Here is a 115,343-nt window from a genome sequence, read left to right on the forward strand (position 1 = left end):
TTGACTTTGTCGATGACATGGAAGCAGGGCTTGTTCGTGTCAACGCTGAAAGTGCCGGCGTAGAACTGCAGGCTCCATTCGGCGGTATGAAGAAATCAAGCTCTCACTCCCGTGAACAAGGGGAAGCAGCTATCGAATTCTTCACTTCTATTAAAACAGTATTTGTAAAAGGCTAAATGATCACAACGAATATAACATTTACTGGGGCCAGCCACCGCACGAGGGTGGCTGGTCCTCAAATAATCGAATAGAGGAGAGGCGCATATGCGGATTGTTCAGTTTTATGAGAAGGATGGAGATCAACTTCACCTTGGCCTTCGTACCTCGCAAGGTCTTTTCGATATTACACAGGCACTGAAAAAATCAAAATATTCTGTTCCTAAAACGGCCGACGAACTTATTGTGGCAGGTGAAAACGGAGAAGCTGCGGTAAAACGAGTTTATGAAGAGAACGGAACCAATTCTTCTTTTTACAAACAAGAAACGGATGTCACCTATGCTCCTTGTGTACTGCAGCCGGAAAAAATCATATGTATTGGATTGAATTATGCTCGGCATGCAGAAGAAAGCGGGATGGATAAACCAAAAGAGCCAATCGTATTTAACAAATATGCCAATGCCCTTGCGGCCCACAAAGAAACAGTAACAATACCAAAAGAAGCAGAAAAAGTCGATTATGAAGCAGAACTGGCTATTGTTATAGGAGACACCGGCCGAAATATTGGAGAGGATGAAGCTTTTCAGTATATGTACGGTTTTGCTGTATCGAACGACGTATCTGCCCGCGATCTGCAATTTAAGTCGCCGCAATGGGTGCTCGGGAAAAGCTGTGATGGCTTTTGTCCATTAGGGCCAGAGCTTGTTACATATGATGAATTGGATAATCCCGCTTCCTTAGCAATTAAAAGCCATGTGAACGGCGAAATCCGCCAAGACTCCAATACTTCCGATATGATTTTTAACTGTGATGAAATTGTCAGCTATGTTTCTCGTTTCATGACGTTAAAACCGGGGGATGTCATTTTAACCGGCACACCAGAAGGCGTCATTATGGGATATCCGGAAAAAGATCAGGTCTGGCTCAAAGACGGTGATGTCGTAAAAGTAGAGATCGAGCAGCTCGGAACGCTCGAAAATACTTTCATAGCTGAATAGGGCAGGAAGATGAAGAGGGTATGAGAAGCTTTTTAACTGTCAGGTACGTAGCCGGTTGTTTATAAGCTCGAAGACAACCGACTACATGCTTGATTAGTTTAATTTACTCCAAACCTGTTGATAAACCGTTTTTAGCGGCACACCGTGAGCTCTTGCAAGCTTTGCACAATCTTCATATTCCGGCGACTGCTCCACCAGCTCCCCGTTGTGAAAAGCCTGTTTTACAGTGATTTCACCCCAGGGAGACGAGACGGTTCGGAAATGCCTTTCTAAGCGGTGCACACTAATCGGATAGCTGCGAATGCCAAACGTTGTTGTTTCGGTAAACAAATAGCTTTTAATAGAAGAAAGCTTTGCTTTTTCACATAACAGCGACAGCATGACCGCTGGACGGTTTTTTTTCATATAAATGGGGGTGTAATATACATCATTGGCTCCCTTTTCAAACAACTCATCCATAAGGTAGCCAAGCATTTCAGCTGTCATATCATCAAGATTCACTTCTACTTTTATCATACCATCATCAATATGTTCATCACGGTGGTTAAAGCTTGTCATGTTTCGTCACTCCTTGTTTGTATTTTAGCATATCTTCAGGCGCAGAAAGCTTTTGAGTGACACAGAATAATTTCAAGAATATTTTAAAAAAGTTATTGATTTCTACCATAAAATCCAATAGAATAGTAACAGTAGTTTAGTAATGAATAAACAAGTATTATAATATAAAACAAAATGAAAGCGTTTTATTTTTTTGTTTTATATTATAAACTAAGTTTTATATTGTAAAATCAATGAGAGGGAGGTGAGGTTTTTTTCAGCGCAGCATAGTGCAAGACCAACGAGAAATTAAGGGAGGTTTTTTACATGAAAAAAAATTGGCTATTACTTTTAACTGTTTTTGTACTTATGTTACTTATAGCTGCTTGCGGCGGTTCCGATGAAGAAGAAGGAAACGAAGAAGCTTCGGCAGACGAGGGCTCAGAAACAGAAGAAACAGAGGGCGATGGATCAGGTGATCTGGAGGATTTCGCCGAAGGATCGGATGAGGATAGTGCTCAAACGCTTCGTATCAGTATCGGGGTAAATGATAAGCATCCAGAATATGAAGGTGCAATGAAATTTAAAGAGCTTGTAGAAGAGCAAACAGATGACTTTAACGTTGAAGTGTATCACTCTGGACAAATTGCTGATGACCGTGCTGCAGTAGAAATGCTTCAGCTTGGATCTCTTGAAATTACAATTCCATCCACTTCTCCAATGGTAAACTTCGTACCGGAATACGGTGTGTTTGACTTGCCATTTACGATGCCAAGTGCTGAAGTAGCAGACCAGGTGCTTGACGGAGAATTTGGAGACAAAATGATGGGCTTGCTTGAAGATCAGGGACTGGTTGGACTTGCATGGTGGGAAAACGGCTTTCGTAATTTGACAAACGATGCGAAGTCAGTAGAATCTATTGATGATTTAGATGGGTTGAAAATTCGTACGATGGAAAATGATATCCATTTAGATGCGTGGGAAGAAATGGGAGCAAACCCGACTCCAATGGCATTTACGGAATTGTTTAGTGCCATGCAGCAAGGGACGGTAGATGGGCAGGAAAACCCATACCCAACGATTGAGCTTGAAAATTACTATGAAGTACAGGACTATCTTTCTGGAACAAACCACGTATACACGCCATTTATTTTCTTGATGGATAAAAACCTTTGGGACAGCTTTGATGAAGAGCAGCAGACTCTTTTGAAAGAAGCTGCAGTAGAAGCTGGAGAATTTAACCGTCAAAGAAGCCGTGAAGTGGCGGAAGAAAGCCTTGAAAACTTAAAAGAAGACATGGAATTCAGTGAAATCAGCGATGAAGAAATGGAACGTTTCCGCGAAGCAGTAGAGCCTGTTATCGAAAAACATAAAGATTCCATCGGCGCTGATATTGTTGATGAGTATCTTGCTGAAATTGAAAAATACGAATAATTTATGCAAAGAGAGAGCTGTTCCAAGCGGTCAGCTCTCTCTTTTGGGTTATAGCACCGATCTTTCGTTCACTTGCTGCCTGGGCGGCGCTATCTATGTCGTGTTCCTCTGAAGTTCGCGATGTTAGCAGAAAGGTTTGGAAAGGTTCTCATCCCTTTATTTCCCATAATAACGTGGCTTTGGCTGGGGGATTCATGAAAATAAGGAATCTCAATAGATCAGCCGCCGCTCCCTTACATTTATTCCTGCTCATCCCGGTATATAAAGTATTTGCTTCCGAAGGTTTTCGGCATATCTTCTTTAATAGCCCGGGTAAAAGAAATAATTAGCATCATCATTATAAAAATCAAAGGAAAACCGCCAACAATACTGGCTGTCTGCAGCGTTTCAAGCCCGCCTAAAAACATGAGCACAAGCGATGGTGTAGCAAGCACAAAAGCCCAGAATAAACGGTTCCACCTCAGCGGTTCATCGTCAATTTCTTTTTGAGTAACCGAAGCTAAAATATAAGAGCCTGAGTCAAAGGTCGTCGCCAAAAAGATGATCGCAAGGATCACGAAAATAGCTACAAATAAACTGCTTGCAGGAAGCTGCGCGATGGTGCCAATAATCGCAGCAGGTGCACCCTGATCATTTAAAACATCAACTACAGAATATTGACCGCTCAGCTGTAAATAAAGACCGAAATTTCCGAGAATCCCAAAGTACAGCGTACAGCCGATGGTTCCGTAAACGAGGGTGCCGACTATCATTTCCCGAATCGTACGCCCTTTGGAAATCCGGGCAACAAACAGTCCGACAAACGGAGCGTACACGAGCCACCAAGCCCAATAAAAGACAGTCCATGCTTCCGGGAATCCTGTTTCTTCAAATTCTCCAATACCAGCAAAAGGCTCTGTCCACATGCTCATTTGAAAAAAGTTATCAGCCAGTCTGCCGATACTGTTAAACATTGTACTTCCAAGAAAAACCGTCGGACCGACAATAAACACAAAGCCAAGCAGTACAAAGGACAGCCACAGGTTAATATTACTTAAAATACGAATCCCTTTACGGAGCCCGCTGTACGAGCTGACTGCAAAAATAATGGTACCTAGCACAAGCACCACTGTATTTAAAGCCATATTTGGCTCGATACCGGTGAAATAGTTTACACCTTCTGCGATCAGAGGCGTGGCAAGAGCCATCGTAGTACCGGCTCCGCCGAGAAGGCCAAACATAAATAACACGTCGACGATCGTCCCAACAGGACCATCCGCATATTTTTTCAATACAGGACGGCAGGCTTCGCTGATTTTTAATACCGGACGCTTTCGCACATAATAAAAATAAGCAATCGGCAGGGCAGGTAAACAGTAAATCGACCAGGCAATCGGTCCCCAGTGGAAAATGCCGTAGGTTGTCGCCCATTCTACAGCTTCCGCTGACTCTGGTTCCAGCCCGAACGGAGGTCCTGTATAATAGTAAGCCCACTCGATTGTCCCCCAATAAAGGACACTTGACCCGATTCCTGCTGCAAAAAGCATGGCAGCCCAAGTTAATGTATTAAATTCCGGCTGTACCCCCCGGCTTCCGAGAACAATCCTGCCATAGCGGCTGAAAGCTATATAAAGTAAAAAAATAAATAGTATCATCCCTATTAATAAGTAAAGAACACCAAAATTTTCTGTAATAAACGTGTTGGCTGAGGTAACTACTGCTTCTCCATAATCAGGAATGAGGACCAGCGGCGCCGCAATGACGATTAATAAAAACAAAGCTCCAAAAAACGTCGGCCAATCCATAATATTCTTATTCATACGAAATCTCCTCATTTTTTGTTAAAATATGTCGAAAAAAAGTTCTTCTTATTTACTTTATCATTAAAGTTTCCCCTGGCAACCGCTGTAATATGTGACGTTATGGCATAATAAAGGAAGAAAGAGGAGCAGCTGCTTTTAAAGAAAATAAGTGAAGAAATACTCCTTGTTTTAGGGCAAAACCTGTATTTTCAGCAGGAAATGAACGGAAAGATGTGGAATGAATGATATAGAAAAAGGAGAGGGCGGACATGCGATTAATCCATAAAGATTATGTTCGGAAAGAGTTTGTAGATTATAATAAACATATGAACGATGGAGCCTATTTTAATGTATTCAGCTCAGCAGGTGCGCAATTTACTAACTCATTAGGACTGGATGAGAAAGGCCGGGAGCGTTACGGAGTTACTATTTTTACATTAGAAACCCATGTCGTTTACGTGAAAGAAATTTTAGAAGGAAAGACATTTAATGTGTATGGAAGGCTCCTTGATTATGATGATAAACGCCTCCATGTTTTTCTTGAAATGAGAAATGAGGACGAAGAGAAACTGGCAACGTGTGAAATTATGCTGATGGCAATTAATCAAAAAGAACGAAGGGCTGGACGGTTTCCAGACGAAGTGCTTGCATCGGTTCGTGAAGCAGCAGCGGAAAGTGAGGGTGAAGATTGGCCGCAGGAAGCAGGCCGGCGTGTCGGTATCCGCAGTAAAAAAGAAAAACAGTAAAAGCAGGGCGGGCTTTGCTCGTCTTTTTCCTTGGCTTGTTGGTATAGACAACTATATGATTAATTTGTTATTATAAAGGTAAATAGGTATAGACCAATGGGGGGCACCAAGAGGAGTGGTAAAGTGACGAAGTCTTTTTTACTTCGAGATGTTAAAGTGATAAATCCAACGCAGACATTAGAGCACGCATATATTGTCGTAAAGGACGGAAAAATTGCGGCGATGGGCGAAAATGAAAACTTCGAACGGGATTTCAGCAAGAATGAATGGCACAGCTTAAAAGAGATAAAAATAGAGCCGGATACTGTGTTAGTACCGGGAATGATTGATGTGCATATACACGGAACGAACAATGCCGATACGATGGATGCGACGCCTGAAGCATTAACAGCAATTGCCAAATCACTTCCATCAGAAGGCACAACTTCTTTTCTTGCAACCACCTTAACGCAAAGTGAAGCTGCTATCACGAACGCGTTAAAAAACGCAGCTGCTTATGCAGAAGGAGAGCAGCCGTCTGACCGGGCAGAAATGATAGGTGTGCATTTGGAAGGGCCATTTTTTACCGCAGAAAAAGCAGGAGCTCAGCCAAAAGAGCATTTATGTGAAGCAGATATGGAGCAGTTTAAAAAGTGGCAGGAAGCGGCAAAAGGGTTAATAAAGTGGGTATCGCTGGCCCCTGAAAAAGACCCGTATTTTCAACTTATACGTTATTTGAAAGACACAGGAGTCATAGCATCAGCAGCTCATTCCAACGCTTCTAGTGAAGAGGTAGAAAAAGCTATTGACCATGGACTCACACATGTCACTCATTTATTTAATGGGATGAGCGGACTTCACCACCGGGAGCCGGGGCTTGCGGCCGCCGCTCTTACCCGGCATGAACTGACCAATGAAATCATAGCAGACGGCGTTCATGTGCACCCAGCTATGGTTAACTTGGCTTACCAGATGAAGGGTCCTTTTGGCCTTTTAATGATTACGGATTCCATCCGCGCAAAATGTTTGCAAAACGGAGAATACGATTTGGGCGGACAAACTGTCACGGTCGAAGGTAACCGTCCGTATTTACCGGATGGAACCATTGCTGGCAGCGTATTAAAAATGAACGAAGCGATGAAAAATATTTTAGCTTATACCGGATGCCGATTTGAAGAAGCAGTAGCGATGACATCCTGGAATGCTGCCTGCAAGTTAGGCACTAAAGACAGGAAAGGTAATATCGCGGTCGATAAAGACGCCGATTTTGTCCAGCTTGGCCATGACCAAGAGGTTATTCGAACATGGTGCCGCGGAACGCTGGCATACGAGAAGGAAGCTTAACCATCGAAGGAGGTGAAAGGAATGGAAATTATTCGCGTAAACAATTACGAAGAAATGAGTGAAAAAGGAGCAGAATTGCTGGTGAGAGAAGTAAGAAATCATCCCGAGATCGTACTGGGCCTTGCCACAGGTGGAACACCGGAAGGAACGTACAAAATATTTATCGAAAAAGCGAAAGCCGCAAGCCTTGATCTTTCCCATATAACGACATTTAATCTCGATGAATACGAAGGCCTCACTCCGGAGCATCCGAACAGCTATCATGCTTACATGAAAGAACATTTATTTTCACCGCTGCAGCTGAAAGAGGCACAAATTCACCTGCCTAAAGGCAATGCTGCGGATTTGGAGGCAGAGGCTGAACGATATGAACAGCTGATTCAAGAACACGGCAGCATTGATCTACAGCTGCTTGGCATTGGCGAGAACGGCCACATCGGTTTTAACGAACCTGGCACGCCTCTTGACTCCCGTACTCATATCGTAGAACTGAAGGAATCGACGAGAAAAGCGAATGCCCGCTATTTTGAAAGAAAAAGCCATGTCCCTAAACGTGGCGTTACGATGGGAATTGCTTCTATTATGGACAGCCTCCGTATTGTGCTGCTTGCTTCGGGTGAGCGTAAAAAACAAGCTATGAAAACACTGTTAGAAGGCAAAATCAGTGAAACATTTCCTGCATCCATTTTAAAACGGCATCCGTATGTTACAATCATAGCGGATGAAAAAGCGCTTTCTGATGTTTCGGAAAACGAATTGAAAAAATACGATGACCCTACACGATATGTCCCTTAACGGGTGGGAAAAAAGAGGTGGAAACCGGATGATTGACAAGAGTTCACCGCTGCCGATTTATTATCAAATCCAAGAAATGATTCGAAAAAAAATGGACGCTGGAGAATGGCAGCCAGGAGATATGCTTCCATCTGAACGCATATTTGCAGAAGAATTTGAAGTGAGCCGTATGACGGTGAGGCAAGCCATTACAGAACTTGTCAATGAGGGACTGTTACGGCGCGAAAAAGGAAAAGGAACGTTTGTAGCCGAAAAAAAACTAGAACAAACGCTGCAAGGTTTAACAAGTTTTACCGAAGATATGAAAGCACGCGGGTTCGAACCAGGTAATATCCTGAATTACTTTCGTGTTTCAGAAGCAAACAGTGATACAGCCAAAGCATTGAATATGAAAGCTGGAGAAAAAGTATACGAAATGCAGCGTATCCGTCTTGCTGATAAAGAACCGATGGCCCTGGAAACGACTTTTATTCATGCAGACTTGATTAAAGGCCTCTCCGAAAAGGTTGCTGGAAAATCGCTGTACAGCTATATCGAAAACGAACAGAATCTGAAAATAGGTTTTGCCAACCAAACCTTAGAATCTGCGATTGCAGCAGAAAAAGAAGCAGAGCTTCTTGGTATTCAAGCCGGCGACCCTATATTATGGATCTCGCGCATGACTCATCTGCAAGATGGAACACCGTTTGAGTACGTCAAATCTGCTTATCGAGGCGACCGCTATAAATTCAGCATCCACATGCCGCGAGACGGACGCTGATGTATTCTTGCAAACGAGTTAGGAGAGAGAAACGGTCCTATGTTTAATAATTATTTTCATGAAATCAAACGTTTGATCAATGAAGTGGAAAAACAAGAAGCAAGGACCATTCAAAAAGCAGCAGAAACAACAGCTGAAAAAGTGGCAGCAGGCGGATTGCTTTATGTGTTTGGCTGCGGCCATTCTCATATGATGGCAGAAGAGCTTTTTTACCGCGCTGGCGGTCTTGTCCCAGTCTACCCGATTCTTGAAGAGAATCTCATGCTTCATAAGGGGCCGGTTCACTCCTCTCAGCTTGAGCGGCAGTCCGGCTATGCGCATTCGTTTATAGAAGAACTCCCTGTAAACGAAAAAGATGTCCTGCTTGTTGTATCAACTTCCGGAAGAAACGGTGTACCGGTCGATGCGGCCCTCCTTGGAAAACAAAAAGGCTGTACCGTTATTGGATTAACCTCAAAAACCTATGCATCATCCCAGCCGTCAAGACATGAAACCGGCAAACATCTTCATGACACTGCAGACCTCATTCTCGATAACCATATCCCAAAAGGAGACGCCCTGCTCCAGGCAGAAACCGAGCCAGAACTCCGCTTCGCCCCAGGCTCCTCGCTGATAAACATCGCTATCCTGCAGGGAATGATGGCCGAAGTGGTCCATCTCCTTGAACAAAAACAAATCGAACTGCCAATCTTTAAAAGCGCGAACATCGAAGGCAGCGACGAACACAACCGAAAAATGGTCGATAAATATAAAAATCAGATACCGCTGTTAAAGAGCTGAACTCTCATCGAGCCAGCTCTTTTTTGTTGTTTAGGAAATTATGTTTTTACAAGTTGTGGATAACTATCTTCATATTGTTTGATCCGCGTCTAGCTTCAGCGCCCAGCCTCTCGGAGGCCCAAGACGGTTTAAGGAACTTTTGCTAGAATCGGGAACATCGTGTTCGCAACGCAAAAGTCAGCACATCCTGTGCAAGCCAGTTCGACGTTGTCACAGGACGTGACGTTCTTAGTCGAACATCCTTTAGGACCCTTCTGCTAAAGACGCACACGTCGACGCACAGGACGTGCTAATGTCGCCAATGCCACAGGACGTGGCGTTTTTGGCGACGAAAGTGCAACGCAGAAGTCACCACATCCTGTGGAAGTAAGAGCGCCTTTCATGACTGAAGAACATTTACCTGTCGAGGCTGATCAGGGCGCTTGCGCTTTTGTTCTGATGTGTAGTGCAGGCGGGGGGAGGTGAAGCAGGGCAAAAATGGCGATCAGTCATGAGAGATTAAGTGAATAAGACCATTGCAACGTTACTATAAATCGTGTACCTTAATGTTAACCTATTAAAATAACAAGTTTACATATGAGGTGCACAAAATGACGTATAATATGACTCCAAACCGTGGAGATTCAAAACCATTTTTTTCCCTAACCTCTTCTGCTTTTTTTGAAAACCCTTATCCTTTTTATGATAGACTACGCTCTATTAATCCTTTATACAAAGGAAATTTATTGAAGAATTCAGGATGGTATGTAACTGGCTATGAAGAAGCGGCAGCAATTCTTAAAGATACGAGGTTTCAAAATCGTATCCCACTTCCTGATACCTCAAAAAAGTATAAACTTCTTAAAAATATTCAAAAAGACATGATGGTATTTAAAAATCCACCGGATCATAAACGATTACGTTTTCTAGTTAGTAAAGCTTTTACGCCAAAGGTTATTGAAAGTTATCGTACTTACATAGAAGAAGCTGCTCTTGACTTACTATACGGCGTACAAAACAGAAAGAGGATAGACGTTGTTTCAGATTTTGCTTTTCCTTTAGCTAGTCTTGTTATAGCTAAAATATTAGGAGTACCAGCAAAGGATCGTTATTTATTTAGAGAATGGTCTATTATCTTACTGCAAACGATTGACTTTACTAGATCAGAAAGGTTATTACAAAAAGGCAATGACACAGTAACTATATTGATTGATTACTTCCAATCACTAATTAAAAAAAGAAAACTAAATCCTCAAAGTGATCTTATCAGTCTTTTAATAAAAGAAGAGGATAAATTAAGCGATGAAGAATTACTATCAACTTCCATTTTACTTCTTATTGCTGGTCATGAAACCACGGTAAATCTTATTAGCAACTCTATTTTTGCGTTATTAAATCATCCAAATCAGCTTAAGAAGTTAAAGGAATACCCATCATTAGCAGGAAGAGCAGTGGAGGAAGTCTTACGTTATGAAAGCCCAACACAAATGATAGCTCGATATGCCTCAGAAACCACCGAAATCAATGAAAAAACGATTGAAAAAGGGGACCAGGTATACATTCTTTTAGGTGCTGCTAATCGTGATTCGAAAAAGTTCCTTGCTCCGAATAAGCTTGATATAACAAGAAAACCTAATCCCCACCTTGCTTTTGGAAATGGGGTTCATTTTTGTTTAGGTGCTCCATTAGCACGTATGGAAACTCAAATTGCCATTCGAATTCTCGTGCAAAGATTACCTGGTCATCAAACGAATACTCCTACGTTGCAATGGAGAAAACTTATAGGTTTTAGGTCATTAGAAGAACTAACAATTACTGTTAACTAACGTCCTATACTTCTTCATTTCTGCACCTTAAACTTACCCAAAAATCAGTTGATAAATCACTACCTATAAGTGTGACAAAAATATGTGGGGTCTGGCCCCAAAATAGGAGGCCAGACCCCAAAAATTTATGATTTATCTTCTGGTTTCTTTCGCCGCATCGCATCAGCAACAAATTCCACATCGGTACCGACAATAATCTGCAAGTCAGTGCTGTTTAGTTTCATTACTCCGCGGGCGCCGTTTCGTTTCATTCGTTCTTCATCAATTTTTTCCATATCATTTACTTTCAAACGAAGACGGGTGACGCAGTTATCAATGCTGTAGATGTTTTCATATCCGCCTAGCGCTGCGACGTATTGATTCCCGATCGCTTCATACTTGTCACCGCCTGCATTCGTATTTGTCATATCTTCTTCGTCTTCGCGACCCGGTGTTTTCAAATCAAGCCCTTTGATCGCTGCATAGAAGACAATATAGTAAACGGCAGCAAACACGAGGCCGATTCCTGCTAATAAGAGCGGCTTTGTGGCTATATTGTAATTTAGGAAGAAGTCAATCGCTCCTGCTGAAAACCCAAAGCCGTGCAAGGTGCCGGCGAAATAGGTGACGACCATCGATGCAGCCGTTAAGGCAGCATGAATCACATAGAGCAGTGGAGATAAGAACATAAATGTAAACTCAATAGGTTCGGTAATCCCTGTAAGAAAAGAAGTAAACGCAAGACCGCCGAGCAGGCCGGCCACCTGAGCACGGCGTTCAGGTTTGGCAGCCATAATCATGGCAAGACAAGCAGCCGGAAGGCCAAACATCATTACCGGGAAGAAACCGGCCATGAAAATTCCAGCGGTTGGATCGCCTGCAAAGAAGCGATTAAGATCCCCTGTTGCTCCTTCAAATGAACCAAACTCAAACCAAACGAGACTATTTAAAACGTGGTGAAGACCGATTGGAATAAGCAGACGGTTTAAAAAGCCGTATGCACCGACTCCAACGGCTCCTGCATCAATAATCCACTGGCCGATTCCGTCAATACCCGCTTGAATAGGAGGCCAGATAAATCCGAAAATCCCGGCCAAAATGACCATAGAACCAGCTGTTACAATAGGGACAAACCGCCTTCCCCCAAAGAAGCCGAGCCAATTTGGAAGCTTAACCGCGTGGAAACGGTTATATAAAAGTCCTGCGATAATCCCGGATAGGATACCGCCAAGAAAAGCCATATCAATTTCTTCATTTACAGCAGTTGTACCTTCCTGCAGAACTAAAAAACCGATCGCCCCGGCAAGACCAGCTGCCCCGTTTCCATCTCGTGATAAACCGATTGCTACGCCAATAGCAAAAATAAGCGGTAAATGATCAAATAAGGCCGCCCCTGCTGCTGCCATAAAAGGAATATCTAAAAAGTCGTCTTGCCCCAAACGAAGCAATAATGCTGCAGCAGGGAGAGTGGCGATTGGAAGCATTAAAGCTTTACCAATCTTTTGTAAAAAACTTAGCATGTTGAGCCCCCCTTGAATAATAGAATGGAAGTGTTGACGTAAGCGATTTCAACTATAAAAATATGATATTAATACTAATAGCATTATAGCACTATTACATATAGTTGTCTATACCACTAGAACACTAAAATGAAAAATTTCATGTTTATAAAATAGTGAGATTCGGAAATACATAGATAGCCCCCCCTTTTTCTTATAGCAAGAAGTGTTATAATAAAATCTAGGATGGAAAAAAGAATGTTTCTGTCTTAAAATAAAGGAATGGCGATTTATGGAAAAAACGTCTGTACAAGCTGAAATAGCCAGCTATACCGGAAAACTCTTAAGGGATAATTTTGGAAAAGGTCCCTCATCGGTTTACGTTTCTATTAAAAAGCCTTTTGTGACCATTCATTTGAGAGATTTTTTGGCACCTATGGAACGAGTGCTTGTCTCACAAGGGAAAACCATGAAAGTGGAAGAAACGAGAGACATTCTCATGCATGAACTTCTTCCAGAAATCAAAGCAACCTTAAAGGTGAGTGCAGATTTATCTGTAAGGGAAATGTATTATGATTGGTCCCTTCAGAACCGTACAGGCATCTTAATCGGCCTAATAGGTGAAGAAGAGGACGAAGATATATTAGAAGATTATGCTGGAAAAGAAGCGATCCACAATGAAATTGCCCGCGTGAGCAAGCAGGCCGAGAAGTTACCTGAGTATGTCGATTCTTGTTTGCTTAATGATAGGACTCTTATTATTGCGCGAACCGGAATTTTAGTTCGAATTGAAAAAGAATTAATCCGTTCTGGGTATGAAGAAGAGCTTAAATTAACGAAAAGACATCTAGAAAAAAGGCTGCTGCATGCTAGTAATTTTGCGACAATTCTTCAAACAAATGTAGCTGACATATTTGTGGATTGGGACTTTAAACTAGATAAGAGCTATATCATTATTATATTACAACCGAATAATAACTAAGGTAGTAATGAGCCGGACAAAATAGAGCTGGACATAAGCCGAAAGGAATGAGAGAAAACATTCTTTTCGGCTTTTTTTGCTCTTGCAAAGGCTTTATTTTCCTAAATCGCTAAAAAATACATGTAGGGGGAACGAAACTGTGAAATTTCTTATTGATCATACGACACAAAAAATACACCGCACCCCCTTTGCAGGGGATGCCTGCGAGCTACGTACGACTCCTCTTGAACAAAGAGAAGGTTCTCACGATGAGAATTATGTGAATAAGTTAGTAGAGGAGAAGAAATATCAAAAGTGCGGCCATTGTTATGACTAAAAATCTGCGCCTCTTAAGAGAGGCAGATCTTTTGAATACGAAAAACACCCCTCACTGGAACTATAAAAAGGTCAACCAGAAATATCTGGCTGACCTTATAATACGAACGCATCCCTTGTCCGTTCACCTCATACAGCTGGTTAAAGCCTATTTTACCGGGTGGTTAATGGGATTTCTTCATAGCGTTCCGGATCCTCGTCGTAGACGCTTCCGTCCGTCATCCCGTCAAGGACGGCATAAAGGCCGGTTTCTACTGTTTTTACAAGCTGCCCGCGTTTTTTCTGTCCGAAGCTGTGCGTTTGTCCTCTGACTTCAAACAGAACCGTTCCGCTTCCGTTTAAAGCAAAGCTGCCAAGCGCTGTTCCGGGCAGATCAAGGCCTTGAGGGTAGAGAGTGATATTGTTAAAAGGCGAGTTTCCTTGCTGCAGCCGATCATAGATGGCGACGTTTAACTGACGGGAGAAGTCATAATTGTAATTATCGGCGTAGCTGCTGTATTTCGATCCTGCTTCACTGTTTGGGTCAGGAACGAATTGAGCGGATATCGACATCGTTACATCTCGGTCAGTATCACCGACTTTATAATGTGGTCCTTGGTGGTGAAGATCGATGAAGGTGTCTACGTTACCGAACTCTTCCTGCAAATCAATGTAAAGATCGCGTATGGTCTGGGATTCCGGATGGATGTACCAGCCAGGTTCACTAGAACTCCCAGGGAAATCCTCGGGCTTAGGTTCATATTGTAAATCTGGATTAAAATCACGGTTCACATCAAATCCCGGATTGTCGCTATAATCATCGCCCTGCAAGGTTCCTGTGTAGTAATTCCAGGAAGGAGAAGCACCTTCTAGCTGCGGAAAATCATCTACAACTTCCTCCCAGGAACGATCATTTCCGCGGCGGTCCAATTCGGAAGCATCCGGGTTCATTTTCGGCACAGCAACAAGGGTCAGCTCTTCACGAATCGCTTCCGCATGTTTGGAACCGCTTGATCCTAGATACTGAAGAATATTGAGCAGGGCATCCGTACCTGTTTTTTCGTTACCGTGAATCTCACTTTCTACCAGCACGACTTTGTCGCCATTTCCTACCCGGGCGCTGTAAATATCACGGCCTTGATTGGATTGGCCGATGACTTCAACTTCCACACGTCCCTGGCTTGTTTGTTCGATTTTTTCAAGGCGTTGTTCCATTTCTTCATAATCCACAAATCCATCAATTTTATATTCCTGCTGCGGCGGGGTGCCAGGGGAGTTTTCCGATTGATCAGCGCTTACGGCAAATGGCTGAAAAATAAGAGCGCCAGCTAACACACTCATTCCCGCTATGCTTTTCCACTTTTTCACTGCTTTTCACCCTTTCTTTATTCTGATTTATATCCTTGGGTTTGGAGCTCATCCCAGAAAGAGGTGTCCGCTTCTTCTATGTCTCCATCTGCAATTGCTGTAATCGCAGCTTCCATTGCTGTTTTAGCTTGTTGAATAAGATAGCCGTTACTTTTTTGGCCAAGCACGTAATCTTCATATTCATGGTCTGTCATCCCGCGCATTTCAAATAAAAGGGTGGCAATGTCATATTCATAAGCGAGGCCGTTCCGAGCGATTGTGTTGGCTGTGCCGCCATTGTATTTTCCTAACAAGCCGTATCCTTTCGACTCGACAGCATCATACACGACAGAACCAAGCTGTTTGGACATTTCCCGAACGTCTTCATCTGCGTTATCATTGGTAGGGTACAGAATCGAACCAGACACATATTCATCTTCAATCGCACTTTGAGTGCCCTGATGATGAAAATCAATCAGGTAATCAATGTCGTATTGCTGCAGCACCTCTTCATGGAAAGCCTTCGTCTCTGGTTCCTCAAGGGTAGTATGATCACGGTTTAAATCCACTTCGTTTGCATTATAGCGGGTCGCCTGGCCGCCTCCTACATAATGGGAAATGTCAAAGTTCACATCCCCCTCGGCGCCATCCACATTTAAACGCGGAACGATTAAAATGTTCACCTCTTCTGCCCAATCTTTCACCTGCTGGCTGTTCGTGCTGAGTTTTTTCGCTATTTCAAGTGCACCTTCTGTAGTCATCGCTTCATTTCCGTGCTGCTGTGTTAAAAACAGAACCGTAGGGTTGTCCGGATTTTCTCCAAACGAAACAAGATGAAGGTCACGCCCCTTTACAGACTGGCCAAAAACATCTACCTCCAATAAATCAGACTGGCTGTCATACCGCTCTAGCTGTGTTTTCATTTCTTTATAACTGGTGAGGCGTTCATTCACAACTTTCCCATTGCCTGGATTGGGTCCTTCTCCCACCGCTTCTGTCACCGAGCCAGCAACTGGCGACAGCAGGAGAGCTGCTGCAAAAACAGCTGACATTCCCGTAGATAATCTCTTTTTTGACATAAAAATTCCTCCTTTTTCCAAATATAGTTTTATCATTCAACTTATTCCTTGCTATTTCCTAGGAGAAAAAGAAAAACCAACAAATGGTCTTAGTACTTAAATGGAAAATAATACAAAAGAGTGAGAGGGATTTTGACTAAATTCCACAAAACAAAACCTTCGTCATAGGAAATTTTCGTAAACAGAAATAATTGTCGCTTAGGTAAAAAAATACACTATCTAAGGACTTGTGTTATATTTCTAGTAAAGATATAGATGAAGTGAGGATAAGTTTGATGAAAAGACGAATATATAGTTGGAAAACTTCTCGTATAGGCATTGACTTAGGAGGGACAAAAATTCTCGGAGCATTAGTGGACGAAGCTGGAAATGTAGTAACATCTTTGCAGCTTCCCACGTTTTCAGACAAAGAAGCTTCACAAAAAGAGCTTCTTTCATCAATTATCTCCATCATCAACCAATTAATAAAATCGGCAAAAAAAGAGGGCCAGACCCCACAGGGAATTGGAATTGCCTCCGCTGGCATCATCGATCAAGGCACACGGACGATTCGTTATGCACAGAGCTTAGGGGTAAAAGATTTTTCTATCGGAAAACAGCTAGAAGATATCTTTCAAATACCGGTCCGTTTATGCAATGACACAGATGCTGCGGCAATGGCGAAATGGCAGAAAAACAACAACAACAGCGATTCATTTATGTATGTTTCAGTCGGAACCGGCATCGGAGCCGGAATCATGAAGGAAGGAGTGCTCTTGCAGGGAGCCGGTGAAATCGGTCATATGACAGTGAATCGAGAAGGCGGGATATGCCCTTGCGGCAACCGGGGGTGCTTAAAGCATTACGCCTCAGGTCCTGCGATGGAAGAAAAAGTACGTACGGGCCACGGACGGTATGCTGAGATGACGATGCCTGAAATAATCGAACGAGCGGAAAATGGAGACACATGGTGCCAGGACGTGTTAAAAGAAGGAGCACATTATCTCGGACTCGCTTTAGTCAATGCAGTTCACTTGCTTCATATCAAAGAAATCGCATTGGGCGGGGGCGTTTTGCAGGAAGGAGAATTTTTTCTAAAGCAAGTACAAACGTATGTCCACCGCTATACTATGCCTTTTATGGCGGAAGGGCTTACGGTAAAACGTTCTCCATTCAAAGCAGAGATCGGAGCAGTTGGGGCTGCCTGCATAATGAGGTAAGTCCTATGAATGCTGAAATAGGGATAAGCCTGATATACCGGTTCGAGAAAACGCTTTAATTTTCATAGCAATGACAACTCCTTTTGTGTACAATTAAATAGGAAGAAATAATGAAAGGAGACTCTTCGGACATGTCTTCTCATCTAAATCAAAAATTGCAAGATATTTTGCAGCTGTCCATTAAAACCCATCAATTTGACCGTGCAGAACAGGCTGTTTCTTATATGAGGAAATTGGCACAAATTGAAGCATTCATCGCAGGAGAATCCTTCCAATCCAGTGCTGCCTCTATCAGCGCTGCCGTTCAGCAGGACAAAATAGGAAGAAACACTACAAGAGACCTTTTAGCCCCTGTAGCAGAAGATTCAGCCCCTGTCCAAACTGTCCGTCATACATATGAACAGCCGCCGCCCATGCATCAGAAAAAGTCGGACATCCTGATGCTGTACTATATAGAGGATGAAAATCTTCTGAAATTTAAAAAATCGCCACAAACCTATGCTGTTTGTGTAGAATTTTTTAGGAAATTTCTCGAAAATTTAGAAACATGGAAAGATAAAGAACCATTTTCCTCGAAGACTTACTACGAGACATTCGCCGAAGACCTGAAAACACTGACCACCTATCAATCATCCACGCTCCGGCAATTTATAACCCTGCTTTTTCGGTACTGCCACAGGCTTGACGTTATAGTAAAGCCAGAACCGCCTCAACGAAGCCGATTTCGCGTGAATCAAACCTTAGATGTAGAAAAAGTAATAGAAGACATCCTAGAACAAAAAATCGTACAGTTGTAGCAGTAGATGAAGAGCTGGATAAACGCGTATCCGCTCTTTTTTTGTTGCTTTTTCATTGGGAGGTAGGGTGCTTAGAATATGTGTGGAAAAGTGCAGCTGGTTTGGGGATATGCACTATTATTTGAGAGAAATGCACAATGTTATGGGAAATATGAAATATTTTAAAGAAATGAGAGCATATATGCCTGCCTTTGTGATCAATGATTCTCCTGTTTTACAGCAGTCACGTCCTTTTTTGGGGCCAGGCCCCTATAATAATAAAACGGAGGAGTTATCCACTGTTATAGCAGAAATATGCACAATATTTAGGATTGTGGCGAACTGGCTCGTTAATCAAATGACAAAGTGAGCAAGTTTATCGACTAACTTTTTGGAATTAATGCATAAAGACATTTTAAATAAAGTTATTAACATGTGGATAAAGGATATTCCGATTATGTCTCCTATATGAGCAACGTTTTCTTAGAAAAGATGAATTTGAAATCATATAGGTCTGCCTTTCCTATATGCACGATATAGAAGAAATATGCTCAACATTATGCCCAAATATGCCTGCCTTTTCGGTAAATATACACATTCTGCAGGTACATCCGATTTCGGGACCAGACCGCCCCCATAATAATAAAGCTGAAGAAGTTATGCACTGTTCGTACAGAGAGATGCACAATTTTATAGAAGAAATAAACAACATTTTCAGATAAATAAACGAAAATCTCATACATATGAACAAAAATACAACGACGAACTAGAAGAGCTCACTACCTCCATTTATAAAGCCGGTGGAAATAAGCACAGTGATTGCAAAGATATGCACATCTTTGCTTCAGTTATGCACAGATTCATTTCGCATCTTTTGCACAGCCCTTACCACTGCGTGACACTCCAAGAAAATAATCTCCAAAAAGTGAATAGGTGTAAAGTATTGTTATTTATTACACATCTCTTCCATTTATTACAGTTGCGTAACAAAAGCTGGATATCTATTGATAGGGGACATAAACCGACATATAATTCATATTGCAAACAGTCACGAATCCTGTCATAAAGGCATTTGAAATCAATGGAGGTGTATGGTCCGCCTTTCTCCGCAATACATAAATGATCGAAGCAACCCAAAAATTACTAGGAAGGTTTTTAGATGAGCGCTCAGTAAGCTCAAAACTTAAAAATAAAACTTCCTATAACTATATAACTACTATGCGGCACTCTTCCACCCAAGAGAAACAGCAGGAAAGAGGCGACACAGAAAATGAAAAAATATATGTTATCCACAGTACTAGCTGCAGCAGTTCTTTTTACCCCCACTATCGCCGATGCTGCCCTTGGCGATCAAACATTAAAACAAGGAATGCGTCACTCTGATGTGACAGAACTTCAGCAATGGCTAAAAGGCAAAGGACACTTAAATGGTTTGGTAGACGGAATTTTCGGCCAGGTTACGGCAAAAGCAGTACGTTCTTATCAAAACAGTGCAGGCATTGGCGTAGATGGTATTGCTGGTCCTCAAACATTTCGCGCGATGGGGATAGGAAACAGTTCTGTTAACGCGAGTGCATCTGCTTCGAACCAAGTCGAATTTTCCCGGACGCTCCGCCAGGGAGCACGTGGAAACGATGTTCGCCAGCTTCAGCAAACGCTAAAAAGTAAAGGCCATCATAACGGAAGCATTGACGGTATATTCGGTCCAGTGACAGCGAGTTCCGTCCGCTCATTTCAGCGTTCTGCCGGCATCGGTGTAGACGGAATTGCCGGTCCGCAAACCTTTACAGCATTAAATGGAGGCAGTGTGAAATCAGCCACAAGCAACGGTTCAAGCAGCAAAACTTCGTCCAATTCTTCTGCTGGATTTACGGACAAGCTTGTATCGAACGCACGCAATTACATAGGATCGCCGTATGCCTGGGGCGGCACGTCTCCAAGCGGTTTCGACTGCAGCGGATATCTTCAGTTTGTATTTAACAAAGCAGGAAAAAGCATTCCCCGTACGGTAGCATCGATTTACAGCGCAAGCACGAAAGTTTCAAGCCCAAGTGTTGGGGATCTTGTTTTCTTTGAAACTTATACTAGCGGCCCGTCCCATGCTGGTATCTATCTTGGCGGCGGCCAATTTATTCACGCAGGCAGCTCAACTGGTGTAACGGTTTCTAATATGAACACTTCTTACTGGAGTCAGCGTTACCTCGGCGCAGGCCGTGTGAACTAAATAAACGAACACCCAAGCGGTCCCTTTTCATATGGGGACGGCTTTTTTCTTAATCTCCGGAAAATAGGTTTTTTGTTTCCTGTTTTAGGAAAACATAAAACTATCAACCTGTGAAAAGAGGAGAGACCCTGTTATGACAGTAGGAACAAAAAGGAAATTAATCATCATTGGAAGCTTTTTATTAGGATTTGGAACACTGGGAGCATTGGATGGAATTATTTTTCACCAGCTCCTTCAATGGCACAGTGTTGTAATGGAAACAAGCCGGCAAGGACAGATCGTTAGTGACGGCCTCTTTCATCTGGCTGTGACAATCACGTTAATTGCCGGAAGTATCGTATTGTGGCTTGCCGGAAAACCAACAGATATTACAAAAGGCATCCGGCTGCTAATAGGTTTCTTTTTGATAGGCGGCGGTATTTTTAACTTTGTTGAAGGAATCATTAATCACCACCTCCTTCAGATTCACCGCGTCAAACCGGGAGATCCTAATGCGCTCATGTACGACTTAGCCTTTTTAGCCAGCGGCATTCTGTTATTTGTGTTCGGCTACTTCATTCAACGAAACACGAGGTCAAAATATGCTGTATAGAATGATCAGTTTTATCGTCATTTTTTCGTTTGTTTCTGTGATGCTGTATTTACACAATGAAAGCAGCCATTACGCTGGTGCGGATGATCATTCCCGTGAAGCTGTTGAAGTTCCTGTTGGTGAACCGGTGCCCAGGATCGCTGGAGAGCTGCAGCAGGATGATATGAATACATGGCTGCTGCAAGTAGAGGTAGAAAATTTCGCTTTTACTCCGGAAAAAACAGGGACAGAGGAAGGAAGCTTGCAGGAAGGACATGCTCATCTTTATGTAAACGGTGAAAAAATAGGCCGTATTTATGGAAACTATCATGATATGGGAGAGTTAAACGAAGGGGACCGCATCCAGGTTTTTCTTACCACCAATGATCATAAGATCCTTCAGAAAAATGGGGAAGTTATTGCTTATGAAGAAAGAATAAAAGCAGAGTGACTGCTTTTTTTATAGAAAGCTTCCCTGTAACTTTCCTAACAAACTTTATAATAAAGTCACATTTTGCCACTAACATGTGCTATAATTCCTATTAGTTTATTTGATTTTTGTCAACATCCGTCGAAAGAACTGGTCGAAAGAGGGATAAAAAGACTAGGGAATACATAGAGCATGCGGAGGAAGAACATGGAAGAAACAATCAGTCTTCAAGAAATATTTCAAACGTTAAAAAAACGCCTGGCCTTGATAATTATTATTACTTTTTTAGCAACGGCTGCTGCAGGGGCCATCAGCTTTTTTGCTTTGACACCAATTTATCAAAGCAGCACCCAGATGCTTGTCAGCCAGCAGGCGACAGGAGCAAGCTCAGCCTTAGAAGCAGCTGGATTTGACACTGATGCGGAATACATAGAAACTTATAATGTTATTATGAAAAGTCCTTACATATTAGATCAAGTAGTAGAAGAACTTGGTACATCCCAGGATGCATCCGAAATGAATGAAAAAATTAACATAACTCGAGAAGACGAATCGCAAGTTGTCACTATAACCGTCGAAGACCCAAATCCTTCTCAAGCGGTTGATATTGCAAACACAACAGCTTCTGTGTTTGAACGGGAAATTGCGGATCTGCTCCGTGTCGATAACGTGGTGGTACTTGCGCCAGCAGAACTCGATGATTCTCCGGTTCCTGTAAAGCCGAATCCGATGCTGAATATGGCCATTGCATTTGTTGTCGGCTTGATGACAGCTGTTGGTCTCGCGTTTTTGCTTGAATTTCTTGATAATACCTACCGAAACGAAGATGACGTGGAAAAAGAACTGGGACTTCCTGTACTTGGAAGCATTCCATTAATTGAAAACAAGAACAGGAAACATGCTGTTACTCAAAAAACGCCAACGAGACGGAGTCGTCATGAGAGAGGACGTGAAAGAATTGGCTCGTAAAAAAAAGCAAAACACCTCTAACCAGCGTAATCTTGTGAAGTGGACAGATCAAAAATCGCCGGTATCAGAACAATATCGTACGATTCGCACCAACATTCAATATGCGTCGGTAGAAAGAGAGATGCAGACCATTCTGATTACGTCTCCGGGTCCTGGAGAAGGAAAATCTACGACTGTGGCGAACCTTGGCATAACAATGGCGCAGCAAGGAAAAAGAACATTAATTATAGATGCAGACCTTCGAAAACCTACTGTACATTACACCTTTCAAACGATGAATATACACGGTTTAACGAATGTGCTCACCCATCAATCGCGTTTTGTAGATGTGGTACAGAAAACGGAAGTAGACAACCTTCATATAATAACGAGCGGTCCAATTCCGCCTAATCCGGCTGAACTGCTGAGTGCCAAAAAAATGGAACAAATTCTCGTTGAATCCAAGCAAGAGTTTGATGTCATTCTTTTTGACGCACCGCCCGTACTGCCTGTAACGGATGCTCAAGTGCTTGCTGCCAACTGCGACGGCAGTATCCTTGTCATAAAAAGCGGACAAACCGATAAGCAAGCAGGTTTAAAAGCAAAAGAACTGCTGGAAAAAGCAGACGCTTCGATTCTCGGTACCGTCTTAAATCAACGAAAAGCTCTGCAGCAGCAGTATTATTACTATTATGGAAAATCTTTATAAAAGGAAAGAAGTCTTCCTATTGGAGGCTTTTTTTATTGGATCCATTCATTTGGAAGATAACATGTTTACAGTTATATTAAGAATGTGAGTTTAACAGGTAGGGCCAGACCCTAAAAATGTTAGAGAGGAAGTAGAGTCTTCGTTCATTAGTAAGAAAAATAGGTGCAGAAGCAAGCGGAAGTGGGGCATAAATGAGGGAAAGTAGTTCATATATACCAAAAGCATGTTCATAAATCCAAAAAAGCAGCTGCTTTCAATTAGAACACTGAAAATATTTCTAGAACAATGGCCCTGTATGTATTAAGAAAAGGTTTCATCCATAACAGGAAAATTTTCACCGATTAAAAGCGGAAACCAAAGGGTATAGCAACAGATGGAGCAGAACAATCTCTACATTAAAGGAGAAATAACATGACGAAAAGAACTTCTAAGATTATTATATTCAGCGCGGCTGCAGCAGCTTTATTAGCTGGAGGCTACTTTTATTACTATAGCAAATTCGTTAGCGGCCCCTCCGTCGAAGATACACCTATTAAAGATAAAAACGTTTCTATTGATCATCAAGAGCTTTTTCATAATGATACAAAAATTGCTTTCATCGGAAGCAGTGTGACAGAAGGGACCGGCGCAAGCAAACCGGACAAGCGATGGACAGAACAATTTACTGCTGTGCTTCAAGAAGAGTACCCTGGCCTTGAAAGCAAGAACTTTGGGGTAGATGGTTATTCCACGAGAAATATAATCGAAGGAATAACAGATGAAGTCGTTCAATATAAGCCTTCCTTCATTATTTTTGAAACAGCAGCACTCAATGATTTTTCAAGGCTCGACCTGCAAACGACGCTAGAAAATATAGCTACTATAATGGAAACTTTTGAATCGGAGCTTCCAGAAACGCATGTCATTATTCAGCCTTCAAATCAAAGAAGAAATGGAGAATCTTACACGAATAACGGAATTACCTATCCGGAATATGTGAAAGAAACAGAATCGCATATAAAGGAGAATGGTTGGAAATATATTGATTTTTGGCCGTATTTTAACGAAACGTACGAAAATACAAACATTACTGTCAGTGATACCTTGAATGTGGATGGAATTCACCCGAATGACCTCGGAAATAAGTTGTGGGCAGAAGCGCTGCTCGACTATTTCAGTGGAAATTCCTTGCAAGCTTCAGGAAATGAGGAGAAATAACAAAGAATTTCCTGGGAAATAGATTTAATTTGTCGTTTGATATCTTACTAAAAACCGCAAACTTTCCTGCCGGTCTTTTCATTCCTTATTGAAACAGGCATACTGAAAGAAATAGACCATAGCAAAAGGGAGAGAGTTTTTGTGGTACAGTTTGAGCAATCGAAGGCTTTAAAGCGGCTGCCTGAACAATTTTTTGCCGGCCTGGTGAAAAAGGTGGAACAATTAAAGGCAGAAGGGCACGATATTATCAACCTGGGACAGGGCAATCCAGATTTGCCAACTCCACCTCATATTATCAAAATGCTGCAGCAAGCAGCAGAAAAACCGGAAAACCATAAATATTCCCCATTTAGAGGACGGAGCGAATTAAAGCAGGCAACCGCACATTTTTATAAAAAAGAATACGGCGTAGAGGTGGTTCCGGAAACGGAGGTAGCTTTATTATTTGGTGCAAAAACCGGCCTGGTGGAAATAAGTCAGTGTCTGTTAAATGAAGGGGATACTGCCTTACTTCCTGACCCTGGCTACCCTGATTACTTATCCGGAACTGCCATAGCGGATGCCGATATAAAGACAATGCCGCTGCTTGAAAAAAATCATTTTTTGCCCGATTACACAATCATTCCCCAAGAAATACTAAAAAATGCTAAATTAATGTTTTTAAATTATCCAAACAATCCAACCGCTGCGACAGCAGACAAAGCATTTTTCGACAAAACAGTAGAGCTGGCCAAGCAAAATGAAATATGTGTCGTTCATGATTTTGCGTACGGCGCTATCGGATATGACGATAAAAAGCCGCAGAGCTTTCTCCAGTCAGAAGGAGCAAAAGAAGTGGGAGTGGAAATGTACACGTTATCTAAAACCTACAACATGGCAGGCTGGCGCGCCGGCATGGCAGTGGGCAATTCTTCTGTTATTGAAGCAATTAATCTACTCCAAGATCATTTGTATGTCAGCTTGTTTGGTGCCATTCAAGAAGCAGCCGTTCATGCGCTTACGGCCGATCAAAGCCCCGTCCAGCAGCTGGTGGATATATATGAATCAAGACGCAATGCTTTTGTCGAAAAAATGCACGATATCGGCTGGGACATCAAAGCCCCTAAAGGCACCTTCTTTACCTGGCTCCCTGTCCCGGATGGTTATACGTCCGAGCAGTTTTCAGACCTGCTGTTAGAAAAAGCTCATGTCGCTACAGCACCGGGGAGAGGTTTCGGCGAACACGGAGAAGGGTATGTCCGTGTCGGACTTCTCGATTCTGAAGAAAGACTGCGCGAAGCAGGCGACCGTATCGCGGAGCTGTCCCTTTTTGAAAAGAAGTAAAATGGTATTTCGCTGATACTTTTACCAAAATCGATTGAATCGACAAATTTTTCGCTCGTTATGACAACAAATTCGCTGGTAACGCAAAGGAGCATGAGCCAGACCCTCCACATGCTGTGGTGGGTCTGGCTTTTTGGCAGTTCACATATTCTTGAATTCTGTTCATATCAGGGGGGGGAAGTAGTGCAAAACACCTGAAAGATGTGCAAATCTCTCTGAAAGCAGCACATAACTGCTCAAATTCTATACATATTGCCCAAGGCCAGCGCCCCTATGAAATGTGGAGGGCCAGACCCCGCGCGAAAGAAAGGGAGAAATCTTGAGCAATAAGGGAAGTTGCTCAAGAAGAGGAGAAAAATAGTAAATAAAGGTAGAAAGCTGTTCATATCCGGAGAAAAGTAGTGCAAAACCATCTGAAAGATGTGCAAATCCCTCCGAAAGCAGCGCATAACTTCTGGAAACACGGAGCAACCTGACTCCAAAGCAGCTCAGATTCCAAGCCGCCAGCACGCCTTTATAAAACATGTAGGGCCAGACCATAAAACAAAAAAGGGGCCCATACCTGAGCCAAAACTACGCAAATCCACCTTAACCCAATGCATATTCGCCAACAACGAAGCACCAGTTGATTTACACATTGTGGAGGGTCTGGCCCCGGGCTAGGCCCCTCCCCCAAAAATGAAACCAGCGCACTTTTACTCTGCTTTTGCCTTTTTCGAAGCTGCCGATGCGTTTTGTTGTTTCAGGTACCAGACCACGTGTTCGAATGGAATACGGTTATGCCTGATGTTGATTCTTCGTCTGTAAGGTCTGAAATTCGCCTCAATCAGATAGACATTCCCTTGTTTATCAACTGCCAAATCGATTCCTAAGTCAATTACTTGAGGGAACTTCGCTTCGATTGTCTTCGCGATTTGGATACTCGCTTTTTTGATGTTCTTTCTAGTTTCATTACTAATTAGTGGCTTTAATTTATATTTAACACGTCCCCCCTGATCGAGGTTTGTGATGTTGTCACATTTATTGGCCACTCTGGCGATCATTCCGGTGACCTGCCAGCTGCCGTATTTATTTTTCTGAGGAGATATCCGGAAATCAAATTTTTTCCCTTTATATTTATCGGAGTCAATCGCTTGCTGAACGAGAAATTTTTTAGGAGTAGTGAACGTCTTATGAAAGTATTCATACAGCTCTCCTTTTGCGATTTTCACTACTTTTTCTTTAAAATTGGCTACATGGGATATTGTGAAGCCTTGTTTTGTTTGTTCGATGACATAAATATTATTTCCTCGAGAAGAGCGAACTGGTTTAATATAAAGCTTATTGTAACGGTCTAACATCTTAACCACGGTTAAATAAGAAAGCATGTTTGTTTCCGGTAAATATGGCGCTGTTTTTTTGTTTGAGGCTAGATATTGGTATATTTTATACTTGCTCCGTTCATAGTTGGTAACCGCATGGAAAAACATGATGCCATCTTTTTTTCTCAGCTGTTTAATTTTTTTAATAGAATTCTCGTTTCGTAAATAAGAACCGACGCGGTACACGTTTACTTTAGGAACGGGGATTTTTTTCTTAACGAGCTTATCCTCGGCATAAGAATATACGTAGCCTCTTGCTGTCTTGCTTTTCAGAGAAACATTTTTCATGGTATAAAAACAGAGGTTGACTTTATTATTTCGCGCCAGTTTCTTATAAAACTGAACCGTTGGATGAGGCTCTTTTGCCAGGATGTGTTTGATCACTCTAGATGATAATATAATTCCTATCAATTTTTAACTTCCTCCTTTCAAATGAGTGTTGCCAAGCTTTGCATCTTGAAGCGTAAATCATTATTTCTTTTTCGTTGCTTTTCGTTTAGAAAGAGATTTAGCGTACAGCAGGACATTTAACATCGATTTTTCTAACGCTTTGCTGCCATAGGCCTTGTGTAAAGATACTTTGGCGCTTTGGCTGTTACACTCGATAAACCTGATGTTGTAGTCTTGGTCCAGGGCAAAATCTATGCCCATTTCCGCGAACTTTCCAAATTTATTTTCCGTTTCTCTATACACTTTGTTTAAAAAGTTTTCCATTTTAATATACAATTTTGATTGTTCCGTTTCTGATAGTTTTAGAAACTTAAACAACTCATCAAGTGTCATCGCATCAGAATGGGTAGTCACAGGAGACTTTTCTTTCCCCAATCTGGCGCTGATGCCGCAGATTGATATGGTGCCATAGGGGGTTCTCTGCAGTTCAGCCCGCAAATCGATCCGCCTTTTATTAAGCTTGAGCAGATCTATGGCTTCTTGGATCATAAACTTTTTCCCTTTGTAAAACTTGTTGATAAATTTAAGCGTATCTTCTTTTTTCTTAAAAGTAACAGTTTGAATTTTTTTCTGAGAAGCATTGTAATACCTGAATTGATATCGGTTATCCGGCAGCTGCTCTAACAGGACAACATTTTTTCCTTTTCTTCCGATAAGGCCTTTTAAATAGATGTGCCGGTGTTTTTCCAGCATGTCGAATAAAGTATCTGGATCTTTATAAAGAATCGATTTCTGCAAGTGTTTTTCTAATGATATAACTTTATTGAAATAGTTATACACATCCCAGTTTCCTAAGGGGGAAGGATTTAACAGGGATGATTTCTTTTTCTTCAATTGATACTGAAAGGTTTTATAACGCTTTTTGTACTTTTTAGCGACACCTCCGCGCCGATAAAAAAAATCGGGATAAGGGAAAATATCTTTTTTCCATTTACCATCGGAATAATCATAGTAGATACCTGTTATGAGTTGGTTTTGTATATCTATTGTATTGATAGAGAATAAAAACATGTTAAAACCAACATCTTTATTCATTTTAATTAATGTTTTCGTGCGAAAATGAGGCCTTTGTTCGGAAAGGGCCCGCATAGTTTTAGGGGATACTAACACCCCGAAATAATCTTTTTTCTTTGTTTTGTCTTTGTTCATAGCCAGCTTTTTTGCGTATTCTACATTAGTAATCTTAGGAATAGCCAAAGGTTCTTCTCCTCCTGAGTGTTTGTTTTCATCCACATCCAACATTTTATTCACCCCTTTACATTAGACTTAGATATCCTATGCCGATTGGACGTTTTACGGATGGATATATATAAGGGTGCAAATACCTGTTTTGAGAAAAATGGGTGGGACTATGTTTTAATAAAAAAATTCCGGAAAACCCTCATAAAAGGCTTCTCTGGAATGTGTTTTAGTTCGTCTTTGCATACCCTGAAAAAATTTCTTCAATATGGTCATGAACCGGAATGCCGAGTTCTTTCCACGTGCTTTTCTTTTTTTGCTTGGACATAGAAGATAGGGATAGCTGCTATCAGCTTTTCATAGTATTCTATTCCCTGCTTGACATGAGAGTGCTCCCAAAAATAAGAGGCCAGGGTGTGTAAACTATTTTAATAGCGGTTCCTGCATTCTTCTCGTTCTAATTCCAAGAAGCTGTTATAAGGAAACTCTTCCAAAAAGTCCCTGTTGTATTATTGTTCTGCTTCCTGCAGAAAAGGAATTCGCTCGGATACAGGAGCGTTTTCTTTTGTATGAAGCAATTGATAGAAAGTGTCCACGTTCAGGTCAATACCCTCTCCAACAATTCTAAAGAGCTCCCTCCGAGTCTCCGAACTTTAAATCTCTATTTACTAGGTCTACAATTTTGCTCATTAAAAAATAAAGGTATTGAATTTTGGCGACTACATTCTTCCAATCAGGTATTATTACGAGGCCCAAGTTCGGGATGACCAGGATGAAGAATAGACGACGATTATCAGAGAAATCTTTAGAAACAGCCGAAATATTTATGGTCAAATAAAAATAAAAAAAGAGTTTGAAAGCTTGGCTGTACGGTATTTAGAACCGAGAACCCAAAAAGGTACTAAGACAAACCAAAAACTTTTAGAACATTTTATATTCAGAATATATTGACAATATTTGCTGATGTGTTAGTATATACATAATACTTGAATCATGTTTCAACTTTAACCAGAAAGAGTGACATTATGACAAAACTAAAAAAAAACGAGAACGAAAAGTTAGAACCGAGAACCCAGAGAGGTATGAAGACTAAGCAAAAACTTTTGGAAGCAGCTGAAATTATTTTTGGAGAAAAAGGGTTTTTTCAGGCAGGGATTGTAGATATAACACAACAAGCAGAGGTGTCGATGGGTACATTTTATACCTATTTTAAAACGAAAGAAGATATTTTCAGAGAGTTAGTAATGAGTATGCAGCAAAATTTGAGAAAAGAGATTAGAATCGGCACAAAAAATATCGTGGACCGAATTGAACTGGAGAGGGAGGGTTTTCGAATCTTCTTGCAGTACCTGGAAAAACACAAGTATTTGTACCGCTTGTTCAGGCAAGCTGAATTCGTTGATGCACAGCTTCACCGGGATTACTTTGAGACCTTTTCTAGAGGATATATTAGTGGTCTAAAAAATTCCATGGAAAAAGGGGAAATCAAAGAATTCAACCCAGAACTAATTGCTTACAGCATGATGGGAATTGCAGAATATATTGGAATGAAATGGATTATATGGGAACAGAGGGAAATAACAGATGAACTAATTGATGAATTGGTTTCCTTTATTAAAAACGGTATTGATTATCCTTAATGTATTAATTAGGTATTTCTACTATAAAGAAATACTTAATATAAAAAAATTTATCTTAAAGAAGGGAGGAATGAAGTTGGACTACTCATTATCTGAGGAACAAAAAATGTTTAGACAAAGCGTCCGACGGTTTGCTCAAGAAAAGGTCGCTTCATTAGCAGAAGAAATTGAAGAAAGCGGGAACTATCCGGATGAATTACTACAGATGATGAATCAACAAGGAATTATGGGGTTACCGTATGAGACAAAATATAACGGAGGTGGTGGAAATTTATTGATGATGTGTTTGGCAATGGAGGAACTAGCCAGTGTCTGTGCCAATACAGCCATGGTCCCAACAACGCAGGAATTGGGTGCGATGCCAATTGTGGTTGGGGGTAGTGAGGAGCAAAAACAAAAATATCTCCCAAAAATTGCAAGTGGTGAATCAAGAATATCTTTTGCTCTCACTGAACCAGAAGCAGGATCTGATGTTGCATCAATGAGAACGAAAGCTCATTTTGACGGCCGAAATTATATCGTCAATGGTGTTAAACGATTTATTTCTTATGCCGATGTTGCCGATGTGATGTGCGTGTTTGCCAAAACAAAAACTTTAAATGAAGAAAATGTATCCGCTTTCATAGTGGACAAGAATACTCCGGGAATTACAATCGGAAAAAAAGAAAATAAAATGGGATTTAGAGGTTTTTCGTCATGTGAAGTTTATTTTGAAAACGTGATGGTTCCACCAGAAAATAGATTGGGGGAAGAAGGTGATGGATTCAAAATTGCAATGAAAACTCTTGATAAGACGCGACCGCTTGTAGGGATATTAGCAGTGGGCTTAGCGCAGGGAGCACTGGATACAGCGATTGCTTTTACTAAGGAAAGAAAGCAGTTTGGACATACTATTTCCCAATTTCAGGGTCTTCAATGGATGATGGCGGACATGGCTATGCAGATAGAAGCAGCAAGGCAGTTGGTCTATAAATCCGCATATGTGATTGATCAGGGGGAACTGGGTGGTGCTAAATATGGTGCGATGGCAAAATGCTTTGCTACAGATGTTTGCATGAAAGTTACCACAGATGCAGTACAACTGCTTGGCGGAGTAGGATATATGAGAGAGTTTCCCACAGAAAGATATTTCAGGCAGGCCAAGTTACTGCAAATCGTTGAAGGAACTAATCAAATTCAGCGAGTGGTTATTGCTAATCAATTGTTGAAATAAGCAGATAGACTTTCCAGAAATTAACCAAGGCAAAAAGAAAAGATGATTAAAGGAAAGTTTAATTCCTTTTAATCAAAGGGGGTATATAGTATGGAAATTAACAATATGCATGGGAAAGTTCAAAAGTCTGGGGAAGGACCGGTCTGTGATTACGATGTTGTTATCGTTGGTGCAGGGTTCGCGGGATTGTACGCCCTCCATCATTTGCGAAACGAACGCGGGTTTTCAGTACGTGTCTACGATGCAGCCGGTGGTGTTGGTGGCACATGGTATTGGAACCGCTATCCTGGAGTGAGAGTTGATATCGAAAGTGTAGAGTATTCATACTCGTTTTCGTACGAACTCCAGCAGGAGTGGGAGTGGACTGAGCGGTACCCATGTCAAGCAGAGGTATATAGTTACCTCAATCACGTTGCAGATAGATTTGACTTACGCCGGGACATTCAACTAAATACTCGGGTCAATTCTGCCATTTTTGATGAAACGACGAACCAATGGGTGGTTGAGACAGATAAATGTGAACGCGTAAGGGCGAGGTTCGTTATTATGGCAACAGGCTTTGTGTCTGCTCCAAACAAACCGGATTTTAAAGGACTTGAAACTTTTAAAGGAAAGCAATATCACACCGCCAAATGGCCTCGCGAAGATGTTGACTTTACGGAACAGCGGGTTGGTGTCATAGGCACAGGCTCCTCTGCTGTACAGTCGATCCCGTTTATTGCAAAGGAAGCGGCTCATTTAACCGTCTTTCAGCGGACTCCAGGCTACATCGTTCCTTTACGGAATTGCCCAATGCCTCCGGAATACCAGAATTCGGTGAAAGCGAACTATGGTAAATGGAGGCGTATTGAGCGTACCGCCTTCGGGGGCTATGTTGCGCTAAACTTCGAACCAGGAATGCCTAATAAGAAGTCTGCATTGGAAGTAACTCCCGATGAAAGGTTAGCAGATTACGAAAACCGATATAAGTCAGGCGGTTTAAGCTATTATAACACATTTCCTGATGTTTTTACCAATAAAGAAGCAAATGATACCTTGGCCAAGTTTATTCAAGAGAAGATGCGTCAAAGGATTTCCAATCCGGATCTAGCTGAGATATTGATACCCAAGGATTATCCTATCCTGTTGAAGCGTCTCGTCGCGGATAATAATTACTTAGAGACGTTTAATCAAGATAACGTTTCATTGGTTGACGTTAAGAAATCTCCTATTGAAAAGATCACACCTAATGGCGTTATGGTAGAAGGGAAAGAGTATGAGTTTGACAGTATCGTATTCGCGACAGGCTTTGATGCGGTCACAGGTGCCATGACCAGGATCGATATAAGAGGGAGAGACGGCCTATCACTCAAGGAGTACTGGGAAAATGGCCCACGCAATTATTTAGGATTCATGACTTCGGGTTTTCCAAATCTCTTCATGCTCGACGGTCCAGGGAGCCCTGGTGCGTTTTATCAGCCTATACTTCTCGTTGAGTATCAAGCCCAGTGGGTCGGTAGTTGCCTCGAATATTTGAGCAGGCGAAGTCTTACATGTATAGAGCCAACTGCTGAGGCAGAAAATGAGTGGGTGACTCATAGTGCCGAAGTGGCTAATCAGACACTTTTGCCTAAAGCTGACAGCTGGTATATGGGAGCGAACATCGAAGGTAAAGCACGCGTAAGTATGATGTATATCGGTGGTTTTCAAAACTACAGCAGACAATGCGATGCAGCTGCGATAAATGACTATAAAGGGTTCTCATTATCCACTAAGGCTAATAATACCATACCTGTCAGTAAACATTAAACAACCGAAATTCAGGTTCCTGCCCTGTGTGGGCGGTAGGTCACAAACAGGGCAGACCTTGTAAATTTTTTTAATCGGTATTATGTACAATACTCATGGGTTTATAGAAAAAAGGGGGGATTAGTATGGAGTTCGTTACATTAGAATTAAAGGAAAAGCATATTGGAGTCGTAACAGTGAACCGTCCACCGGTCAATGCAATCAATGCAAAGGCCTATCAAGAAATAGCTGAAACTTTTTATTCCATTAATGAACGAGATGATATCCGTGTCGTTGTATTCCGTGCTGAAGGGGAAAAAGCGTTTATTGCTGGAAATGATTTGAATGAATTTTTATCTATGAATCCAGAAAATGCGGATAATCGAATGCAGAAAGTCCGTGAGAGCTTTTGGTCTGTTTATGATTGCAGAGTGCCAGTGATTGGTGCGATTAATGGTCATGCCCCTGGAACGGGACTCGCCTATGCAGCAGTCTGTGACATCTTGGTCGCTTCGGAGAATGCTACCTTCAGTCTTCCAGAAATCAATGTAGGGGTGATGGGTGGTGCAAAGCATCTCTCCCGACTTGTCCCGCAAATGGTTGTTCGTTATATGCATTATACTGGTGAGCAGATTTCTGCCAGGGAAATGAAAGAGTACGGCGCTGTTTTGGAAGTAGTCTCATCAAACCAGCTGGAAGAAGCAGCATATGAAGTAGCTCGAAAAATTGCCAAAAAGAGTCCGATTGCGATTAAAATGGCCAAAAAAAGTTTGAACACCATTGAATATATGGATTTAAAAGAAGGCTACAAGTTTGAACAGGGTTTGTCGAGTGAACTTTCAGGTTATGAAGATTCAAAAGAAGCGGTTCGAGCGTTCTTTGAGAAACGTGAGCCTGTATTTATAGGAAGGTAAAATACTAGTTTAGGAAGGAGGAGTGCGAATGAGCCTGCCGTTGCCATCGTTTTTTCATCTTCGGACCATTCCGCAATATTTGAGATATCATGCCGAACAAATTCCGAATAAGACGGCTATAGTAGCTTGGAGTGGAGTAAAAAAGGATAAAGTACGTTTAAGTTATAAGAAACTAAACCATTTTACTGATCGTCTGGCTAATGCATATCAAGGGCTGGAAATCAAAAAAGGAGAACGGATTGCTATTTTTTTGGATAATGAGCAAGGGATAGAGTGTATCCTTAGCTTCTATGCTGCTCATAAAATGGGGGGAGTTAATGTTCCGATAAACGTAAGGTATTCTGAGTCGGAGCTGCAGTATATTTTGGGCCATTGTGAAGCATCATCTCTAATTACTTCTATAAACCTTCTTCCAAAAATAAAGAGGATTGCCAAAGAATGTCCGAGTCTTAGACGAATTATTATTACAGATGAATCTCCATTACAATCTTCCACATCTAATGCTGCCATTCAGATATATTCTTTTCAGAGTCTCATGGAAAATGAAAATACTTCACCTCCTTCCGTGTGTGTGCTGGAAAATGATACTGCTGATTTCCTGTATACTTCGGGAACAACGGCTCGTCCAAAAGGGGTTATACATACCCATGGAAGTGCCGTGGCCACTGGTTATTCAGTTGGGGGAGCGTTGGATCTATCTGCAACGGATGTATATCAAAGTGCATTTCCTTTTTTCTCAAGTTCAGGCTGTCATTTCAATTTACTTTCTGTACTTGTTAATGGGGCAACAATGGTTCTTGAGCGTAAGTTCAATGTGGAAGAAACTTTAAGAACGATGGAAACGGAAAAAACAACTGTTTATGTAGGAGTTCCAGCTGTTTATACCTATATGCTGGAGTCAAGTAAGATTTCCATCTATCAACTATCCTCTCTACGGCTACTTGACTATGGAGGTGCACCGATGCCCAAACAGGTGATTTTAGATCTATTTAAGGCTTTTCCTGGCATCGAATTGAGGCAAACCTATGGTTTGACAGAAGCGGGACCAGCAGGCACATATTTACCAGGTAAATATGCATTGGATAAATTAGGTTCAGTGGGAAAAGAAGGAATGCCCTTGATTGAAATCAAAATTGTCGATGATAAAGATCAAGCTGTAGGACCCAATGTGATTGGGGAGATTTGCTATCGTTCTCCAGCAAATATGAAGGGATATTTCAAAAATGATGAAGCGACGAAAGAAACCCTTCGGAATCATTGGGTGTATAGTGGGGATTTAGTTTATCGTGATGAAGATGGATTCATCTATCATGTCGATCGAAAAAAGGACCTGGTTATCAGGGGAGGTTTTAATATTTCCAGTCTGGAAGTGGAGAACTGTCTGTACCAACATCCAGCTATTCTAGAGGCTGCGGTTATAGCTAAACCACATAAGAATTTAGGTGAGGACATTAAGGCCTTTATAGTATTTCGTGAAGGGGAATTCGCAACAATCGAGGAAGTTATTAGATTTTGCAAAGAGAGATTGGCAGACTTTAAGGTTCCAAGGGACTTTGAAATCATCGATGCATTGCCGAGAAACCCCATGGGAAAGGTGCTTAAAAGAGAGCTGAGAAAACAATATATAGAAAGTTAAAAATATTTAAAAATTTAAGGGGGTGATAATCAGAGGTTGAGGATAAAATTTCTTTTGAGTAAATTTGTATACTTTTGCTTGCTTAAAAGTTCTAAAAAATAAGAATCGTTGATTGGGAGGTAAATATTTATGGCTGCTGGATTACGAATTACAGCGGTGGATTGCGGTCCTTTGGATATTGACAAAGGTATACTTATGACTGGGGCAACTGGGAAAATAGATGTAGCGTCAAGTGTTTATATTATAGAACATCCAGAAAAAGGATTAATCTTGTTCGATACGGGGATTAATTATAATGTTGCTGATCCAGAAGCGGCGGTAAAATATTGGGGTCCTGGAATGCGTGAGGCATTAGGTTGTAAAATGACCCGAGATCATGCAATAGATCGTCAACTAATGAAATTGGGGTATAAAACAGAAGACATAAAATACGTAGTAATGTCTCATTTACACCTAGATCATGCTGGAGGTATGTGCCATTTTCCCAATGCCACTTTTGTCGTGCAAAAGAACGAACTACGTTATGCATGGTGGCCGGATTCATGGACTAGTCTAGTTTATTGTTTAAATGATTTTAAGGATACAAGAGGATATAATTTTTTACAAATTAATGGAGATGTAGATTTATTTCAAGATGGCTTGATTCAACTTATTACAACTCCGGGCCATTCTCCAGGACACCAAGCCATGATAGTTAGATTGGAAAATCGAGGTCTTGTATGTCTGGGTGCGGATACGGCTCACCTTAAAGAAGCGTTTCAAAATATGGCCCCAATGCCTTATGATTGGAATGCGGAGATTCTAAGTGATTCTTATATGAAGCTTCGAATTCTCGAAAATTCAGGTATACCAATTTATCTTTCACATGATCCAAAAGATTTTGCGGAATTCCCTAAAAATGGTGAATGGGCTGATTAAATTAATAGGAGAATAAAAACACTAGCGTTGAGGTTATACCCTAATTGACAATTATAAAATGTTTTTAAGCTTTTTAAAATAGCTATAAAATAGTTAAATAGGAGGGAACGTACATGCCATATTTAAATGTACAAATTCTAAAAGGTGCATCGACCGAACAAAAGGAAGAGGTTATTGACGGTGTAACGAAAGTGATAAAGGAAGTGCTTGGCAGTAAGCCGGAGTCTACCTTTGTGGTTATTCAAGAAGTCGACAGTGAGGATTGGGGAGTTGGAGGAAGGACAATAAAGAGTATCAAGCAGAATTCAAAATAAGATAGATTGAAGCTAGTAAAATCCAACAGACAGTATTTAATTATGAATCTAGACAAAAACATAAGATGAGTAGGTCCTTCTACTCTTCTTATGTTTATTTAAAGAAAGTTGTCCTTTTTTTAAGCTATCTTTTTTTACGAAGACAGTGCGGTGGAGGTCAAGGTGTGGATGGATTTAAGCCTGTAGATGAACTAGTAGAAAACTCTAGGTGTTGTAGTTGGTGTATCTCGTGGTGTTGAAAATAGTTCTAATAGATAAGAGAATAGTAATGAATTGTAATATATATCTTAATAGAAACCTTCTATAAAGCTATTGAATACAATCTTGATACTAAATTTATTGCTTTAATATATGAAGAAATCAATGCCCGGGGTCTTAAAATAGGCCAAAATATGATGTAGATTAAAACAAGGTATTTAAGCTCTCAAAAAAGCCTAAAAATAACATTTTATTTTTATCAATTGAAACCCTTCTATCAACCTGAATATCCTCTCGACTTGGTGTTACATCTCTACTTGGATGCTGATGGCAATGATAACTGAGGCAGCATTATTAAGGATATCAGCTTTCAGGGATGTACAACACTTGCATTTAATGATCCAATATGTTCTCTATAAACAGCAACCATCTTGTTTTTTGTATTTAAGCACATAACAAATAGTACCTATCTATCATCATCTCCTATAACGTTCTGGGATGTCAGCTGCATCCTCCGGCATGCGACTCCTTGATCTCCACCTGAGTTATTACCGAGATCGGCGTCTTTGAATACAAAAAGGACAGAATGATCGCCACCTTAGAAGAAGTCCGTGCCCGAACCGAAGCCTTTGATATTCATGAACATTAAACAGGAATTTAACACATAAATAGCGAATTATAGTATCACTGGGTTGAGCAATCGCATATTGCAACGTACCATGAACTTAGCAGCATAAATAAAATAAAGACAAGAAGAAAGAGGAGGAGATCATTCATGCAAACGCAAGAAAAAGAAACATTATTTAAAGAAGCAATGGGGAATTATCCAACCGGTGTAACTATCGTGACAACAAGTAATGAAAAAGAAGAACCAGTAGGACTAACCGTTAACTCCTTTGCATCCGTCTCCCTGTACCCGCTTTTGGTCCTTTGGTCGATTGACCACAAAGTGTCTTCCCTGGATGCCTTCAAAAAAGCAGATGGCTTCGCCGTTCATATTTTAGCCGGAGAACAGGAGGACCTTTGTAAAACCTTCGCCAGCAAAGACACCGACCGATTCGGCACATGCGAATGGGGCATTTCAAAGCACAACCTGCCGGTGATCGCCGACGCTTTCTCCGTCTTGGAATGCAAAACATTCAAGCAAGTAGAAGCAGGCGACCATACCATTTTGATCGGTGAAGTGCAGGATATTCAAATCAACAAAGACAAAGACCCAATGCTCTACCACCGCCGAAACTTCGGACCGATTCCAGCCGAATTTCATGCGAAGTAGAGTTGGATAAGGTGTGTGAGATCGCGGGCTGGAGAGTTCGCTGAATGCTCGATTTTCGCTGATAAGTGGACGAAAATTGATCGAATCACAAATTTTTCGCTCGTAACACAAAGGTGCCGCTCGATAAAAACGATAAGGGCCAGACCCCCGCAAGAATGTGGAGGGCCTGGCCTTTTTAGGTGTGGCGGTGAAGGTAAAGCGTGGTTGTGCATAAAGGAGTGGAAGTTGCGTATAAGTTTGGGAAAGTCGTGCATATACGCTCTGAAATTTTCGCATAAATTCCGGAAAGCAGTTCGAATTCAGAGAAGGCTGCATACTCATTAAATCAATATGTGTAGTGCCAGGCCCTGGAAAAGGGAAGATGATGCATCCTATGAAGTTGAGAAATGGTGCATAAATGAAGAAAAGTCCATCATAGGTCAGAGAAAGTCGTGCATATTTGATCCAAAGTAGCACATATCGTTTAGATCGTGGTGCAAATGCGTCAAAATTCTCATCATAATATGGAGGGCCAGACCCTGGAAAAAGAGGGGAAAGCTGAGCAAAAGTATCCGAAAGTACGTCATAAATTTAAAAAAGCAGCGCATACCCCCTGCCAATTAACGCATAAACCCTTCAAATGAAAGCATATTTGCTCCAAACTAACGATAAGCACGGCAACTCTTATCTCCAACTGACTGCAGGACCACCACAGCCATTTCTCCTTTAAACAGCAAAAAGCCAGACCCGCCATTTATGTGCGGGTCTGTTCCTTTTACATCGATCACTACTGTGTTTAGAACCAATACTCTACTGCGTTTTAAGAATTAGTAAGTTCTTTATTATACTTTTTTAAACGATCATAAAAAGCCTGACGGGAGATGCCTAACAATTGTATCGCTTTAGAACGATTATTATTTGCTCGTTGCAGAGCTTCTTTTATTAAAAAGATCTCCAGTTTTGCTTTATTTTCTTCTAAATCAAGAGAATCAGAGTTTTCCAAGAGGGTATGTGAATTTAATGCAGCTTCATTATTAGGTTCTTGATGCTTTTGTTGTATTCCAGTTGTCATGAGTGCAGGGAGGTCTTGTACTTGTATATTCTTTGATTCTGATAAAATGTAGCCGTGTTCCAACATACTTTTTAATTGGCGTACGTTTCCAGGCAATGGATGGTTAAGTATAAATTCCAAGCAATCCTGACTTATTTCTTTTTGGACTTCATATTTTTGGGCAAGCTGCTTCAAAAAATGATAGATTAATGCTTCTATATCCTTTTTTCTTTCACGTAAAGGAGGTATATAAAAAGAAGTTCCGGCAATGCGGTAAAACAAATCTTCTCGAAATGATTTATTTTCAATCATTTGAGACAAATCTCGATTAGTAGCGGTAATAACACGAACATCCAGCTTAATTGTTTTATTACTTCCAAGACGAACGACTTCCTGCTGCTGCAGCACCCGCAGTAATTTGGATTGAATAGAAAGATTCATCTCCCCGACTTCATCTAGGAAAATAGTTCCGCCTTCAGCTAGCTCAAATTTTCCTTTTCTGCCACGATGATGAGCTCCAGTGAACGATCCTTCCTCGTAGCCAAACAGTTCGCTTTCTGCCAGGGAATCTGGAATGGCAGCACAATTCACCGTAATAAAAGGTTTATCAGCTCTATGGGACAATTCATGAATTCCTCTGGCTATTAAATCTTTCCCAACCCCTGTCTCTCCATTTATTAGAACAGGAATTTCAGTGGGGGCGACTTTTGATATTTTTTCTAATTGATTATTCAGTGGACTGCCATTAGAGACAATAAAATCTTTGAAATTCTCTGATAAACTTTTCATGTTTTGCAAACTCTGATTTAAATAATCGACGTAATAATTAACATTCGATACAAATTCCTTCATTTCTTTTATATCTTGCTCGCCTTTATGAGTAGAGAGAGCCCCAATAATTTCGTTATCGATAAAAAGAGGAGAGGCATAAACAATGAATTGTTTGCCGGAAACATAACTGGGTTTATTGACTTGAGGTTCTTTCGTTTCTAAAGCTTTTAATAAAATAGAATTCGGAATTAATTGGGAAATAGGTTGTCCAATCCATTCGTTTCTATCTATTCCCATGTTTATCGCGGCATTATGATTAATGAAAACAAAATTCCCGTCATTATCAATAATTTTCACCCCGTCGTGGATGGTATCAAAAAGCTTGAAAAGAAAGGGCATTTTAAAATTCAACTCATTCAGTAAAGAATTCATTTCAAACCACCTCCCTAATTGTTTTAAAAAAATTGTCTATTTTCAGAATAGTTGTATGAAAAAAAGACAATTTTCTTATTGTTGTATCCAGTTATTTAGACACCCGCTCCCATATGTAAATGCTTACATTTTGGCATGGTACTTGCAATAATATAGAGTACAGTCGACAGAGGGCAGCATTTTATCTTCAGAGAAATATGGTCGACAACCCCAAGAAGGAGGTGAGATATAAAAAATAATGATAAGAATCAGACGGGAAGAGCCACTATATGAACAGATTTATCAGTCTCTAATTAAAGCAATCATAGCAGGAGAAATCGAATCAGGCAAGAGATTGACGGATACTGACGTAGCGTCCACGCTCGGAGTGAGCCGAAGCCCAGTTAGAGAAGCTTTTCGAAAGCTAGAAAGAGATGGATTGCTCGTTAATAAGGAGGGAGCTATCACCGTATTTGTTCCATCCTTGGAAGATGTGTTGGAACTATACCAGGTGAGAATGGGCTTAGAATCAGTAGCAGCCTATTGGTCTACAAAAAACATCACATCAGGACAAATAGAGAAATTGCAAGAAATACTCTTCTTAACAGAGGAGGCTATTGAAATGAACAACCCTTCTAACATTGTTAAATACAACACCCTATTTCATGAATCGATTGTTCTAATGAGTCAAAATAACCGTTTGAAAACAATGATGGATAATATCAGTTCCCTTATTAAATTATGCAGAAACACAATTATTAAGCAGCATAACCGGGGGGAAGGTTTTTTACAAGAACACTATGAAATCTTTCACGCAATTCAAATGAACGACTCTTCCTTAGCCGCTAAAAAAATGAAAGAGCACATATTAAACGATATGGAATATTTTAAATCTTTCTTTCTAGAAGAAAGAGCAGACAAAAAGTTAAATCTATAACCATAAGGAGGAAAAACAATTGACTACGGAATTGAAAAAAATATATGAAAATCCATTTACTGAGGTCAAGGACTTTAAAATGTTTATCAACAATGAGTGGGTGGATAGTGCAGCCGGAAGAACGTTTGAATCTTCTAATCCTTTTACGGGGAAAGTTTGGGCACGCGTGCCAGAGGGGGATGCAGAAGACATTGATTGGGCAGTAAGAGCAGCTAACGAAGCGTTCGAAAATGGCGAGTGGTCAGAAATGACAGGAAGCCAAAGAGGGGCTTTGCTTCGAAAGCTTGGAGATCTAATAACGGAAAATGCTGAAACATTAGCAATTAGTGAAGTTATCGATAATGGAAAACTAATTAAAGAGATGCTGGGACAAGTTAAGAGTTTAGCAGGATGGTGTTACTATTTTGCTGGATTTGCAGATAAAATTCACGGAGAAACGATTCCGGTTGAAGTACCGAATATGATCAATTACACAGTGCGTGAACCATTGGGAGTAGTAGGTGCCATCGTTCCTTGGAACTCCCCTTTACTATTAACACTGTGGAAACTTTGTCCAGCACTCGCAGCTGGAAACACGATTGTCATTAAACCATCAGAAGTAACTCCTGTTTCCCTGCTGGAGTTCTCTAAATTAGTGGAAGAAGCTGGTTTCCCTCCAGGAGTAGTTAATGTGGTCACAGGTTATGGAGAAACAGCTGGCGACGCTCTTGCAAAGCAACCAAAAGTGAGGAAAATTGCTTTTACAGGTTCTTCTGACACAGGAAGATTGGTTCTTAAAAACTCTGCAGAGCATTTTGCTAGAACGTCTTTAGAACTTGGGGGAAAATCACCAAATATTATATGTGAAGATGCCGACTTGTCAAACGCGGTTAATGGTGTGCTTGCTGGAATATTTGCTGCTACTGGTCAAACATGTATGGCTGGATCAAGAGTACTTATTCAAAGCTCCATTTATGATGAATTTGTGAAAGCCCTAGTAGAGCGTACAAACGAGATTCGATTAGGCGATCCATTAAATATGGATACAGAGATGGGCACAGTGGCGTTTAAAGGCCAGTATGAAAAAGTACTAAAATACATCGAAATTGGAAAAGAAGAAGGCGCGACTTTACTGGCTGGCGGAGAGAGGCCGAACGATGAAGAACTTAAAGATGGTTTATTTGTAAAGCCAACCATCTTTGGAGATGTAACAAATGATATGCGTATCGCTCAGGAAGAAATTTTTGGCCCAGTGGTTTGTCTGATTCGTTTTGAAACAGAAGAAGAGGCGATTAGAATTGCAAATGATACAGAATTTGGCCTTGCTTCGGCAGTATGGACAAAAGATGTACAAAAATCACATAGGATGGCTTCTAAAATTAAAGCGGGGACAGTGTGGATTAATAATTACCGTAAAGTGGCATACGGAGCTCCTTTTGGGGGCTACAAATCCAGTGGTATTGGAAGAGAAAATGGCTGGTACGTTATGGAAGAATATACCCAAGTGAAAAGTGTTTGGGTAGATACAGGAAATGTAATAACGGATCCATTTAAAATTTTGTGATAAAAAGGGGGATTGAGTAGAAAATGAACAGATTTGATTTATACAAAGAAGCGGGAAACCCGATGTTTAATGACAATAAACTTAAGTTAGGTGTGTTTGGGCCTAATGTAAACAACTCATGCTCTATGACACTAGCCGAAACAAACTTTGTTCCCGACTTCGAGACGAATAAAAAGCTTGCCATCATGATGGAAAATGCCGGATATGAATGTATGATTCCTGTGGCAAGATGGCGCGGTTTCGGGGGTCCGAGTAATTTTAATGGTAAATGTATGGAGACCTATACGTGGGCTGCTTCATTAGCTGCCATAACGAAAAAGATTTATCTATTTTGCACGTCTCACGTCCCTACGATGCACCCTATTGTCGCCTCTAAAATGATTTCTAGCATTGATGATATTTCAAAAGGAAGAATTGGTTTGAACATTGTAAATGGCTGGTTTCCTAAAGAGCTTGAAATGTTTGGCACGAACAATATGCCTCACGATAAACGATATCAATATACGACAGAATGGATAGAAGTCGTATTGCGCATGTGGTCTGAGCAATATTTCGATCACAACGGAAAATTTTTCACTATTAAAGACGGCTGGCAGGAGCCTAAACCAGTTCAAAACCCTCGCCCTGTATTAATCAATGCAGGTTCCTCTACAGCAGGTATGAATTTTGCAGCCCAATTTGCTGATTTCCACTTCTCTTTCCTTGAAACATATCAGCAAGGAAGAGAATGGACCAACCATATAAAGAAACTGGCTTGGGATAAATTCAAACGAGACATTAAAACATTTACGACAAGCTTTGTAGTCTGTCGACCAACGGAAAAAGAAGCTTGGGATTATTACAACTACTATGTGAGAGAAAAAGGGGATGAGGAAGTTACAGATATTATCTGCAGCCTTTTTAATATTGATGCTGCCTCTCAATCTAAAGAATTTATGAAAAATTTCCGTGAAAACTTTATTGCAGGCTGGGGCGGATGGGCCCTTGTCGGTACTCCAGAACAAGTAGCCGATAACTTAATAAAAATCTCTGAATCTGGTATTTCTGGTACGTTGCTTTCCTTTGTTGATTATCTGGAAGAAATGCCTTACTTCAACGAAAATGTTATTCCTTTGCTGGAACAAGCAGGAGTCCGAAAACCTGTTGACCAAAAAGGATCTATTGAAACGGGTGTTGCTCCAACTATCAAGGAAGAAACAAAAGAGGTAGCTCTTAAGTAAAGAAAAAATATAAATGAGGGGGAAAAGAAATGGATAAATGGATTCTATATGGAAAATCTGGTAACCCGAGTGTTGACACAAGTAAAGCTTTCTTACAAAACCACGGTATTCCCTTTGAAAACCGCAGTATTTATCAGCTTACTTATGAAGAAATTAAAAAAATGGCAGCTATTGTTTCGGGAGGGGCGAAGTCGATTACCTATCCCACAGCCTTTTCCTATTCCTTAATCAATCCACAACGCTCATCAGACGCTGAATTAATAAACGAGATACAACATGGAAACATGTCAGAAGAAGAGATCATCAACTGCCTGGCGATGCATCCTTATCTTGTAATTACTCCTATTATAACGAACTTTCAAGAGATTATTATTGGGTACCAATATCAAAAAATGATGGATACCTTCCGTTTTGTCAAAGTAAAAGATGTCACTATGGCTTAACTTTTAGGAGGATAAAAATGAATAGATTCGATATGTTTCGTGAAGCAGGCAATCCTATGTTTAATGATAATAAATTAAAATTGGGCATTTTCGGACCAAACGTCAGCAATTCTTGTTCAATGACGGTAGCGGACACCACCTTTAAATCCGACTTTGAAACAAATGTGAAAATAGCACAAATGATGGAGCAAAATGGATATGAATGTATCGTTCCAGTAGCACGGTGGAGAGGGTTTGGAGGACCGAGCAATTTTAATGGGAATTGTATGGAAGCGTATACATGGGCAGCGGCCATTGCAGCCGTAACAGAAAAAATTTATCTCTTTTGTACCTCTCACGTACCGACGATGCATCCTATCGTTGCTTCTAAAATGTTATCCACCATTGATGACATTTCAAATGGAAGGATTGGGTTAAATACTGTCGTAGGATGGTTTCCAAAAGAAATGGAAATGTTTAACGGTAAAAAAATGGATCATGAAAAAGGCTACCGTTATGCGACCGAATGGCTCGAAGTTGTATTACGCATGTGGTCCGAGCAGTATTTTGACCATAAAGGAGAGTTTTTCGAGATAAAGGACGGCTGGCAGGAGCCGAAACCGTCTCAAAATCCTCGTCCCGTTTTAATTAGTGCAGGTACGTCTCCAAGAGGAAGAAACTTTGCTGCTAAATACACGGACTTTAATTTCGGCTATATAGAATCAATGGAACAAGCTGCGGAGTGGACAAATTATATAAAGAAATTAGCTTGGGAAGAATATAAACGGGAAATTAATACGTTTACCACTGGTTTTGTGGTGTGCCGGCCAACGGAAAAAGAAGCAAATGAATTTTACGATTATTATGTGAGAGAACAGGGAGACTGGGAAGTAGCCAACATTATTTGTGATATGTTTGGCATCGAGTCCGGTTCTCATTCTCAAGAATATTTAAAGAAAGCTAGAGAAAAATTTATTGCGGGCTGGGGCGGATGGCCGCTTGTTGGTACACCGGAACAAGTTGCTCAAAAACTAATTGATATTTCCAACGCCGGTGTGTCTGGAAGTCTGGTCTCGTTTTTAGATTATGAACAAGAGATGCCTTATTTTAACGAAAATGTGCTCCCTTTATTGGAACAAGCCGGGGTTAGAAACCCTGTTAAAGAAACACCAGATAAAAATAAGTCTTCCAAAACTGCCAATCTAGTAGGGTGAAAAATATGGGAAAGGAACGATTATAATGGATCAGCGCATTTTATACGGAAAGTCCGGAAATTCCAGTTATGAAGTGACCAAAGCCTGGTTAAAAAACCATGGCATCCCTTGTAAAAATACAAGTGTTTATCAAATTACAAAAGAAGAGATTGAAAGATTGGCTAGTATTGCTCCTGGCGGGGCAAAAGCTATCGTTTATCCAGATGAGTTTTCTTTTGCCTTAATTAATCCTCAAAAAGCGGCAGACGATCACTTTATTACAAGAATTCAGGCAGGAGAGTTACCGGAAGAAGAAATAATCAGCCTGATCAATCAGCACCCTCACCTCATGATTACTCCTATCCTGGTTGATAATGATGATGTAATAATTGGTTATGACTATGAAAAGCTGGTAGAGTCGATGCGTTTTGTAAAAGTGAAAGATGTAAAAATGGCTTAATTATAAATTTATCATTTGCAGGGAGGGTTACGTAATGAAGATAGTCGGCGTGTGTGGAAGCTCGGCTTCAAGCAGGCGTACCAGTGCGTTAATTCAGCAAACATTAGCTGCTGCCGAAACGTATAGCAGTGACGTAACAACTGATATCATTTATTTGTCCCAAGTGACATTGGACTTTTGTGATGGACGCCCTGTGGAAGAATATAGTCCAGAGACGCAGCAAGTTCTGAACAAAATAAATGAAGCAGATGCCTATATATTCGGTTCCCCGATGTACCGGGGGATGATGACAGGAGCATTAAAGAACCTGATGGATCTCATTCCAAATGACCATTTAAAAGGAAAAGCGGCAGGATTGGTCGCAACAGGCGGAAGTGATCACCACTACCTCGGTATGGATTTAGGGTTTCGAACCATTATGGGATTTTTTCAAATGTATACACTTCCAGGGGTGCTGTATCAGGCAAAATTTTCGGTAGAGAATGGAACTATTATGGAAGAAAAAGTGCGAAATCAAGCCCGCCAATTTGGACTGGACCTGGCAGAGCTTGCAAAACGAACAGAGGGAAAAGTATTGGGGCCTTCTCTCTATTAAAATAGTATAAGGTGCTTGCTTGATAAAAAGGTGACGTGATTGGGGCGATCGTTCAGCAAAGCATCGTCCCTTTCCCCTCTCCCTTAGTAACTGAAACGCTGAAAAGGGGGAGCAAGATGATTACAGAAATAAGAGATTTAACCATCGCGAAGAGTCCTGTTATTTTATATGATGATTTAAATAATAATGTGGCCTATTTGATGGAGAACGCAGAATATGCGACCGGTGAGTCCGTCAATTTCATGACATTTGCTGGAAAAGGTCTCATTTATGTTTGCATCACCAAAGAAAAAGCTAAAGAACTGCATTTATCTTGTATGTCAGGAAGTGTTCCTGACGATAACAAAAAATTTACTGTATCCGTAGATTATAAAACGTCGACAACAGGAATTTCTGCCTTTGAAAGAGCCGAAACGATCAGGGCTTTTACCCAATATTATGTTCAACCTAATGATTTTAAGCGGCCAGGCCATATTTTCCCCCTGATTAGTACAGGTGACGTCTTTAAAAACCCGGGAGTCGCAGAAATAGCATGTGCCCTGCAAGAAATAAAATCATTATCACCTGTGGCTTATGTTTGCGAAATATTAAATGAAAAAGGAGAAATTGCAAGCAAAGAAGAGGTGGAGAAACAGTTTAACCTCCCAATGATTACTTTTAACGAAGTGGTTCAATTTCAATATGAAAAGAAAGAATGGCTTCAGGTATTACACCGTCAAGAAATAGGTGATACCAAGGTATACACAGTCATTGATACATTATTCGAACAAGAAATGAAAATATATACCAGAGCAGGCAAGATAAGATCGAAGAAAATAGTATTTTATGAAGAATGCCAGTCTGGTGACGTTTTAGGAGTAAATCAGTGCCATTGCAGGTCTCATTTTAAAGACTATTATAAAAAGCTTATTGATAAAGAAATAGACGGAATTGTTTTTAAGCAAAAACTCCAAAAGCGTCCTACATCTCCGTTTCTGGCTTATCCAGTGAAAAGTAAATTAATAACAAGGCAGGTAAAGGCTTTAATTGAAGATTTGTACCAAGCTCAGCATATTTACTTCGAAGAATTGGAAATGAGGTTGATCTGATGAGTCGTGATGTCATACATTTACCAGATTTGCTGTTTGTACAGTACTGCCAAGAGACATATGGTTTGAACAGAGGTGTCTATAATAGAGTCGACATATGGTTTTATCAGCAGGACGTGAAAAATGTAATAGAACGGCGAAGATATATATTAGATTTTTTAATATTTTTGTTATCTTCTTTAGACAATGATTGGGAGCGTTCGAGAATAAAAATAGGAAAAGGAAATCTTGTTCATCTATTAAATCAATATTGGAAAAAAAAGGATAAATCGGTAAGTTGAATGGAAAGGGGGATGAAAAATGAAAGACAAAGCACTAAAAGGATTGAAGGTTTTAGAAATGGGCCAATTGATTGCAGGACCTTCAGCGGGGCGCCTTCTTGCAGAATTCGGAGCGGAAGTTATTAAGATAGAGAGCCCGGTGAAAGGTGATCCCATTCGTAACTGGAGAATAGTAAAAGACGAAACGAGTTTGTGGTGGTATGTACAGGCACGAAATAAAAAGTCTGTAGCGGTCGATTTAAAAAAAGAAGAAGGCCAGTTCATCATAAAGAAGCTTGTAAAGGAAATCGATGTAATTATAGAAAATTTTCGTCCAGGAAAAATGGAGGAATGGGGTCTCGGGTACGAGCAATTAAAAGAAATAAATCCATCTATTATTATGATCAGAGTATCTGGATACGGCCAGAACGGTCCTTATGTAGACAAACCGGGTTTTGGATCTATTGGGGAAGCTATGGGAGGGCTGCGCTATATAACAGGTTATCCTGATCGCCCCCCAACTAGAGTAGGATGCAGTATAGGAGATTCCATCAGTTCTCTCTATGCAGTCATCGGCGCATTAATGGCAGTCCATTACCGTGATGCCCAAGACACACATAAAGGACAGGTTGTAGATGTGGCCCTTTATGAATCAGTATTTAGTCTGATGGAAAGTATGCTGCCGGAATACGATTATGCAGGGGTAATCAGAGAACGTACAGGAAGTACACTGCCAGGTATTACACCTTCTAATTTATATAAATGCAAAGATAGAAAATTTGTGGTGATTGGTGCTAATGGAGATGGTATTTTTAAGCGTTTAATGCATGCTATTGGCCGTCCGGAATTTGCAGAAGATATACGTTTTAAAAATAATGCAAGCCGAACCGAACATGCAGAATTTTTAGATGATGTGATTGAAGAATGGACAAGAAAATATACGTTAGAAGAAGCACTGGCCATTCTTGATAAAGCTAATGTGCCGGCTGGACCAATTTATTCTATTGCAGATATTGTAAAAGATCCACATTATCAAGCAAGAGAAATGATTCGTGAAGTTCATATTGAAGGAATTGGCCCCCTAAAAGTCCCCGGGATTGTTCCTAAGCTAAGTGAAACCCCAGGAGATATTGACTGGAGCGGCCCAAGTCTTGGAGAACATACGGAAGAAATTCTGTCTCGTTATTTGCATTTATCGGAAAATGAGGTCCGGGAGCTTAACGAAAAAGAAATAATTGAAGTTCCTGTGTCGACAGCATACAAAAAGTAGCAGGCAGGTGAATGAGAATATGCAAACGATCTATAGAACGGAGGTACAAAATGGGTAAAACCTTATACGAAAAGCTTTGGGAGAGCCATATGGTGCATGATAAGGAAGAAACGTCTCCATTATTATACATTGATCTTCATTTATTAAATGAAGTCATGTCTCCTCAGGCATTTGAAGGGATACGTCTTCGAAACAGAAAAGTAAGAAAACCGGAACTCACCTTTGCGACGACAGACCATAACGTTCCCACCACAGAACGATCTTTTCCATTCGAAGATCCGATTGCAGAGAAACAAGTGAAAATACTTATTGAAAATTGCCAAGATTCCGGCATAACGGTCTATGATTTAGACCATGAATACAATGGCATTGTTCATATTATCGGGCCAGAACTAGGCTTGACAGTTCCAGGGAAAACAATTGTATGCGGAGACAGCCATACATCTACTCACGGCGCATTTGGAACTCTTGCATTTGGAATAGGAACCAGTGAAATCGAGCATGTACTGGCTACCCAAACGATTCCTCAAAAAAAATCAAAGACCATGCAAGTGAACGTGTCAGGCGAAATGCCGGAGTTTGTGACGGCAAAAGATGTAATTTTAGCGTTAATCGGCAAAATTGGCAACGATGGTGGAACAGGATACGCCATAGAATTTACTGGAGAAGTCATCCGCACCATGTCTATGGAAGAACGCATGACTATATGTAATATGGCCATAGAAGCAGGAGCCAGAACAGGAATTATAGCACCAGATGAGAAGACATTTGAGTATGTAAAAGGACGTCCGTATTCTCCTCAGGGAAAAGAATGGGATGAAGCGCTTGCCTATTGGCAGACTCTTCAAAGTGATCCCGATGCCCAATTTGATAGAATAGTTGAATTGGACCCAAGTGATTTGGCTCCGCTGGTGACGTGGGGCACGAATCCTAGCATGGTGGTAAAAGTGACTGATTGTGTGCCGGATCCAAGAGACTTTAAAGATCCGGTACACAGAAAAGCTGCGGAAGACGCTCTTCTATATATGGGCCTCGAAGCGGGAACTTCAATTGAAGACATCCACATAGATCGCGTATTTATTGGTTCGTGCACTAACGCTAGAATAGAAGATTTACGGGAAGCGGCAGACTTTATAAGCACAAGCAATAAAAAAGTTTCGGATGGTATCCAGGCTTTAGTAGTCCCAGGGTCATATCAGGTAAAAAAACAGGCAGAACAAGAAGGGCTGCATAACGTTTTTCTAGCAGCAGGGTTTGAATGGCGTGAAGCTGGCTGCAGCATGTGTTTGGGAATGAATCCTGATATGCTTCAGCCGGAGGAACGCTGTGCTTCTACCTCCAATCGCAATTTTGAAGGGCGCCAGGGGCGTAAAGGCCGCACCCATTTGGTCAGTCCTTTAATGGCAGCGGCTGCTGCATTGGAAGGTCACTTTGTCGATATCCGAACATGGAACCCGGTGAAAGAAGAGGTGACTTCATGAAAACGTTAAGCACTCATAAAGGGCAGGTAATGCCCCTTAATCGTGTCAACGTAGACACCGATGCAATCCTTCCAAAACAATTTTTAAAAAGAGTAGAACGAACAGGCTACGAGAAATTTCTGTTTCATGATTGGCGCTATGACGACAATGGCGAAGAAAATGAAAACTTTGTATTAAACGACCCGCGCTATAAAGGAGCCAGCATATTACTCGGCCGTGATAATTTTGGCTCCGGATCTTCCAGGGAACACGCCCCCTGGGCTCTTGAAGACTTTGGATTTAGAGTCCTTATAGCACCATCCTTTGCAGAAATTTTTTATAATAATTGTTTTAAAAATGGCATATTGCCAATTGTGCTAAAAAAAGAGGAAGTAGAGGTGCTTTTTGAAAAAGCATTTAATATAGATAGCTATTCACTCCAGGTAGATGTTAAACAGCAGACTATCCGTGATGATGATCAGTTAATCTATCACTTTGATCTCGAAGATTCTCAACAAGAAAGACTATTAAAAGGAATGGATGACATTGAAATCACCATGAAAATGGATTCGGAAATTGCTAAGTTTGAGAAAGAAAGAAGATCATGGCTTACACCTAAACGAGCATAGAAAAAGGAGAGGATAACATGCAAACGCAAGAGAAAGAAATGTTATTTAAAGAAGCAATGGGGAATTATCCTACCGGAGTAACTGTCGTGACCACGAGTAATGAAAAAGGAGAACCAGTAGGATTAACCGTTAACTCCTTTGCATCCGTCTCCCTGGACCCGCTTTTGGTCCTTTGGTCGATTGACCACAAAGTGTCTTCCCTGGATGCCTTCAAAAAAGCAGACCGCTTCGCCGTTCATATATTAGCCGGAGAACAGCAGGACCTTTGTAAAACCTTTGCCAGCAAGGATACCGACCGATTTGGAACATGTGAATGGAGCATCTCCGAACACAATCTACCTGTTATTGCCGACGCATTCTCTGTCTTGCAATGCAAGACGTTCAAGCAGGTAGAGGCAGGCGACCACACCATTTTGATCGGTGAAGTTCAGGATATTCAAATCAACAAAGACAAAGACCCAATGCTCTACCACCGCCGAAACTTCGGACCGATTCCAGCCAAATTTTACGGAAAATAGAGTATAAACTCAAGGGCCGGACCCTCCGCAGGAATGCAGAGGGTCTGGCTTTTTTTGTGCTTGTTTGGTGTTTAGAATTCGCTGATAAATGGCTTGATTTCGCTCGAAACGACAACTTTTTAGTTCGTACCGACAAAATTTTCGCTAATCATAGAGGGAAGCCGCTGATACATTTCTACTAAGTATATAGTTTTGTCTGTTGCTCTAGTGAAATGTGTGGGGCCAGACCCCGGGATAGAATGGTGAGTTTCTTTCCTAGATAAATCGGAGAAAGTCCAAACCAGTGCATTCATCCAAAAAAGCAGTTCAAACTCTCTCCAAGGCACCCTTAAATCCAAACCACAGCACCACCCCTCCAAAGCACTCCACCCAATACAAAAAAAGAGCACCCGCCGCAAACCAGGCGAGCACTCTCCACCCTAAATCCATCAAGCTTCCACAGTCTGAGAGGCAGGGCCTGCTTTCATGACCATGCCTTCGAGCGTTTTCTCCATCCAGCCTTCGAGCTGCTGCGCGGTCTCAACCATCTTCTCCAACTCCACACCAGTCGCCGCGCCCATCTCCTGAAACATGTGAATCATATCCTCGGAACACACATTGCCGACCGCTTTCGGCGCGAACGGGCAGCCGCCGAGTCCGCCGATGGAGGCGTCAAAGCGCGTCACGCCGGCTTCATATCCAGCAAGCACATTCGCAAGCCCGAGTCCGCGCGTGTTATGAAAATGCAGCCCTAATGGAAGCTCCTCTCCAAATCGCTCCCGGAAAGCGCCAACCATCTCACGCACCTGCACGGGGTTTGCCATCCCGGTTGTATCGGCCAGCACGATTTCAGAGGCGCCGGCTTCTACAAACGAATCAGCTGCTTTAAACACAGCATCCGGTTCGACTTTTCCTTGATACGGACAGCCAAACGAAGTCGCGAGTACAGCAGTGACCGGCCGGCCAGCGCCCACGGACTCTTGAATCACGCCGCTCAACTCCCGCACTCCTTCTTCCACCGTGCGCCGCGCGTTTTTCAAATTAAACGTATCACTTGTTGCAGCGGCAACATGCAAGCGGTCAACCTTTGTCTTCAGCGCCCGGTCCAAACCCGAGCGGCTCAGCACCAACCCGGCAATTTCCGCATCCACGGAGCCGAGCTCAGCCAATACGTCTTCCGCATCCGCCATTTGCGGAACTACCTTTGGATTCACAAATGAAACGGCTTCCACCTTACGAACACCTGCATCAATCAAACGTTTGATTAAATCCACTTTCTTCTCCATAGAAACATGCTTTTTCTCATTTTGCAGCCCATCGCGCGGGCCGACTTCACAAAGATGGATCATGATCCGTTCCTCCTTCATAATGATGGAGCACATAATCCCTTCCGCGAAAAATATGTTCATGCATTGCCGTTTTCGCACGGTCCGCGTCTTTTTCCTCAATCGCTTGGGCAATCGTTTGGTGCATCTGAAACGACTGCTGAAGATCCGCTTCACCAAACCAATAAAACGAGCGGAACACTAGCGGCAGCACGACCACCTTATCAATCAGATCCCGCACATGCTCATTGCGGCTTGCCCGCACCACTCCATCGTGAAAACGGCGGTTCGCTTCAACAATCGCCTTATTACGATCGATATCCTTATTTCCTTGCCCCAGCGCTTTTTCATATTCATGATTCGCTTCATGAATAACCTCAATATCTTCGGCTTTACGATTCAAAGCCGCCTGCCCGGCTGCATAGCTCTCAAGCAAAGCCCGCAAATCATAAACCTGACGCAAATCCTCTTTAGAAAAAGTACGCACAATAAACCCGCGCTTTAACGAAGTAATCAACCCATCAAACTCCAGCTTTTTTAATGCCTCGCGGATAGGGGTCCGGCTTACATTCCAATCTTTCGTCAACGCTTCTTCCGTTAACCGGTAACCAGAAGAATAATCTCCAATAATAATGGCATTTTTAATACTCTCGTACACTCCCACAAACAACACCTCAACTACATTGTATACAATAAAAAAGAATGACACAAAAAGTCCCGATTTAACAAGGAAAAGCGTTAAAAATAAAATGACAAATACATCCTTTTAATGTATACAAATAGAAACAAAAATGAAGCAGCACACCTTATTTATACCAATAATCAACCCAAAAAACAACCGAGAAACGGAAATTTTAACATTTTTTCGAAAATTCGCTTGATTATTTGTATACAAAATGATAATTTGTGTACAAAGACAACTAACTGAATTATTTTTCAGAAAGAAGGTGTCTAACAAATGACCACCACCAAAAAAAATCTTACCAATCAGCAAACAGAACCCAGCCCAGAAGAAAAGCTCCCGCTTGAAGGCATACGCGTCCTCGAACTCGGAACCCTGCTCGCCGGACCATTCGCAGGAAGACTACTAGCTGATTTCGGAGCCGAAGTCATAAAAATTGAGCCGCCAGACAAAGCCGACCCCATGAGACAATGGGGCATCACCAAAAACGGCCAGGGACTGCTCTGGCCCATCCAATCCCGAAACAAAAAATCCATCACCCTCAACCTCCGCGAAAAAGACGGCCAAGAACTCTTCAAACAACTCGCCCAAGAAACAGACGTCATCATAGAAAACTTCCGGCCGGGAACCATGGAGAAATGGGGGTTATCCTATGAAGAACTATCCGACATCAACCCGCGTCTGATCATGATGCGCACCTCCGGATTCGGACAGACCGGACCCTACAAAAAGCGCGCAGGATTCGGCAGTGTCGGCGAAGCGATGGGAGGCCTTCGTCATGTAACAGGTTTCCCGGACAGAGCACCATCAAGAATCGGCATATCGATCGGCGACACGCTCGCAGCACTATTTGCCACCATCGGCTGCCTCACCGCGATATATGAAAGAGAACAATCAAGCCGCGGCCAGGTCATAGATACCGCGATCTATGAATCGGTTTTTGCCACAATGGAAAGCATCATTCCGGATTATCTGCTGGCTGATTATGTCCGTGAGCGCATGGGCAACATTCTGCCGGGTGTCGCACCGTCTAACATTTATTACACGCAGGATGAAACGTATATCGTCATCGGCGCCAACGCAGACGGCGTATTCAAACGCTTGTGCGAAGCGATGGACCAGCCGGAGCTTGCCGAAGACCTGGATTACAAAACCCATGTCGCGAGAGGGAAAAACCAGAAAAAGCTCGACCTTTTAATAGAAGAATGGACAAAAACCCTGCCTGCTAAAGAAGCGCTCGACAGGCTCGAAAAACACGGGGTGCCGTCCGGGTTGATTTATTCAGCAAAAGATATCGTCGAAGACCCGCATTATCAAGCACGCGATATGATTGTAAATGTCGAGCATCCAGAACTCGGCGACTTCCCGATGCCAGGAGTCGTGCCGAAGCTGAGCCGTACGCCCGGGAAAATCAAAGAACCAGGCTCCAGCGAAATGGGTTCTCACAACGAAGCTGTTTACCAAAGTCTGCTGGATTTGGATGAAGATAAACTCAATGAATTGAAGGAAAAAAACATTATTTAAAGAAAAGCGTAAGTGCCCAGTTTTAAATGACGTTCGGCTAAGTTCGTCACGTCCTGTGGCATTGGCGACATTAGCACGTCCTGTGCGTCGACGTGTGCGTCTTTAGCAGAAGGGTCCTAAAGGATGTTCGACTAAGAACGTCACGTCCTGTGACAACGTCGAACTGGCTTGCACAGGATGTGCTGACTTTTGCGTTGCGAACACGATGTTCGCGATTCTAGCAAAAGTTCCTTAAATCGTCTTGGGCCCCCGAGAGGCTGGGCGCTGAAGCTAGACATCTGGAAGAAGCGAGAGAAACAGCAGCGCACCTATAGCATGGCTGCTGTTTCTTTCCACACACAAATGTCAGACAATTTTTAAAAATCTAATTTTGTAAGCGTTTACTAAAAATGAGGAGGTTGAAGAATGAAAAAAGAAGTCAAAGAGCCTGTCCGTAAGCCGTGGATCTGGATTGTCATGGGGCTGTTGGTTTTGTTTAATGCGCCGTGGTACCTGCCGGTTGGAAGCATGGAACCGTACATTTTCGGCCTGCCGTACTGGGCATGGATTTCGATTATTTTATCGATTTCACTCTGCGGGTATTTAAGCTGGCTTTGCCTGCATGAATGGCACGTCGTCGAAGACCTTGAGGAAGAGATGAAGGAAAAGGAGGAGAAATAAATGGATCTCACGTTTTCCGGCCTGGATGGAATTATTATTTTGTCGGTGTATGCGGCTGTCATGCTTCTGATCGGCTGGCTTGCAGGCCGCGGAAAAAAACTCAGCCAAAGTCTGGCAGACTATTATTTAGCGGGAAAAAACTTAGGTATCATCGCCCTCTTTTTTACTTTATATGCAACCCAATACAGCGGAAACACGATAGTAGGTTACGCGCCAACTGCTTACCGTGACGGGTTTTCCTGGCTGCAGTCGATTCCGTTTATGACTATTATTGTTGGGATTTATATTTTATTTGCTCCAAGGCTGTACGCGATTTCAAAACGCGCCAATTTTATTACGCCGACCGACTGGATCAGCTATCGTTTCCGCTCCAAGCAGGTGACGATTCTTGCGATTATTTTGATGCTTTGGGGACTCGGAAACTATTTGTTAGAACAACTCGTTGCGATCGGACAAGCCGTTTCCGGTCTTACCGGCGGCACGATTCCTTATGAATTTGCCGTGCTTGCGTTTGTGTTCGTTATGCTCACTTATGAGTGGCTTGGCGGGATGAAAGCCGTTGCTTTCACAGACGTCATGCAGGGGGTTATGCTGTTTGTTGGAATCATCGTTCTTTTAACGGGTGCACTTTCCTTAACCGGTACCGGCTTCACAGGCCTTACTGCAGACATTGCTGCCACAGCGCCGGAAAAAATCGGGGTGCCGGATACCGTCACTTCGATCAACTGGATCAGCATGATTTTGCTCGTTGGCTTCGGGGCAGCGATTTATCCGCATGCCGTGCAGCGTATTTATTCGTCACAAAGTGAAAGAACCCTGAAGCGCTCGCTTTCACGAATGGCGTGGATGCCGCCGATTACAACTGGTTTAGTCTTTCTTGTCGGGATCATCGGAATTTCGCTTTTTCCAGGGCTTGATACGAGCGGGTCGGAACAGCTTGTTGGCATGATTGCAAATGAAGTGGCGGCCATTAACAGCTTTTACTACTGGGTCATGGTGATCTTCTTCGGTGCGATTGTGGCAGCCATTGTTTCTACGGCTGACTCGGTACTGCTCAGCTTTTCTTCGATGGTCTCAAACGATATTTACGGCAAATTCATCAACCCGTACGCCAAAGAAGAGAAAAAAGTAAAAGTCGGGAAGTTCGCCGGCATCGGGGTGGTTGCGTTTTTATTATTCATTGCCTGGAATCCGCCAGGAACGCTGTATGATATTTTCGTGTTAAAGTTTGAGCTGCTCGTTCAAGTATTTCCTGCTTTTTTACTCGGTTTATACTGGAAAAAGCTTGCTTCCCGTCCTGTATTCTGGGGAATGCTGGTTGGGGCGATTATCGCAGGCACCATGACCATTACCGGAAACAGCACGATCGCCGGCATTCACGGCGGCGTCGTCGGGCTTGCAGCCAATTTCTTTATCTGCGTAACCGGTTCCTTAATGGCACCGGTAAGTGCTGAAAAAGCAGACAAAGCCGCCGATCTTACAGCCTTAAAACTCGATCAGTATAATAGGGAAAAACAAACGTCTATCAGTTAAGTCAGGCAAAACACCCCTATATAAGCAGCTGTATACAAGGTGAAGCTTAAAAGGGGTGTTTTATTTTGCTTAATGTATACATTTTATTTAATCTCTCAGATTTAAAAACATCAAAAACACTATTATAAAAGAATTTATAAATAATAGTTATAATTTTTAGAAAATAAATATTGATTTTTTGTATACATAATGCTAATTTGTGTACAAGGCAGCTTTAAGGAGGGAGTTCGTGGAAAAATTTGCGGGGTTTGGCGGAACCGCTGGTTTTGGAGATAAGCCTGCGATTGTAGTCATTGATTTCATTAAAGCTTTTACAAACCCGGAAAGTTTATTAGGATCTGATTTTTCGAAAGAATTAAAAGCGACAAAAAAGCTCCTTCATACAGCGAGAAAGATGGACTATCCTATCTATTTCACCTCCGTAGAATACCATCCTCACTTCAAAGACGGCGGAGTTTTCATCGAAAAAGTTCCAGCACTAAAAGAGCTTGTAAAAGGGTCAGACGCTGTTCAGGTTGACCCATACCTTGAATGTAACAATGAAAAAGAAACGCTGATTGTTAAAAAATTTGCCAGTGCCTTCTTTGGAACGCCTCTTCATTCTTCACTTATTTCGGAAAGAGCAGATACCATCATCTTGACTGGATGCACAACTTCGGGTTGTGTACGAGCAACAGCAGTAGATGGCTTACAGCATGGATATCGAGTCATCGTTCCAGAAGAGTGCGTGGGTGATCGCTCACTCGCCGTACATGAAGCAAACTTAAATGACATCCAAGCAAAATACGGGGACGTTTTACCAATCGATAAGGTACAAAAAGCTATAGAATAAGATTCAGGAGGGGAATAGCATGTATCGTGCAGCAGTTGATGTTGGCGGAACCTTTACAGATGTGGTATTGCAGCATGATGACTCTGGAGAAATCTATGTCAGCAAAGTACCATCTATCCCATCAGACCAATCCATTGGACTGATGAACGGAATGAAGAAGGTTTGTGAGGAAAAAGGGATAGAAGTGCAAGAGATCAGAAGTGTGATTCACGGAACAACGGTGGCTACCAACGCAGTATTAGAAGAAAAAGGAGCAAAAGTTGGACTGTTAACTACAGCTGGATTTGAACAAATTCTTCATGTGGCGCGTTCGTGGACTCCTGCTCCTATTACAGCCTGGATTGGGTTTCTGAAGCCTGATCCGCTTGCAGATCTCGAACATACCCGAGGAGTAAAAGAGCGGATCGCAGCGAATGGAGAAATTATAATGCCGCTTGACGAAGAAGATCTTCGTGTTCAAATTCAGGATTTATATAGTAAAGGAATTAAAAGCCTGACCGTGAGCTTAATTAATTCCTATGCCAATTCTAAACATGAAGAAATCATCCGCAGCATCGCAGAAGAAATGGACCCATCGATTCCTGTATCCATTTCCACTGACATCCTCCCAGAATTCAGAGAATACGAACGCACCTTGACGACAGTGATGAATGCTTATGTACGGCCGCCGATGTCAAACTATTTAAACAATATGGAAACGAAAATTAAAAAAGAAGGAATGGAAGACAGCCGTGTCAGTATCGTACGTTCAGACGGAGGTCTCATGAGTATTACGGCAGCCTCGCAAAGACCGGTTCACACCATGCTCTCTGGACCATCCGGCGGAGTAACAGCCTCCGCAATGATTGGTATGCAGACAGGGTTTAAGAATGTCATTTCTTTCGATATGGGCGGAACCTCTACCGACGTTTCCTTAACATACAATGGCACCCCAAATGTGTCCCGAGAAACAAAAGTAGGCGTTTTTCCGGTGAAAGCCCCTTCTCTTGAAGTGGAAACGGTTGGAGCAGGAGGCGGTTCTCTTGCTCATGTGCCGCAAAGCGGAGCCCTTCGTGTCGGCCCTCAAAGCGCAGGATCGGAACCGGGACCGGCCAGCTACGGAAAAGGAGGCGAGGAGCCGACAGTAACAGATGCGAACGTCGTGCTCGGATACTTGCCGCCGCAGCTGGCAGGAGGAGATATGGTCCTCGATGTAGAAAAAGCGAAAGCAACGCTTCGAAAAATAGCAGACGAGCTTGGGGTTGATCTATATAAAGCGGCTAAAGGGGTTTATGATATCGCAAATGAAAACATGTACGGCGCTCTCCGTGTAGTATCTGTGGAAAAAGGGTATGACCCGCGAGAATTTGCTCTTATTCCGCTTGGAGGAGCAGGCCCTCTATTTGGAAACGCTCTTGCTGATCTGGCAGGCACCTTTCCTGTTGTCGTTCCTCCGACACCGGGTGTATTGTCTGCTCTTGGTTTTCTAGAATCCGATATACGCAATGAATATTCGAAAACATATATACGTCTTTTAAGTGAATTAGATGAAAACACATTAATAGGAGAGTTAGAAAAACTGGGCCGCGCTGCTGATGACTGGCTTCACGCAGAAGCGGTGCCAAAGGAAAATCAAAATATCGCTTATGAAGTGGACGTGAGGTACTACCGTCAAGGTCATGAAATTCCTCTTCAAGTCGAACTTCCAACGCTTTGGGAAGAAGGAGTCTCTCATTTAAAGAATAGATTTGATGACATACACGAGCAAATATACGGATTTAAAATGGATATTGAAATAGAAGTAGTCAATTTTAGAGCAGTGGCCGTTGGAACAGTCAGGTCACCAGAACAGCCGATCAATGAACGCGGGGGAGTAAACGCAGAGCACGCGGTCATCGATGGTTCACACGAAGCCTACTTTGACGGAACATTTCACAAAACACCGCTTTACGACAGGACGAAACTGCAGCCTGGAAACATTGTTTACGGCCCTGCCATTGTCACGCAGAAAGATTCTACGACGCTTATTCTTCCTACCTATATTGGCGAAGTTGATGAGTATATGAATTTGATTATTTCAAAGGGGGAGAAGTAAATGTCACTTGATTCCATTACAGTAGACATCATTGAAAATGCCCTCAAGAATATTAAAGAAGAAATGGACGTTACTCTCTTTCGGTCCGCCATGTCTCCAGTCATCCGTGAACAGCACGATTGTTTTCCAATGATAACCAATCCCGACGGTAAAATGGTCGTTGGCAATTTTGGCTCCCACGTACCTGAGGTGCTATCTCATTTTCCTGAAGGAGTGCAGGAAGGAGACGTTATTTTTTTAAGTGATCCATATAGCTGTGGAGGCTCCATCTCCCATATCAACGACTGGATGATTATCGTTCCTATTTTTGTAAATGGAAAAATCGCAGGATATTCCTCTATGTTTGGCCACGTGATGGATGTTGGGGGGCCTATCCCTTCCTCTATGCCGGTGACCGCGACATCTATTTATGGAGAAGGAGTGCGGTTTCCGCCTCTCAAACTTTTTGAAAAAGGAAAATTAAACGGTTCGATCGTTTCCATCATTAAAGCAAACAGTCGGACGCCGGTAGAAAACTATTCAGATCTCATGGCCATCGTGGCTTCGTGCCGTACGGCTGAAAAAAGAGTAAAAGAACTGTGCGAAAGATTCGGGACAGAGTCCTACCTAGAGGGGCTAGAAGCACTATTAGACCGAACAAGTGTCATGATGAAGCAGCTTATTACAGGCTTTCTTCCAGACAAGCCTGTGTCATTTGAAGATTATATTGATGACGACGGTCTTGGAAACGGCCCGTTTAAAATGAAACTCACGGTGTGGAAAGAAGGCGGCCGGGCTATATTCGACTGGGAAGGCACAGATCCTCAGGCACCAGGGCCGATCAACTATTATTTAAGTGAAAACATGTTTAAAATGTTTCTCGGTGCGTTTCTGATTTCCGTATTTGATCCGGCTATTATGTTTAATGATGGGTTTTATGATTCTTTAGAGGTTCGCATGCCTGAGAAAAGCCTTGTGAAACCTGAATATCCTGCAGCCCTTGGGTGCAGAACGCATGTCTTAAGCCGTTTTTTTGATGTGCTGAGCGGAGCGCTTTCCTTGAATACACCAGAAAACAGCCCGGCAGCAGGGTATGGCACAAGTCCTTATTTTATATTCTCAGGGAAAGATGAAGACGGCAAAGAGTTTCACCTGATGGAAGTCATGTATGGCGGACTGCCGGGACGACCGATTGGTGATGGAATTGACGGTCATTCCTGGTGGCCGGCCTTCGTTAACATTCCAACCGAATATCTTGAAACCTACTATCCTCTTCAAATTGATTATTACAGAACGGGAACGGATTCTGGAGGAGCAGGGAAGCACCGCGGCGGGAATTGTAATGAAAAGCTCTATACGTTTAAAAGCAATGGCATCGTCTCCATTCATGATGACAGAGCCAAAATTCAGCCATGGGGGATAAACAAAGGAGAACCAGGCACCTCCTCCTACAAGGTTCTCATACGAAAAAATGGAGAAAAACAGGAACTTGGTTCAAAAGTGGATGAAATAGATGTTTATATAGGAGATCAGCTTCTCTTCGTAACAGGCGGAAGCGGCGGCTGGGGAGATCCATTGGAAAGAGAGCCTGCCCTGGTCCAAAAAGATGTAAAACGTGGATTGGTCAGCAGAGAAAAAGCGGAGGCTGCTTACGGTGTCATTTTAAACGCAAACGATGAAATAGATGTGAAAGCAACCTTAGCACAACGAGACCAAATCAAGCAAAGCCGTCCTGCGCCTCAAGCCTTTCATTTTGGCAACCGCGACGAAGTGGTGACATCCTAATCAAAGGAGAAAAAGGCTGTAGGAAACGCCTCTCCAAAAAGATATGAAGTTTGCCTTTGGGTTTCTTCGCGTCTTTTTATCGTCAGCTGTTTTTACAGGCTAGAAACAAACACCGGTTTGCTTCGTCATGTATAATGGAAACATCAAGATTAAAAGAAGGTCAGTACTTATGGGAAATCAATCACTAGCCAATCACGACATCGACACAGGTGTTCAAAAAAATCCGTGGCATATGCTCGGGTGGCTCCTTTTCACCCAGGTGCTTGTTGCGTTTGTCGGACGGAGCCTGGCGCCGCTTGGTGTGTTTATCGGTGACAGTTTAATGCTTACAAACGCTCAGATCGGAATGCTCCCAGCAGCCCTGTTTTTTGGACAGTTTGCCGCCTCGATTCCATCCGGTATCTTAGTCGACCGGATTGGGACGAGGCCTTTACTGCTTGCGCTATCGCTTTGCCTCGGCCTCAGCTTTTTCTTTGCTGCGCTTACGTCAAGCTTCATACTGCTGCTTGCCTTTGTTATGATCGGCGGCTTCGGGTACGGTGCGATGCATCCAACATCAAACCGCGGCATTCTTTATTGGTTTGAGCGCCGGAGCCGCGGCACAGCGATGGGGATCAAGCAAATGGGGGTGACAGCCGGTTCGGCGCTGGCATCCCTTCTCTTAGTACCGCTCTCTGCTGCTTACGGCTGGCGTCCGGTTTTCATCGGTGCAGCGCTGCTTTTAGCAGCCGCCGGTTTCATCAGCTATCTTCGTTACCGAGATGCCAAACCGATTTCAAAAGAGCCTAAGAAAAAGAGTGAAAACACGTGGAACACCCTGTTAAGCATGGGCAAAAACCGGGCACTGCTTCTGGTGAGCGGAGGAGCCATTGGTTTAAACGGCGCGCAAATGGTGGTAAATACGTATATTATTATTTATACCACCCAGATCATCGGCATATCCGTTGCACTGGCAGCCATCCTGCTCGTCATTTCAGAAATCGCCGGATCCATCGGCCGCGTCGGCTGGGGCGTAGTGAGCGACCGCTTGTTCAACGGCAACCGTTTTATTTTGATGAGCGTTATCGCCATTATTTCTGCAGCTTCCTCTGTCATTATGGCGCTGTTTCAGCCGGGAACTCCATTTTTATATGTAGCGGTGCTCGCGTTTGTATTCGGTCTTTGTGTCGCCGGCTTTAACGGCCTCTGGATGAATGCCGCCACGGAGCTTGTACCGCTGAAACAAGCCGGCCTTGCGAGCGGATTTAGCATCAGCGTCGGCTCCTGGGGCGTGATTATCGGGCCGCCGCTGTTTGGGTTTGTGACAGATATGACCGGCACATTCACCGCCGGCTGGTACGCGTTAGCTGCCGTGCTTGCGATCACTGCGATCCTATTTATCTATCTCCATCTATCTCAACAAACGAAAGGAGAAATAAATTATGCCGAATAATAAAGCACACGTCTTTAACCCGGACGAACTGGAAACAAAGCAAATGTACAAGCTTTTAATCGGATCGGTCGTACCGCGTCCAATCGCCTGGATCTCTTCAAAAAGCAAAGACGGTATCTTAAATCTAGCACCCTTCAGCTTTTTCACTGTTGCCTCCAGGCAGCCGCCGACCCTCGCCGTATCAATCGGCCCGGGTGTGATGGAAAGAGAAGGGACGGTTAAAGACACGCTTACCAACATTCGCGACACCGAAGAATACGTCATTAATGTCGTTCCAGACGCACTCGGAAACGCGATGCACGAATCATCACAGCACGTACAGCCTGAAGTGAACGAATTCGAAAGAGCCGATCTCACACCCGAACCATCTGAAACAATCAGCGTTCCGGCTGTAAAAGAATCGCCGATCGCCTTCGAATGCAAGCTCGACAAAATTATTCCCGTCGGCAGCGACCACATGGTACTTGGCCAAGTCCAGCGCGCCCGCATCGACGACTCTGCCTATCTTGGGAACTTTAAAACCGACATCGAAAACTGGAAACCGCTCGCCCGCCTCGCCGGAGACTATGCCTCCCTCACACCGGCGTTCAAGCTGCCAAGAGAAGAATAAATCGGAAAAAGAGCTGGTAAAACACCGGCTCTTTTCTCGTAGATAGGAAAGTATATAATGTTGCGCTTTGATGTCTAGTTTCAGCGCCCAGCCTCTCGGAGGCCCATGTGGAAGGAGGCGTGAACGTCCTGTTCGCAACGCAGAAGTCAGCTCATCCAGGGCAGTTCGGCGTCGTCACAGGACGTGACGAATTTGCCCGAACATCATCTTTCTTAGGGCGCATACGCTTTTCTTATCTGTCACTATTTCCCTATTTTTGTCAATTGTATAGAATTCCTTTAAAAGGGGTGCTAAGATGTATCTAGCAGGCCTATTATCACTATGAAAACCATTGAAAAGGAGTGGCTGCTGCCATGATTGATCTTCATTGCCATATCCTTCCGGGGATCGATGATGGTCCAAAAACCATCGAAGAAAGTATGGAGCTTGCCAGAGCTGCAGAAGCAGATGGTATACATACTCTAATAGCGACACCGCATCATCGAAACGGAGCGTATGACAACCCGGGAGATACCATTCCTCATCTCGTAGACTATGTAAATAGAGTGATAAAAAATTCTCAGATTGATGTTACCGTACTGCCGGGACAGGAAAACCGTATAACGGGAGAGCTTCTAGAAGAACTACAGCAAGGTACAGCCATTCCGCTTAATCATAGCCGTTATGTATTTGTAGAATTCTCGAGCGTGCAGGTCCCTCAATATACGAGCCGGTTATTTTTTGATATGCAGGTCGAAGGGTACGTACCGATTATTGTTCACCCGGAGCGAAACCAAACCTTTTTAGAGCACCCAAACAAATTATATGAACTGATTAAAGGGGGAGCCCTAACACAGGTGACCGCCCATTGCTTTACGAAGAAAGCTCCTAAAAAAGCGAGACAATTTGCAGAACTTCTGCTGGATCATCAGATGCTGCATCTTGTGGCGACGGATGCTCACGACGTAAAAAACAGGCCGTTTGACCTGAGTAAGGCTTACCGGTTCATGGAGAGCAAACAGGGAGAAGAGGAAATCTTTTATCTGATGGATAACGCCCAGCGAATAGCAGAGAATGAAGACATCTATCCAGAACCGCCGGAGCGGGTGAAAAAGAAGAAGTTTCTCGGCATTTTTTAAGCGAACGTAGAAAAAAGACGACAGGCTGCGCATGTTAGCGCCACTTGTCGTCTTTTTTCTCTAATCTAATTCCAAATGTTTTCGGAGAGTCTCAGAAACATGATTTCGGACCTCTTCATGGATATTCATATAGTATATTCCATCAATCGTTGTACCATCCCCACTCATTTCCAGGGTTTCAATATTGTGCCTCGAAGACCGGTAATCATCTTGAAAGTCCTTCATTTCGTCAAATGTCATATTCGTACGGACATTTTCCCCTAGTATACTAAGAAAGTCCCCGGCTTTTATGATGGAAGAAAGATTCGCCCCTTCATGAATGATGGCATCTACAACATCTCGCTGGCGCTCATTTCTGCCAAGATCGCCTTCCGGATCTTCCTTTCGCATTCTCACATAAGCCAAAGCTTCTTCGCCGCTTAAATGAAGCTCGCCTTCAGGAAAATCAAACCCCTTGTGTTCGAATGCAAGATTATTATTCACGGTAACTCCATCTACGGTATCTACAATATCTTCAAATCCATCAAGATTAATAGAAACAATATAGTCAATCGGGATATTCAGGAAATTCTCGACGGTGTCTATTGCCATTTGCGCCCCGCCGAAAGCATACGCATGATTAATTTTATCTTCCCTGCCGCGGCCGATAATTTCAGTGCGGGTATCACGGGGGATACTCACCATTTTGATAGACTCTTTGTTTGGGTTAACGGTCAGGACGATCATCGTATCAGAGCGGCCTGATTCGGTATCTTCGTTATCAATCCCCAGCAGTAAAAAGGAAATAGGATCATCTTTTTCCGGACTTGCTGCTGCTTCCCGGTGATTGCTCTCTCGTACAATATTTTCATGCATCGTACTGGCTGTATCAGAAATAGAAGAGTATAAGTAATACGCATATCCTCCAACCGCCAATACCAAAAAACCTATCATGCCGCCAATAATAATCAGCAACTTTTTCATCCGTCTTTTCTCCTATCTTCCTATAGTATTAAGCATGTATGATTTTGTTAGTATAGAACGATTGTCAAAAAATTTCAATACTTTGTGTCAAACATCTGAGAGATTATGGTACAATTTCAAAGAAGTACATTGATCGCACCTATGGTAGGCGTTTTAAATAACATCACGGAGGTACAAATGGAAGAAACAATTAGTTTAAAAGAAATCTTTGAAACGCTGAAAAAACGTCTTGTCTTCATTATATTGATCACTTTGGGAGCGGTAGCAGCAAGTGCTATTATCACGTTCTTTGTTCTTACACCGCAATACGAGGCTTCTACCCAAATTCTAGTGAATCAATCATCAACTGATAGAGAGCAGCTCACCGCAAATGAATTGCAAAGTAATCGAGAACTGATTAATACCTACAATGTCATTATGAAAAGTCCGGCGATTCTAGAACAAGTGCAGCAAGAACTAAGCAGCAGCTTAAGTGTACAATCCATCAACGACAAAATTACCGTATCCTCGGAAGAAGACTCACAAGTAGTTGCCCTTACTGTGACAGATGAGGATCCTGTGTATGCTGCAGAAATAGCGAACACTACAGCCGAAGTGTTCGAACAAGAAATAGTGGATATTATGAACATCGATAATGTTAGTATTCTATCTGAAGCTGCCCTGTCTGATAATGCGTCTCCCGTCTCCCCGCAGCCTGCCCTTAATATGGCCATCGCTTTTGTAATGGGGCTGATGACAGGAATAGGACTAGCTTTCTTGCTGGAATTTCTCGATAATACAATCAAAACAGAGAAAGACTTGGAAAAAGAATTGGAGATTCCCGTCCTTGGCGTCATTTCTGAAATAGAGCAGGAAGATATTAAACAAACAAGCAGCAGCAATGCTCGAGAAGGGAGGAAGCGTAAGGGTGTGGAAAAAATCTCGTAAAACGAAATCAGAATTAAAAAAAAGAAACGCGTTGATTACCGAATCCAATCCCAAGTCTCCCATTTCGGAACAATTTCGTAATGTTCGAACCAATTTGCAGTATGCCTCCATAGACGAGGATGTTTCCGTTATCATGACAACCTCTTCTGGACCAGGAGAAGGGAAGTCTACGGTGAACAGTAATGTAGCTGTCTCAATTGCTCAGCAAGGGAAAAAAGTGCTCGTCATTGATGCTGACCTGAGAAAACCAACCGTTCATTATATTTTTCAAACGACGAATCAGTATGGATTAAGTAATTCTCTAACAAGCCCCGACACGCTTACCGATTCCATTAAGAAAACAAAGGTGGAAGGGTTGGAGGTACTGACATCTGGGCCCATTCCTCCTAACCCTTCGGAGCTGCTAGGCTCAAATCGAATGAAAACCTTCATCGCTTCGTTAAAAGAAACCTATGATTATATCATTCTAGATACTCCGCCTCTTTTAGCGGTAACGGATGCACAAATTTTAGCTGGTTTGTGTGACGGCGTGATTCTTGTTGTGAGCAGCAAGCAAACGACAAAGGAAGAAGCGGCTAAGGCAAAAGAGCTGTTGAAACATACGAATGCCAAAATATTAGGCGGTGTCCTGAACCGCCAGGACAAAAAAGCCGGAAACTATATGTACTATTACGGCCAGTAAAAAAGAAAGAAAACTGTCTGCGAATAAATCCAGACAGTTTTTTTATGTGTTAAAAGATGGAGTTGTAATGAATACGTAAACTTAAAACAGAGGAAAAGATAGTATAGTAAGATAAAAGATTTATTAATTTCAAATTATTTCCTAAATAAGCGTTGACTTTAGATGTGCGGAGGAGTAAAATTTCTACTCATAAGGACCCAAATATTACAAGTAGATACAAAATTAGATATCATTAGCAAGAAAATCATAAAAATAGACACGATAGCAGGTGGACGATGTGCTAGAACATCTTATTACATCAAAAACAAGGCTGCGAATGCTGTTGAAATTTTTCTTGCATCCAGAGAACTCGGCATACTTACGGGAATTAGCAAATGAATTTGGGGATTCGACAAATGCCGTGCGAGTAGAGCTTAATAGACTGGCAGAAGCAAAGCTGCTTAGAAAAGAAGAAGCAGGGAACCGAATTGTTTATCAAGCGAACCAGGACCACGCTGTCTTTCCATCCTTAAAAAAGCTAGTTCGTCAATCCGTTCAATGGGACGACCTCTACGCCGCAGCGAAAAGGATTGGGGCAGAAGCCATATTCTTAAGAGAATCCGAAAAATTAAAAACATTTAGTTACTTGTTAGTGCATCCAAGCAATACATACAGCTGCTTTCATAGAGTAGAAGAGAAGGATCATTCGCTAGACTTGCTTGTTATTTCAGAAGACGAACTCGAATCCGTAAAAGCAGAAAGCCAGTCATGCTTTCTTATATGGAAAGACAACGAGAGACATGCCTAATACTTGGATTGACAAACTTTTGGTAAACGCCTGTCGCACTACTATCACTACAGGCACTCGGCCGTGCTGTGGGACCCTGCAACCGCACTCCTTAGGCGCCCGTTGCCACTGGTGCGGTGTGAGGAAAGGTTAGATGCCTGTAAGAAAGGCTGAAGTGCCCTGAACAGCCTCGACAGGTAAATGTTCTCCAGACAGAAAAGGCTGGTTTGTGCCTTTTATGACTAGAGGTTATTTAACCCCGAGAGGCTGGGCAAGATGATGCGTTGCATGGTAAAAGGATGCATATTGTCTTGAGAGAATAAAGAGAGAACGTTCTTTCAAGAGAGGATGCATGGGAAGAGCATACTTTAAAAAAGGGGAGGATGGAATTGACATACGGAAAGCGATTAGCCGCACTAATGGGGATGGACACATTCATTGTCACGATTGCTGTCTTTATCGGGGGATTTCTGATTTACAATACGGATTATGTGGGATCGGCCATTATCTTTGCCAGCTCGTTCACCTTAATGGTGTCTCACCACATATTTGCGTATCTATTCAAGCTTTATAAACGTGTGTGGCAATATGCGAGCATTAATGAACTAAAAGAAATCTTTAAAGCTGTTACTTTATCCATTCTTACCACTGCAATCATGCAAACGGTGATATTTAACACCATCCATTCACGCACTCTATTAATCACATGGATGCTTCACATTTTGTTAATCGGGGGATCTCGATTTGCCTGGAGAATGTATAGAGACACATACATAAAGCCGTCAAACAAAAAGAAAAAACGTACATTAATTGTGGGGGCAGGTAATGCAGGGACCATGGTAGCAAGGCAGATGCAGCAAGGAAAAGCAAGTGAGTTGCTTCCTGTGGCTTATGCTGATGACGATATGACCAAACAGCATTTGGAAGTTATGGGGGTGCCAGTTGCAGGACGGGTAAAAGATATACAACAAATTGCAGAGAATCTAGAGATTGAACATATTGTCATTGCCATTCCGTCATTGCAAAAGCAAGATGTACAAAGAATATACCAGGAATGCTTAAAAACCAACATAAAAACACAAATCCTGCCATTGATGGAAGACTTGCTAAGCGGTAAAGTTTCTGTTAACCAATTCCGTGACGTACAAGTGGAAGACCTGCTCGGTCGTGAACCGGTGGAACTCGATATCGACGGAATATCCGACTCTATTACCGGTAAAACCGTACTTGTTACAGGCGCAGGCGGATCCATCGGATCAGAAATATGCAGGCAAATTACAAAGTTCGAGCCAGCCAAACTCATTTTGCTTGGCCACGGGGAAAACAGCATTTACGATATAGAAATGGAATTGAAGAAAAAAGATTTAATAACCGAGTTAATCACCGAAATATCTGACGTAAAAGATAAAGAGAAAATGGATATCGTATTTGAACGAGAACGGCCTGCAGTCGTCTTCCATGCAGCCGCACACAAACACGTGCCTCTCATGGAACGAAATCCTGAAGAAGCTGTCAAAAATAATGTGATAGGTACAAAAAATGTCGCTAAAGCAGCGGATAAATATCGGACAAGCACGTTTGTGATGATTTCAAGTGACAAAGCAGTTAATCCTACCAGCGTAATGGGGGCAACCAAAAGAATCGCAGAAATGGTCGTGCAGCACATGGACGCCACCAGTCCAACAAAATTTGTCTCCGTCCGGTTTGGTAATGTACTCGGAAGCCGCGGCAGTGTCATTCCATTGTTCAAAAAACAAATTCAAAGCGGCGGTCCAGTTACCGTTACTCACCCTGACATGACACGTTATTTTATGACGATTCCAGAAGCATCCAGACTTGTCATTCAAGCCGGTGCCCTAGCAAAAGGCGGCGAAATCTTCCTGCTTGATATGGGAGAGCCCGTCAAAATTGTTGATCTCGCTAAGAACCTTATTAAACTATCAGGTTACAGCGAAGACGAAGTAGGAATAGAGTTCACCGGGATGCGGCCCGGTGAAAAAATGTTTGAAGAACTGTTAAAAGACGACGAAGTCTATCCTGAGCAGATCTACCCGAAAATCCACATAGGAAAGACACCGGAAGTTCATGAACAATTCTACAGTGGTGTAATGAGTAACTACCCTGTACTTACATCGGCAGAATTACGGGATCTTTTAATAAACATCGCGAATTTTAAAACAAAAGAACATAAACTAGCCAAAATGAGTTAAAACGATAGGGGGGAAGGCAATGAAAGTAAGAAAGGCTATTATTCCAGCAGCAGGCTTGGGAACCCGTTTCTTGCCAGCTACAAAAGCACAGCCAAAAGAAATGCTTCCCATTGTGGACAAGCCAACCATTCAATATATTGTCGAAGAAGCAATTGAATCCGGAATCGAAGATATTATCATTGTATCCGGGCGCGGGAAACGTGCGATTGAAGATCATTTTGATAAATCATACGAGCTAGAAGAGACACTATTAAAGAAACAAAAAATGGAGATGTTGGATGAAGTACAACGTATTTCCTCTCTTGCAAACATTCACTACATTCGACAAAAGGAACCAAAAGGGCTAGGGCATGCTATCCAATGCGCCAGCCGTTTTATCGGGGATGAACCATTTGCTGTTCTGCTAGGTGATGATATCGTACAAGCAGAGATGCCATGTCTGCGTCAACTCATCGATGTGTACGAGCGCTATTCTTCATCAGTGGTCGGCGTACAGCAAGTTCCAGATGAAGATGTATCGAAATACGGCATTGTAGCACCGAAAGGAGAGCCAATTCAGAATGGTGTGGTGCATGTACAAAATCTTGTTGAAAAGCCGAAAGTTCTCGATGCTCCGTCAAACTATGCAATCATGGGCAGGTATGTGCTGCGTCCGGAAATCTTTGATATTCTCGAAACATTGCCGCCCGGTGCAGGCAATGAAATTCAGCTTACAGATGCGATAAAGCAGCTCAATCGACAGCAGGCTGTCCTTGCATGTGAATTCTCCGGAGAACGCTATGACGTAGGAGACAAGTTTGGATTTATTAAAGCAACCATAGACTTTGCCCTTCAAAGAAATGATTTACGAGAAGGCGTAAAGAATTACGTAGAAGAAGTTCTTAATAAGGAGCTTGTAAAATAGAACAGAACGGTCCCTTAAAGCAGACTTCAATTTTGCTTTAAGGGGTGTTTTTTGTGTAAGAGATCATTAGCAGTTTAGTAGTTGGTTGGATAAAGTTCCAGTCAAGTACTAAGCAACTAAGTGACTTCATAGAGGAAGGACGTTTTTAACAATGGGAGATAGGATATTCCTCTCATCACCGCATATGAGTGATGAGGGCTATGAAATGGAATTTGTTAAAGAAGCTTTTGATACAAACTGGATTGCACCGCTTGGGGAAAATGTGAATGAATTTGAAAATGAACTAGCTGCTAAAGTTGGTTCTAATGCTGCTGCAGCACTATCCTCTGGAACTGCTGCTATTCACTTAGCACTAAGAGCAGCTGAAGTAGGTGAAGGAGATATTGTGTTCTGCCCAACACTTACATTCTCAGCCACAGCTAATCCCATTATCTATCAAAATGCCACACCTGTATTTATAGATAGTAATTATGAAACGTGGAATATGTGCCCCAAAGCTTTAGAAGAAGCATTTGAGAAATATCCAGAAGTGAAGGCAGTCATAGTGGTACATCTTTATGGTTTATCTGCAGATATGGATAAAATCGTAGAACTGTGTAAGAAACATGATGTTACTTTAATAGAAGATGCTGCTGAGTCTTTAGGAACTTACTATAAAGGGAAGCATACGGGAACCTTTGGCGATTATGGTATCTTCTCATTTAATGGGAATAAGATCATCACAACTTCCGGTGGTGGAATGCTCGTTTCCGACAATGAAGAGAGAATTGCTAAGGCAAGATTTTGGGCTACTCAATCTAGAGATCAAGCAAGACACTATCAGCATAGCGAATTAGGGTTTAATTACCGTATGAGCAATGTCGTTGCTGGGATTGGAAGAGGGCAGCTTAAGGTTTTAGATCAGAGAGTTGAGAAGAAACGATATATTTTTGAGTTTTATAAAAGAGAGCTTAGTGATCTAGCCGGTGTTAAGTTTATGCCTTGTAACGAGTGGGATGAACCGAACTACTGGTTAAGTGGTATGACGTTGAGTGAGGAAGTGAGACCACTTGATATGTTGGAAGCTCTTGAAAATGAAAATATTGAAGCAAGGCCAATATGGAAGCCGATGCATATGCAACCATTTTTTGAGAAGTTTGATTTTGTGGGTACTGATGTTACAGAAAAACTATTTGAGAAAGGTGTATGTTTGCCATCAGATACAAAAATATCGGATTCTGATTTGGAGAGAGTAGTAAAGTCTATTAGAAGGTTGTGGTTGTAATAATGAAAAAATCAAAAGATAGTTTATACAGAAGGTTTATAAAAAGGCCTATAGATTTTTTATTAGCTTCGATTGCTATTATTACTCTGAGTCCAGTTTTTTTAATAATTGCTTTTCTGGTTAAAGTAAAGCTAGGTAGTCCGGTGTTGTTTAAACAAAAGAGACCAGGCCTTAATGAGAAGATTTTTACTATGTATAAGTTTAGGACAATGACGGATGAAAGAGATGAAAATGGTGAGTTATTGCCTAATAATATTCGCCTAACAAAATTTGGGGAAGTCCTAAGGTCTACTTCTTTAGACGAATTGCCAGAGCTTTTTAATATATTAAAAGGTGACATGTCTTTTATAGGACCTAGGCCATTATTAATTGAATACTTACCACTCTATACTGAATATCAAAAGCAACGACATGGTGTAAGGCCTGGTTTATCGGGATTAGCTCAAATAAATGGAAGGAATACAATAACTTGGGAAGAAAAGTTTGACTATGATATTCAATATGTTGAGAACATTACTCTTAAGTTAGATTGCAAAATCGTCATTCAAACTATCAGAAAGGTATTTAAGCAGGAAGGTGTTAACAGTAGTGATAATGTAACTATGGAGAAATTTAAAGGCAGCATAGACAATGACCAATAAATGAATCTGGAGAGGAAGTAACTCTGTGAATAACAAAGATATTTATATAGTTGGTGCAGGGACTTATGGAGAAGCAATGTTTGAATTAGCTGAAATACTAGGTTATAAAGTTAAAGCCTTTTTTGATGAAGATGAGAAGAAGCTTCATGAATCAATAATGGGTGTAGAAATAACTGATAAATTCTCAAATTTATCATGTCAAGAAATAAAAGGCAAACAGTTTATTGTTGCAATAGGAAATAATGAAGCAAGGTTCAATATTATGAATGAAATTAACTCATTAGGAGGTAATACCCCATCCTTAATCCATCCAACAGCAGTGATAAGCCCAAGTGCCGAAATTGGTATAGGGGTGTATATACAGGCAAATGTATACATTTGGACAAAAGTAAAGGTTAATGACTTTAGTATTATTAGCCCTAATTCTGTAATAGCACATCATTCCACAATTGGAAAAGCGTGTCTTGTTTCAACACTTACTGGCATAGGAGCTTCTATAAAAGTCGAAGATAAAGTTTTTATTGGGATGGGTTCAACTATAGTTACAGGATTGGCTTATATAAGAGAAAATTCTATTATTGGAGCAGGGGCAGTAGTCCTTAAAAATACAGAAAGAAATAGCGTTTATGCTGGCATTCCTGCCAAAAAAATTAGGAGTATTAAATAGTTAACACTTAACTTAGAAGAGTCAATGAGTGTTTCAAAAAACAAAGAATTTAAATTTTGTGTCGGATTCTAGGGTGAGCAAATGAATATTATATTTTTATCCATTGGTAAATTAAACAATATCGAAGAAAAAGGGATATACACAGACCTTTTACGGCAATTCAGAGATAATGGCCACAAAGTATATGTTGTTAGTCCGAGAGAGAAACGTCTAAATAAGCCTACAGAATATGTCGATGAAAATGGAGTTCATTTTTTAAGAGTTAAGATTGGAAATATAACCAAGGTTAGTGTAGTAGAAAAAGGTATTTCCACAGTGATGATCGAGTACTTGTTCCTTAAAGCAATTAAACAGTACCTTAAGGATGTAAAATTTGACTTAGTATTGTATTCAACCCCGCCCATAACCTTTGAAAAAGTCATAAGCTATGTTAAAAAGAGAGATAATGCAAGTTCTTATCTATTACTAAAAGATATCTTTCCACAAAACGCTGTGGATTTACGCATGCTTAGTAAATATAACCCTTTGTACAGGTATTTTAGATTTAAAGAAAAAAAATTATATAAGAATTCAAATTATATTGGATGCATGTCACAAGCCAATGTAGATTTTATTTTGAATAACAATCGGAAGTTACCTTCTAATCTAGTTGAAATATGCCCTAATAGCATAGATCCTGAAATAATTGATATTGAAAAAGGTGAAGAACAGAAAAAAAAAATTAGAGAAAAGTACGAAATACCTTTTGATAAGACAGTTTTTATTTATGGAGGTAATCTTGGCAAACCACAAGGTATTGACTATTTAATTAAGTGTTTAAAAGCAAATAAAAATAACAAGCAAGTATATTTTGTGATCGCCGGATCTGGTACCGAATTTAATAAGCTCAAGGCTTTTTTTAATGAAGAAAAGCCAGGTAATGCTCAGTTGTTTAATCAGTTACCGAAAAATGATTATGAAAACCTGGTAAATTCATGTGATGTAGGACTAATATTTCTTGATAACCGATTTACAATACCAAATTTCCCCTCGAGATTACTCTCCTATATGCAGGCTTCCATGCCAGTTTTAGCAGCCACGGACGTTAATACAGATGTTGGAGAAGTTATGGAAAAAGGGAACTTTGGACTATGGTGTGAGAGTAGTAACGTAAATGAGTTTAATAGAGAAGTTCAAAAACTATGTAACAAAGAAGTAAGACATGAAATGGGAGTAAATGCTAGGAGGTATTTAGAAGAAAATTATACAGCAAGGCATTCATATGACATCATAATGAGTCATTTTAAGTAAAGTGGAAAAGAGGTAATTTTATGTTTGAAAATAAGACTCTATTAATCACAGGTGGCACTGGTTCTTTTGGAAATGCTGTAATGAAAAGATTTTTAGATACAGATATAAAAGAAATTCGTGTATTTTCTAGGGATGAGAAGAAACAGGATGAGATCCGTAATTATTTTAAAAGTGAAAAGCTGAAATTTTATATTGGTGATGTACGGGATATTAACAGTGTTCGTGACGCGATGTTTGGAGTGGATTATATTTTTCATGCTGCAGCCCTAAAACAAGTTCCATCATGCGAGTTCTTTCCGATGGAAGCTGTTAAGACAAATATTCAAGGCACAGATAATGTTTTAACAGCCGCTATCAATAGTGGTGTAAAAAAAGTAATAAGTCTCTCAACAGATAAAGCTGCTTACCCAATAAATGCCATGGGAATTTCCAAAGCGATGATGGAAAAGGTGTCTATCGCAAAGTCAAAAACAGTTGATCCAGATAGAACTCTTATATGTAGTACACGTTATGGTAACGTGATGGCTTCTAGGGGTTCAGTAATCCCTTTATTTATTGAACAAATAAAAAATGGACAACCATTGACTGTCACTGATCCTAATATGACGAGGTTTTTAATGAGTCTTGAAGATGCAGTTGAGCTTGTAGTATTTGCCTTTAAACATGCTGAAGCTGGTGATCTTATGGTCCAAAAAGCACCGGCCTCGACTATTGGAGATCTAGCCCTAGCAGTTAAGGAGTTATTTAATGCAGATAATGAAATCCAAGTAATTGGTACTCGCCACGGTGAAAAGCTCTACGAAACTTTACTTACCAGGGAAGAACACGGAGTTGCGGATGACCTGGGGGGGTTCTACCGAGTACCTGCGGATAAGAGAGATCTTAACTATGATAAATACTTCGTAGAAGGGGACCAGAAGTTATCATATGAAGATGAGTATAACTCTCATAACACAGACAGACTAAATATAGAACAGATTAAAAATAAATTGTTAAAGCTTGACTATGTTCAAGAGGAGTTGAAAGGTTTGATGCAAGTATGAATATACTAGTGACTGGCGCAAAAGGGTTTATAGGAAAAAACCTTGTAGCAGAATTAAGAAATCAAAACTACACAAACATCTTTGAATATAGTAAAGAAACAAATCAAAATTTACTAGAGGAATATTGTAAAAAAGCCGATTTTGTGTTTCACCTTGCAGGAGTAAACCGTCCCAAAGACAAGTCCGAATTCATAGATGGTAACTATGGTTTCACCACAATTCTTCTTAATACGTTAAAAAAACATCATAATACTTGTCCTGTATTGTTTTCCTCCTCTGTACAAGCTAAATTGGACAATCCATATGGTATTAGCAAAAAAGCAGGAGAAGACTTGCTGTTTGAATATGGACAGGAGACAGGGGCCAAAGTGCTTGTCTATCGTTTACCAAATATTTTTGGGAAATGGTGTAAACCAAATTATAACAGTGCGGTAGCAACGTTTTGTCATAATATTGCTCATGACTTACCAATAACTATAAAAGATCCAAGTATTACTATTAATTTGATTTATATCGACGACGTAGTAAATGAACTGATCAACGCATTAGAGGGTAACGAAAATACAAATGGTGATTTTTGTAAAGTCCCTAAAATTCACAATGTCACCCTAGGAGAGATAACTGATTTACTTTATTCATTTAAAAGTAGCCGCGAAGAACGTACTATTCCTGATATGTCTAGTAACTTTACTAAGAAGTTATATAGTACGTACCTGAGTTATTTACCAGAAAATCGGTTTAGTTATGACCTTAAAATGAATGTAGACCATAGAGGATCTTTTACAGAATTTATTAAGACTCCTGATAGAGGTCAAGTTTCTGTTAATATATCTAAGCCAGGCATAACCAAAGGTAATCATTGGCACCATACAAAAAATGAGAAATTTTTAGTAGTAAGTGGAAAAGGGGTTATTCGTTTTAGAAAGATTGGATCCAATGATGTGATTGAATACTATGTCAGCGGAAATAAGATGGAAGTTGTAGATATTCCTACTGGTTACACACATAACATTGAAAACCTGGGAGATACCGACATGATCACCATTATGTGGGCAAATGAGCTTTTTGATTCAGATAACCCAGACACTTACTATTTGGAGGTATAAAAAGTGAAGAGGCTGAAGGTCATGACAGTTGTAGGTACAAGACCAGAAATTATAAGGCTGTCAGCTGTAATTAATAAATTAGAAGAGTCAAATGCTATCGATCATACACTTGTCCACACAGGTCAAAACTATGATTATGAATTAAACGAAGTGTTTTTTAAAGATTTTAATTTAAAGAAGCCTAATTACTTCCTTAATGCCGCAACTGGAACAGCCGTAGAAACGATTGGAAATATTCTAGTTAAAATAGATCCCGTCATGGAGGAAATTAACCCAGATGCTTTCTTAGTGTTAGGGGATACGAATAGTTGTTTGTGTGCAATAGCAGCTAAAAGAAGGCGAATTCCTATATTTCATATGGAAGCAGGAAATAGGTGTTTTGACCAGAGAGTTCCAGAGGAAACTAACAGGAAAATTGTTGATCATATGGCAGATATTAATTTAACATACAGCGATATTGCAAGAGAGTATCTTATCAAAGAGGATTTTCCATCAGATAGAATTATTAAAACGGGCAGTCCTATGATTGAAGTTCTTAAATGGAAAAAAAATGAAATAAAAAATTCAGGTGTATTAGAAAGATTAGAGCTAGAGGAGGGAAACTATTTTGTAGTATCAGCTCATAGGGAAGAGAATATCAATTCAAAAGTCAATTTCTTAGAGTTGATTGATAGTTTAGAAGCAATTGGTGAAAAATATAACTTACCTGTGATTGTGAGTGCACATCCTAGAACAAAAAAAATGATTGAGTCGAGAGGGGTTAAGTTTAATTCATTAGTAAAAATAATGAAACCTTTAGGGTTTAATGATTATATTAAGCTTCAAATTAAGGCGAAAGCTGTACTTAGTGATAGTGGAACTATTAGTGAGGAATCTTCTATTCTTGGTTTTAAAGCATTGAACATTCGAGAGGCTCATGAAAGGCCAGAAGCAATGGAAGAAGCATCAGTAATGATGGTCGGATTAAAGAAAGAAAGAATTTTACAAGGACTTGAGGTATTAGAGACTCAAGAAAAAGACACTTTAAGGCTTGTTGGAGATTATAGTATGTCTAATGTGTCGGAAAAATTATTAAGAATCATATTGTCCTATACTGATTATATTAATAGGGTGGTTTGGAGGAAATAGTGTGAGAAAGAAGGTTTTGATTATGACCGGTTCGTATCTCCCGGGAGTTAAAGGGGGCGGTCCAATACAATCAATTAAAAACTTAGTGAATAACCTTTCATATAGAATTGAATTCTATATTGTAACTTCCGATAGGGATGTAGGGGATAATAAGCCATTTCCAGATGTGAAAACAGATGAGTGGTTGGAGGTTGGAGAGGCAAAAGTTCTCTACACTGATGTATCAAACTTAACTGTTAATAAAACTAGAGATATACTTAATAGCATAAATTTTGATGTGTTGTATTTAAATAGTTTTTTTTCATTTAAATTTAGTATAGTACCTATAATACTAAAAAAGTTTAATCAATTATCAAATAAAACTATTGTTCTTGCACCTAGAGGAGAATTCTCCAGTGGAGCGCTAAATCTAAAAAACAGAAAGAAGAAATTTTTTCTAAAAATATCAAAAACAATGGGTTTATATAAAAATATCACATGGCATGCATCAGCATATCAAGAGAAAGAAGATATTGAAAAGATATTTGGTGAAGACAATAATATTTATGTTGCTAAGAATTTAACTGCAAACTATAAAGAACTTAATTATGACAAAGTTATCAAAAAGAAAAAAGGTGAACTGAAAATTGTATTTATATCAAGAGTGCATCCAAAGAAAAATCTTAAAAAGGCTTTAGAGTTCTTAAACTATGTTGATGGTAAAGTAGAATTTAATATTTATGGACCTATAGAAGATAAGTTATATTGGTCTGAGTGTGAAAAAAAAATAGCACATTTACCGCAAAATATTAAAGTTTTATATAAAGGGTTAGTAGAACACGACCAAATTATATCTATCTTTAAAAAACATCATATATTACTTTTCCCAACATTAGGTGAAAATTTTGGGCATGTTATTTCTGAAGCATTAATTGGTGGTTGTCCAGTGATTATAAGCAACCAGACTCCTTGGATCGGACTGGAAGAAAAAAATATTGGTTGGGATATTAAACTTAAAGATGAAGTTAATTTTGTTAATGCTCTTCAGTATTGTGTAAATATGGATAATGAAGAATACAAATTTATGTCAAAAAAGGCATTTCATTTTGGTAGGGAAAACTCGAATAATCAAGAAGAAATAGAGAAAAACTTTTATTTATTTACTTTATAATTGTATTTTCAAAAAATAAATAACTCAGAATATGTATTATAGGTGGTAATGATTACATATTTACAAATAGTTCCCTTTTCTAAGTGTATGTTATGAAGGTTGCTCTTAATTTTGTTATACTTAAAGTTAAATTAGAGAGGACATTAAAATGTATATTAGTGCAGTTGTTGGCAGTAAAGAGAACATAAATGAGTGGAAAGAAATACTACGAATTTATATTAGCAAGAATGGTTACTATCATAAATTTCATACCATGAAAACTACTAAAAGTTTAAATATATATATTGGGTTCTGTTGGTTTAGTAGTAAAGAAATAAATCAAGGTGAGTTAATCGAAGAATATGATAATAAGATCATTTATAACTGTATCTCATTGATAAGTAATAATAATGATTTTGTCTTTAACAAAGAAAAAAATGAATTTTCTATTAAAACACCAATTGCTTCCCCAGAAGAAATTATGTATATCAATAATGACAATAGATTTTTAGTAATGTCCAATGATTTAAGAGTATTATTGAATTTTTCAAATAGAAAGCTAGATTCTAAAGGTGTATATAATTTACTTAAGTATGGGGCATTTTTACCTAGAACCAGTTTGTATAAAGATATAGAAAAGATTCCTCGTGGATATGAATCTAACTTTATTGTTAGTGATGAAAATATCACTAAAATTGTATTTCACCCAAGGAAACCACTTAAAACGTATTATTCTGAAGAACAAAACTTGGAAAATGATTTTAATAATACCATTTCAAATAGCATAAAACAACTTCCTGATAATCCCGTCTTATATTTTAGCGGTGGTGTGGACTCCTCATACATAGCTGCTATGTTTAAGGAAGTTGGGAGAGATGATGTTATTCTTTTTAATTACTCTTTTGGAGATGAAGATGTTGAGGCAGCACATGCAAAAGATGTAGCAAGAATTTTAGATTTGCCATTTATGCAGGAGAAATTTGATGAAAGAAAAATATTAGAAACTATTAACTCATTAGGTAAAGATTACTCAAACCCATTTGGAGATGGTTCGGTATTACCTACAAATATGTTAATAAATTCATCACTAGAAAGTCTAAATAATGTTGGTGTAATTATTGATGGTGTTGGTGCTGATGGACTTCTAGGTATGCATGGTAAAATAACTCAATGGTCTAAAATATACAAGGTACCAAATTTGTTTAGAAATACAATCTCTGTACTATATAAATTTTTAGGCGTGTATAATTACCCTCAAGATTCATTTGTGGAGAAGATAGGGAGAATATCACGAAGAAGTGTACAATCGCCATTATCACAGGCCTCTGTTATGGCACAGAACCCATTGGATAATATTATGTATGATATTCCACCAGAGCAAAATAACGAATTTAATCTAGAAATAAATAAGTACTTGCATTCTTTTGCTGAAGATATAGTGGATAAAAGTGGCGTCATAAGTTTGATAGATATTATGCATACTTGTGCAGGAGAATACGCATCAAAGACCTTTAGTCCCCTTAATTCAAGAGGAATAAGGGTATTTTATCCTTTCCTTCAAGATGAGATTATTAATTTAGGTCTTTCTAGTAATATTTTCAATAGTGAAATCGAATCAAAATCAATTTTGAAAAAATACTTAGAGAATTATTTGCCTAAGGAATTTATTTATCGAAAAAAGAGTGGGTTTACACCTCCTTACGCAAAAATTTTTGCTCTAAGTGAAATACAAGCTTATTTTAGGGAAGTAGTTTTATCAGAAAAAAATGAGCTAACAATATTTATAAATAAAATACCTATTCTTAATGCACTTGACTTATTGAACAAGAATAAGACAGTGAGTGTGGGAGTTTATAACTTTTTGTGGGTATTATTTTTTACTACAAAATGGATGAATGAACAAAAATAAATAGGTAAGGAAAAGTCAAAAGTTATTTAGACAAGGTATGATATATATCAGAATTATTCAACAAGGCGGTGATTTTTGAATGGAACCATCTAATCTGAAGGTGTTATTTTTAACAGATATCCCTTCACCTTATAGGGTATCTTTTTTTAATGAGTTAGGTAAGTTATGTAATCTGACGGTTCTTTTTGAAAGAAAAGCATCAAAAAATAGAGAAAAAAGTTGGCATAGTGAGGAATTTAGTAATTTTACTCCGATCTTTTTAAAGGGGATTAAATTAAACGCAAATAAAAGAATAAATTTAGATGTTAGGAAATACTTAAAGGAAGATTTATTTGATCTATTTATAATAGGTGGTTATAGTACACCTACTGGAATTCTTGCTATTGAGGTATTGAATTTCAAAAAAATCCCTTTTATTTTAAATGCTGACGGGGGTGTGGTTAGAAAAGAAAGTAAATTGAAAACTATGATAAAAAGGCATTTTATAAGTAGTGCAAAATACTGGTTGAGTACAGGGAATAATACAAGTAAATACTTGGAGCACTACGAAGCGATTAAAAAAAACATTTATAAATATCCCTTCACATCCTTTTCCCGACAAGATGTATTAAATACTATTGTAAGTGAAAATGATAAAAATAAAATAAAGAGGGAATTAAATATTACAGAAGAAAAAGTTATTTTAACAGTCGGGCAATTTATTCCTAGAAAGGGTATTGATGTATTATTAAAAGCTTGTATCGATCTTCCAAAAAATTATGGTATTTATATAATAGGTGGAGATCCTCCACGACAGTATACCGACTTTAAAGAGCGTAATAAACTTAATAATGTTCATTTCATTAATTTCCTAGATAAGGATGAATTAAAGAAATATTACTATTGTAGTGATGTATTTGTACTCCCAACAAGAGAGGATGTATGGGGACTTGTAATTAACGAAGCCATGGCTAATGGACTGCCGGTAATTACAACAGAAAAATGTGTTGCTGGATTAGAAATGATAAAAGAAAAAGAGAATGGTTTTATTATTCCTGTAGACGATAACGACACTTTATCAGATAAAATTAAGCAAATTATGGTTAATGAGAGTTTAAGGAAAAATATGGCGGTTAATAGTTTGAAAAAGGCAAAAGAATACACCATTGAAAACATGGCTGCTACTCACTTAAATATACTTGAGACTGTTCTAAAAAAGGAAAATTAATTTTATGGTAAGTATTGGGTATAAATTAGAGGATTCTAGATTTAGGATTAAAAAGAGTAACTTAGAATGGATAGGTATAAGTTTATTATTATTATTTAGCTTTGTTAGTTCAACTACACTGCTGATATCCCTTTTTTTCTTATTGTTTTTATTGCTACAAAAGGAAATAGGAGCAATAAAAATTTTGAATATAATTACACTTCGTACAATTATTAATCCTGTTATAGCTGTTAATATAGGGACTTTTCAGAGTGTAAAATGGATAATTATCATGGGGTGTTCTATATACCTAATATTTTCATTTTTGAAAATGAGAATTAAAGATTCAGATAAAATTAGAAACATTCTTTTATTGTTAATAGTATTTACTGGTTATAATACTATAACATCACTATTATTTAGTTCTTTGCCTGTAGTATCAATCTTTAAATTACTAAGTTATGCAATCGTTTTTGCTGCAATTTTAATTGGTATTGGCTATACGTATGACAAAATTAACTGGATTAAATGGATGCTAAATTTACTAAAATTAGTTATTATACCTTCGGTAATATTTATTAGTTTATCATTTAGCTTTGAAACAAATGGGTATTCATTTCAAGGTATTACTAATCAGCCAAATGTATTTGGTATTATATCTGTTTTATTTGTCGCTATTTCACTAGTATGGCTCAAGCTGAATAAATCAAAGTACATTAAGATATATACTTTTTCAATTATTATAATGACAATTACTTTGGTAGTTCTTAGCCAATCGAGAACAGCGTTTATTTCCATTTTGTTAATAATATTCACTTATATATTTTTTAGCGATATTAATAAAAAGTTAAAATTTACTATACTACCTTTTTTCTTTTCTGTATTAATATCTCTAACTTTTAATAATAAAATTATTAGTTTTTTTAATGATTTTTTAAGCAAGGGACAAACTGTTGATAATCTATTGTTTTCTCGTAGTAATCAAATTAACGGGTTACTTACAAATATAAATAACAGTCCTTGGTTTGGTAATGGTTTCGCCGTTCCCGTGTTACCTTTTAGAACATTTGAATTTAGTTATGATTATATTGTTGAACCGGGGAATATCATACTTGCAATCTTATCATATAGTGGAATAATTGGTTTTGTTATTTTTATATTATATATTATAAAAATATTACTAATAAGCAAATCCTACTTTATGTACTTTAGTTATCTCCCAATGGCTGCAATTTTAATCAGTATGGGGGAAATGGTTTTTTTTAGTACTAATAATATTGGGATTTGGTGTTATATGTTTTTAGCAATATATATATTTGGTGGCCAGATTAAAAGAAAACACTTGTGATTATTTAATCTGATAATTGCATAAGGTTAGGAATCACACTGTTATATGTTTTGAAATGATAATAAATTATTTTATTAGTAGGAGGATTGCAATATGGTTAACCTTTCGATAATAATTCCGCATTATAATTCAAGTGATTCACTAGACAAACTTATTGAAACTATTCCGCTTTCACAAGAAATTCAGATAATAATTATTGATGATAATAGTGATGGCATACATAAGAGAAACTTATTTCGAATAAAAGAAAAAAACTTCCATCGGTATATCGAATTTTATAAAAATGATATAAGTAATCGCAGTGCGGGTTCTTGTAGAAATATAGGGATTAACCATGTTAAAGGAAAGTGGATTTTGTTTGCAGACGCTGACGATTATTTTGTGGAAGGGTTTTACGAGATATTAAGTGAATATTTTAACACAAATAATGACGTAGTATTTTTTACCCCTACAAGTGTTGAAAGTCAAACTGGTAATTTATCAGATAGACATGAAACATTAGAGAGAATAATAAGTAATTATATTCAGAAACAAGACAATGAATCAGAGTTGTTTTTAAGATATAAGTTTTTTGTCCCTTGGTCGAAGTTAATCAATACAAATTTTTTAGAAAAAAATAAAATTGATTTTGATGAAGTCATTGCTTCAAACGATGTAATGTTCTCAACAAAAGTAGGCCATTACATGGAAAAATTCGTCACTTCCCAAAAAATAATATATTGTGTTACAAGAAATAGAGGCAGTTTGTCAGTAAATATTAGCGAAGGTGTTTTTGATGCAAGACTAATCACACACATTAATTATTGTGATTTTTTAAAGTTGAACTTGGCATCTAAGGATTTAAAATATTTTAATCTAAGAGGATCAGGATACCTTATAAGTGTCATGAAATATCGTCTGGGGATTAAAAAAATGATATCTACAATCGCTATTTTAAAAAAATCAAAAATTAAAGTTTTTGATTATAAATATCTTAATCCAGTTTATACTATTAAAAAAATTAAATATCATTTTAGTGAATATAATAAAAATAGAAAATTTTTTACAAGGGTTCAGTAAAAATTAAAAATAGAAATAAAATGTTAAATTCAAAAAAAAAAAAATTTATAGATTAATAGAAAGGGATATTATAATGAGTAAATATATACTGATAACTGGAGGCGAATTATTTAATAAAGGTGCACAATCTATGACCTTTGTAGCCGTTGATGAAATAAAGAAAAGATTTCCTGATTCTAAAATAATCCTACTATCAAGTGCTGATTATCGAAGAAAAGTGTCTGAAAAAAAACAGTATAACTTTGAAATATTACCATTTGATTCTAGTATAATCTTTCAATTGGTAGGAGGGATTTATAAAGTAATTTGGAATCTGAAAACTAACAAAAACTCTAGAACTAAATATGAGTATTTATTGCCAGTTTTTAAAAATATATTAGTAAACACAGCAGCTATAATTGACATTAGTGGTTATGCGTTATCATCTCAATTTGGAAGTAAAAGGTCACTAGCATATTTGGCAAAGATAATGCTCGCGAAAAAATATAATATAAATATGTATATGATGCCCCAATCATATGGGCCTTTTTCGTATGGTGATTTGGAAAAAATAGTAAATAGGTATTACATTAAAAGGTATATGCAGTATCCTGAATTAATTTTTGCTAGAGAGGAAGAGGGTTATAAATTATTAAAAAATGACTATGGTTTAACTAATGTAAAAAAATCTAATGACTTAGTTTTAATGAATAAGTCTATTAATTTATTAAATGTTTATAAGAAAGTTCCAGAAGGAAATACGTTTTTTGATAATATTAAAGGTGTAGCAATCGTACCTAATATGAAAAATTTCAAGCATGGTAACATAGATCAAATAATGTCTTTGTATGATAGTATTATCAAACTGTTATTAAAAGAAAATAAAACCGTTTATCTTATACGTCATTCATTTGAGGATATTCAAGCTTGTAAAATGATAAAGGAAAGATATATAGATAATAATAATGTGATTTTAATATCAGATGATATGAGTTGTTTAGTTTTTGATGAATTAGTTCAAAGGTTTGATTTTATAATAGGTTCTAGGTTTCATTCTATAGTTCATGCCTATAAAAATTCTATTCCTTGTATTTCATTGGGGTGGGCAACAAAATATCATGAATTATTAAAGTCTTTTAAACAAGAGGATTATATTTTTGATGTTAGGAACAATTTAAATGTCGACGCAGTCGAGTATGCAATTAAAAAAATGTTAGGGCAAAGGAACTATGAATCAGATAATATTAGATCTATTCTTACAGAGGTACAAACAAGAAATGTTTTTGATGTTTTGGAAAGTAATATACGTGCCTGAAACTTAAATGATGTATTACTTTAGTAATATAAGTTTCTTGTGGTTTAAATAATTTGCATTATCAGTGTATATAGGCGGGATAAAAATATGAAAAAAATATTCAAAAAATTTTTTAGTAATAAAAGGTTAACTTTTATTAAAACTAATTTAAATTTTATGCTAATAAAAATAATGGCTAAGTCAAAATTTTTGTCTTCGGTTTACTATCTATTTTCAGGTGGATTTAAACGAGAACATTATAGCGTTCTAAATGGAAAGTTAAAACACTTACAAGATATTAAGAATAAGGACTCTAACCAGTATTTATTAAGGAGGAACATACATCGATTAGAAAAAGGTCTTTTAATGAGGCCTACGAGAAAAGTCTTTGCTGTTGGATACTTAGAAGAAACAGTAAATTGTTATAAAGCACTAATTGATTCTCAAAAAGGTAGTGATTTTGTTAATCTAGGCGAGTTAAAATGGGCATCTGATGTGTTAACAAACTTTTTTGAAGTAGCCGGTTCGCACGAAGTGATTGATAAAATGGAGAAGGTTTTTTCTGAAATTAAACATATAGATATGGAAGAGGATTTAATAAATACTAAATATGTACCTTATGTTAGGAATTTAAAAGCTAAACCGAATGTATCATATGAAAATTTATTAGAATTAGCTAAATTTAGAAGATCGGTAAGATGGTTTGAACCTAAGAGTGTCCCCAAAAATATAGTTGATAAAGCTATTAAGCTAGCTTCTTTGTCTCCAAGTGCCTGTAACCGTCAACCATTCAAATTTAAAATCTTTGACGATCCTAATTTGCTATCAAAATTATCAGAATTACCTATGGGGACAAAGGGATATAGTGATAATATACCAACAATGGTAGCATTAGTGGGGGACTTAAGTGCATACCCATTTGAAAGGGATCGACATCTAATATATATTGATTCATCATTAGCTGCGATGTCATTTATTTTGGCTTTAGAGACACAAGGTATAAGTTCATGTATAATTAACTGGCCTGATATTGAAAGTCTTGAGGAGAGTATTGTGGATTTTCTGAGTTTAAAAGATTGTGAAAGAGTGATAATGCTAATAGGAATCGGATATCCTGATGAAACTGGAAAAGTTGCATATTCAAAAAAGAAAAACTTGCATGAATTAAGACAGTATAATATATAAAGTACACTTAGTTTTTATAGAAAGTTTGAAGTGATATTATCAATGGAAAATAATTTAAAGAATAAGGCTATAAGTGGAGTCAAGTGGACAAGTTTAAATACCTTGTTTACAACTTTTACTTCCCCTGTATATCAAATAGTATTAGCATTTTTGCTAGAACCACAGGAATTTGGCTATATTGCAGTGATTAGCTTATTTATAGGATTATCAATTTTACTTAGTGATGTAGGAATAGGCGAATCGATAATTCAACGAGACAATGTTACATCAACTCAAATATCATCATTATTCTATTTTAATTTGATATTAACTTCTGCTATTGCTTGTATAATTTATATATTAGCACCATATATACAAAACTTTTATAATTTACAAAACTTAGAGAGCATTATTCGTTTACTGGTTATAACAGTAATTTTTAATAGTATGTCAAGTGTTTTTAGGGTATATATACAAAAAAAAATGTTATTTAGAAATTTATCGATAATCCAAATTTCCAAAACTAGTATAGATATTTTAGCATCAAGTCTATTAATTTGGCTTGGCTACGGAATAATAGGGTATGTTTATGGAACTATAATTGCCTCAACATTTAATACAATACTATTAATTTTAATTGCTTTTAACAGAACAGATTTAAGGATATTGTTCTACTTTAATATTAAAGAAGTAATGCCTTTTTTAAATTTCGGAATATCAATTTCTTTAAAGAAAATATTAACATTTGTAAGTCAGCGTTTAGATGAAATTATTATTGGAGGTAGTTTATCTTCTGATGTTTTAGGAGTTTATTACTTTGGTAAAAGATTAATATTACAACTACAAACCGTTATGACAAATTCTTTTTCTAGAGTATTGCTACCAATTTTTTCGAGATTAAAAAAAGATCTCTCTAATTTAAAGAATGCTTATATGAAAATTACATACATGTCCGCAATGGTAGGATTTCCTATTTTTGTTGGTTTGGCATTAACCTCTCACTTAATAATCCCAGTATTTTTTGGAGATGATTGGTCAGGTTCAATAGAAGTAATTCGAATTTTGTCTTTTGCAATGTTATTTCAAGTACTAACAGCAAACATTGCAACATCTATGTTGTATTCTGTCAATAGGCCTAATTCAGTATTAATGATAGACATTTTTACTAATGTAATTTATTTTATTAGTTTATTATTATTCAGTTATATGGGACTCACAATTATTCTAATATTGTATGCACTATACACAATTACTAAAGCAGTTATTTTGCAATTTTACGTTGGTAAAGAACTGAAATATAGCATAATAGAGTATTTCCAAATGTTTAAAAAAATTATTTTTTCAAATATATCAATGACTTTAATTATTGTAATACTAAGCTTTCTATTGAGTGGTATTAATGAATTAATACAGTTAATTATAACCGTAATGATTGGTGTATTTGTATATATAACCATTCAATGGATAAATGATAGGGGAAATATGGTTTTTTTAATTACTACTATTAAAAAAAAGAGTAAGAGTGATTGAACAACTGAATAGATCATCATTACGGCAATTTTATCTTACTTTTAAATTGTGGGTACGTATTATAGTAAATAGATTCATTCGACTCAAATTAATAAAAAAGGCATCGTTTAATGATGGTAAATCAGTATAAAGAAAGCGAATGGAAGTTTCACGAAGGAGGAATTTCTCCATTTTCTTATTTAAAGGAACTGAGTGTACGAAGAACCCTATTGAATAAAATTTAAGAAATTCAATCCGTGTTGCCGGGGTAACTCTAGGAAATTGGCTCAATTAAAGTTATTAAAAAATAGTTCTTAAGGGTCGTTACGGCGTAAAATAGGAAAATCAGTGTCAGCCACCGCTAAAGGACAAATGTTCTTCATGAGGACATCTTGATTTTGTCTCTGGCATGGTGAAAAAGTCATACGAGGTTGATAGTGAAGGGTGATGGCTTTTTCTCTGCAATCCTTAAATTTTGAATATTACCATCAAATAGAATCAGTCTTACCATGTTTTTGATATTAATATTAACGGGTATTTTCTCCTGATCAAATTGGTTGCGTTTCATATTAGGGTCTTTACAAGGAGACTCTGGGTAATGGTTTTTGGCAAGAAACGGTAGCTAGGAGCTTGCCTTACAAGGAAGATTACCATTACCACCCCTCCTTGTAAAGACCGTGTTTTGAAATTTTTAAAGAGGTTCAAAGTCCTGGTTCTTTAAATGGCAGAGATGGTTCACTTCAATACATAAAATTATCGATATTTACTGTTTGTCGGTTTTTTACAAATATATTAGAAGCTTGTCGTCATTAAAAAGTAGATCACTTAATCTATGCATCTTCAAGTTCTGTCTATGGAGCGAATGTAAAGATGCCTTTTTCCACTTCAGATAATGTCGATCATCCAGTTAGTCTTTATGCAGCAACGAAGAAGTCTAATGAATTAATGGCTCATACGTATAGTCATTTATATGGCATTCCAACAACAGGGTTACGTTTCTTTACTGTTTATGGTCCAATGGGGCGACCGGATATGGCATATTTCTCGTTTACGAAAAACATCCTTGAAGGAAATACAATTAAAGTGTTTAATGAAGGGAATATGCAACGAGACTTTACCTATATAGATGACATTGTTGATGGAATTATACGTCTGATTGATCAACCACCAAAACCAGATGATGAATGGGATAGACAAAATCCAGATCCAAGTTCCAGCTATGCACCATATAAAGTCTACAACATTGGAAACAATCAACCCGTGAAGTTAATGGATTTTATTCAAACGTTGGAGAAACACATTGGTATGGAAGCAAAGAAAGAGTTTTTACCAATGCAGCCAGGTGATGTACAAGCTACCTATGCTGATATTGATGATTTACATCAAGCAACTGGTTTTCAACCAACGACATCAATAGATGAAGGATTAAAGAAATTTGTAGATTGGTATCTACAATACTATGACGTTAAAACGAAACTTGTATCTCCTAGTACAATGTCGTAATTAAAGCTCTTTTCATTTTTGGAAAGAGCTTTCATTTATGTAAGGGAGCTTGATTAGGTGAAGACTTTACCCATCGAAGGAGGGAAATAATGAAGAATATTGCTGTAGTGGGAACCGGTTATGTTGGACTAGTGACTGGTGTGGCATTATCAGAAATTGGTCACAGCGTTACTTGTATTGATATAGATGAAGCAAAAGTAGAAAAGATGAATCGCGGTGCATCCCCAATCTATGAACCAGGATTAGAAGATTTAATGAAAGCAAATATAGAGAGAGGCCGTCTTCATTTTACTAGTAGTTATCTAGATGGCTTTGAACGTGCGGAAGTGGCTTATATTGCTGTTGGTACACCCGAAAAGGAAGATGGGACAGCTGACCTTAGATTTATCGAAACAGTAGCCAAAAGTATAGCTCAACATGCCAAAAGAGATATGGTCGTTGTTACAAAGAGTACCGTCCCCGTAGGAACAAACGATTATGTTCGGGAATTAATTCATAACAACCTAGTTGCTGATGTAAACATTGAAGTTGTCTCTAATCCAGAATTTCTACGAGAAGGTTCTGCGGTTCAGGATACCTTCCAAGGGGATCGCATTGTAATCGGAGCAGATACAGAAGCAGCAGCCAGAACCATTGAAGAGATTAACCTGCCATTTGGAATTCCTAATTATAAGACAGATATCCGTAGTGCTGAAATGATTAAGTATGCATCCAATGCTTTTCTAGCAACGAAAATTAGCTTTATAAATGAGATTGCAAACCTTTGTGATCGCCTTGGAGCTAATGTAGAAGATGTTGCAGCTGGTATGGGACAAGACGAACGCATCGGTAATAAGTTCTTGAACGCGGGTATTGGTTACGGCGGCTCTTGTTTTCCAAAAGACACCAGTGCCTTAGTCCAACTAGCAGACCAAGCAGGCGAACCATTTGAGCTACTGCGATCCGTTATGAAAGTAAATGAAAAACAGAAAAGGTTGTTAGTTGACAAAGCCACTGAACACTTTGGTTCCTTAAAAGGGAAAACAGTAGCCCTCCTTGGTTTAGCATTTAAACCAAACACCGATGATATGCGTGAAGCTCCTTCAATCACCATTTCTCAAGAATTAATTCTTCAAGGGGCTAATGTCATTGGTTATGATCCAATCGCTAAAGAAAATGCACAAAAGGTATTACCAGGTGCTGTGAAATATGCAGAAAACCCAGAAGAAGCATGCAAAGCAGCAGACTTTGCTATGATCCTAACGGAATGGGGAGAAATTCAAGAACTAAGCTTAGAAGACTACAAAGCATGGCTAAACGACCCAGTCTTATTTGACGGACGAAACTGCTACGAACCAAACGAAGCAAAAGAGAAAGGTATCAAATACTTTTCTATCGGAAGACCAGGAATCAAAAACGGAAAAAGAATCTCCTGTTACTTCTTAATTGTTCAAGAGACCGATATGTCATCACCCTCCCAACTATGTCTAAAGTATAGAGAGGGTGATGAAAATGAAACTAGGTAGCTCTATATGTCTACAGTACTGTCCTAATCCCTTTGTTTCTAGGTCTAATTATTATTAATAAGAAATCCTTTATCACTATAGAAGACCCTTTTTACACGTAATTTAGAAATTGGAATGTAATGATTTTACGAAGTACTTATCAAACCAAGGTACCTTTTTACCTGCAGTGTTTTTGTTTATAGTCACTATAGATAATAGATTCAAAGGGAGAGGAAGACATGAATAAAGAAGAACTAGTAAAGCTGATGCAACGTTTTATAGAACGAGCGGAACAGGATCAACAATTAACAGTAGAAACAGCCGTTCAGCACTTATCTCAAGAGATGGAAATGTATCGAAAGGAATCTGTCTGATCAAGCTGCAGCGTTATCTCTTTTCACATTAAATATTGCCAATTTTAAAAATTTATATTTAGGTTATGTGTAAGGCAGCTCTTTTCTTCCCTAAAGTCATGTTCCAGCATTTGAAACGCTGTATAATATTCACGGGTCTATTTAATCAAACGTTTGATTAAACGATATGATATATAGAATGGGATCCTCAGCCCGTGTAAGAAGCTGCGTTCTATATATCTAGAATCGAGCGATTACAAAAAGAGGTAGCTGCTAATGATAATGTCACGTATATCAACCACTAAATTCAGCAGGTAAGAATCGTTCATGGTAGAAAGAGTGACGCTTGCCTGCTGATTTTGTTTTTAGGAAAATGGTTTGAAGCTACTTGTCAATTTTCTCTCTTACACGTGTTCCAGGGGTTTCGTAAATGACAGAATACACATGGCGGTTCGCTGCATTTGTTTTTTAATATGTAAGCGGATTGTTTCATTGGCAGTTGTTGGCCGTTTTTAAAGGTGATGATTGATTTTATCGAAGGTTCTTGTGGGGATCTATAGGCTTGGATGGAGCTGACGTGGTGGTAGAAGATCCAGTTGCATTCAAAGGCTCTTGGGGAATGGGTGGGGAAGGCGAAGATGTGATGGAGTGGGTCGACCGGAATCGGTACTTTCTGTTTCGAGCCCGTTTGATATGTAACCGCCATTCGCCTTCCTTCATAGCTCGAACCGCTATCTAAACAAGCGGATTTTATCAGTTGAATCGGTGTCTTCCGGACGAAAACCTTCTGGTGTGCTTCTAAAGCAATCCCATTGTAGTCCGTGTGAGCCACAGACAGCAGCGCCATCGTACTCGAATTTATTTCGTAATGATCAACAACTTTTTCATACATAGATCATGCACTCCTTTGGTGGGGTTCATTCAACGTGCGAATGATATAGAGGTGAGATGTGAGGGGAAGAGGGGGAAAATAGAGGTTACCTGTCATCTTCATTTTTAATAGACTTATATTCTGCTAGAATGTCATATATTCGGACGTTAGTAGCGTTCAATGCAATTAAAAGTTGGAAAAGGGTATCAGACCGGGGGATTTTGTTACCTCGCTCAATTTTTCCTAAATGCTTGTCATCAACCTGCGCGATGTGTCCTAATTCCTCTAAAGTTATACCTTTTTCTATTCTCTTTAATCTTAAAAACCTTCCTAAGGTCTTTTTAAACATATCCTCATTTAACACAATTCCCATCCCTTTTTTTCCAATTATTTAGGAAAAGGGAAAAAGTGAACACGCCCTGAAGGACACTAAATGGAAATAAGTGTTAATTATGAAGAATAAATTTTTCCCAGCCAAGTAAGCCGGGAAATCAAGGGGGCAGATCATCTTAAGAGGTATCTGTGATATGAGCAATAATATTACCAAACAATCTTTTTAGAAAACAGCGCTATAAGAAAAAAAGACGACATCCGCAATATGCGGGATGCCGTCTTTTTTAGTTTAGCTCCAAATGCTCTCTAAGTGTTTGAGATACCTCGCTGCGAATTTCTTCTGGGATTTCCATATAGTAAATCCCATCTATCGTGATCCCTTCACCGGTCATGCTAAGTGCCTCTACGTTACGGCGTGTGGATCGGTAGTCTTCCTGTAAATCTATCATATCGTCAAAAGTCATATTGGTGCGAACATTATCTTCAAGAATATTAAGAAAATTAATGATAGATGAAAGATTGATACCTTCTTCCATAACGGCATCTATAATCTGGTGCTGGCGCTCATTTCTACCAAGATCACCCTCTGGATCTTCCTTTCGCATTCTTACATAAGCAAGTGCTTCTTCGCCGTTTAAGTCAAGTTCTCCTTCAGGGCACTCTATGCCATTTTGTTCAAAAGCAAATGTGTTATCGATCGTTACGCCATCCACCGCATCGACGATATCTTCAAAATCTTCCAGATTAATAGAAAGGACAAAGTTTATTGGGATATCAAGAAAAGTTTCGACTGTATCCATTGCCATTTGCGCCCCGCCAAAAGAATAGGCATGATTAATCTTATCTTTTATGTCGCGTCCGACAATTTCGGTGCGGACATCACGGGGGATACTTACCATTTTCATCAAATCATCATGTGGATTAACGGTCATCACAATCATCGTATCTGAACGGCCGGCATCCGAATCTTCGTTATCAATGCCTAAAAACAAAAAAGACAAGGGATCGCCCGTTTCAAGTTTTGCGGATGCCTCCCGCTGAGTACTCTCTCTTACTATATTTTCATGCACACTGCTGGCTGTATCAGAAATACTAGAGTATAAATAAAATGAGTACCCGCCAACGATCAAAATCCCCAAGATGATGACACCTGTCCCAATAAACAGCAACTTTTTCATCAGCCGTTTCTCCCATCTATCCATATTAAATTTTCTTAAAGCTTTTTAAGTATAGACAAATTGTGGGAATTTTTCAATAGTTTATAAGCTGCTAATTTTAGTTGTTTTTTTAATAAAAGAAGGAGCGAAAGCGGCGACTCTAGCGGTTGTCGGCTAAGTGAATACTGCACTTAATTTGTACCAGCCCTGCAATCTTTTGTACCACTCCTTGCGGAGCTTTTTACCACCTTATGCAGAGTCGTTTACCAACCTCCTGTATAATGAATGAGCGTGCCCCTTTTTGGCATGACATTTGTTTACTTTTTTATGTTCCCATACCGCTACATGCTGGAATTGCATGGAGAAGAGCGAAGTCTACGCACCATCTCAAAACAAAGGAAGGAGGAGTTTAAGTGACATTGCAACAATTGAGATATGTGATTGAAGTGGCGAAGCAACGATCGATTAGTAAAGCTGCACATCGATTGTTTATTAGTCAGCCGAGTCTGTCGAATGCGATTAAAGAATTGGAGAATGAACTGGGGATTGCGATTTTTTCTCGTACGAATAAGGGGATTGTTATTACGTCAGAGGGTTCAGAGTTTTTAGGTTACGCCAGGCAGGTGGTTGAACAGACAGACTTGCTTGAAAACCGCTATGCCAATGCGGCTCAATCCCCGCAGCAGCATTTCTCTGTATCTGCCCAGCATTATGCCTTTGCGGTCAGTGCGTTTGTGAAGCTGTTGAAAAATTATAATCGGGATGAATATGAGTTTACGTTACGAGAGACGAGGACGTATGAAATCATTGATGATGTAAAAAACCTTCGCAGTGAAATTGGGATTTTGTATGTAAATGATTTTAACCAACAGGTCATTCGGAAGTTTCTGAGAGAAGGAAATTTAACGTTTCATGAGCTATTTCAGGCCAAGCCGCATGTGTTCATCAGTTCAACTAATCCACTCGCGGCTCAGAAGTATGTTACCTTAGCTGATTTGGATCCTTATCCGTATTTGTCATTTGAACAAGGGGACTATAATTCGTTTCATTTCTCCGAGGAGATATTAAGCACCATCTCAAGGCGTAAAAATATTCGTGTCAGTGACCGGGCCACGTTGTTTAATCTGCTGATAGGATTGAAGGGATACACGATTTCCACAGGGGTAATCAGTTATGACATCAACGACGATGATATTGTGGCGGTGCCGCTTAAGGTGGATGAGAGCATTACAGTCGGGTATATTCAACATAAGAATGTGGCTAACAGCCCGCTGGCAACGATTTATATCAATTTCTTAAAGGAAACGATTGCCGAAGAACTAACTTTGCTATAGGTTAAAACTATGACAAAGCATAGAATTTACGTGTTATGCTATACCATCATTCAATGCTACACTGACCCTACATTACTAAAGGAGAGGGTTAGCAGTGGGGAAAAGAAGTTTAGAACAAAGATTAAACGAAGGCACAGTCGTTGTAGCCGAAGGATATTTATTTGAAATGGAACGCAGAGGTTATTTACAGGCAGGATCGTTTGTGCCAGAAGTAGCGCTGGAGCACCCGGAGGTTTTAAAGCAAGTATATCGAGATTACATGAATGCCGGTTCAGATGTGGTTTTAGCTTTCACCTATAATGCCCACCGTGAAAAAATGAGAATTATAGGTAAAGAACATTTACATGAGCCGTTAAACCGGAGTGCGATTCGTTTGGCGAAGGAAGTGGCGAAAGAACATCCTACAGAAGAAGCGTTAGTTGCAGGCAACATTTCGAATACGAATATTTTTGATCCGGAAGATGCTGATTCTGCGGAAGAAGTAAGAAGTATATTTGCAGAAATGGCCACGTGGTGTAAAGAAGAAGGTGTTGATTTTATAAATGCGGAAACTTTTTATTACCATGAAGAGGCCGTTATTGCGCTAGAGGAAATTCAAAAACAAGGTCTGCCGGCAGTCGTTACATTAGGGCTGATGGGCGAAAATATACTGCGGGATGGGTATACCGTTGAAGAATCCTGTAAAATTCTTTCTGAAAAAGGTGCGTTAGTGGTTGGGATGAACTGTTTCCGCGGCCCAAATACGATGCAGCCATACCTGAAGGGAATTAGAAATGAGGTAGAAGGATATGTCGGTGGATTGCCCATTCCATATCGCACGACAGAAGAACACCCGACGTTCTTCAACTTGCCCGATGGAGGATGCAGTTGTTCCTTACCGACCGAAACCACGTTCCCGACATCCTTAGACCCGCTTTATCACAATCGGTACGAATTAGCGGAATGGGCGAAAGAAGCAAAAGATATTGGTATTAATTATATTGGCCTTTGCTGCGGGGCCTCACCTGCGATGATCAGAGCAGTAGCAGAAGCGATAGGCTACGAAACCATTAATTCCAAATATTCACCGGATATGGAGAAACACTTCTTATTCGGGAAAGATAAAACGCTAAAGGATCATAATCTAAACTACAGTAAAAAAGCATAAGTCATAAGGTGATCATTGAAAGAGGGGAAGCAGGAAAGCGATAATAAATATGGCTTTACTCGGGCGCTCTTATTTGAACAAGATGGATGCATTCTTCATTAACTGAAGCTGCATCCATTTTTAAGACTGGTAAGGTCTCTGCAAAAGCTGGTACAAAAGATTGCATACGTGGTAAAAAACGCCCGCCGTACTCACTAAGAAAAAGGAACTTCTACTAAGGAAAAGGAACTTCTACTAAAACCGCACACGTCCTGTGTGCAACGTAGAAGCCACCGCGTCCTGCGGAAGTACGTCCTGTGTGCAACGTAGAAGCCACCACATCCTGTGGAAGTGAAAGCGTCCGCCTGTAGCGGATTCTTTTCAAAAGCAGCCCATCACAAAAGAAGTAAAGTTTTTAGAAAAATAAAAAAGTTAAAATTATTAATTAGCTGCCATAACTCCTAGATGATAAGGGTTTTTTGCCCATTTTTCTTATTCTCTATCTTTACATAATAACAAAGAATGTACCATTTCCTTAAAAAACATTAACCCGAGTATTCTTATATGATATACTAATCTAAACGGAAATCGCCGTTTTAAAAATGATGAAAAAAATCATTTATAGAGGAGGCGCATTTTGATGCAGGAATTAACTCACCTCGATCAACTTGAGGCGGAAGCGATATATATTATCCGAGAAGTAGCGGCAGAATGTGAAAACCCGGTTATGCTTTATTCGATTGGAAAAGATAGTTCTGTGATGCTTCATCTTGCTATGAAAGCTTTTTATCCGGAGAAACCGCCGTTTCCTTTCATGCATATCGATACCACTTGGAAGTTTAAAGAAATGATTAATTTCCGTGATCGGAAAGCGGAGGAATTAGGGATTGAAATGATTGTACATACCAATCAGGAAGGTGTCGAGCAGGGCATTAATCCGTTTGATCATGGAGCTTCCTATACCGACATTATGAAAACGCAAGCCTTAAAGCAAGGATTGGATAAATACAAATTTGATGCTGCCTTTGGCGGTGGAAGGCGTGATGAGGAAAAATCTCGTGCAAAAGAGCGTGTCTTTTCGTTCCGTAATAAAAACCATGCTTGGGACCCGAAAAACCAAAAGCCTGAAATGTGGAAATTGTATAACACGAGAATTAATAAAGGCGAGAGCATGCGCGTCTTTCCTCTTTCGAATTGGACCGAGAAAGATATTTGGCAATACATTAAAAAAGAAAATATTGATATTGTCCCTCTTTATTATGCAAAGGAAAGACCGGTTGTCTATCGGGAAGATAATATCATGATGGTAGATGATGACCGCATGAAACTAGAGCCACATGAAGAAATAGTGTATAAGAAAGTTCGTTTTCGAACACTAGGCTGCTACCCTCTTACTGGCGGGGTGGAATCAGATGCAGATACGCTGGATGAGATTATTGAAGAGACATTAGGTGCAGTTTCCTCCGAGCGAACAAGCCGGGTGATTGACCAAGAAGCTGCTGGCAGCATGGAACGTCGCAAACGAGAGGGGTATTTCTAAAATGGAGAGTCTATTAAAATTTATCACGTGCGGAAGTGTAGATGACGGCAAATCAACCTTAATTGGGCATATGCTTTATGACGCAAAACTATTATTTGCCGACCAGGAAAAAGCTTTAGAGCTTGATAGTAAAGTAGGAAGCCGCGGCGGCGAAATCGATTATTCCCTACTTCTTGATGGATTAATGGCCGAAAGAGAACAAGGGATCACCATTGATGTGGCGTACCGCTATTTTACAACCGATGATCGTTCTTTTATCGTCGCAGACACGCCGGGTCATGAAGAATATACAAGGAACATGGCGGTCGGAGCATCTTTTGCTGATCTTGCGGTTATTTTAGTAGATGCTACCCAAGGGGTTATTACGCAAACCAAACGTCATGCCAGAATTTGTGCCTTAATGGGAATCAAGCACCTTGTCTTAGCCGTAAACAAAATGGATTTAATCGGTTATGACCAGAAACGCTTTGAAGAAATTAAGCAGGAGTTCATGCAGCTGACGAATAGTTTTAACCTGGAAAGTGTGGAAGTTATTCCGGTTTCCGCCACAGAAGGCGATAACATTACCCAGAGGTCCAGCAACACCCCTTGGTACAACGGACTGCCACTGCTTCTGTATCTAGAAGGCATTGATGTTCACAAAGACGTCGAACAAGACAGCTTTTCCATGCCAGTGCAGCGTGTGAGCCGGCCAAATCACGAATTCCGTGGTTTTCAAGGGCAAATCGAAGCCGGAAACATTGCAGTGGGGGATGAGATAACCACCCTTCCAAGCCAAGAAAAGGCGACCGTGAAAAGCCTGTTAGTGACCGATAGAGAAGTTCAATCTGCGGTTGTTGGACAGCCTGCCACCATTCAATTGGACCGTGAAGTTGATGTGTCCCGTGGCTGCGTATTAACAACCACCGATCGGGTTCAAGTAACGGATATGTTCACCGCAAACATTCTTTGGATGGATGACGCTCCGCTTGTCCCAGGCAGGAACTACCTAGTAAAAATAGGAACAAAAATTCTTCCTGGTACCGTCATGTCGATTAAACATAAGATTGACACGAACACAGGAGACGAAATTCCAGCCGATCAAATTCACAAAAACGAATTAGCCGAATGTGATATATCTCTGTCTGAAAAGATGGTGTTCGATACATTTGACAACAACGAAGCATTAGGCGGACTCATTTTAGTCGACCGCGTTACCAACATGACATCCGCCTGCGGGGTGATTGAGCACTCTCTTCGCCGCTCCACAAACGTAGAATGGCAAGAAACAGATATTACAAGAGACATCCGTGCCCAGCAAAAAGGACAAAAGCCAATAACATTATGGTTCACTGGCCTTTCCGGTTCAGGCAAATCAACCCTGGCCAATGCCGTAGAAAAACGACTCGTATCGACCGGACACCACACCATGTTACTGGATGGTGACAATGTAAGACACGGCTTGAATAAAAACTTAGGCTTCAAAGAAAGCGATCGTGTCGAAAACATCCGCCGTATTGCCGAAGTCTCCAAACTTATGAATGATGCCGGCCTGATTACATTAACATCATTCATCTCACCATTTGAAAGTGACCGGAACAATGCCAGAGACATCATCGGTGAAGACTATATTGAAATTTACGTCAGCACCCCGCTCGAAGAATGCGAACAGCGCGACGTCAAAGGCCTGTACAAAAAAGCACGAGCAGGAGAAATACCAAACTTCACAGGCATCTCCAGCCCATACGAAGCACCACAAAACCCAGAAGTTGAAGTTGATACAAGCAAGTACACCCTAGAAGAAGCAACCGATTATGTTGTAAAACAAGTTATGAAGTATTTGGATTAGAAATTGTAGGGAGCTACTATCCGAGCATTAGGGTAGCAGCTTTCTTTTTATTATTTATTGTAATCCCATAGCACTTTCCATTCCTCATCTTCTTTAGATATATCAAAATGACCGTATTTCCCTTTAAAGGTTTGGAGATCACATTTACCTTATAAACTTCATCTAACTTACTAGTGTCTTTTTCCATCTGCCAGTTTTCCATTTTTTCAGGCTTATCCAATGTAAACGAAAATGTGGTGACGTCAAAATGATTCATAAAAACATGCGCACGGTCCTGGATATAGTGCCCTTTTGAAAATTTATCTTGCATATGAGAGTGGAATAATTCCCAGGACTGAGAAAAATCCCCTTGTTGTTCATACTCATAAAACATTTCAACCGTTTCCATAGCCTGTTTACTCGGCGATTGCGAAAAAGTAAAAAAGAGAACGATGATCAAGATTAATAAAATCGCTGCAAAAGCTGCTTTTAGTATATTCCCTTGTCTTTGATACCGCACTTCTCCTTTTTGTACTATGCCTATTCAGTTTGTAGATGTTTTATTATAAACAAAGCGTAAAGGGTAACTTTTCTTAAAACGGAGAAAGGTATAAGGTCTGACAGCTGAACTTTATATGGGCTGTAATGGATTCGTAAACTGCAGAATACACATGGCGGTTCGCTGCATTTGTTTTTCTAATATGTAGGATGACTCTTTCATCGGAAGCTGCTGGCCATTTTTTAAAGGTGATAATCGACCGGAAGGAATGGACGTGATGATAGAAGATTCAGTTACACTCGAAAGCTCTTGGGATGAAAAGTATAATTGAACAATTAGAAAATAATCAAAATTTAACTGTAGGAAAAAGCTGTGCATGATTAGGTTCGAGAAATGTAAATTATCGAAAGGAAACTGTGTGAACAGAACGTCTATATGGCATTTTATTTATGTATGTTTTTGGGTCCCAGTGACTTTAAAAACAGGGAAGCCAAGTATGAAAGGTACAATGACAACTACATCATCAAGTTTTGCAAAAAGGCTGAAATTGTTCTTGTAGGCTTGTAGGGTAGGGAACAGATAATAATATACATAATAGAAGGAAAAGAGAAGGGACCAAACTCCTGAAACAATTTCAAAATAAATTCAAATGTTTCATGGATAAAGAAGGGGAATGCCCAGACTACACTCGCGACATTTCCCGAACTAACTATACTCTTTCAAACGACATAAGGATTAATCAAACGATTGATTAATTTTATTAATACAAAATCGTTTCGTTTAAACACTTCATTTGGCCCGGGCCAAATTCATCTTCTTCCAGACACTTCAAATTGCTGCTAACTTAATTCGTTACTATATCTTTCCTTGTAGTTTTGAAACTTTAATTCGGAATAATGTTGTGTGAAAAGTAAAATAAAAAAAGTTGTTGACTTATCAAAATTAACAGATTATTATAATAATTAGAAAAAGTTGAAAAGTGATTCATGTTTTAATTTAAAACATGAATTGAAAGGATAAGTTTTAATGAATAAATCGGCACTAACCCCAAAAACCAATCGAGGAAGAGAGCCGAAAATACGGGAGGCAGCAGAAGATATATTTGGTGTAAGAGGTTTTCACCAAATAGGCATATTGTAAGCGCTTACTATCTAAAAAGTTGCTTTATGCAATTTAAATATAAAATGGGAGTTGAAAAAATGAGTATATCAATTTCACAGGAACAGGATTTGTTAGTGAACACTATTAAAAGATTTTCAGAGGAAAAGGTAGCACCTTTAGCGGAAAAAATTGAAACGACTGGGGAATATCCTGATGAGCTGGTAGAACAAATGAATAACATAGGAATCATGGGCCTGCCTTATGAAACTCGTTATGGAGGGGGAGGCGGTAGTACCTTAACTATGAGTATGGCTATAGAGGAGTTAGCAAAAGTTTGTGCTAATACTGCTATGGTGCCAACCACTCAAGAATTAGGGGCTATGCCTTTAATCATTGGGGGAAACGAAGAACAACATAAAAGATTTCTTCCTAATATTTCTACTGGAGATTGGAGAGTAGCCTTTGCTTTAACAGAACCGGAGGCAGGTTCAGATGTTGCTTCCATGAGGACAAAAGCAGAAAGAGATGGAGACCATTATGTTATTAATGGAGTGAAAAGGTTCTCTTCGTATGCAGATATTGCAAACATCATATGTGTATTTGCAAAAACAGATCCCTCTAAAGGATCAAAAGGAATTTCATCATTTGTAGTTAACAAAGACGAAACACCAGGTATAACGATTGGAAAAAAGGAAAACAAAATGGGCTTTAAAGGTTTTGCTGCTTGTGAAATATATTTTGATAATGTCATAGTACCGAAAGAAAATCTTTTAAGTGAAGAAGGTAAAGGTTTTAAAATAGCAATGAAAACGTTGGATAAGACTAGACCATTAGTTGCAGCTGTTGGAGTGGGGTTGGCTCAAGGAGCATTAAATTATGCAATGGACTATTCGAAAGAAAGAATACAGTTTGGGCAGCCAATATCTGATTTTCAAGGAATTCAATGGATGATAGCAGATATGGCAACGGAGGTTGAAGCAGCAAGACAATTAGTCTATAAGGCAGCCGACGTTATTGACCAAGATAGTTTGGATGCTCCACTACACGGTGCAATGGCAAAATGTTTTGCCACTGATATAGCAATGAAAGTGACGACAAACGCTTTGCAGATATTAGGTGGTAATGGATACATGAAAGATTACCCTATGGAAAGATATTTTAGGCAGGCAAAATTACTGCAAATTGTAGAAGGAACAAATCAGATCCAAAGAAACGTTATAGCCAAACAACTGTTAGGTTAAAAGGGGAGTGATACACTTGCATTTGCCAACAGATGACTACTTTACAAAGGGTTTCTGGAAAAACCAAAACATCTATTCATACTTGCAAAAGGCTGCTGAAAAAGTACCTACTAAAATAGCAGCAGTAGATAGTTTTCAGAAATTAACCTATGAACAATTAAATGGATATGTAAAACAATTAGCGGGATCTTTTAAAAACGTTGGAATTCAAAAAGGGGATGTGGTTTCTTTTCAATTGCCCAATTGGATGGAAGCAATCATAGTTCACCAGGCTCTTTCTAAAATCGGCGCTATTAGTAATCCAATCATTCCTCTCTATCGAGAAAAAGAATTAACCTATATATTGAATCAATCTAAGACAAAATTGATGATAATACCTTACTCATTTAGAAATTTTAATTATTTAAAAATGCTGCAACAGCTTATAAGGTCTAGGGAATTGGAACATTTAGAAACTTTAGTGCTAATAGACAAATATAATGAGGAACCTGAGTTGGACTCTTCATTCGAAATAGAATTTAATCCATTTTTGGAGAGGGGAGCAGTTGATAACAAAGTAGAAAAAGTTAATGAGAAAAATATTAATCTCCTTCTATACACGTCTGGAACAACTTCTGATCCAAAAGGTGTTCTTCACTCTCATAACACTCTTATTCATGAAAATAACACTATTGTAGAGTTATACCGTTTGAATAATCAAGACACTATTTTTATGCCCTCCCCAGTGACACATATTACAGGATTTCTTTATGGATTAGAATTAGCTTTTATGATTGAAGGTAAAGTTGTGTTGCAAGATATTTGGGATCCTGTAAAAGCAATTAAACTTTTGGCGGATGAACAATGTACCTGGACAGTAGGAGCTACCCCTTTTCTAAAGGGGATTGTTCAGTCTATAAATGAGGAACAGCGACAACAGTTAAAATTAAAGGCATTCGCCTGCGGAGGAGCAGATGTCCCACCAGAACTTGTTAGAGAGGCAGCAGAAAAACTTAAATGTTGTGTGACACGGGTTTATGGATCGTCTGAATATCCTACTTTTTCAGCATGCAGTTATGAAGATCCAATAGATAAAGCAGCGCACACGGATGGAAAGTTGTTTAAGGGTTCAAAAGGAAGAATTGTTAATGAACGAAAAGAGGAAGTACCGTTTGGTGAAATAGGTGAACTTGCAGTACAAGGTCCTGAAATGTTTTTGGGTTACCTTCAAGATAAAAATAATAAAGAAGCATTTACCGAGGAAGGTTATTTTCTAACTGGTGATTTAGCTATGATCGATTCAGAAGGATATATAGAAATCAAAGGAAGAAAAAAAGACATAATTATTAGAGGGGGGGAAAATATTAGTGTTAAGGAGATAGAAGATATCCTTTTTACACACGAAAATATTCAGAATGTTGTGATAGTTGCTATGCCTGATAAAGAAATGGGGGAAAAAGCTTGCGCATTTGTCGTTTTAAAAGAGGGAGTTCAATTTGACTTCAAGGAAATGACTGACTTTTTAAAAAAGACTGGAGTTGCAAAACAGAAGTTGCCGGAAAGGTTGGAAATTATTGAAAAAATGCCAATGACAGCGAGTGGAAAGATCCAAAAATTTGTATTAAGAGAGCGGATCAGTCAAGGAAGTAAGTAGTATTTAGGAAGGGGAGAGGGAAAAATGGATTTCGTTAAATTAGAAGAGAAAAATAATATAGCTGTTGTAACGGTTGATAGGCCTCCTGTTAATGCAGTCAATGAACAACTTTATGAGGAAATAAAGGATACATTTCATGGAATTAATAATAATAGACAAGACATCAGAGTTGTTATTTTACGAGCAGAAGGAGAAAAAGCTTTTATTGCAGGCAATGATCTAAATGAATTTTTGACAATGAATCCTGAGAATGCCGATAGCAGAATGAAAAAAGTTAGAGAAAGTTTTTGGTCTGTCTATGAGTGCAAAGTACCAGTTATTGGAGCTATAAATGGAGCGGCATTAGGAACGGGATTAGCGTATGCAGCAGTGTGTGATATGTTGATTGCTTCTGAAAAAGCTTACTTTAGTTTACCCGAAATTAACGTAGGCGTGATGGGAGGGGCAAAACATTTATCACGGTTAGTTCCTCAAATGATTGTACGTTACATGCATTATACGGGTAATACAATTTCAGCTGAAGAAATCAAAAACTATGGAGGAATCATTAAAGTTGTCCCTCCAAACGATCTTTTTGAGGAAGTTATGTCATTAGCGACAGAAATAGCAAAGAAAAGCCCAATTGCAATTAAATTAGCAAAGAAGAGTCTTAACACAATTGAAGAAATGGATTTAAAAGAAGGGTATAAATTTGAACAAAGTCTCTCCAAAGAATTGTCTGCCTATGACGATTCTAAAGAAGCTGTAAAAGCTTTTTTTGAAAAAAGAGATCCCGTTTTTTCAGGACGTTAATTAGGGGGGAATAAAAATGTTTAAAACCATTGATCATGGGAAGGTTTCTTACTTACTATCAGTGTTGCTTGTTGTTACTCTCTTCCTAGTGGTATGCGGAAATAATGAAACTTCCTCTTCAGATACAAACAATTCAGAAAGTGGAGTTTCTGAAGAGGAGCCGATTAAATTTGGATTTATTTCCAGTTTATCAGGAGGGAATGCAAGTTCAGGGGAACCTATGAAACAAGGAGCAGAACTTGCAATTAAGCATATTAATGAAGACGGTGGGATAATGGGGCGGCAGGTCGAATTGGAAGTTAGGGATGACAAGGGAAGTCCGGAAGAAGCAGTAAAAGTAGTACGTGATTTGCAAAATAATGGAGTCCATTTCTTTCTTGGGGTAATTAGTAGTAATGTAGCATTGAGTTTATCTCCAGCTATGGAGGAACTGGATTCGATTTTAATTACTGCAGCCGCTCACTCTGATCGTTTAACTGGAGAGGACTTTAATGAACATTATTTTCGAGTAACCGACAATGCTCAAATGAGGAATTACGCTGGGGCAAAAATTATTGCTGAAAGGTATCCTGATATAACAGAATGGGCAACTTTCTCACCAGATTATGAATATGGTAAAAATACGCATGATCGTTTTTTTGAAGCTTTGCAGGAATACAACGCTGATGTAGAACTCATTCATGAATCTTGGCCTGCTTTTGGGGCATCTGACTTTAAAAATTATATAACTGCGGTGCAAAATGCAGATCCTCAAGGAGTATTTTCTTCTCTTTACGCAGGAGATGCAATAGTGATGTCCCAACAAGCCGCTTCATACAATTTTTATGAAGGAATAGATGTATTTGTTAATCCTTCTGCAGAAAGGGACATACGTGAACAACTAGGTCAAAACATGCATGAGGAATGGGGAGGATTGCACTATTATGCGCCTGCCTTTGACAATGACATTAACAACCGTTTTGTCGAAGATTACAAAGCCGAGCATGGAAAGGAACCTATCGGTTTTGCGTCTGAAGCGTATAATGCTATGTTAGCTTACAAAGCAGCAATCGAAGAAGCGGAGTCTACTGAGACACAAGATGTGATTTCTAAGCTTGAAGGTATTGAATTTGATAGTTTGACTGGTACTACTACCATTCGAGAAGAGGATCATCAGGCAATAAAAGACGTAATATGGATTCATATTGTTCCTGCAAAAGGAAAGACGGGATGGGAAGTTGAGGAAACAGTAATTATCCCAGGAGACGAAGTGATCCTGCCTCCGTCCAATCATTAACATGTATTATTGCTATTTGGAGGGGACTGTCCCATAAGTCGGGTCGGCTAAATTTTTTAATAAACTCCAGCTGAAATACACGTAGACTCCAGCGGGAAAAGCAACAGCTGAAGATCCCGCAGTGAGCGGTCTTTGCTCACGAGGAAGCTGGAGCGTTGCCCGCGGAAAGCGAAGTGTATTTCAGCTGTAAAAAACCTTTTGGGACAGCCCCTCAAAAATAAATGAGGGAGCATAGATAATGGAAATAATATTAATGCCATTAATAAATGGTTTGTCTCAAGCAATGCTATTATTTTTAATAGCTTCTGGGCTTACTTTGGTATTTGGAGTGCTGGGAATATTAAATTTTTCTCATGGAGCCTTTTTTATGTTAGGGGCATACTTTGGTTATTCAATGATTCAAGGAACTGCAGTTTCTCCTTGGCTTTTTTTCTTCATTGTCATCCTCTCAGGTATTGTTGTAAGCGTAATAGGAGCTTTGATCGAAGTTTTGGTATTAAAACGATTATATAAAGTCGACGAAATATTATCATTATTGGCTACGTTTGCGGTGTTATTGATACTACAGGGGCTTGTACATGAAATTTGGGGAGCGAGTTACTTATCTGTAAGTTTTCCACAGGGACTAGAAGGCAGTATTAACTTGGGTGGAATGAATGTTCCTGCTTATTCTATCGTCATTATTGGTGCTGGTTTTTTGGTAGCTGCCTTACTGTGGCTGTTAGTTCAAAAAACTTCCTTTGGAAAGCTCATTCGGGCTTCTGCCGAGGATTCGAAAATGACTAATGCGTTAGGAGTAAATGTGCCCTTAATATTTACTGGTGTGTTTATCTTAGGAGCTTTTTTAGCGGGGGCTGCAGGTATGATAGCAGCACCGAGTACCATTTTAACTCCAATGTTATCAATGACGTTTATAATCCAAGCTTTTGGAGTGGTAATAGTGGGGGGGCTGGGGAATATCTTTGGTGCATTTATTGCTGCATTAGTTCTAGGTCTAATCGATTCATACTTAACAACATTCGTCCCAATTTTCACTGGAGTAGCTTTTTTTGTTGGAATGGTCTTCATACTATTAATAAAACCAAAAGGAATTTTGTCTTAGAAATTTAAAATAGAGAGGGGTGCGCAAGATGATATTTTCTTCGAAGAAAAACAGATTGACCATTTTTATAGCTGCAGTCGTTGTACTGTTGTTTTTATTGCCTTTGTTTGTAAGCGATAATATAGTATTTCGGGCAGCAACAATACTAGTAAGTGCACTATTTGCTACAAGCTTTAATTTGTTATTAGGTTATTCAGGGCTTGTGTCATTTGGTCATGCAGCTTATTTCGCGATTGGAGGATACACCTTAGCCTTGTTTTTACAATCTGTCCCTTCTTTCTTTTTAGGTATAACGTTAGTAATATTAATTAGTGCTATTTCAGCACTTGTTTTAGGTTATATCTCATTTCGAGCTTCTGGGATATACTTTGCTATTTTAACACTGGCTCTAGGACAGCTGGTTTATCAAATTTTTTATCAATCAAAATGGTCGGGTGGGCAAAATGGAATGGCTGGTATTAACGCCCCCAGTCTAAGATTGGGTTCAATGGAAATAGGAATTCATGGAATGCCAAACTATTATTTTGTTATTCTCTCTTTTGTATGTGTATCTATTTTGTTTCTACGGTTGGTTGTGAAATCCAGGTTTGGAAAAATTTTAATTTCGACCAAAGAAGATGCAGTTCGTGCTTCTTTCTTGGGCGTCAATGTAAGAAAATATCAACTCACTGCCTTTGTAATATCTGGAACTCTTTCTGGGCTGGCAGGAGCTCTTTCTGCCCCACTAAACAGTATTATAACTGCAGACATAGCATCTTGGACTAATTCTGCTACACCTATAATTATTTCTTTGTTGGGCGGCTACAGCTACTTTTTCGGGCCAGTAATTGGAGCCTTTCTTTATGAAATTTTTAACTATTTAACAAGTTCATTAGCCGATTCTTCGGAGTTATACATTGGTTTACTGCTTCTTGCTGTGATTCTACTTATGCCAAGGGGAATCTTGGGAGTTATTGATCAATTGCGATACAAGGTTGGTAGAAGGCAAAAACAAAAAATGAAGGCAGATAGAAATAGTATTGAAAAAACTAGAGAACGAAAGGTAGATACGTTATGACTTCAAGTATTTTAGAAGTGAAAAATATCAATATGGTTTGGCCTGAAATTAAAGCGCTTTCAAATATTCATTTTAAATTGGAAGAAAATAAAATTCACAGCATCATAGGACCAAATGGTGCTGGTAAGAGCACTTTTTTTGGAGTTATTTCAGGAGAAATCACGCCGACAAGCGGAAAAGTGTGGTTTTTGGATGAGGATGTTAGTAAACTGCCGTCCTGGAAAAGAACAAGGAAAGGAATGGGAAGAGCCTTTCAAGTTCCGAAAGTGTTTCCAACATTAACAATTGAGGAGAATATACTAACAGCGGTAAGGATAAAAGAACAATGGAGGGATAAATTGCGTTTGAAAGGTCTTTTTTACCCTTCCTATAGAACAATTCAAGAAGCTGATCGTCGTTTAAAGGAAATTGGATTATTTTCACAAAAAGATAAGAAAGTATCTGAGATATCACATGGTGATAAGAAAAGACTAGAAATAGCTATTGCCATCTCCTTGGAGCCAAAACTATTACTTTTAGATGAACCCACTGCTGGAATGTCTCCAGAAGACACACGAAAAACGGCAGCATTGATTAAGAGATTACATTCTGAACATCAATTGACAGTCCTGCTTACAGAGCACGACATGGAAGTTGTTTTTTCATTAGCCAATAAAATCTCTGTATTAAATAGGGGTGAATTAATAGTTACTGGCAAGCCGGAAGAAATCAAGAATAATGACTTAGTAAAGGAAATTTATCTTGGAAAGGAAGAGGAGAATGTTAGCAGTTAATGACTTGGAGGCTTTCTATGGAAGCAGTTACATTATTCAGAAGATTAATTTAAAAGTGAAAAAAGGTCAAGGTGTTGCCTTATTAGGAAGAAATGGGGCCGGAAAATCAACTATTTTAAAAAGTATTATAAACATAGAGCCTAAGGTGAAAGGAAATATTGTGTTCAATGATCAATCTATTCGTGGATTGAAGCCCTACCAGCTTGTAAGAATGGGACTAGGTTATGTGCCAGAGGATAGAAGGATTTATTCCAGTTTATCAGTAAAGGAAAACCTTGAAATGGGGAAGTACGGTAGAAGGAGGAGTAATGTTTCTTCGTTCTCTATAGAAGAAATGTTAAATCTGTTTCCATTGATGAATAAATTTATAAATAGAAGGGGAGGACAACTCAGTGGCGGAGAACAACAGGTAGTTACGATTGCCAGAACCTTAGCAGCCAAACCAAGTATTGTTTTACTCGATGAGCCAACAGAAGGATTGGCACCAATTATTGTAAATTCTTTGGTTGATGTTATACAAAAAGTTATCAAAGAAATGGGCGTCGGTATACTGCTTGCCGAACAAAATGTAACCTTTAGTCGAAAGTTAACACAATATGTTTATTTGTTGGACCAAGGTCAGATTATATTTGAAGGAACATGGGATGAGTTCGATAAAAGACCAGATTTAAAAGAAACGTATTTGGCAGTATAGAAACAGGGAAAAGTTCCTGAAATTTAAGAGGGAATAATATGGAACAAAAAGATAGAAAAAACCTGCCCCGTACAATGTACGGCGACAGGCTCCTCAACGCACTGCTACTAACTTACCCAACAATCAAATTCGCAATGATTAGCATAATAAACGACACGAACCAGGCTATTGTGGTTGGCACTGACCAAACAAGGAGCTGCTCTCTCACATCTTTAATACCTAGCATCCGGTTAACAACCCAGAATAAGCTGTCATTAAAGTAAGAAAAGATGAGCGCTCCAAGTGTTGCAGCCTGTGCAGCTAGAACAATATTGATATCCATATCAACAACAATTGGCGCCGAAATCGAAGCTGCTGTTATCATGGCAACCGTACCACTGCCTTGAATCAATCGTACAATCGTTGCAATGAAAAAGGGTAACAACACCGGCGGTATCGCTGTAGCAGCTATTTGTTCTGCAATGTAGTCACCACTGCCGCTTTCACGAAGTACTTCACCAAGTGCACCACCGGCACCAGTTACGAGCAGGATGATTCCAGCTGTCTTAATACCTTCTTCCATACGTTCTATTGCTTCAGATTGCTTTACTTTACCAAACAAACCGTAAATGGCGACAATTAAACCAATTGCTACGGCAATGACTGGGTTCCCGAAGAACTGAACGTATTCAGCAAATACACCTTCTGCTCCCAGTGCATCTGTAATTGTATTTGCAAAGATTAGTAAAATCGGCAGCACGATCGGAAGGACAGAAATCCCAAGTCCCGGCAATCCCTTTTGTTCTTGTAATTCATAGTATTCCTCAAGTGTTGCAGCCATCTCCGGTCGTACATAATCCAATCCGTCTTCTGTCGGTATTTGATAAATCTTTTTCCCAATCCATTTCGCGTACCAGATCCCGACCACAATGATTGGAATAGCAAAGAAAAGTCCATACAAGAGCATTAATCCAATATCTGCACCAAAAATACCGGCAACACCAAGCGGCCCGGGTGTTGGCGGCACCGCGTGGTGTGTTGCACTCAAACCAACCGCTAGTGCGACACCAAGCCCGACAGCAGATTTACCAGTTTTTGTTGAAAGCGCCTTCACTAAAGGCATTAAAATAACAAATGCCGAATCCACAAAAATAGGGATCGAAACGACATAACCGGCAAGCGCCATTGCCCATTCTTCCTTTTTGCGCCCGAGCCACTTAATAAAAGAATACGCCATCCGCTCGGCCGCACCCGAAACTTCAAGAATACGGCCCATCATCACACCAAGACCGATTACAATCCCAATCGTGCTCAACGTGTTACCAAACCCAGAGGTAATCGTATCAACAACATCAGGAGCCGGCATCCCGCCGATCAACCCCGTGACTGAAGCGGCAATCAATAAGGCCACAAATGCATGAATTTTCGTTTTAAGGACCAATAAAATCAGTAAAAAGACACCAATAATTAAGCCAAGAATCATCTGAGTCCCTGAAGGATCCATAGTTCAAAACCCCTTTTTATAAAGATGTATTAGAGCAGAAGGTCTTCTTTGCTACCTGCAAAGAAGACCAACCAGGTATGCTTCATTCTTCGCCCGTGAAGTGGGGTGCGTATTTCGCTGCGAGTTTAATGCACTCTTCCATACTGACCGCACTAGCAATCCCAGTACCAGCGATATCAAACGCTGTGCCGTGATCTACCGATGTTCTGAGGAATGGAAGGCCGTTTGTAATCGAAATGGTTCGTTCAAAGTCGGTCATTTTTGCAGCGATGTGGCCCTGGTCGTGGTAAAGGGAGAGCACCGCATCGTATTTTCCATTTAACGCTTGGTGGAAAACGGAATCAGCTGGCACCGGTCCTTCGACTGGAATACCGTCTGCCTGCGCTCGTTCAATGCCCGGACGAATTTGATCCACTTCCTCGCGGCCAAATAAGCCATTTTCACCACTATGCGGATTAAGCCCTGCGACCGCAAATTTACGATCTTCAATCCCAAGGCGGATCAATGCCGCGTCGCAGCGGAGTAAATAATCATGAACACGCTCGGCTGTCATTTGATCAATAGCATCTTTTAATGAAAGGTGGCGGGTCAGGAAGAAGATGCGCATGGAACGTACTTCAAACATCGTGAGTGGATCTTCCACGCCCGTCATGGCTGCCAGCATTTCTGTATGTCCAATATGCGGAACATCCGCTGCCTTAAGCGATTCTTTATTAATCGGTGTCGTTGCAATCACGTCTGTGCTTCCATCCTGAGCATACTCCACAGCTTTTTGAATGTATTCATAGGCTGCCTGCCCGCACTGCGCTTGAACTTCTCCATATTTGAGCTCGTTTGTGTCGACATTCTTTAAATCAATAACGTCAACTGTTCCAAACTTAAACAATGCTTCACTTGGAGAAGAAATAGGGTTAAACGTGAGCGAGGTATCCGTTACCTCGGCAGCTTTTTCTAAAATGTCCATTTGACCAATAACAAATGGTTTCCCAGATTCAAAGACTTCCTGATTGGCAAGAGATTTCACAGTGATTTCTGGTCCAATTCCAGCTGGGTCTCCCATTGGAATGGCAATAATTGCTTTTTTCGTCATAATAAATTCCTCCTAAAGTTATAACTTAGCACGTAAGTATTTAATTGCTTCAAGCATCGATCGTTTATCTCCGACCATGCCGCCCTTGGTTACGATTGGCATCCTGTCAAAATAGCCGCCAACAAACCTCCCGTAAGAAGCGAGCGGTATCACTTCATCTTCGAGAGCAATTCCATTGGCACGACTGAAGGCGCAGAGTGAAGCGGTAACATCCCCGCCGCTTGAGTAGCAGGCGCGAATTTTCGGATCGCCGCGCTCCAGCAGCTGACGGCTGATTTTTCCGAGCCCATCGGTCATACGCTTGGCAAGTGCGTCTTCTGTTACGCCTTCCTCGTTCGCTTTTGCTTTCAAATCAATTAACTCCATTCCTTGCCGATATGTTGTGATAACGAGCACCTCTCTCAAAATGAGATTTTCGAGTGCCTCATCAGTGACACGCTGTACTTCTTCTTCCCAAGAAGAAGTATAGCTTGCTAGTTTTTCCGGACGAGCATAAACAACTGTTGGGTTAAAATCTTCAATTAACGTCTCTAGCTGTTTGCCCGTAAGTGCAGTCGCACTGCCTACTGTCGCAAGAATACGTCCGCCGGCCCGCATGTCTTCGGCACAAGCTGAAGCATAGGCAGCTGTAAAAGGTCCTGGATCAACCGTGATAATATCTTGTTCTGGCAACTCTTTCAGCGCAGAAGCTACGCGTTCCACGTCTTCATCTGTCACTGCATCACAAACGACAATCCGCGCCCCAGTTTGAAAGGCATCGCTTAAAACATTCTTCAGGTGCAAGAAAGACGCCATGATATCTTTGAGCCCAATCGAGTAAACGGAATGACTTGACTGTGTTTCGATTAATTCTGGCACACACGAAGTCTTGAGCGGTTTAACCGGATCATTGGCCACATCCGTTTTTTGAAGTGGTACATCATCAACAAGCATGTAACCGCCAATCACAACCCGGCCGGAAGCAGGAAAAGCTGGAACCACAACCGCAGTGCGGTCGGGATACAATTCAAGAAGTTGATCAAGCTCAGGGCCGATATTGCCTCGCAT

General features: G+C 39.9%; 105 protein-coding genes and 1 pseudogene (1 of these 106 running past the window's edge). 87 read left to right on the forward strand and 19 right to left on the reverse strand.

Translation table 11 applies throughout. The features are described 5' to 3' along the window. Both ACE1TI_RS08200 and ACE1TI_RS08205 read left to right on the forward strand, forming a co-directional pair. Nucleotides 1–176, forward strand: a 176-nt coding sequence (locus ACE1TI_RS08200) for an aldehyde dehydrogenase family protein (RefSeq protein ID WP_375007211.1), incomplete at its 5' end; no start/stop codon positions are given. An 88-nt stretch (nt 177–264) separates the two neighbouring features. Continuing rightward, complete coding sequence (locus ACE1TI_RS08205; protein WP_375007099.1) at nt 265–1,155, forward strand: fumarylacetoacetate hydrolase family protein; 891 nt, start codon at nt 265–267, stop codon at nt 1,153–1,155. A gap of 93 nt (nt 1,156–1,248) precedes the next feature. On the opposite strand, the gene larC2 is transcribed toward ACE1TI_RS08205, so the two are convergent. Then, complete coding sequence (gene larC2 / locus ACE1TI_RS08210; protein WP_375007100.1) at nt 1,249–1,713, reverse strand: nickel pincer cofactor biosynthesis protein LarC2; 465 nt, start codon at nt 1,711–1,713, stop codon at nt 1,249–1,251. 306 nt (nt 1,714–2,019) lie between these two features. Between larC2 and ACE1TI_RS08215 the strand changes: the two genes are divergently transcribed. Next, on the forward strand, nt 2,020–3,126 hold the full coding sequence (locus ACE1TI_RS08215; RefSeq protein ID WP_375007101.1) for a TRAP transporter substrate-binding protein: 1,107 nt from the start codon (nt 2,020–2,022) through the stop codon (nt 3,124–3,126). Nucleotides 3,127–3,365: 239 nt separating this feature from the next. Here the strand turns inward: ACE1TI_RS08215 and ACE1TI_RS08220 are convergent, their stop codons facing one another. Next, entirely contained in the window at nt 3,366–4,925 is a 1,560-nt protein-coding gene (locus ACE1TI_RS08220; RefSeq protein ID WP_375007102.1) for a BCCT family transporter, read from the reverse strand. A 251-nt stretch (nt 4,926–5,176) separates the two neighbouring features. Between ACE1TI_RS08220 and ACE1TI_RS08225 the strand changes: the two genes are divergently transcribed. From ACE1TI_RS08225 to ACE1TI_RS08250, 6 genes are all read left to right on the forward strand, one after another. Then, nucleotides 5,177–5,653: a thioesterase family protein gene (locus ACE1TI_RS08225; protein ID WP_375007103.1), complete on the forward strand. Its 477-nt coding sequence runs from the start codon at nt 5,177–5,179 to the stop codon at nt 5,651–5,653. Nucleotides 5,654–5,776: 123 nt separating this feature from the next. Further along, nucleotides 5,777–6,976 (forward strand): N-acetylglucosamine-6-phosphate deacetylase, encoded by a 1,200-nt coding sequence (gene nagA, locus ACE1TI_RS08230; protein WP_375007104.1) that lies wholly within the window; start codon nt 5,777–5,779, stop codon nt 6,974–6,976. A gap of 21 nt (nt 6,977–6,997) precedes the next feature. After that, complete coding sequence (nagB, locus tag ACE1TI_RS08235) at nt 6,998–7,771, forward strand: glucosamine-6-phosphate deaminase (protein ID WP_375007105.1); 774 nt, start codon at nt 6,998–7,000, stop codon at nt 7,769–7,771. Nucleotides 7,772–7,799: 28 nt separating this feature from the next. Continuing rightward, on the forward strand, nt 7,800–8,531 hold the full coding sequence (locus ACE1TI_RS08240; RefSeq protein ID WP_375007106.1) for a GntR family transcriptional regulator: 732 nt from the start codon (nt 7,800–7,802) through the stop codon (nt 8,529–8,531). A gap of 39 nt (nt 8,532–8,570) precedes the next feature. Beyond that, on the forward strand, nt 8,571–9,311 hold the full coding sequence (locus ACE1TI_RS08245) for an SIS domain-containing protein (protein WP_375007107.1): 741 nt from the start codon (nt 8,571–8,573) through the stop codon (nt 9,309–9,311). A 590-nt stretch (nt 9,312–9,901) separates the two neighbouring features. Further along, nucleotides 9,902–11,116, forward strand: a complete 1,215-nt coding sequence (locus ACE1TI_RS08250; RefSeq protein ID WP_375007108.1) for a cytochrome P450 — start codon at nt 9,902–9,904, stop codon at nt 11,114–11,116. Between the two features lie 125 nt (nt 11,117–11,241). Here ACE1TI_RS08250 and nagE read toward each other — a convergent pair whose 3' ends face one another. Further along, nucleotides 11,242–12,615 (reverse strand): N-acetylglucosamine-specific PTS transporter subunit IIBC, encoded by a 1,374-nt coding sequence (nagE, locus tag ACE1TI_RS08255; protein WP_375007109.1) that lies wholly within the window; start codon nt 12,613–12,615, stop codon nt 11,242–11,244. A gap of 271 nt (nt 12,616–12,886) precedes the next feature. On the opposite strand from nagE, the gene ACE1TI_RS08260 reads away from it, so the two are divergent. Together ACE1TI_RS08260 and ACE1TI_RS08265 are read left to right on the forward strand one after the other, a co-directional pair. Further along, entirely contained in the window at nt 12,887–13,576 is a 690-nt protein-coding gene (locus ACE1TI_RS08260) for a Na-translocating system protein MpsC family protein (RefSeq protein ID WP_375007110.1), read from the forward strand. Between the two features lie 139 nt (nt 13,577–13,715). Next, nucleotides 13,716–13,892 (forward strand): hypothetical protein, encoded by a 177-nt coding sequence (locus ACE1TI_RS08265; RefSeq protein WP_375007111.1) that lies wholly within the window; start codon nt 13,716–13,718, stop codon nt 13,890–13,892. Between the two features lie 152 nt (nt 13,893–14,044). Here ACE1TI_RS08265 and ACE1TI_RS08270 read toward each other — a convergent pair whose 3' ends face one another. Beyond that, nucleotides 14,045–15,238 (reverse strand): M14 family zinc carboxypeptidase, encoded by a 1,194-nt coding sequence (locus ACE1TI_RS08270; RefSeq protein ID WP_375007112.1) that lies wholly within the window; start codon nt 15,236–15,238, stop codon nt 14,045–14,047. Between the two features lie 17 nt (nt 15,239–15,255). Then, nucleotides 15,256–16,296: a M14 family zinc carboxypeptidase gene (locus tag ACE1TI_RS08275; protein WP_375007113.1), complete on the reverse strand. Its 1,041-nt coding sequence runs from the start codon at nt 16,294–16,296 to the stop codon at nt 15,256–15,258. A 275-nt stretch (nt 16,297–16,571) separates the two neighbouring features. Here ACE1TI_RS08275 and ACE1TI_RS08280 point away from each other — a divergent pair, with 275 nt between their 5' ends. From ACE1TI_RS08280 to ACE1TI_RS08325, 10 genes are all read left to right on the forward strand, one after another. Continuing rightward, nucleotides 16,572–17,495, forward strand: coding sequence for an ROK family protein (locus ACE1TI_RS08280; protein WP_375007114.1), 924 nt, complete (start codon nt 16,572–16,574; stop codon nt 17,493–17,495). Nucleotides 17,496–17,626: 131 nt separating this feature from the next. Beyond that, a complete protein-coding gene (locus tag ACE1TI_RS08285) occupies nt 17,627–18,292 on the forward strand; it encodes a hypothetical protein (RefSeq protein WP_375007115.1) in 666 nt (221 codons plus the stop codon). A 67-nt stretch (nt 18,293–18,359) separates the two neighbouring features. Continuing rightward, entirely contained in the window at nt 18,360–18,641 is a 282-nt protein-coding gene (locus tag ACE1TI_RS08290) for a hypothetical protein (RefSeq protein ID WP_375007116.1), read from the forward strand. Between the two features lie 900 nt (nt 18,642–19,541). Further along, nucleotides 19,542–20,495 (forward strand): C40 family peptidase, encoded by a 954-nt coding sequence (locus ACE1TI_RS08295; RefSeq protein WP_375007117.1) that lies wholly within the window; start codon nt 19,542–19,544, stop codon nt 20,493–20,495. A 133-nt stretch (nt 20,496–20,628) separates the two neighbouring features. Continuing rightward, nucleotides 20,629–21,087: a DUF2243 domain-containing protein gene (locus ACE1TI_RS08300; RefSeq protein ID WP_375007118.1), complete on the forward strand. Its 459-nt coding sequence runs from the start codon at nt 20,629–20,631 to the stop codon at nt 21,085–21,087. Next, nucleotides 21,077–21,517, forward strand: coding sequence for a hypothetical protein (locus ACE1TI_RS08305; RefSeq protein ID WP_375007119.1), 441 nt, complete (start codon nt 21,077–21,079; stop codon nt 21,515–21,517). Before ACE1TI_RS08300 ends, ACE1TI_RS08305 begins: the two co-directional genes overlap by 11 nt. Before the next feature lie 186 nt (nt 21,518–21,703). Continuing rightward, nucleotides 21,704–22,465, forward strand: a complete 762-nt coding sequence (locus ACE1TI_RS08310; RefSeq protein ID WP_375007120.1) for a YveK family protein — start codon at nt 21,704–21,706, stop codon at nt 22,463–22,465. Then, nucleotides 22,446–23,153 (forward strand): CpsD/CapB family tyrosine-protein kinase, encoded by a 708-nt coding sequence (locus tag ACE1TI_RS08315; protein WP_375007212.1) that lies wholly within the window; start codon nt 22,446–22,448, stop codon nt 23,151–23,153. Before ACE1TI_RS08310 ends, ACE1TI_RS08315 begins: the two co-directional genes overlap by 20 nt. Before the next feature lie 411 nt (nt 23,154–23,564). Continuing rightward, nucleotides 23,565–24,350 (forward strand): SGNH/GDSL hydrolase family protein, encoded by a 786-nt coding sequence (locus ACE1TI_RS08320; protein WP_375007121.1) that lies wholly within the window; start codon nt 23,565–23,567, stop codon nt 24,348–24,350. Between the two features lie 141 nt (nt 24,351–24,491). Further along, nucleotides 24,492–25,673, forward strand: coding sequence for a pyridoxal phosphate-dependent aminotransferase (locus tag ACE1TI_RS08325; protein ID WP_375007122.1), 1,182 nt, complete (start codon nt 24,492–24,494; stop codon nt 25,671–25,673). Nucleotides 25,674–26,368: 695 nt separating this feature from the next. Here the strand turns inward: ACE1TI_RS08325 and ACE1TI_RS08330 are convergent. Beyond that, nucleotides 26,369–27,445 (reverse strand): YheC/YheD family protein, encoded by a 1,077-nt coding sequence (locus ACE1TI_RS08330; RefSeq protein WP_375007123.1) that lies wholly within the window; start codon nt 27,443–27,445, stop codon nt 26,369–26,371. A gap of 60 nt (nt 27,446–27,505) precedes the next feature. Continuing rightward, nucleotides 27,506–28,726, reverse strand: a complete 1,221-nt coding sequence (locus tag ACE1TI_RS08335) for a YheC/YheD family protein (protein WP_375007124.1) — start codon at nt 28,724–28,726, stop codon at nt 27,506–27,508. A gap of 1,019 nt (nt 28,727–29,745) precedes the next feature. On the opposite strand from ACE1TI_RS08335, the gene ACE1TI_RS08340 reads away from it, so the two are divergent. From ACE1TI_RS08340 to ACE1TI_RS08385, 9 genes are all read left to right on the forward strand, one after another. Next, nucleotides 29,746–30,303, forward strand: a complete 558-nt coding sequence (locus ACE1TI_RS08340; RefSeq protein WP_375007125.1) for a TetR/AcrR family transcriptional regulator — start codon at nt 29,746–29,748, stop codon at nt 30,301–30,303. Continuing rightward, entirely contained in the window at nt 30,260–31,516 is a 1,257-nt protein-coding gene (locus ACE1TI_RS08345; RefSeq protein WP_375007126.1) for an acyl-CoA dehydrogenase family protein, read from the forward strand. The genes ACE1TI_RS08340 and ACE1TI_RS08345 overlap by 44 nt, the downstream gene beginning before the upstream one ends. 90 nt (nt 31,517–31,606) lie before the next feature. Next, a complete protein-coding gene (locus tag ACE1TI_RS08350; protein ID WP_375007127.1) occupies nt 31,607–33,304 on the forward strand; it encodes a flavin-containing monooxygenase in 1,698 nt (565 codons plus the stop codon). 125 nt (nt 33,305–33,429) lie between these two features. Then, on the forward strand, nt 33,430–34,197 hold the full coding sequence (locus ACE1TI_RS08355) for an enoyl-CoA hydratase-related protein (protein WP_375007128.1): 768 nt from the start codon (nt 33,430–33,432) through the stop codon (nt 34,195–34,197). Between the two features lie 28 nt (nt 34,198–34,225). Continuing rightward, nucleotides 34,226–35,833: a class I adenylate-forming enzyme family protein gene (locus ACE1TI_RS08360; protein WP_375007129.1), complete on the forward strand. Its 1,608-nt coding sequence runs from the start codon at nt 34,226–34,228 to the stop codon at nt 35,831–35,833. Nucleotides 35,834–35,962: 129 nt separating this feature from the next. Continuing rightward, the gene (locus ACE1TI_RS08365) at nt 35,963–36,751 is read left to right on the forward strand and encodes an N-acyl homoserine lactonase family protein (protein WP_375007130.1); all 789 of its coding nucleotides are present in this window, start codon (nt 35,963–35,965) and stop codon (nt 36,749–36,751) included. Between the two features lie 113 nt (nt 36,752–36,864). Beyond that, complete coding sequence (locus ACE1TI_RS08370; RefSeq protein ID WP_375007131.1) at nt 36,865–37,065, forward strand: tautomerase family protein; 201 nt, start codon at nt 36,865–36,867, stop codon at nt 37,063–37,065. A gap of 290 nt (nt 37,066–37,355) precedes the next feature. After that, a complete protein-coding gene (sda, locus tag ACE1TI_RS08375; RefSeq protein WP_375007213.1) occupies nt 37,356–37,466 on the forward strand; it encodes a sporulation histidine kinase inhibitor Sda in 111 nt (36 codons plus the stop codon). 572 nt (nt 37,467–38,038) lie between these two features. Beyond that, a complete protein-coding gene (locus ACE1TI_RS08385; protein WP_375007132.1) occupies nt 38,039–38,539 on the forward strand; it encodes a flavin reductase family protein in 501 nt (166 codons plus the stop codon). Between the two features lie 641 nt (nt 38,540–39,180). Here the strand turns inward: ACE1TI_RS08385 and ACE1TI_RS08390 are convergent. Continuing rightward, entirely contained in the window at nt 39,181–39,324 is a 144-nt protein-coding gene (locus ACE1TI_RS08390; RefSeq protein WP_375007133.1) for a hypothetical protein, read from the reverse strand. A gap of 14 nt (nt 39,325–39,338) precedes the next feature. Further along, a complete protein-coding gene (locus ACE1TI_RS08395; RefSeq protein ID WP_375007134.1) occupies nt 39,339–40,772 on the reverse strand; it encodes a sigma-54 interaction domain-containing protein in 1,434 nt (477 codons plus the stop codon). Between the two features lie 238 nt (nt 40,773–41,010). On the opposite strand from ACE1TI_RS08395, the gene ACE1TI_RS08400 reads away from it, so the two are divergent. The 13 genes from ACE1TI_RS08400 (at nt 41,011) to ACE1TI_RS08460 (ending at nt 52,346) form a co-directional block, all read left to right on the forward strand. Beyond that, complete coding sequence (locus ACE1TI_RS08400; RefSeq protein WP_375007135.1) at nt 41,011–41,688, forward strand: GntR family transcriptional regulator; 678 nt, start codon at nt 41,011–41,013, stop codon at nt 41,686–41,688. A 79-nt stretch (nt 41,689–41,767) separates the two neighbouring features. After that, the gene (locus ACE1TI_RS08405; protein ID WP_375007214.1) at nt 41,768–43,231 is read left to right on the forward strand and encodes an aldehyde dehydrogenase; all 1,464 of its coding nucleotides are present in this window, start codon (nt 41,768–41,770) and stop codon (nt 43,229–43,231) included. A 23-nt stretch (nt 43,232–43,254) separates the two neighbouring features. Beyond that, nucleotides 43,255–44,451 (forward strand): LLM class flavin-dependent oxidoreductase, encoded by a 1,197-nt coding sequence (locus tag ACE1TI_RS08410; RefSeq protein ID WP_375007136.1) that lies wholly within the window; start codon nt 43,255–43,257, stop codon nt 44,449–44,451. A 29-nt stretch (nt 44,452–44,480) separates the two neighbouring features. Then, the gene (locus ACE1TI_RS08415; RefSeq protein ID WP_375007137.1) at nt 44,481–44,894 is read left to right on the forward strand and encodes a thioredoxin domain-containing protein; all 414 of its coding nucleotides are present in this window, start codon (nt 44,481–44,483) and stop codon (nt 44,892–44,894) included. Between the two features lie 17 nt (nt 44,895–44,911). Continuing rightward, nucleotides 44,912–46,087 (forward strand): LLM class flavin-dependent oxidoreductase, encoded by a 1,176-nt coding sequence (locus ACE1TI_RS08420; RefSeq protein ID WP_375007138.1) that lies wholly within the window; start codon nt 44,912–44,914, stop codon nt 46,085–46,087. Nucleotides 46,088–46,112: 25 nt separating this feature from the next. Further along, nucleotides 46,113–46,526 (forward strand): ArsC/Spx/MgsR family protein, encoded by a 414-nt coding sequence (locus ACE1TI_RS08425; protein WP_375007139.1) that lies wholly within the window; start codon nt 46,113–46,115, stop codon nt 46,524–46,526. A gap of 34 nt (nt 46,527–46,560) precedes the next feature. Beyond that, complete coding sequence (locus ACE1TI_RS08430) at nt 46,561–47,121, forward strand: NADPH-dependent FMN reductase (RefSeq protein ID WP_375007140.1); 561 nt, start codon at nt 46,561–46,563, stop codon at nt 47,119–47,121. A gap of 116 nt (nt 47,122–47,237) precedes the next feature. Beyond that, a complete protein-coding gene (locus ACE1TI_RS08435; protein ID WP_375007141.1) occupies nt 47,238–48,209 on the forward strand; it encodes a 3,4-dihydroxy-2-butanone-4-phosphate synthase in 972 nt (323 codons plus the stop codon). Next, nucleotides 48,209–48,490, forward strand: coding sequence for a hypothetical protein (locus ACE1TI_RS08440; protein ID WP_375007142.1), 282 nt, complete (start codon nt 48,209–48,211; stop codon nt 48,488–48,490). The genes ACE1TI_RS08435 and ACE1TI_RS08440 overlap by 1 nt, the downstream gene beginning before the upstream one ends. Nucleotides 48,491–48,509: 19 nt before the next feature. Then, nucleotides 48,510–49,739 (forward strand): CaiB/BaiF CoA transferase family protein, encoded by a 1,230-nt coding sequence (locus tag ACE1TI_RS08445; RefSeq protein WP_375007143.1) that lies wholly within the window; start codon nt 48,510–48,512, stop codon nt 49,737–49,739. Between the two features lie 50 nt (nt 49,740–49,789). After that, complete coding sequence (leuC, locus tag ACE1TI_RS08450) at nt 49,790–51,220, forward strand: 3-isopropylmalate dehydratase large subunit (RefSeq protein WP_375007144.1); 1,431 nt, start codon at nt 49,790–49,792, stop codon at nt 51,218–51,220. Next, nucleotides 51,217–51,828: a 3-isopropylmalate dehydratase small subunit gene (leuD, locus tag ACE1TI_RS08455; protein ID WP_375007145.1), complete on the forward strand. Its 612-nt coding sequence runs from the start codon at nt 51,217–51,219 to the stop codon at nt 51,826–51,828. The genes leuC and leuD overlap by 4 nt, the downstream gene beginning before the upstream one ends. A gap of 17 nt (nt 51,829–51,845) precedes the next feature. Beyond that, complete coding sequence (locus ACE1TI_RS08460) at nt 51,846–52,346, forward strand: flavin reductase family protein (RefSeq protein ID WP_375007146.1); 501 nt, start codon at nt 51,846–51,848, stop codon at nt 52,344–52,346. A 428-nt stretch (nt 52,347–52,774) separates the two neighbouring features. Here the strand turns inward: ACE1TI_RS08460 and ACE1TI_RS08465 are convergent, their stop codons facing one another. Next, on the reverse strand, nt 52,775–53,674 hold the full coding sequence (locus tag ACE1TI_RS08465) for a hydroxymethylglutaryl-CoA lyase (protein WP_375007147.1): 900 nt from the start codon (nt 53,672–53,674) through the stop codon (nt 52,775–52,777). After that, nucleotides 53,658–54,314 carry a GntR family transcriptional regulator gene (locus tag ACE1TI_RS08470; RefSeq protein WP_375007148.1) on the reverse strand — a complete coding sequence of 219 codons (657 nt, stop codon included), beginning with the start codon at nt 54,312–54,314 and terminating at the stop codon, nt 53,658–53,660. Before ACE1TI_RS08470 ends, ACE1TI_RS08465 begins: the two co-directional genes overlap by 17 nt. Before the next feature lie 294 nt (nt 54,315–54,608). On the opposite strand from ACE1TI_RS08470, the gene ACE1TI_RS08475 reads away from it, so the two are divergent. From ACE1TI_RS08475 to ACE1TI_RS08515, 9 genes are all read left to right on the forward strand, one after another. Next, entirely contained in the window at nt 54,609–55,856 is a 1,248-nt protein-coding gene (locus tag ACE1TI_RS08475) for a CaiB/BaiF CoA transferase family protein (RefSeq protein ID WP_375007149.1), read from the forward strand. A 405-nt stretch (nt 55,857–56,261) separates the two neighbouring features. Further along, the gene (locus ACE1TI_RS08480; protein WP_375007150.1) at nt 56,262–56,516 is read left to right on the forward strand and encodes a hypothetical protein; all 255 of its coding nucleotides are present in this window, start codon (nt 56,262–56,264) and stop codon (nt 56,514–56,516) included. Further along, nucleotides 56,517–58,049 carry a sodium:solute symporter family protein gene (locus tag ACE1TI_RS08485; RefSeq protein WP_375007151.1) on the forward strand — a complete coding sequence of 511 codons (1,533 nt, stop codon included), beginning with the start codon at nt 56,517–56,519 and terminating at the stop codon, nt 58,047–58,049. 229 nt (nt 58,050–58,278) lie between these two features. Continuing rightward, complete coding sequence (locus tag ACE1TI_RS08490) at nt 58,279–58,881, forward strand: isochorismatase family protein (protein WP_375007152.1); 603 nt, start codon at nt 58,279–58,281, stop codon at nt 58,879–58,881. A gap of 19 nt (nt 58,882–58,900) precedes the next feature. Beyond that, nucleotides 58,901–60,955, forward strand: coding sequence for a hydantoinase/oxoprolinase family protein (locus ACE1TI_RS08495; protein WP_375007153.1), 2,055 nt, complete (start codon nt 58,901–58,903; stop codon nt 60,953–60,955). Further along, nucleotides 60,956–62,719 (forward strand): hydantoinase B/oxoprolinase family protein, encoded by a 1,764-nt coding sequence (locus ACE1TI_RS08500; RefSeq protein WP_375007154.1) that lies wholly within the window; start codon nt 60,956–60,958, stop codon nt 62,717–62,719. Nucleotides 62,720–62,888: 169 nt separating this feature from the next. Further along, nucleotides 62,889–64,151, forward strand: a complete 1,263-nt coding sequence (locus tag ACE1TI_RS08505) for an MFS transporter (protein WP_375007155.1) — start codon at nt 62,889–62,891, stop codon at nt 64,149–64,151. Continuing rightward, the gene (locus tag ACE1TI_RS08510; RefSeq protein WP_375007156.1) at nt 64,141–64,761 is read left to right on the forward strand and encodes a flavin reductase family protein; all 621 of its coding nucleotides are present in this window, start codon (nt 64,141–64,143) and stop codon (nt 64,759–64,761) included. Before ACE1TI_RS08505 ends, ACE1TI_RS08510 begins: the two co-directional genes overlap by 11 nt. Before the next feature lie 353 nt (nt 64,762–65,114). Further along, nucleotides 65,115–65,879 carry a tyrosine-protein phosphatase gene (locus ACE1TI_RS08515; RefSeq protein ID WP_375007157.1) on the forward strand — a complete coding sequence of 255 codons (765 nt, stop codon included), beginning with the start codon at nt 65,115–65,117 and terminating at the stop codon, nt 65,877–65,879. 60 nt (nt 65,880–65,939) lie between these two features. On the opposite strand, the gene ACE1TI_RS08520 is transcribed toward ACE1TI_RS08515, so the two are convergent. Further along, on the reverse strand, nt 65,940–66,842 hold the full coding sequence (locus ACE1TI_RS08520; protein WP_375007158.1) for an LCP family glycopolymer transferase: 903 nt from the start codon (nt 66,840–66,842) through the stop codon (nt 65,940–65,942). A 177-nt stretch (nt 66,843–67,019) separates the two neighbouring features. Between ACE1TI_RS08520 and ACE1TI_RS08525 the strand changes: the two genes are divergently transcribed. The 23 genes and pseudogenes from ACE1TI_RS08525 (at nt 67,020) to ACE1TI_RS08635 (ending at nt 93,408) form a co-directional block, all read left to right on the forward strand. Next, complete coding sequence (locus ACE1TI_RS08525) at nt 67,020–67,769, forward strand: YveK family protein (protein WP_375007159.1); 750 nt, start codon at nt 67,020–67,022, stop codon at nt 67,767–67,769. Next, entirely contained in the window at nt 67,723–68,451 is a 729-nt protein-coding gene (locus tag ACE1TI_RS08530; RefSeq protein ID WP_375007160.1) for a CpsD/CapB family tyrosine-protein kinase, read from the forward strand. The genes ACE1TI_RS08525 and ACE1TI_RS08530 overlap by 47 nt, the downstream gene beginning before the upstream one ends. A 277-nt stretch (nt 68,452–68,728) precedes the next feature. Continuing rightward, a complete protein-coding gene (locus ACE1TI_RS08535) occupies nt 68,729–69,238 on the forward strand; it encodes a winged helix-turn-helix domain-containing protein (protein ID WP_375007161.1) in 510 nt (169 codons plus the stop codon). Between the two features lie 368 nt (nt 69,239–69,606). Further along, nucleotides 69,607–71,427, forward strand: coding sequence for a polysaccharide biosynthesis protein (locus tag ACE1TI_RS08540; RefSeq protein ID WP_375007162.1), 1,821 nt, complete (start codon nt 69,607–69,609; stop codon nt 71,425–71,427). 19 nt (nt 71,428–71,446) lie between these two features. Continuing rightward, nucleotides 71,447–72,331 (forward strand): UTP--glucose-1-phosphate uridylyltransferase GalU, encoded by an 885-nt coding sequence (gene galU, locus ACE1TI_RS08545; RefSeq protein WP_375007163.1) that lies wholly within the window; start codon nt 71,447–71,449, stop codon nt 72,329–72,331. A 151-nt stretch (nt 72,332–72,482) separates the two neighbouring features. After that, a complete protein-coding gene (locus ACE1TI_RS08550; RefSeq protein WP_375007164.1) occupies nt 72,483–73,595 on the forward strand; it encodes a DegT/DnrJ/EryC1/StrS family aminotransferase in 1,113 nt (370 codons plus the stop codon). A 2-nt stretch (nt 73,596–73,597) separates the two neighbouring features. Then, entirely contained in the window at nt 73,598–74,236 is a 639-nt protein-coding gene (locus ACE1TI_RS08555) for a sugar transferase (protein WP_375007165.1), read from the forward strand. A gap of 25 nt (nt 74,237–74,261) precedes the next feature. After that, entirely contained in the window at nt 74,262–74,903 is a 642-nt protein-coding gene (locus tag ACE1TI_RS08560; RefSeq protein WP_375007166.1) for a NeuD/PglB/VioB family sugar acetyltransferase, read from the forward strand. An 81-nt stretch (nt 74,904–74,984) separates the two neighbouring features. Then, a complete protein-coding gene (locus ACE1TI_RS08565; protein ID WP_375007167.1) occupies nt 74,985–76,193 on the forward strand; it encodes a glycosyltransferase family 4 protein in 1,209 nt (402 codons plus the stop codon). A gap of 20 nt (nt 76,194–76,213) precedes the next feature. Next, nucleotides 76,214–77,236: a polysaccharide biosynthesis protein gene (locus tag ACE1TI_RS08570; protein WP_375007168.1), complete on the forward strand. Its 1,023-nt coding sequence runs from the start codon at nt 76,214–76,216 to the stop codon at nt 77,234–77,236. After that, on the forward strand, nt 77,233–78,342 hold the full coding sequence (locus ACE1TI_RS08575; RefSeq protein ID WP_375007169.1) for a capsular polysaccharide biosynthesis protein CapF: 1,110 nt from the start codon (nt 77,233–77,235) through the stop codon (nt 78,340–78,342). Before ACE1TI_RS08570 ends, ACE1TI_RS08575 begins: the two co-directional genes overlap by 4 nt. 3 nt (nt 78,343–78,345) lie before the next feature. Further along, entirely contained in the window at nt 78,346–79,470 is a 1,125-nt protein-coding gene (gene wecB / locus ACE1TI_RS08580) for a non-hydrolyzing UDP-N-acetylglucosamine 2-epimerase (protein WP_375007170.1), read from the forward strand. Nucleotide 79,471: 1 nt separating this feature from the next. Then, nucleotides 79,472–80,620 (forward strand): glycosyltransferase family 4 protein, encoded by a 1,149-nt coding sequence (locus ACE1TI_RS08585; protein WP_375007171.1) that lies wholly within the window; start codon nt 79,472–79,474, stop codon nt 80,618–80,620. A 148-nt stretch (nt 80,621–80,768) separates the two neighbouring features. Beyond that, nucleotides 80,769–82,508, forward strand: a complete 1,740-nt coding sequence (locus ACE1TI_RS08590; protein WP_375007172.1) for an asparagine synthase-related protein — start codon at nt 80,769–80,771, stop codon at nt 82,506–82,508. Nucleotides 82,509–82,587: 79 nt separating this feature from the next. Beyond that, nucleotides 82,588–83,715: a glycosyltransferase family 4 protein gene (locus tag ACE1TI_RS08595; RefSeq protein WP_375007173.1), complete on the forward strand. Its 1,128-nt coding sequence runs from the start codon at nt 82,588–82,590 to the stop codon at nt 83,713–83,715. Nucleotides 83,716–83,719: 4 nt separating this feature from the next. Next, nucleotides 83,720–85,042, forward strand: coding sequence for an O-antigen ligase family protein (locus ACE1TI_RS08600; protein WP_375007174.1), 1,323 nt, complete (start codon nt 83,720–83,722; stop codon nt 85,040–85,042). Nucleotides 85,043–85,135: 93 nt separating this feature from the next. After that, nucleotides 85,136–86,101: a glycosyltransferase gene (locus ACE1TI_RS08605; protein WP_375007175.1), complete on the forward strand. Its 966-nt coding sequence runs from the start codon at nt 85,136–85,138 to the stop codon at nt 86,099–86,101. A gap of 73 nt (nt 86,102–86,174) precedes the next feature. Next, a complete protein-coding gene (locus tag ACE1TI_RS08610; RefSeq protein WP_375007176.1) occupies nt 86,175–87,395 on the forward strand; it encodes a polysaccharide pyruvyl transferase family protein in 1,221 nt (406 codons plus the stop codon). A gap of 87 nt (nt 87,396–87,482) precedes the next feature. Next, entirely contained in the window at nt 87,483–88,559 is a 1,077-nt protein-coding gene (locus tag ACE1TI_RS08615) for a nitroreductase family protein (RefSeq protein WP_375007177.1), read from the forward strand. Between the two features lie 42 nt (nt 88,560–88,601). After that, entirely contained in the window at nt 88,602–90,068 is a 1,467-nt protein-coding gene (locus ACE1TI_RS08620; protein ID WP_375007178.1) for a lipopolysaccharide biosynthesis protein, read from the forward strand. A gap of 759 nt (nt 90,069–90,827) precedes the next feature. Next, nucleotides 90,828–91,550, forward strand: a pseudogene (locus ACE1TI_RS08625) (NAD-dependent epimerase/dehydratase family protein); the annotation flags it as partial. An 89-nt stretch (nt 91,551–91,639) separates the two neighbouring features. Continuing rightward, a complete protein-coding gene (locus tag ACE1TI_RS08630) occupies nt 91,640–93,055 on the forward strand; it encodes a UDP-glucose dehydrogenase family protein (RefSeq protein WP_375007179.1) in 1,416 nt (471 codons plus the stop codon). 218 nt (nt 93,056–93,273) lie between these two features. Next, nucleotides 93,274–93,408 carry a hypothetical protein gene (locus ACE1TI_RS08635; RefSeq protein ID WP_375007180.1) on the forward strand — a complete coding sequence of 45 codons (135 nt, stop codon included), beginning with the start codon at nt 93,274–93,276 and terminating at the stop codon, nt 93,406–93,408. A gap of 370 nt (nt 93,409–93,778) precedes the next feature. Here ACE1TI_RS08635 and ACE1TI_RS08640 read toward each other — a convergent pair whose 3' ends face one another. The 3 genes from ACE1TI_RS08640 to ACE1TI_RS08650 all read right to left on the reverse strand — a co-directional run bounded on the left by ACE1TI_RS08640 (nt 93,779) and on the right by ACE1TI_RS08650 (nt 95,769). After that, a complete protein-coding gene (locus ACE1TI_RS08640; protein ID WP_375007181.1) occupies nt 93,779–94,279 on the reverse strand; it encodes a competence protein ComK in 501 nt (166 codons plus the stop codon). A gap of 85 nt (nt 94,280–94,364) precedes the next feature. Further along, nucleotides 94,365–94,631, reverse strand: coding sequence for a helix-turn-helix domain-containing protein (locus tag ACE1TI_RS08645; RefSeq protein WP_375007182.1), 267 nt, complete (start codon nt 94,629–94,631; stop codon nt 94,365–94,367). Nucleotides 94,632–94,875: 244 nt separating this feature from the next. Beyond that, nucleotides 94,876–95,769 carry an LCP family glycopolymer transferase gene (locus ACE1TI_RS08650; RefSeq protein WP_375007183.1) on the reverse strand — a complete coding sequence of 298 codons (894 nt, stop codon included), beginning with the start codon at nt 95,767–95,769 and terminating at the stop codon, nt 94,876–94,878. Between the two features lie 392 nt (nt 95,770–96,161). On the opposite strand from ACE1TI_RS08650, the gene ACE1TI_RS08655 reads away from it, so the two are divergent. From ACE1TI_RS08655 to cysC, 4 genes are all read left to right on the forward strand, one after another. After that, a complete protein-coding gene (locus tag ACE1TI_RS08655) occupies nt 96,162–97,082 on the forward strand; it encodes a LysR family transcriptional regulator (RefSeq protein ID WP_375007184.1) in 921 nt (306 codons plus the stop codon). A gap of 94 nt (nt 97,083–97,176) precedes the next feature. After that, nucleotides 97,177–98,229, forward strand: coding sequence for a homocysteine S-methyltransferase family protein (locus ACE1TI_RS08660; RefSeq protein ID WP_375007185.1), 1,053 nt, complete (start codon nt 97,177–97,179; stop codon nt 98,227–98,229). 619 nt (nt 98,230–98,848) lie between these two features. Continuing rightward, nucleotides 98,849–99,748 (forward strand): sulfate adenylyltransferase subunit CysD, encoded by a 900-nt coding sequence (gene cysD / locus ACE1TI_RS08665; protein WP_483860644.1) that lies wholly within the window; start codon nt 98,849–98,851, stop codon nt 99,746–99,748. A 1-nt stretch (nt 99,749) separates the two neighbouring features. Next, entirely contained in the window at nt 99,750–101,576 is a 1,827-nt protein-coding gene (cysC, locus tag ACE1TI_RS08670; RefSeq protein ID WP_375007187.1) for an adenylyl-sulfate kinase, read from the forward strand. Nucleotides 101,577–101,592: 16 nt separating this feature from the next. Here cysC and ACE1TI_RS08675 read toward each other — a convergent pair whose 3' ends face one another. Continuing rightward, nucleotides 101,593–102,075 carry a hypothetical protein gene (locus tag ACE1TI_RS08675; RefSeq protein ID WP_375007188.1) on the reverse strand — a complete coding sequence of 161 codons (483 nt, stop codon included), beginning with the start codon at nt 102,073–102,075 and terminating at the stop codon, nt 101,593–101,595. Nucleotides 102,076–103,253: 1,178 nt separating this feature from the next. On the opposite strand from ACE1TI_RS08675, the gene ACE1TI_RS08680 reads away from it, so the two are divergent. The 8 genes from ACE1TI_RS08680 (at nt 103,254) to ACE1TI_RS08715 (ending at nt 111,723) form a co-directional block, all read left to right on the forward strand. Beyond that, the gene (locus tag ACE1TI_RS08680) at nt 103,254–104,396 is read left to right on the forward strand and encodes an acyl-CoA dehydrogenase family protein (RefSeq protein WP_375007189.1); all 1,143 of its coding nucleotides are present in this window, start codon (nt 103,254–103,256) and stop codon (nt 104,394–104,396) included. A gap of 16 nt (nt 104,397–104,412) precedes the next feature. After that, entirely contained in the window at nt 104,413–106,029 is a 1,617-nt protein-coding gene (locus ACE1TI_RS08685) for an AMP-binding protein (RefSeq protein WP_375007190.1), read from the forward strand. A gap of 24 nt (nt 106,030–106,053) precedes the next feature. Next, entirely contained in the window at nt 106,054–106,821 is a 768-nt protein-coding gene (locus ACE1TI_RS08690; protein WP_375007191.1) for an enoyl-CoA hydratase-related protein, read from the forward strand. Nucleotides 106,822–106,837: 16 nt separating this feature from the next. Then, nucleotides 106,838–108,097, forward strand: a complete 1,260-nt coding sequence (locus ACE1TI_RS08695) for an ABC transporter substrate-binding protein (protein WP_375007192.1) — start codon at nt 106,838–106,840, stop codon at nt 108,095–108,097. 238 nt (nt 108,098–108,335) lie between these two features. Next, complete coding sequence (locus ACE1TI_RS08700) at nt 108,336–109,199, forward strand: branched-chain amino acid ABC transporter permease (RefSeq protein ID WP_375007193.1); 864 nt, start codon at nt 108,336–108,338, stop codon at nt 109,197–109,199. Nucleotides 109,200–109,227: 28 nt separating this feature from the next. Then, complete coding sequence (locus ACE1TI_RS08705) at nt 109,228–110,256, forward strand: branched-chain amino acid ABC transporter permease (RefSeq protein WP_375007194.1); 1,029 nt, start codon at nt 109,228–109,230, stop codon at nt 110,254–110,256. Next, nucleotides 110,253–111,029: an ABC transporter ATP-binding protein gene (locus ACE1TI_RS08710; RefSeq protein ID WP_375007195.1), complete on the forward strand. Its 777-nt coding sequence runs from the start codon at nt 110,253–110,255 to the stop codon at nt 111,027–111,029. The genes ACE1TI_RS08705 and ACE1TI_RS08710 overlap by 4 nt, the downstream gene beginning before the upstream one ends. Then, complete coding sequence (locus ACE1TI_RS08715) at nt 111,016–111,723, forward strand: ABC transporter ATP-binding protein (protein WP_375007196.1); 708 nt, start codon at nt 111,016–111,018, stop codon at nt 111,721–111,723. The genes ACE1TI_RS08710 and ACE1TI_RS08715 overlap by 14 nt, the downstream gene beginning before the upstream one ends. A gap of 112 nt (nt 111,724–111,835) precedes the next feature. Here the strand turns inward: ACE1TI_RS08715 and ACE1TI_RS08720 are convergent, their stop codons facing one another. The 3 genes from ACE1TI_RS08720 to ACE1TI_RS08730 all read right to left on the reverse strand — a co-directional run. Further along, nucleotides 111,836–113,206: a GntP family permease gene (locus tag ACE1TI_RS08720; RefSeq protein ID WP_375007197.1), complete on the reverse strand. Its 1,371-nt coding sequence runs from the start codon at nt 113,204–113,206 to the stop codon at nt 111,836–111,838. Between the two features lie 82 nt (nt 113,207–113,288). Further along, a complete protein-coding gene (gene pdxA, locus ACE1TI_RS08725; RefSeq protein WP_375007198.1) occupies nt 113,289–114,296 on the reverse strand; it encodes a 4-hydroxythreonine-4-phosphate dehydrogenase PdxA in 1,008 nt (335 codons plus the stop codon). A gap of 18 nt (nt 114,297–114,314) precedes the next feature. Then, on the reverse strand, nt 114,315–115,343 hold the 3' portion of the coding sequence (locus tag ACE1TI_RS08730) for a four-carbon acid sugar kinase family protein (protein ID WP_375007199.1). Its footprint extends 255 nt past the window's final position; the window shows 1,029 of its 1,284 coding nt (coding positions 256–1,284); the start codon falls outside the window, past its right edge; the stop codon is at nt 114,315–114,317.

Origin of the sequence: Alteribacillus sp. JSM 102045, assembly GCF_041949975.1 — a bacterium.
In the GTDB taxonomy this organism is placed as follows: Bacteria; Bacillota; Bacilli; order Bacillales; family Marinococcaceae; genus Alteribacillus.

Excerpts from the sequence above, each read along its gene's own strand:
- ACE1TI_RS08205 (WP_375007099.1), top strand. The coding sequence starts at position 265 with ATGCGGATTGTTCAGTTTTATGAGAAGGATGGAGATCAACTTCACCTT.
- larC2 (WP_375007100.1), bottom strand. The coding sequence starts at position 1,713 with ATGACAAGCTTTAACCACCGTGATGAACATATTGATGATGGTATGATA.
- ACE1TI_RS08215 (WP_375007101.1), top strand. The coding sequence starts at position 2,020 with ATGAAAAAAAATTGGCTATTACTTTTAACTGTTTTTGTACTTATGTTA.
- ACE1TI_RS08220 (WP_375007102.1), bottom strand. The coding sequence starts at position 4,925 with ATGAATAAGAATATTATGGATTGGCCGACGTTTTTTGGAGCTTTGTTT.
- ACE1TI_RS08225 (WP_375007103.1), top strand. The coding sequence starts at position 5,177 with ATGCGATTAATCCATAAAGATTATGTTCGGAAAGAGTTTGTAGATTAT.
- nagB (WP_375007105.1), top strand. The coding sequence starts at position 6,998 with ATGGAAATTATTCGCGTAAACAATTACGAAGAAATGAGTGAAAAAGGA.
- ACE1TI_RS08240 (WP_375007106.1), top strand. The coding sequence starts at position 7,800 with ATGATTGACAAGAGTTCACCGCTGCCGATTTATTATCAAATCCAAGAA.
- ACE1TI_RS08245 (WP_375007107.1), top strand. The coding sequence starts at position 8,571 with ATGTTTAATAATTATTTTCATGAAATCAAACGTTTGATCAATGAAGTG.
- ACE1TI_RS08250 (WP_375007108.1), top strand. The coding sequence starts at position 9,902 with ATGACGTATAATATGACTCCAAACCGTGGAGATTCAAAACCATTTTTT.
- nagE (WP_375007109.1), bottom strand. The coding sequence starts at position 12,615 with ATGCTAAGTTTTTTACAAAAGATTGGTAAAGCTTTAATGCTTCCAATC.
- ACE1TI_RS08260 (WP_375007110.1), top strand. The coding sequence starts at position 12,887 with ATGGAAAAAACGTCTGTACAAGCTGAAATAGCCAGCTATACCGGAAAA.
- ACE1TI_RS08275 (WP_375007113.1), bottom strand. The coding sequence starts at position 16,296 with ATGTCAAAAAAGAGATTATCTACGGGAATGTCAGCTGTTTTTGCAGCA.
- ACE1TI_RS08280 (WP_375007114.1), top strand. The coding sequence starts at position 16,572 with ATGAAAAGACGAATATATAGTTGGAAAACTTCTCGTATAGGCATTGAC.
- ACE1TI_RS08285 (WP_375007115.1), top strand. The coding sequence starts at position 17,627 with ATGTCTTCTCATCTAAATCAAAAATTGCAAGATATTTTGCAGCTGTCC.
- ACE1TI_RS08295 (WP_375007117.1), top strand. The coding sequence starts at position 19,542 with ATGAAAAAATATATGTTATCCACAGTACTAGCTGCAGCAGTTCTTTTT.
- ACE1TI_RS08300 (WP_375007118.1), top strand. The coding sequence starts at position 20,629 with ATGACAGTAGGAACAAAAAGGAAATTAATCATCATTGGAAGCTTTTTA.
- ACE1TI_RS08305 (WP_375007119.1), top strand. The coding sequence starts at position 21,077 with ATGCTGTATAGAATGATCAGTTTTATCGTCATTTTTTCGTTTGTTTCT.
- ACE1TI_RS08310 (WP_375007120.1), top strand. The coding sequence starts at position 21,704 with ATGGAAGAAACAATCAGTCTTCAAGAAATATTTCAAACGTTAAAAAAA.
- ACE1TI_RS08320 (WP_375007121.1), top strand. The coding sequence starts at position 23,565 with ATGACGAAAAGAACTTCTAAGATTATTATATTCAGCGCGGCTGCAGCA.
- ACE1TI_RS08335 (WP_375007124.1), bottom strand. The coding sequence starts at position 28,726 with ATGTTGGATGTGGATGAAAACAAACACTCAGGAGGAGAAGAACCTTTG.
- ACE1TI_RS08340 (WP_375007125.1), top strand. The coding sequence starts at position 29,746 with ATGAAGACTAAGCAAAAACTTTTGGAAGCAGCTGAAATTATTTTTGGA.
- ACE1TI_RS08345 (WP_375007126.1), top strand. The coding sequence starts at position 30,260 with ATGAATTGGTTTCCTTTATTAAAAACGGTATTGATTATCCTTAATGTA.
- ACE1TI_RS08350 (WP_375007127.1), top strand. The coding sequence starts at position 31,607 with ATGGAAATTAACAATATGCATGGGAAAGTTCAAAAGTCTGGGGAAGGA.
- ACE1TI_RS08355 (WP_375007128.1), top strand. The coding sequence starts at position 33,430 with ATGGAGTTCGTTACATTAGAATTAAAGGAAAAGCATATTGGAGTCGTA.
- ACE1TI_RS08360 (WP_375007129.1), top strand. The coding sequence starts at position 34,226 with ATGAGCCTGCCGTTGCCATCGTTTTTTCATCTTCGGACCATTCCGCAA.
- ACE1TI_RS08365 (WP_375007130.1), top strand. The coding sequence starts at position 35,963 with ATGGCTGCTGGATTACGAATTACAGCGGTGGATTGCGGTCCTTTGGAT.
- ACE1TI_RS08370 (WP_375007131.1), top strand. The coding sequence starts at position 36,865 with ATGCCATATTTAAATGTACAAATTCTAAAAGGTGCATCGACCGAACAA.
- ACE1TI_RS08385 (WP_375007132.1), top strand. The coding sequence starts at position 38,039 with ATGCAAACGCAAGAAAAAGAAACATTATTTAAAGAAGCAATGGGGAAT.
- ACE1TI_RS08395 (WP_375007134.1), bottom strand. The coding sequence starts at position 40,772 with ATGAATTCTTTACTGAATGAGTTGAATTTTAAAATGCCCTTTCTTTTC.
- ACE1TI_RS08400 (WP_375007135.1), top strand. The coding sequence starts at position 41,011 with ATGATAAGAATCAGACGGGAAGAGCCACTATATGAACAGATTTATCAG.
- ACE1TI_RS08405 (WP_375007214.1), top strand. The coding sequence starts at position 41,768 with ATGTTTATCAACAATGAGTGGGTGGATAGTGCAGCCGGAAGAACGTTT.
- ACE1TI_RS08410 (WP_375007136.1), top strand. The coding sequence starts at position 43,255 with ATGAACAGATTTGATTTATACAAAGAAGCGGGAAACCCGATGTTTAAT.
- ACE1TI_RS08415 (WP_375007137.1), top strand. The coding sequence starts at position 44,481 with ATGGATAAATGGATTCTATATGGAAAATCTGGTAACCCGAGTGTTGAC.
- ACE1TI_RS08420 (WP_375007138.1), top strand. The coding sequence starts at position 44,912 with ATGAATAGATTCGATATGTTTCGTGAAGCAGGCAATCCTATGTTTAAT.
- ACE1TI_RS08425 (WP_375007139.1), top strand. The coding sequence starts at position 46,113 with ATGGATCAGCGCATTTTATACGGAAAGTCCGGAAATTCCAGTTATGAA.
- ACE1TI_RS08430 (WP_375007140.1), top strand. The coding sequence starts at position 46,561 with ATGAAGATAGTCGGCGTGTGTGGAAGCTCGGCTTCAAGCAGGCGTACC.
- ACE1TI_RS08435 (WP_375007141.1), top strand. The coding sequence starts at position 47,238 with ATGATTACAGAAATAAGAGATTTAACCATCGCGAAGAGTCCTGTTATT.
- ACE1TI_RS08440 (WP_375007142.1), top strand. The coding sequence starts at position 48,209 with ATGAGTCGTGATGTCATACATTTACCAGATTTGCTGTTTGTACAGTAC.
- ACE1TI_RS08445 (WP_375007143.1), top strand. The coding sequence starts at position 48,510 with ATGAAAGACAAAGCACTAAAAGGATTGAAGGTTTTAGAAATGGGCCAA.
- leuC (WP_375007144.1), top strand. The coding sequence starts at position 49,790 with ATGGGTAAAACCTTATACGAAAAGCTTTGGGAGAGCCATATGGTGCAT.
- leuD (WP_375007145.1), top strand. The coding sequence starts at position 51,217 with ATGAAAACGTTAAGCACTCATAAAGGGCAGGTAATGCCCCTTAATCGT.
- ACE1TI_RS08460 (WP_375007146.1), top strand. The coding sequence starts at position 51,846 with ATGCAAACGCAAGAGAAAGAAATGTTATTTAAAGAAGCAATGGGGAAT.
- ACE1TI_RS08465 (WP_375007147.1), bottom strand. The coding sequence starts at position 53,674 with ATGATCCATCTTTGTGAAGTCGGCCCGCGCGATGGGCTGCAAAATGAG.
- ACE1TI_RS08475 (WP_375007149.1), top strand. The coding sequence starts at position 54,609 with ATGACCACCACCAAAAAAAATCTTACCAATCAGCAAACAGAACCCAGC.
- ACE1TI_RS08480 (WP_375007150.1), top strand. The coding sequence starts at position 56,262 with ATGAAAAAAGAAGTCAAAGAGCCTGTCCGTAAGCCGTGGATCTGGATT.
- ACE1TI_RS08485 (WP_375007151.1), top strand. The coding sequence starts at position 56,517 with ATGGATCTCACGTTTTCCGGCCTGGATGGAATTATTATTTTGTCGGTG.
- ACE1TI_RS08495 (WP_375007153.1), top strand. The coding sequence starts at position 58,901 with ATGTATCGTGCAGCAGTTGATGTTGGCGGAACCTTTACAGATGTGGTA.
- ACE1TI_RS08500 (WP_375007154.1), top strand. The coding sequence starts at position 60,956 with ATGTCACTTGATTCCATTACAGTAGACATCATTGAAAATGCCCTCAAG.
- ACE1TI_RS08505 (WP_375007155.1), top strand. The coding sequence starts at position 62,889 with ATGGGAAATCAATCACTAGCCAATCACGACATCGACACAGGTGTTCAA.
- ACE1TI_RS08510 (WP_375007156.1), top strand. The coding sequence starts at position 64,141 with ATGCCGAATAATAAAGCACACGTCTTTAACCCGGACGAACTGGAAACA.
- ACE1TI_RS08515 (WP_375007157.1), top strand. The coding sequence starts at position 65,115 with ATGATTGATCTTCATTGCCATATCCTTCCGGGGATCGATGATGGTCCA.
- ACE1TI_RS08520 (WP_375007158.1), bottom strand. The coding sequence starts at position 66,842 with ATGAAAAAGTTGCTGATTATTATTGGCGGCATGATAGGTTTTTTGGTA.
- ACE1TI_RS08525 (WP_375007159.1), top strand. The coding sequence starts at position 67,020 with ATGGAAGAAACAATTAGTTTAAAAGAAATCTTTGAAACGCTGAAAAAA.
- ACE1TI_RS08530 (WP_375007160.1), top strand. The coding sequence starts at position 67,723 with ATGCTCGAGAAGGGAGGAAGCGTAAGGGTGTGGAAAAAATCTCGTAAA.
- galU (WP_375007163.1), top strand. The coding sequence starts at position 71,447 with ATGAAAGTAAGAAAGGCTATTATTCCAGCAGCAGGCTTGGGAACCCGT.
- ACE1TI_RS08550 (WP_375007164.1), top strand. The coding sequence starts at position 72,483 with ATGGGAGATAGGATATTCCTCTCATCACCGCATATGAGTGATGAGGGC.
- ACE1TI_RS08555 (WP_375007165.1), top strand. The coding sequence starts at position 73,598 with ATGAAAAAATCAAAAGATAGTTTATACAGAAGGTTTATAAAAAGGCCT.
- ACE1TI_RS08565 (WP_375007167.1), top strand. The coding sequence starts at position 74,985 with ATGAATATTATATTTTTATCCATTGGTAAATTAAACAATATCGAAGAA.
- ACE1TI_RS08570 (WP_375007168.1), top strand. The coding sequence starts at position 76,214 with ATGTTTGAAAATAAGACTCTATTAATCACAGGTGGCACTGGTTCTTTT.
- ACE1TI_RS08575 (WP_375007169.1), top strand. The coding sequence starts at position 77,233 with ATGAATATACTAGTGACTGGCGCAAAAGGGTTTATAGGAAAAAACCTT.
- ACE1TI_RS08590 (WP_375007172.1), top strand. The coding sequence starts at position 80,769 with ATGTATATTAGTGCAGTTGTTGGCAGTAAAGAGAACATAAATGAGTGG.
- ACE1TI_RS08595 (WP_375007173.1), top strand. The coding sequence starts at position 82,588 with ATGGAACCATCTAATCTGAAGGTGTTATTTTTAACAGATATCCCTTCA.
- ACE1TI_RS08600 (WP_375007174.1), top strand. The coding sequence starts at position 83,720 with ATGGTAAGTATTGGGTATAAATTAGAGGATTCTAGATTTAGGATTAAA.
- ACE1TI_RS08605 (WP_375007175.1), top strand. The coding sequence starts at position 85,136 with ATGGTTAACCTTTCGATAATAATTCCGCATTATAATTCAAGTGATTCA.
- ACE1TI_RS08610 (WP_375007176.1), top strand. The coding sequence starts at position 86,175 with ATGAGTAAATATATACTGATAACTGGAGGCGAATTATTTAATAAAGGT.
- ACE1TI_RS08615 (WP_375007177.1), top strand. The coding sequence starts at position 87,483 with ATGAAAAAAATATTCAAAAAATTTTTTAGTAATAAAAGGTTAACTTTT.
- ACE1TI_RS08620 (WP_375007178.1), top strand. The coding sequence starts at position 88,602 with ATGGAAAATAATTTAAAGAATAAGGCTATAAGTGGAGTCAAGTGGACA.
- ACE1TI_RS08630 (WP_375007179.1), top strand. The coding sequence starts at position 91,640 with ATGAAGAATATTGCTGTAGTGGGAACCGGTTATGTTGGACTAGTGACT.
- ACE1TI_RS08635 (WP_375007180.1), top strand. The coding sequence starts at position 93,274 with ATGAATAAAGAAGAACTAGTAAAGCTGATGCAACGTTTTATAGAACGA.
- ACE1TI_RS08640 (WP_375007181.1), bottom strand. The coding sequence starts at position 94,279 with ATGTATGAAAAAGTTGTTGATCATTACGAAATAAATTCGAGTACGATG.
- ACE1TI_RS08645 (WP_375007182.1), bottom strand. The coding sequence starts at position 94,631 with ATGGGAATTGTGTTAAATGAGGATATGTTTAAAAAGACCTTAGGAAGG.
- ACE1TI_RS08650 (WP_375007183.1), bottom strand. The coding sequence starts at position 95,769 with ATGAAAAAGTTGCTGTTTATTGGGACAGGTGTCATCATCTTGGGGATT.
- cysD (WP_483860644.1), top strand. The coding sequence starts at position 98,849 with ATGCAGGAATTAACTCACCTCGATCAACTTGAGGCGGAAGCGATATAT.
- cysC (WP_375007187.1), top strand. The coding sequence starts at position 99,750 with ATGGAGAGTCTATTAAAATTTATCACGTGCGGAAGTGTAGATGACGGC.
- ACE1TI_RS08680 (WP_375007189.1), top strand. The coding sequence starts at position 103,254 with ATGAGTATATCAATTTCACAGGAACAGGATTTGTTAGTGAACACTATT.
- ACE1TI_RS08690 (WP_375007191.1), top strand. The coding sequence starts at position 106,054 with ATGGATTTCGTTAAATTAGAAGAGAAAAATAATATAGCTGTTGTAACG.
- ACE1TI_RS08695 (WP_375007192.1), top strand. The coding sequence starts at position 106,838 with ATGTTTAAAACCATTGATCATGGGAAGGTTTCTTACTTACTATCAGTG.
- ACE1TI_RS08700 (WP_375007193.1), top strand. The coding sequence starts at position 108,336 with ATGGAAATAATATTAATGCCATTAATAAATGGTTTGTCTCAAGCAATG.
- ACE1TI_RS08705 (WP_375007194.1), top strand. The coding sequence starts at position 109,228 with ATGATATTTTCTTCGAAGAAAAACAGATTGACCATTTTTATAGCTGCA.
- ACE1TI_RS08710 (WP_375007195.1), top strand. The coding sequence starts at position 110,253 with ATGACTTCAAGTATTTTAGAAGTGAAAAATATCAATATGGTTTGGCCT.
- ACE1TI_RS08715 (WP_375007196.1), top strand. The coding sequence starts at position 111,016 with ATGTTAGCAGTTAATGACTTGGAGGCTTTCTATGGAAGCAGTTACATT.
- ACE1TI_RS08720 (WP_375007197.1), bottom strand. The coding sequence starts at position 113,206 with ATGGATCCTTCAGGGACTCAGATGATTCTTGGCTTAATTATTGGTGTC.
- pdxA (WP_375007198.1), bottom strand. The coding sequence starts at position 114,296 with ATGACGAAAAAAGCAATTATTGCCATTCCAATGGGAGACCCAGCTGGA.